This window comes from Pseudomonas sp. NFIX49 (assembly GCF_900115915.1).
Taxonomy (GTDB): Bacteria; Pseudomonadota; Gammaproteobacteria; order Pseudomonadales; family Pseudomonadaceae; genus Aquipseudomonas; species Aquipseudomonas pharyngis.
The window spans coordinates 169,647-284,989 of record NZ_FOYE01000008.1 but is presented as its reverse complement, the minus strand read 5'-3'; the positions used below and the strand labels follow the sequence as shown (position 1 = coordinate 284,989).

Here is a 115,343-nt window from a genome sequence, read left to right as displayed (position 1 = left end):
TCGAAGTGCGGCCTCAGGACGTGGTCTACGTCGGGCCTGCCAACGTGACTCGCTGGAATCGCCTGATCAGCCAGTTGGTGCCGTCGGCATCGATTGTCGGGACCGGGGCTTCCGCTGCGAAGAACTGGAGCGAATACAGTAACAACAGCAAATAAGGCCGCCGACTGTGAAAACGTTGAAAGTGGGCGTGTGCCTGATGGCGGCCGTGTTGCTCAGTGGCTGCAATCCGCTGATGAGCGCTTCGTTGAACAACCTCAAATCCGCCGTCATCGGGCCGGATGAACTGGACGTGTCGGCGGAGCAGGTCGCGGGGGTCAAGTATCCCCAGCTCAAACTGACCACGCCGTCCGGCTCCGGGGTGCTGGCGCTGGTGCGCGAGCGCGAGGACCTGCAGTTCTGGGTCGCCTCCGGCAAGCAGGTGCTGCTGATGCGCGACGGCCTGGCCATGCGCACTGTGGGCCTGGGTGTGGAGGGCGATCTGGACGGCACGCGCCTGTCTGATGACTCGCCGTTCAAACAGGGCCTGCATCGCATCACCGACGGCTACACCAGCCGCCGCTGGATCGACCTCTACAAGGGCCAGGAAGTCGGGATCATCGTCAACAGCCGCTTCTCCCGAAAATCCCTGGAAACCCTCGACATTCTCGACAAGGAATACTCCGTGCTGCGCGTCGATGAGCAGATTGACGCGCCGGCCATCGGCCTGCGCGCAACCAACCGTTACTGGGTCGATCCGGTGGACGGTTTCATTGTGCAGAGTGAACAGCAACTGACCTCGCAGTTGCGGGTCAGGATCGTGCAACTGACCCCTGACCGCAGGCATGTCCCGTGAAGCGGCTAAGAGCGCTCTCGGCGTGCCTGATGTTGCTTGCCGGTGCCAGCGAGGCCGCGGTCATCGTCAGCGGTGATGTCGCCAACCCCGGCCCGATCGAATTGCCGGCGGGCGGACGTTTGCGCGATGTGATCGGCGAGGCTGTACCGAATGCCGAAGGTTATTGGCTGGCGGGCGTTCTGTTGCGTCAGTCGCTGCTGGAGGAACAGACGCGACTCAAGGTCGGCGTGCTGTTCGATCTGGATGTGCTGCAGCGCATGGCGATGCTCTTCGACAAGCCGAGTCGAGCGGCGCTGGCCCAGCGCCTGGCCGAGCAGGTCCGGCAGATGCCGGTGACCGGGCGGCAGATCGCCGATCTCGATCCGGTGGCGGTGGAAGTCGGCTTCGCCCGCAACATCCGCCTCGACGATGGCGATCAACTGATCTACCCGAAACGGGTCGACGAAGTCGAAGTGCTGGGCGCCGTCGCCGAGCCGTGCCGTTTGCCTTATCAGCCGTTGCAGGAAGCCCGCGAATATCTGCAGGGCTGCACGTTGCTGACGGCGGACGCCGATGCCGATTATCTGTGGCTGATCCAGCCCAACGGCGAATCGCGGCGGGTCGGCATCGCCCACTGGAACCGCGAGAGCGGGCAGATGCCCGTGGCCGGCAGCAAGATTCTGGTGCCGGTGAAAAACGATGATCTGGATCCGCCTGTCCCTGAACTGAATCAGCAGTTGGCCGAATTGATTGCCACGCAGTTGGCTGAGGTGGTTCGTTGAATTTGCGTTTTGCAGCTGTGTTGTTATTGCCGTGTGGCCTCGTGCATGCCGAGCCACGGATTACCCAGAATGACTTCGGCGGCGTCGGTCTGTTGCAGACCCCGACCGCGCGCATGTCGCCCGCCGGTGAGTTGAGCGTCAACGCCAACCGCACCGAACCGTACAGCCGATACAGCGTTTCGTTGCAGCCGCTCGACTGGCTGGAAGGTTCGTTTCGCTACACCGCCATCACCAACCGTCCGTACGGTTCCGAAGCGCTGAGCGGCAGCCAGAGCTATAAGGACAAGGCGGTCGACGCCAAGGTCCGGCTGTGGCAGGAAAGCCACTGGGCGCCGGAAGTGGCGCTGGGCTTTCGAGACATCGGCGGTACCGGTTTGTTTGCCAGTGAATTCTTCGTGGCCAACAAGCGCTGGGACAATTTCGATTTCAGCGCCGGCATCGCCTGGGGTTACATCGGTAATCGCGGCGATGTCGACAACCCGTTGGGTTCGATCAGTGACCGCTTCAACACCCGCCCGGATCTGGAAGGCACCGGTGACGTCAACGCCGGCTCGTACTTTCGCGGCAAGCCGTCGTTTTTCGGCGGCGTGAGTTACCAGACGCCCTGGGACCGCCTCAGCCTGAAACTCGAATACGAAGGCAACGACTACAAGCACGAGCCCAAGGACAACATCATCAAGCAGGACTCGCCGATCAACCTCGGTGCGGTGTTCAAGGTGACCGATTCCGTCGATCTGAGTGCGGCCTGGGAGCGCGGCAACACGGCGATGTTCGGCATCACGTTCCACACCAATTTCGTCAGTCGCAAGGCCCCGGCCAAGACCTTCGACCCACCGGCCGAACCGCTGCCGGCGAAGGCGCCAACCGCGACCATGGAAGAGGTCAACTGGGCCGACGTGTCGCGCCGTTTGCAACAGAACGCCGGCTACAAGGTCGAGCGCATCACCCAGCGCGATTCCGAATTGATCGTGTACGGCGAGCAGCAGCGTTATTTCCATTCGCCCAAGGCCGTCGGCCGCGCGAGCCGGATTCTCGACAACAGCGTCAACGACGACATCGACTGGTTCACCGTGGTCAACAAGCGCTACGACCTGCCGCTGGAAGAAACCAGCGTGCCCCGGCAGACCTTCCGCGAAGTGATCAACAACGAAGAACCGCTGGAATCGCTGCACCGCACCACCGAGATCAACCCGGCGATGCCGCGCAACGAGAAAACCCTCTACACCGAAGCGCCGCAGCACTTCAATTACGGCGTCGGCCTGGGCTTTAAACAGAACGTCGGCGGCCCCGATGGTTTGCTCTATCAGTTCACGGCGGATCTGGATGCCGAGTACCGCTTCAACCGCAACACCTGGTGGAACGGTCTGCTCAGTCAGAACCTGATCAACAACTTCGACAAATTCACCTACGACGCGCCCAGCGGCCTGCCGCGTGTGCGCACCGACTTGCGTCAGTACCTGACCACGTCGGACACCACCATGCCGCTGTTCCAGGTCAGTCATGCCGAGCAACTGGACAAGGATTTGTACGGCATGGTCTACGGCGGTTATCTGGAATCGATGTTCGCCGGGGTCGGGGGCGAGGTGCTGTTTCGTCCGACCGGCAAGCGCTGGTCGATTGGTGCGGACCTGAACTACGTGCGTCAGCGTGAATTCGACCAGGGTTTCGGCCTGCGTGATTACTCGGTCTGGACCGGCCACATCACTGGCTACACCGACCTGCCGTTCGACACGCTGGCCGCAGTCAGCGTCGGGCGTTACCTGGCGGGCGACTTTGGCGGCACGGTGGACATCTCCCGCGAGTTCTTCAACGGCGTGCGCTTTGGCGCCTGGGCGACCATCACCACCGCCGGCAGCGCCGAGTATGGCGAGGGTAGTTTCGACAAGGGGCTGTACCTGTCGATCCCGTTCGACGAAATGATGAGCATGTCGACCATGCGCCGCGCCAACCTGGTGTGGGCACCGCTGACCCGTGACGGTGGCGCGCGGCTCAACCGCAGCTTCCAGCTGCATTCGATGACCGACAGCCGTGAAGGGGACATGTTCTACCGCAACTTCGGGAAGATTACCGAGTAGGTTCGGGGGGGGCGGGGAGTCAGTGGGAGTGGGGTTGCTCCGGGCGGTGTTCCACCGCCATCGCGAGCAGGCTCGCTCCCACATTTGTCTGAGGTGAATAGCAAATCCTGATCCGCTCATCATCCTTGTGGGAGTGGGGTTGCTCCGGGCGGTGTTCCACCGCCATCGCGAGCAGGCTCGCTCCCACATTTGTTTGAGGTGAATAGTAAATCCTGATCCGCTCATCATCCCAGTGGGAGCGAGCCTGCTCGCGATGGCGCTAGTACAGCCGACATCAAATCAACTGACCCACTGTGGTCACAAGCTACCCACCCAACCCCCAAACCCCGCCCACAAAAAAGGGGACTTTCGTCCCCTTGCGGTGTTGCCTTCTCAAGCGCTGCGTCTCAGTAAATATCCTTCGACAACAGCGTAAACGGCGTCTTCACCAGAATTTTCAGATCCAGCCACAGCGACCAGTTGTTGATGTACTTCAGGTCGATCTCAACACGCTTTTCCATCTTGTCGAGGGTGTCTGTCTCACCCCGGCAACCGCTGATCTGCGCCAGGCCAGTGATACCCGGTTTGATTCGGTGGCGGGCCATGTAGGCGAGGATCTTGCCCGAGTAGTAGTTGTTGTGCGCCACGGCGTGCGGACGTGGACCGACCAGTGCCATGTGCCCTTGCAGCACGTTGAACAGTTGCGGCAGCTCATCCAGCGAAGTGCGACGGATAAAGCGACCGACCGCGGTAATGCGCGAATCGTTGCGGCTGGCCTGCTTGACGTCACGGTCATCGTGAACGCGCATCGAGCGGAATTTCCAGACCTTGATCACCTTGCCGTTCCAGCCGTGGCGATCCTGCTTGAAGAACACCGGGCCTGGCGAGTTGAGTTTCACCGCCAGGGCCACGGCCAGCAGCACCGGGCTCAACAGAATGATCGCCAGCAGGGCGACGGCTTTCTCCACCAGACTCTTGCTCAGCGCAGCGGTCGGGCGGCTGGTCAGCGGGCTTTCGTTGAGGTAGATCGCCGGCAGACCGTCCACGACTTTCACCGAGTGATTGAGCAGCGTCAGGCTGTTCAGGTCCGGCACCCAGACCACGTCAACGTTGGCATCCAGCAAGTCCACATACATCGCCTCGATTTTGGCGGCTTCCGACAGCGGCAGGGTGATGTACAAGCGGCGGATGTCGTGGGTCTGGATCAGCTCGAGCAGTTCGTCCTGAGCGCCGACAACGCGCGGGGCGTCCGCTTCCAGCGACGGGGTATCGCCGTTGCTGACCAGACCAACCAGCGGCAGGTTTTCATGCTGGCTCAGCTTCTTCGCCAGACCCAGCGCCAGTTCGCCGGTGCCGACGATCAGGGTCTTGTGTTCGCTTTTGCGCGAACGCTGGTAGAACTTCGAGAACGCATGCAGCGGTGCGTACAACAGCGCCTGACCGAGGAAACCGTACACCGCCCACTCAAGGATGACCTGGCGGGAAAACAGCGCATCGGCCTTGCAGATGAAGGCGATGAACGCCAGCCCGGCCATGGTCATGAACCAGCCCATGAACAGTCGACCCAGCCCGGTCAGGTAATTGTCTCGCTTTCGATACGCGCCGCTGAAGGTATAAGCCGGCACCGAGGCCAGTACGGCCAGGATCGTGCACATCCGATAGTAGAACTCGACGGTGCCCGTGTGCTGTTCGGCCAGTATGAACAACAGGGAAACAATGAAACTCTGTGCCAGCGCCCATTGGCCCCAAAAGGTCAGTCCCTTGAGGCCGGTGTTTCGATTGATACGAAGAGAAAGATCCATACGATATCCCCAAAAGACGTCCGTTCAGGTTTCGACAGTAGAAAACCGAGTTGTTAAGCAGACTTGTTATTGTTGTTTGAGTCAGTGTCCTGAGGTAACAACGCCGGAATGCGGAACTGTCGTCAGTCAATAGACTAAGTTATTGCCGGGGATGCTGTCTGACGAGTTCTAACAAGATGGCACAGTGCCAACTTATTTAAATTTCCAATATTCAAACGTTAGAAAAGGTCGAAAGGCAGGGGGTGAATAATCAATATTGTGTTTGCTATCGTAGGTGGGGTCAGGAGGCGGGTATAACCAGGGAGGGGTGAAACCAAACAGAGTGCTTTTTTATTTTTGTAATCGCACTTGTATCTGTTTGTCTTGTAGTGAGGGATGTTGTTTAGGCAACAACTTCCTGGATCAGGCAATAACCGCGATTGCGCACGGCACGAAACAATCGTTCACCGTTGCTGGCGTTCTTGAATTTGTCTTGAAGACGGCTCAGGCACATTTCCAGTCCCCGGTACTGCTCCGGCTCGCGGCCGATGCTGAGGATCAGATCGTCCCGACTGACAACACGCTCTTCATGGTGCAGCATCTTGCGCACCAGTGCGGTTTCAAGCCCGGTGAGACTGATTTCGACACCCTCTTTGGTCAATGCACCCTGATCATTGTCCAGATGCCAGGCTTCGGTGCAGGGCGCGTCGGATTCGATCGTTCGGGAAGTATCAGCGGGGTTTTCGGACATGGCCGTGGAATTGTGGAATGAATGCGCCGATTGTGCTGCCAGCCATTCCGATTCGAGGGTGGCCAATATGCGCTGGGTATCATGTTCGATGCTACGTGCGACATGCTTCCTTGTGCCGCGTGGGTAAGTGAACTCCATCAGCATCGGAGTGGAAGAGGGCGAAGCAACACCTTCAATAAACATTTGTGCCTGAGACGTGCCAAACGAATTGAAACGCTCACTGGAGAGAATGCTCTCGAGTTCGCGTTGCGACGCTGAGCTGTTAGTCACGACAACAAAGTATTTTCTTGGGAGGGTCGTGCTGGTTTCCATGTCTCTCTCCTAAAGTACACACCAAATTTGGCGAAAAAATAATGGCAGGCGAGCAATGTTTTCCTCGGAATTAATCGATCAGGCAGGGTCTGGGCCCAAAGATGGCCTCGATAAGTTCCACTCGGTCTGCGTTAGAGTAATGGTTTATTGTTATGTGTAAGTGTTGCAGCGCTCATGCAATTGACAGCTTTTTATTAGATATGTGACGCGGTTAAAACTATGAGAAAGCGGATGTTTGAAGCGTTGCATCAGACGTTCCCTCGTATGCTGCAAAAGAGTGTTTTCCCTGAATCAAGGAGTTGAGATCAACCCCCTCATCAGACGATAGCCATACCCGCGAATGCTCTGTATGGCGTTCGTACCGTACACGTCCTTGATTTTCCCACGCAAGCGGCTGATGGATTTTTCCAGCGCCCGAGGGTCGTAGAATTGGGTGTTCAGCCCCATGATGCTGGCGATTTCATCGTGGCTGAGAATGTGATTGCCGGTCTGCGCAAAGGCTTGCAGGATCTTCATTTCGGCAAAGGAGATATCCAGTTTCTTGCTGGTGTCCGAGAGGCAGATGCGGGTGGGGTCCAGCACCAGGCTGATATCCCGCTGCCATTCTTCGCTGTCGAAGAACTCACCCAGCAGTTCCGCGCTTTCATCGGACAAGGTATTGAGTTTGATACAGAAGTCGGCACCGGCCAGAAAGTACTTGATCTTGTTGTGGGCGCCGCGACCCGTGATCACTGCACAAATAATCGGCTTCAAGTTGTCGTTGCGCAGGTTTTCCACCAGCGCAAGGTTATCTTCGAGTGCCTGAGGGCTGTCGATGATAATGAAGATCGCCCGATACAGGCCGTGATATTCGTTGTGCTGATATGAACTAATGTAGGCGTCGGCTTCAACAGCCACACCGCTCTGCACATGCTTTGCGATTAGCGCGCTAAAGTGTTCAGCCACGCCACGGGTACGACCCAGGGTGAGAACACCTGGTTCGTCGCTTGTGCGGCGCGGGCTTCTAGTCGCTAAGTTACCTGTGAGCATCATGCATTGACTCGAAAAGGTGCTGACATCGGGATGTTAAAGCACCGGTTCTCATCTGTGACTGACAATTGGTAACATTTGGACGAATTTTAGACGTGGCTCCCGAGTTTTCTAACAATAATTAAGCGATTCAAGCTTTTAGTTGATTTTTTCGGGGCTGTGAACTAACGGAATTTAGGCCATTAGATGGTGGCAATATGGAATGGTGCCACTATTTTGTAATTATCGCGAGCTGTTTTTATGTCCCTTGGCCATCACTCAACTGCATACGTATCAGAGCAGTGTGAGGTGGGTCACATTTTATGGGGAGGCCTGTGTTTTGGCTATAACGTCGACAAGTTCACACACGGACGTTTATTAACATGCCTTGAGTGTGGCTTTTGATAAGACATATTCTCCGTCCCCGAGTCGGGCAATGGGTGTTCATCTGCCAATTGTTTTACTTCAGATACTCAATGCCTGAATGCATTTAACAGGGCGCCCGAAAAGGGCGTTCTGACGGAGGATTAATGGATTTACTGACCTTGTTCAAGGTGCTGATTCTTGGGGCGGTAGAAGGCCTGACCGAGTTCCTGCCCATTTCCAGTACGGGCCACCAGATTATTGTTGCCGACTTGCTGGAATTCGGCGGTGAACGCGCCATGGCGTTCAACATCATTATTCAACTGGGCGCCATTCTGGCCGTGGTCTGGGAGTTTCGCCCGAAGATCTTCGAGATCGTCAAAGGCCTGCCGACCCAAAGCAATGCCCAGCGTTTTACCCGCAATTTGCTGATCGCCTTTTTCCCGGCGGTCATACTCGGCGTGTTATTCGCCGACACGATTCATGAATACCTGTTCAACCCGATCACCGTAGCGGTCGCATTGGTCGTGGGCGGCATCGTGATGTTGTGGGCCGAGCAGCGCGATCATGTAGTGAGCGTCGACCATGTGGACGACATGAAGTGGGCCGACGCGCTGAAGATCGGTTGCGTACAGTGCCTGGCGATGATTCCGGGCACGTCGCGCTCCGGTTCCACCATCATCGGCGGTCTGCTGTTCGGCCTGTCACGCAAGGCCGCCACGGAGTTCTCGTTCTTCCTGGCGATGCCGACCATGGTCGGTGCGGCGGTGTATTCCGGCTACAAGTACCGCGAACTGTTCCAGAGCGGCGACCTGCCGGTCTTCGCCCTGGGCTTCGTCGTAGCGTTCATCTTCGCGATGATCGCCGTGCGCGGCCTGCTGAAGTTCATTGCGAACCACAGCTACGCCACCTTCGCCTGGTACCGAATCGCCTTCGGCTTGCTGATCCTTGCCACCTGGCAATTTGGTTGGGTGAACTGGACGGCGGCCGCAGCCGCCTGATCACTGACTGCTGATCACTGACTGCTGATCAGTGCAGCGACGGCGAGATCATTCAATTCAGAGTCGGGCGAATCCTGACGAAACCGCTGCAACGCCGAGGTGAAATACGCGGCTTGCAGCATGCCGTCACTGGCGAGGAAATAACGTGCCGCTTCAATTTCCTCTACCGAATACACACGTTTTTTCAGTCCGGAAATGTCCGACATCCCGTCGACTGTGACCATCGTCGTCGTGAAAACCAGAAAACCAGACATCTGGGTAGATTGAAAAGGGCCATTTTCCCCGTTGCCGCACCCCTTCGCAAAATCACAGGATGCATAGGCGCTTGCAGAGAGAGTCGAGAGTAAAGCGAGGAGGGCGAAACGCTTGAATAAAACACAGCTGAACGCGGGCATAACCAAAAGACATCCTGTCAGTACAACAAAACTCCGGGCAACGCTCATTCGTTGCCCGCACATTCAACGCATCGATCAACGACCCGCCAGCAACTCCGCCGCCTGATCCAGCAACGCCAGCGGATCCTTGGCCTTGTGGATATCCACCGACAACAACTGACGAAACTTGCGCGCCCCCGGGAACCCGGTGCCCAGGCCCAGCACATGGCGGGTGATGTGATGCATCGCGCCGCCGGCCAGCAAATGCTCGGCTATATAAGGCCGCAACTGCGCCAGCGCCTCGGCCCGGCTGATCACCGGCGCGCTGCTGCCGAACAACTGCTGATCCACCTCGGCCAGCAGATAAGGATTGTGATACGCCTCGCGCCCCAGCATCACGCCGTCAAAGGTCTGCAAATGCTCATGGCAGGCCTCCATCGTCTTGATCCCGCCGTTCAGAATGAACTCCAGCTCCGGAAAATCCGCCTTCAACCGCGCCGCCACGTCATAACGCAAGGGCGGAATGTCACGGTTCTCCTTCGGCGACAACCCCTCCAGAATCGCAATCCGCGCATGCACCGTAAAACTCGTGCACCCGGCATCCCGCACCGTGCCGACGAAATCGCACAGCTGCTCATAACTGTCCCGCCCGTTGATCCCGATCCGATGCTTCACCGTCACCGGAATCGACACCGCATCACGCATCGCCTTCACACAATCCGCCACCAACTGCGGATGCCCCATCAGGCACGCCCCGATCATATTGTTCTGCACCCGATCACTCGGGCAGCCAACGTTCAGATTCACCTCGTCGTAACCGTGCTCCTGCGCCATACGCGCGCAAGCGGCCAGGTCCAGCGGAACACTACCGCCCAACTGCAACGCCAGCGGGTGCTCGGCGTCGTTGTGACGGAGGAAGCGTTCGTGATCGCCGTTGAGCAGAGCGCCGGTGGTGACCATTTCGGTGTAGAGCAGGGCGTTTTTCGACAGGATGCGTAGGAAGTACCGGCAATGGCGATCAGTCCAATCCATCATGGGCGCGACGGAGAAACGGCGGGAGAGTGGAGCGGGTGTGGCGGTGATTGGGGGCATTGGGGGTACGGAATCGGTGTGGCTGGGAGGTGGGGGAGTTTATCAGGAATGCTGGGGTGGGGCTTGGGGAGTGTCTAAGTGGCGTGCAGACGGTAGCTACAACTTGAAAACGGGGCGCTAATAAATCAGTCCCCATTTCTCTATGAATAACGAAATTAGGCCAATTATGCAGTTATTTTTGCAGGTGAATTGCCAGCTAAGAACGGATCGTAAGGTGCAATGGAGTACCTAGAAAATGATGTTTTTTGTGAGATGTTGCTAGTGTGATTGTTTTAATAGCGAAGCGGTATAAGTGACTGTCATTTCTGACAGGTGATGAGCCTGAGCGTAAGGTTTAGCATCAAATTGCGCGATATAAAAACTTTCACTCTATTCCGTGAATGAAGTATTTCACAAAGTAATAATTTAAGGAGAAATGTGATGGCTACTAGATGTTCTGGAACGGTTACACTTGTTACGACCAAATATAACACCGGTTATGGCTTGGTAGTGCCAGATGGGGCGGGAGCTGATCCATGTAAGTACACAGAAGCGGACGTAGTTTATGGTGGTCCGTTGGTTAAGGGGCAAGCTGTTTTTTTTGTAATAGAGGGGGTTTACGATAGAAGAGCTAGAAAAATTAGAACTGATAGCTAGCAGTGTTTGTATTTAATTGTCCATTAAACTGTGGATGCTGGATTTGTGAGCTGATAAAATAAGCCAATAATCCAGCATTTGAGAAATAATGAAGATCAATTGTAAAGCGTGCGGGAGTAAAGGGAAAATTGCTTCGCGGGACGAACTCTCTTTAGAGTTCGTCCGCCTTTATTGTCAGTGTAATTCCTTGCAGTGCGGCCATAGATAAATAAATCTGTCCCCATTGTTTATAAAACGAAGACCTCAGGCCTACCCCTTGCTGACCAAGTCACGTCGGTCAGCAAGGGCCTGAGGTCAGGAAGAACGGGCATGCTAAACATGTTAAGTAAGTGCCATTCAAATCTGTCCCCATTGTTTCGTCCCCATTGTTTCTCTAATAAAGCCGGCATTTTCGCCGGTTCGATCCAGAGCAGTACGGGCATTGTCTTGGCGTGTAACGCGCCTCGCTGGCAATAGGAAGGGGACAGATTTGTTTGCTCATTTTTTGAGATAAATAAATATGTCCCCATTGTTTCCCGCGCTGTGAAGTAGCGTGAGTTTCAAGAACTTGCCAGTCAAACCGTCACGTCGATCTTATTGGCGCCTACGGGCATCTGGGTGACTGTTTCATGCGTCATTCGTGCGCCCTTGCTCCACAACTGGGAGGAGAAGAAACCGTTCAGGGTATCAGCGTTTGGGGTTGTCCCTTTTTTAAGGAATAGGGCACCCAGATCGATTGTGTTGGCGAAGTTGTCCTTGTTCAGAATATACCCGCCCGTAAAGTTACCACCCCACGTAGCGTCGGCGGCCACCAGGGCGATGGAGGCGTCGCGGTAGCTGCTCGCTGCCGATTTCAATTCACTGGAAGCATTCAACAGCTCGTTCAGCCGATCCATGTCGGAAGCGCTGAGCTGGCGTGAACTGTCGAGAACCTTGAGGCTGCCATCCGCTTCGATGGTGAAGCCAAATTTCTTGTCGGCGAGATCCGGATCGCTGTGAGCCAACGCTGATTGGAACTCCTCGAAAGCGAGTTTCAGCGATTGATGGGCGCTTTTGTGCCCTTCGGCAATTTGCGGGTAATCCGGCGACTGGGTGCGCGCGATCATGCTCTCGATCGATTCCGTTTCCGGGCTCGGCGCGGGGGGGGTCATTGTTTGGATGGTAAATTGCAGCCGGATTGATGTTGACCGTGGTTTTCAGCAAGTTTTCACTGAGGGATTTGGTGGTCAATGGCTGGCTGGTTTGGCTCAGCTGAGCGGTTGATGGCCGGATAAATACAGAATTGATTGAAAGGGGCATGTCGTCATTCCTTGAACGTCTGAATTAGCAGGGTATCGACGGCCTATGAAAAAACATGAGAGTGGAAGTGAAGGTCCAGACGGATTGCATACGTGAAGCCTTTTTTAAACGGTCAGCTCCAGCACGGCGTTTTGTCCGGACAAAAGGGACGACAAAAGGGACGGATTGGTTTGTTTTTCACTTCTAGGTGGTAAATAAATCTGTCCCCATTGTTTCCGTCCCCATTGTTTCCCATTGTTTCCCTGTATTAGGTGATTTAATTTGTACTGTGCGTGAGTGTGTATTTTGATGAGGATTTAACGTGGTTTATTGTGTTTTTTTATTCTTTACCATTAGCTCTATAGCTTTTTCAGATGTCCAGTTAAGAATGCAGAAATGTAGGTTGTTGAATGCCTCTTCCCGATTGCTTAATGAAAGTTTTTCAATTTGTCCGACATTTGATTGTCCTTTGAAGGGGTGGGTGGAAATAAACTTAGACTTGTCAAAGTGCAATGGGTAGTTGCAATTTATAAAGCATACTATCTGAACATAAAAACAGCCTAGGTGGATGTTGCAAATGGTGTGGCTTGGTCGATTTTCGATGCGTGCATGATGGGTTCTGATACCATAATTAACGTTTTTTTCCATCGGCCTAATAGCCACTGCCCAGTTACTGGGAATTCTGTTTTTTCTGAGCAGTCTTTTATGATTTTCAGGAATGCATCTGTTGTCTGGATTGGGGTCAGTATATTCATGTAATACTGCGATTGCGCACATATAGATCGAAATTCGTTTCGCTTCATCTTTAGCGATGCTAATTACTTTTCCATCAATGAGGGAATCTATGAGAGGCCTCGTCGCCAAGTCCAAGGGGGCAAGCCAGTCATTTATGCAGGCTGCGCATATACGGTCAATATTATCAGATCCTAAAGCCGAATCACGTAAATAGGGTTGCTTAATAAAAATGGTGTTGTTATCCGACTCGGATATGCTGTGCGCCATATCGGTGAGCAGCTGCTTACCTCTACCTATGTTGAGTTTTTCACTTATCCAAGGAGCAAACACAGGAACACCGATGGGGTTGTTAGCCCCGCAGAAAACGCATACCCTATTGATATTAAGGCCTTTGTGATTTCTGTTATCTGATTTTGTTCCTGTAATCCTTTCCACGACGGGACTAATCCACTGCCAAGACTTAACAACCGCCGGAGCGTCTTTGTTGTTGCAAAATTCAGCAAATTGTATATCAAGGCTTGGTTCATTTTCTCCGCCCAAAAGCTGGAAATACCTTTCGCACTGCGCAAATGCATGTAATATTGGAATAACTCGTTCCACCGAATAATCTGTCAGTCCTGATGCTGAAACCTTCTCACTTCCACCTTTGGTCACTTGAACCAGTTTTTGATAAATTTGAAATAGGCGCTCCGGCATTGCTGAGTGGATGTTGTCAGCACTTTCTTGAGGAAAGGTGCGGAGAGTGAGAAATATTCCATGAACTGTTATTCGTCTCACATCCAAGTCATGAATCGCATTGCCCAGTCGCATTTGTGTCAGACGGTATAGGGCGGCGGTTGCCATGAGGTCTGCGTCATGCTCTAGAGCGTTATCAATGGAATTCGCGTACGGTCTACCCGGTAAGTCCCTAGCAGCTATAGCGACTTCATTATGGCGTCTTACTATATGGAAATACTCGTGTGCAATAATCCATGCAAGCGCTGTAGCTGCCATAGCATTATAGTCAAAATTTTCGATTGGTAATGCTGGGCATATTTCGTCAATAGGCATGCACGGAGCCGCGATACAGTGCTTAATCATTCCTGAACTTATGACTATAGAGTATGGATTGCTCTCGGCTGACAGGCTTTCACTGTTGGATATCCTTATAGGTATATCTGATTGTTCTTCAGAGTATTTGTTTTTTATGAGAGGAATTATAGCCAGGGCGCCCTTCAATACTTCAACGAGTCGCTGGTTATGGAGCCCGCCTAAAGAACTATGATTGTCAATGAACTCTTCGGGAGAAAAATACTCGGGTGTGATTTCAAACATGATTATCCTTAAACACATTGAACCAAATGGAGGTCATTGCAGCTCCGGTTCTGGAGCTCGCCCGTCTCGCCTTCCTGCAATACCCATGAGCCTAGATATGCTCAGTGTCGGGCACAAATAGTATCCAGCTTCTGGAAATTAGCGCGCAGTCTTACCCTTCAGTCTGCCTAGCCCCTGCTTGATATATCCAGTGTTCTTACCAATGGCCCATAAAGCCCCTCGAACATTGTCACCGGTAACGGTCAAACCTTGCTTTTTCAGCATGAGCAGTCAGACCATATCGGCGGCCACTGACCCCAGTTGGTTCTCGTACATCCCTTCTAGCACGTCCTATAGCGAGTATTCGTCTGACAAGGCATCGACTCCTTTCGAAAAAGAAAAGCATAGTACCGGTAGTGTCCGTTGTCGGCGATGCTTAGAAATTGCTACAAAGCGTTGTCGTTTCGCGGGGTTAGCTTGGTTGGCCGGGGTGCAGGCGAGGAACTACGCCCAATCCATCACTGGTCAGACTTAGACGCCGCGCTAGAGACGGCGTCTTGCAAGCAAAAAAACGGGAGTGTTTTAAACCTAAAAACTCACTCGTTTAAATGATTCATTCTTTCGTCATCCAAACCCTACACCACCTTGCGCCACCCCCTACACCTAAGACAGAATCCGCCGGCTTGTGCGTCTAGCACGCGGGTTTTATCGTCTCTACGTCACTGCAGACCAGTGATCGGGTTTGGTAGCCCGCTTCGTTCTAGACTCATGGCGTCACCGTGTGCAGCCCTTTTTCAGGGCTCGGATTTCATGGTGGTCATGCGTGGGGCTCATTCGTGGGCGCCGGGTTCTAGTGCGACCGGTCTACCAACCCGCGTATGGCCGCCACCCAACGTTTGGTAGCGAAGGGTGATGGTTCCTTTTGGTAATCGCGCTAGAGGATTCATCCATGTTCAAACCAACACCCAACCCACCAGAAACCGATCCAGTCTCCCCCTACAAATTCCCCGATTCACGAACGCTCAACGAAGCCGCCGAACGCGCCCTCGATCACTACCTCACCCCACAACAACGGATCATGGGCAGCCACACCCAACATGACCCGATGTACTTCGCTAACCCGGCTTACGACACCGAATCCCTGCTCGCCAACGCCAGCGAATCCCTGGGATCAGCCTCCGAAATGCTCAACAACTTCGCCGCCACCCTGGAACCCGCCCACCGCAAAACCGCCATCGGCATTGCGCAGTTGGTGATGTTGGGATCTTTGGCGGTGAATCAGGCGTTGGATAACGTCGAGCCGAAGTAGGTTCGGGCAACCCTCTGCGGTGGAGGGTTGATCGTCAGGCGTGGGTTCAACCTGAACCCACGCTGAAACCCCCGCAAGTTTCATCTTCCCGCCACCCGCACAGGCCTACGATCCCTCTACAAGTTCCCGACCCCACCCGAGCGCCACCCACCATGAACAATCCACTCAAAGCGCTGCTGTTCGTCGCCACCATCTCGGTTCTAAGCGCCTGTTCCGGCTCCGGTGGCCTGACCACCACCAGTTGTTTCTCCAGCGACTGTCAGTCGCCGGAGGCGCGGAACGTGAATACGTTGAAGTTCGGCGGGAGCAATATCGGTAACAGTTTCAACCAGTACAGCTCCGGCCTGATGCATGACGATTGAGGGTTACTGAGCTGCTGGTACGGCGATCCATTCGCTCAGGACTTTCTGGTATTTGCCGGTGACTTTGCTCAGGTGCAGCCACTGGTCGACGTAGAGTTTCCAGCTGATGTCGTCGCGCGGCAGCAGGTAGGCTTTTTCGCCGTATTGCATGTACTGGCTCGGGTTGACGGCGCACAGGCCGGGTTTGAGTTTCTGCTGGTAGAGGGCTTCGGAGGCGTCGGTGATCATCACGTCGGCCTTGCTGTCGAGCAGTTGTTCGAAGATCGTCACGTTGTCATGCAACGCAAGTTGCGCCTTGGGCAGGAAGGCGTGGACGAAGGCTTCGTTGGTGCCGCCGGCGGGTTCGACCAGGCGCACGTTCGGCTGGTTGATCTGGTCGATGGTCTGGTATTTGGACTGGTCGGCGCAGCGCACCAGCGGGATCTTGCCGTCGACGTCGAGGGTGTTGCTGAAGAAAGCTTTTTTCTGGCGTTCCAGGGTTACCGAAATGCCGCCGACGCCGATGTCGCATTTGCCGGCCTGCATGTCCGGCATCAGGGTTTTCCAGGTGGTCTGCACCCATTCGACCTTGACGCCGAGGCTGTCGGCCAGGGTTTGCGCCATGGCGATGTCGATGCCTTCGAATCCGCCGTCCGGGCGTTTGAAGGTGTAGGGCTTGTAGTCGCCGGTGGTGCAGACGCGCAACTGGCCTTGTTGCTGAATGGTGTCGAGGTGCGAGGCCGGTTCTTGTGCCTGGGCGGCGCCGGCCATGGCCAGCAGGCTGCAAAAGATCATCGTGCTTTTTTGAATTGTCATGGGGATCTGGCTTGTGCAGTGGGAGTGCGGGCCAGTGTAGTGAATGGGTTTGCCGGGTGTCATCCCGGTTCCGGGCTCAACGTGCCCAGCCACGCCACCAGTCCCACGATCAGAAGCGCAATCATCAGCTCCAGTGCCACGCTGCGGCGCAAGGCATTGGCCGCCACTTGATGCTGCCCGGCGCGCAAAGATTGCTCGAGCAACGGCCCGAGGTGGAAGCGGTTCAACGCGGCCAGCACCAGCATGCCCCCGAACAACGCAACCTTGATCGCCAGCAGAATGCCGTAGGTGCCGAGCAGGACTTCGCCCAGTGTCGGGCCGACGATGAACAGGTAATTCGCCACGCCGGTAATCGAGAGGAAGAGCACAATCGCCGCGCCGACGCCTTCGAAGCGTTTGACGGAATCCGCCAGCGAACGAATGCGCGCTTCGCTGCACAGTGCGTCGAGCCGCGACATCAAGATCAGCGCGAGCATCGCGCCCAGCCACGCACCCGCCGCGAGCAGGTGCAGGATGTCGCTGAGCAGATGCCACGCGTTATCCATCGCGCCGTGTCCGCTCCAGGCCAGAGAGGCGAGGGCGACGGCGCCGGCCATTGATGCCAGCCACAATCCCGGCCAGATCATCACGGCGATCAGCGCAATCATCCGCAGCGCCCACGCCAGCCCGACGTCGGTTTCCAGCACCATCATTTGCAGGTGCGGCCACAGCGCCGCGAACTCCGTTTCACCACTCATGGCGCGGGTCATCAGCACCAGTCCCGCCACTGACAGCAATGCCCCGATCAACGCCATCCCGCGCAGCATCGGCCGAAACCGCAGCACTGCGTCAACGCTGTATAGCCCGAACAACGCCAGCCCGAACAACATCAGCAAATCCACATACAACGCCAGACGCAGGAGGATGTTGATCAGTTCAGCCATCACTCATTTCACTTTGAATGTGACGTTGCCGGTGATCGGGTGCGTGTCCGATGACACCGCGCGCCATTCGACCTTGTAGGTGCCGGCCGGCAGAGGTGCGAGCGGGGTGACGAGCATGGTTTTCGGGTCGCTGCCGGCGCTGACTTTGGCCTTCATCGGCATGGGCGAGTGGGCCATGCCGGGCATTTCGGTCATCACCAGTTTGGCTCCGGAGAATTGGGTCAGCAGATCCTCCGAAAACCGCAGTTCGATCTTGCCGGGTGCCGCGCCGTCGGCACCTTCGGCCGGGGTCGACGACAGCAGTTTCGGATGGGCCTGGGCCAGAGTACTCAGGAGCAAACCGCTGGCGAGGACGAGGGAGATTTTTAATGTGCGCATGCAAGACCTCGGTGTTGTTTTTTGAAGGGATTCAGAACCACAACCGTACGCCGAGGACGAGTCGCGCTTCGCTGCGATCCTCGCCTTCTTCCCGTGCGTAATCGGCGGTGTGGCCGTAGGTGCGGTTCCAGGTCACGCCGATGTAGGGCGCAAATTCGCGGCGGATTTCATAGCGCAGGCGCAGCCCGGCTTCGGTGTTCGCGAGGCCCGAACCGATCCCGCGTTGCGGGTCGTTTTTGCCGTAGACGTTGAGTTCGGCGGTCGGCTGCAGGATCAGGCGATTGGTCAGCAGGATGTCGTAGTCGCCTTCCAGCCGAATCGCGCTCTGGCCGTTTTCGCCGAGGAACGCCGTGGCTTCGGCTTCGAAGTTGTACAGCGCCATGCCCTGCAGGCCGAACGCGGCCCAGGTTTGCGGGGCGCCGGGTTTGAAGTCCTGGCGCACGCCGCTGACCACGTCCCACCACGGCGAAATCGCGTGACCCCACAGCGCCTGGATTTCCGCGTCTTCGGTCTTGCCGTTGCTGCGTTCGCCCTCGGAGCGCAGCCACAGCCGATCGATGTCGCCGCCGATCCAGCCGGACAAATCCCAGGCCAGGGTGCTGGCGTCGTCGGCGTCTTGCCATTCGAGTTTGTCGGCGAGGAAGTACGTGTTGATGGCGCTGTCGTGGACCTGATGCCCGGCGTGGCTGGTGAACACGGCGGCGCGGTCGGCGTCGGTCAGCGCCGGGATAGGTGTGCGGCTTTCGGTCGGCGCGGCGGGCTGCATCATGCCGTCGTCCATGCTTTGCATGCCGGTCATTTGACTGTGATCCATGCCTTGCATGTCAGCCATCCGGCTGTGATCCATGCCTTGCATATCAGCCATCCGGCTGTGATCCATGCCCTGCATGTCGCTGGCGGCGAATGCCGGAGCCATCGATAGGAGCGACAACGAAAACGCGGCAAATCGAGTCATGGTCGGCGTCCTCATTCTTCCACCCGCACTTCGCGGAACATGCCCATTTCCATGTGGTACAGGAGATGGCAGTGATAGGCCCAACGGCCGAGCGCATCGGCGGTGACGCGGTAAGTGCGACGGGTGCCGGGCGGCATGTCGATGGTGTGTTTGCGCACCTGGAAATTGCCGTTTTCGTCTTCCAGATCGCTCCACATGCCGTGCAGGTGAATGGGGTGAGTCATCATCGTGTCGTTGACCAGCACCAGGCGGATCCGCTCGCCGTACTTCAACAGCAGCGGCTCGGCGTCGGAGAACTTGATGCCGTTGAACGACCAGGCGAATTTCTCCATGTGGCCGGTGAGGTGCAACTCGATGGTGCGGCTCGGGTCGCGGCCGTCCGGGTCTTCGAACGTGCTGCGCAGGTCGGCGTAGGTCAGCACGCGGCGACCGTTGTTGCGCAGGCCGAGGCCGGGGTCGTCGAGTTTCGGCGCGGTGGTCATGGCTTGCATGTCCACCAGCGGGTTGTCCTTTTCGCTGTCGGGGTGCGACTGCATCGGGCCCATGTTCATGCTTGAGTGATCCATGGCGCTCATGTCCATGGAGCCATGATCCATTCCACCCATACCCATGTCGTCCATGGTCACCAGCGGTCGCGGGTCCAGCGCCGGCACCGGGGCCGACAAACCGGCGCGGGCGGCGAGGGTGCCTCGGGCGTAACCGGTGCGGTCCATGGCCTGGGCGAACAGGGTGTAGGCGTCGGCGGCGGGTTCGACGATCACGTCATAGGTTTCCGCCACGGCGATGCGCAATTCGTCGACGCTGACCGGTTTGACGTGCAGGCCGTCGGCGGCGACCACGGTCATTTTCAATCCGGGAATGCGCACGTCGAAGTAGCTCATGGCCGAGCCGTTGATCAGCCGCAGACGCAATTTTTCGCCGGGGCGGAACAGGCCGGTCCAGTTGTTATCCGGGGCGTGGCCGTTCATCAGGAAGGTGTACGTGGCGCCGCTGACGTCGGCGATATCGGTGGGGTTCATCTTCATCTGCGCCCACATCGTGCGATCGGCGACGGTGGCGCCCCAGCCTTTTTCGCCGACGTCGTGGATGAAATCGCCGACGGTGCGCCTGTGGAAGTTGTAGTAGTCGGACTGTTTTTTCAGGGTCTTCATCAGGCTGGCCGGGTCTTCGTCGGACCAGTCGCTGAGCATCACCACGTAGTCGCGGTCGTAGTCGAACGGCTCCGGTTCCCGGGCGTCGATCACCAACGGCCCGTAGACCCCGGCCTGCTCCTGCAAGCCGGAATGGCTGTGATACCAGTAGGTGCCGTGCTGGCGAACCTTGAACTGGTAGACGTACACGCCACCCGGCTCGATGCCCTTGAAACTCAGGCCCGGCACGCCGTCCATGTTGGCCGGCAGCAGAATGCCGTGCCAGTGGATCGATGTGTCTGTATTGAGCCGGTTGCGCACCCGCAGCGTCACGGTGTCGCCTTCGCGCCAGCGCAGCAGCGGGCCGGGCAGACTGCCGTTGATGGTCAGGGCGGTGCGGGGCTGGCCGGTGAAGTTGACCGGGGTTTCGCCGATGAACAGCTCGAAGTCGGTGCCGCTTAACTCGTTCACCTGGCCAGGGCTGTTCAAGGCCCAGACCGGCGTGCGCCACAGGCCGAGGCCGCCGAGCAGACCGCCGGCGGCGAGGCCTTTGACGAAGGTGCGTCTTGAGGTGGTGGAAGGCATGCGCTGGAAGTCCCCGTTTGACCAATGACGGGGAGGCTAACCAGCGGCAGCTTTCAGCAGGCTGAGGGGCGGATTACAGTTGTGTCAGGTTCAACCTACAAACCGAGACCTTCCTGGACCACCAGCAGCAGGTTGTTTTCCGTCAACGCAATCGCATCCAGCTGTTGCCCGGTTTCGAGCGTCTGCAACCACCAATGGCTTTCACCGTGCTCATCGACCGTGCGCAGCAGCGATGCTTCGCGCCCCGGCAGGACGATTTGCACTCGCCCTGCGCCGTCTTCGGTGAAGCGGGCGATGGGGTCGAACGTCAGGCTGTGGTGGTTGGCTTCGATGATCAACTGGTCGATGGCGTAGTCGTGGGTCTCGCCATCCGAAGAAGATTCGCAAACATGCGTAGGATTGCGCCGAATCTTCAGGCCTACCTCGGTGACCGGTTGCAACCAGCCTTCGATTCGGTGATACAAGGCGTAGACCTGAGCCGGCCAGCAATCGATCTCCAGTTCAGCGCAGGTGATTTCGTCAGCATGGGTGTGCCGGGTTTGTTTGAGTTTCGCGGCGAGTTCGTCTGCTTTACTCATGTCGGTTCCCTGTGGTGATTTCAACTTCATCGTAGTCCTTTCAAAGTAATGCACGTTTTGCCCTGCGTCATGCGCCTGCAACACGGGCATGACTCAATCAGCGTCTGGCCAAGTGATGGTCAGACCACAGAAACCACGGACGCACGCGTCCCAAGGAACGGGAACATGAAAAAGCTTTTTACAATTATGGCGCTGATTGCGCTGACGGTCGGTAGCATCGGCCTGAGTTCGGCGCGCCAGTCGTCTGCCAGCAAGGCGGAATCGGTGGCGGGGGTGTTCGATTACTACCTGCTGGCGTTGTCCTGGTCGCCGACCTTTTGCCTGACCCACAAGAGCGACCCTCAATGCACCGGCAAGGGTTACGGTTTTGTCCTGCATGGCCTGTGGCCGCAATACGCCAAGGGCGGCTGGCCGCAATCCTGCCCACCGCTGACCAACCTGTCGGCCGCCGAAACGGCCAAAGGCCTGACGCTGTTCCCGACCAAAAAACTGCTCGATCACGAATGGAGCAAACACGGCACCTGCAGCGGCCTCGGCGCGATGGGCTATCTGGACGAAGCGGACAAAGCGGTGGGCGCGGTGAAAATCCCGGAAGAGCTGCAACCGTTCAGTAGCTCTTATTACTTCGAAGCGCAGGAAATTGCCGACCTGTTCCGCAGGAGCAATCCGGGCATCCCGTCAGACGGCATCGCCGTCATTTGCAACGGCCCGGAACTCTCGGAAGTGCGCGTGTGCATGGGCAAGGACCTGCAATTCGGCGCCTGCGGCAAGGGTGTGAAAACCCAGTGCCGGGCGGGGGATATTCGAGTGCCGCCGTCGCGTTGACCGGAGCAGTTACCGTCCATGGAAAACAGGCGCCTCTTCAGGCGCCTGTTTTTTTGCATGCGGGTTTGAACAACGCCGCGACTTTGTTCATGCTTGCGCGCCAATGGATGATGACGCGACACCGCAAGGAGCTTTTCATGAGCGGAAAACCCGCTGCCCGAGTGACCGACCCGACCGCCTGCCCATTGCCGGGACATGGCACCAGCGGTAAGAAAACCTTATTGCTTCTTCTATTGACCATCTTGTGTTCAGCTTGCGCTAAAAACCATACGGTCCAGCCTGCAAATCTCAATTTTCTGACTATAGAGAGAAAACCCAGCAGCCTGTATTACGAAATTTACTACGCCTCTGATGTAAACCTTTTGGATCTGTTTGGGAGAGGAATGAGGGAAGGCGCCGCTTCGACAATGTTGGAGTGTGCACTGGGTGACGATCAGGACTTTTCTATCACTAACCGATTCAGATATTCGGCGTACGGACTGATTGATGTAGATGAGACGAACAAAGCCGGCGGGAAATACAACTACGTGACGAGTGCAACTTTAAGGCAAACCGTAAATAACGGTTCAACTCAGGAATTTCTTTCAATTCAGGAGTTGAATGGCCTGTTGTCCGGAAAGCTCCAGGTCCCCTGCAAAGTCGTCATTACCGCCTGGGGCTACAAACCCTACTACTCAAACACCATGAACCTCCCGGTCGCAGACCTGCTGCGCGAAGGTAACAAGTTCTGAGCTCATTGCTAAAAGGGAACATACTTGGGTCAGGGCGATTTTCCACCAGAGAAGTAGGCAGTAAATCGGCCAGCGACTTGCTGCTTGAATCGATCATGGAGATTTCTCGTGAGGTACAAATTTCTTCTATGCATATTTATGGTCATCTGCTCCGGGTGTGCAAAGGATCATGTAAAACCTCCGGCAAATTTGAGCTTCGTGTCTGTCGCAAGAGAACGAACGCTCTACGACGTTCGGTATCAATCGGACGTGGATGTTCTGGATCTTTTTGACCGAGGTGAACGTAAAGGAATGGCGTCGGGTACTCTTGAGTGCGCCTTGGGAGACGACGAAGACTTTGCGGTTGATAAATCAATGCAGTTTTCTGCCCTCGGTTTGATTACCTCGGACAAGGGGCAGGCGAACAAAACGGGATTTTCCTATCTGACCAGCGCGTTTTTGATCGAAACCTCTAGCGATAGAAGTACGGACAGAAATCTGTCAGCGGCCGAACTGAACCAACTCCTCTCTGGCAAACAACAAATCCCCTGCAAAGTCGTCGTCACCGCTTACGGCTACAAACCCTACTACTCAAACACCATGAACCTCCCGGTCGCAGACCTGCTGCGCGAAGTCAACAAGCCCTGAGCTCAGCGCCATTTGGGGGGATCAAGCAAATCCCCCCGCATCCACCCCCAATTCCCCCCGCAGAAACTCCACCAAACCCCGCTGCAATCCACTCAACACCCCCTCGCGACTGACCAGCGCCAGTTCCGTCGGTGGCAGCGGCGGCAAGTCCGTGCACACCCGATGCTCCGGCAACACCGCCGACGCCGGCAGCACCGAAACCCCGAGCCCGGAGGCGACCGCCGCCTGAATGCCGGTCAGGCTGTGGCTGCCGAAGGCCACACGCCATGGGCGTTGCGCCACGTCGAGCAGGCGGATCGCCCGTTGTCGGTACAGGCAGCCCTGGGGAAACAGCGCCAGCGGTAACACGGCACTGGATGAGTCGAACTCAGCACCCTTGACCCAAACCAGTCGTTCCGGCCAGGTCGCCCAGGCCGTGCCGCTGTCGGGTTCGCGTTTGATCAGGGCGATGTCGATTTCGCCGCTGTCGAGGCGTTGGCGCAGGTCGAGGCTCATGCCGCTGACGGTTTCCAGTCGCGCTTGCGGGTGGCTGCGGGTGAAGCCGGCGAGGATCAGCGCCATGCGTCGGGCGTCGAAGTCTTCCGGCATGCCGATGCGCAGGATTTCCAGATCCAGATCGCTGGCCAGGGCTTCGCTGGCCTCGGCCGACAAGGCCAGTAATCGACGGGCGTAGTGGATCAGCAGTTCGCCGTGCTCGGTGACGCTGACGTTCAACCCGGTGCGGTCGCGCAACAGCAGGGCGTGACCGACCAGGTCTTCCAGTTTGCGCACCTGTTGGCTGACCGTGGACTGGGTGCGGTGGACGCGTTCGGCGGCGCGGGTGAAGCTGCCTTCATCGACCACGCAGACGAAGGTTTTCAGCAGTTCCAGATCCAGCATGGCGGCGGCCTCGATATTTGTTTGGCAACTGACAGTCGGCTATTTATTTAATTTCACACTATCACCCCGAGTTCATAAGCTGAAGCCCTCACTTGCAGAGGAATTCCCCATGACCTTGATCAACACACCGCGCCCGCAATGGCTGACATTCGATTGCTACGGCACCTTGATTCAATGGGACGAAGGCCTGCGCGCCGTGGCTGAGCGGATCCTGAGCGAGAAGGGCGAACACCGGGTCGATGCCGGGCGCCTGATCGAGGTCTACGACCGCCACGAACATCGCCTGGAACAGACGCCGCCGCACCGCTCGTTTCGCGAGCTGAGCACCCTCGGCCTGCAACTGGCCCTGGAGGAGCTGGGGCTGGCGAGTGCCAGCGAAGACAGTCAGCGCCTGGCCACCGCGATCCCGCAGATGCCACCGTTCCCCGAAGTCGTCGAGACCCTCGCGCAGCTCAAGGCCAAGGGTTTCAAGCTGTGCATCGTCTCCAACACCGATGACGACATCATCGCCGGCAACGTCGCTCAACTCGGCGGCCATATCGACCGGGTGATCACCGCGCAACAGGCCGGTGCCTACAAACCGGCGCCGCGGCTGTTCGACTACGCTCATGAGCAATTGGGCGTCAGCCGCAATCAGGTGGTGCACATCTGCGCCAGCCCGATGCTCGACCACACGGCGGCCCGCGATATGCATTTTCGTTGTGTATGGATCGACCGCGGCACCGGTCGTCAGTTGCTGCCGGACTATCGGCCCGACGCGACCCTCAACACGCTGGATGAAGTGCTGCCGTTGTTCGCGTCCCTTGGCTGGTAATAGAGGAGTTTCGCCATGGCCCACACCCTGACCGGCAGCGCCCGACCCGCGCATTCCAGCTCGTTGAACCTCGACAGCGAAGCCATCATTACCGCTCGCCACGAGCTGGCGGCGTGCTTTCAACTGGCGGCGCTGCACGGGCTGGAGGAGGGGATCTGCAATCACTTTTCTGCGATGTTGCCGGGGCACGATGACCTGTTTCTGGTCAATCCGTACGGCTATGCGTTTTCCGAAGTGACCGCGCACAACCTGCTGGTCTGCGACTTCGACGGCAACGTGGTGGACGGCGAGGGTCAGCCGGAGGCCACTGCTTTCTATATTCATGCGCGCCTGCACCAGCGGCTGCCTCGGGTGAAGGTCGCGTTCCATACGCACATGCCGAACGCGACAGCGTTGTGCCTGCTGGAGGGGCCGCCGCTGTTGTGGCTGAGTCAGACCGCGCTGAAGTTCTACGGGCGCACGGCGGTGGACGAGCATTACAACGGGCTGGCGCTGGATGAGCGTGAAGGCGACCGGATTGCCGGGGTCATGGGCGAGGCCGACATTCTGTTTCTGAAGAATCATGGGGTGATCGTTGGGGCGCCGACCATCGCTGAAGCCTGGGACGATCTGTATTACCTGGAGCGTGCCGCGCAGGTGCAACTGCTGGCGATGGCCACGCAACGGGTGTTGAAACCGGTGCCGCACGCGGTTGCGCAACGGGCTTACGAGCAGATGCGCGAGGGCGATCCGGAAAGTGCGCGGGCGCATCTGCACAGTGCAATGCGGCGGTTGTCGAGCGGGGGGTAAAAGTGAGGAAAACGGGCAGGCAAAAATAATTCGCGTCGCAGGTCATCCATTTCTACTGCGCGCCGATAGCAACAGGGTCGGGATTGTCTCGGGGGCACTTGGTTGCCCCACACAACCCGGTGGGCTACGCTCACGAAAACAAGGGTTTCGGGCTTTTGCCCCTGTCGTACCTGCCCAGGACACGCTTTTGCCTATCCCCATTCACGATCCGCATCAGGCCCCCGGCGGCACCCTCAAGCGTTTGCCCCTGCGCAAGGCGGCGGTGTTGTTCATCGTGGCTGTGTGTCTGAGCCTGTCCGGCCTGCTGTATTTGCAGATCGAACAGTCGCGGCGCCAGGATCTGGCCAACGCACAGGTGTCGTCGGCCAACCTGACCCGGGCCATGGCACAGCAGGCTGAAGACACGTTTCTGGCAGCGGATCTGGTGCTGACCAGCCTGGTCGACTGGGTTCAGGACGATGGCTATGGCGCGGAGCAGAAGCCGCGTTTGCAGAAAACCCTCGCGCGGCGGGTACAGCAACTGGAGCAGTTGCACGGCATGTTCCTGTTCGACCGCGAAGGGCAGTGGGTGATTACCTCGTTCGCGGATCTGCCGCGCGGCCATGGCGTGGCGGATCGCGAGTACTTCAAGTTTCACCAGCAGAACGTCTCGGCCGTGGCGCACATCGGCCCGGCGATCCGCAGCCGTGAGAACGGCGAGTGGATCATCCCGATCTCGAAACGGGTCAACGACCACGCCGGCAATTTCCAGGGCGTGTTGCTGGCCGGGATCAAGATGTCCTACTTCGACCGGTTCTTCAAAAGCTTCAGCCTGGACGACAACGGCACCATGTTCCTCGGCCTGACCGACGGCACCTTGCTCGCCCGGCGGCCGTTCGACGAGGCCCTGATCGGCACCTCGCTGGCCAAGGGCGAGATCTACCAGAAGTTGCTGCCCAATGCAGCCGCCGGCACCGCGATGATCGATTCGGTGGTCGACGGTGTGACGCGTCTTTATGGTTACCGACAGCTGGAAAGCTACCCGTTGGTGGTCGCGGCGTCTTCGTCCCGGGACACGATCCTCCAGGGCTGGTATGACCGGGCGTTCCAGTCCAGCGTCATCGTGGCGCTGGTGATGCTCGGCGTGGGGCTGTTTGGCTGGGTGTTCATTCATCAGGTGCGCGATGGCGAGCGGATCGAGAAAAACCTGCGCAAGGCCCAGCGGACGCTGGAGCAGATCGCCACCCACGACAGCCTGACCGGGCTGGCCAACCGGCGTCTGTTCGAGCGCTCGCTGGAGGTGGAGTTTGCCCGGGGCGCGCGGCAGTCGAGCCCGGTGAGCCTGATCATGCTCGATATCGATTTCTTCAAAAGCTACAACGATGCCTACGGCCACGTGGCCGGCGACCATTGCCTGACCCAGGTCGCGCAGGTGGTGAAGAACTGCTGCCAGCGCAAGTCCGATCTGGCGGTGCGCTATGGCGGGGAAGAGTTCGCGGTGTTGCTGCCGGACACCGACATCAACGGCGCGCTGGCGATTGCCGGGCAGATCCGCCGCAGCGTCATGGACAAGCACATCACCCACAGCGGTTCGCCCACCGGTTATCTGACGGTGAGTCTGGGCTGCTACTCGTTTATTCCGCTGGGCAACGACAGCCCGGAGCTGTTCATCCAGCGCGCCGATGCGGCGCTGTATCAGGCCAAAAACGCCGGCCGCAATCGTGCGGCCGTGTTGTCGATGGACGTCGGTTTCGGCGAATTGCTACGTTCGGATCGCTGACAAAAAACGATAGGGTTCAGACACAGGCCATGGCGTTTACCACGGCCTGCTCTTGTTCGTTCAGCCGCCAGTGCCACCGCCGGCACCGCCCGTGCCGCCACCGGCCGAACCAGTGCCCCCGCCTGCTCCCGAACCCGAACCGCTGGCGCCGCCATTGGTGCCGGTGCCGCCCCCCGCGCCGCTGCCGCCGGACGGCGCGCCCGGCGTATTGTCCGGTGGCATCGGCGAGCCATTGGTGGAGCCGGATTTGGTGCCCGTGGCATCGGCGCCGTCGTTGGCGGCGAATGTTGCGGCTGAGCCTGTGGCCAGCAGGCCGATCAACAACAGCGAGGTGAGTTTGCGCGTCATCATGGTCTGTCTCCAGAAAGGGGATTACCTGATATTGGTCAAACGCGCCGAACCCTTGGTGCCGGCCGGATGACGAGCGGTCAGAAGTCCACGGTGGCCGACACCTTCAGCGTACGCGGCGTGCCCTGGGTCAGGTAACCGCCGTTGGCCGAGGCCCAATAGGCTTCGTTGGCGACGTTCTCCAGATTGGCCCGCAGCGTGATCTGCTTTTCATCCAGTTTGAAGGCATAGCGCGTGCCCAGGTCGAAACGGTTCCACGCCGGAATGCTCTGGGTATTGGCCGCGTTCAGGTATTGACCGCCGGTGCGCAACATCCGCGCGCTGAGGGCCGCGCCTTCGAGCCCCGGAATGTCCCAGTCGGCGCCGAGGTTGAACTGGAAGCGCGGCACCCCGACGGCACGGTTGCCGTCATTCACGCCGTTGCTGCTGCCTTCCAGTTCAGTCTTCATCACGGTTGCGCCGCTGAGCAGGCGCAGACCGTCGAGCGGTTCGCCGTAGACGTTGAGTTCCACGCCTTTGTTGGTCTGCTGGCCGTCGACCCGGAAGATCCCGTCCTGGGTGTAGCTCGACGGTTGCTCGATGCGATAGACGCCGAGGTTGGCGCCGTAGCTGCCCATGTCCAGCCGCACGCCGGCTTCGATCTGTTTGCTGCGCACCGGGGCGAAGGTTTCGTCGCGGTTGATTGCTGTGGTCGGCGGGGTTGGGCCCTTGGCCAGGCCTTCGATACGGTTGGCGTAGAACGACACGTGTTCCCACGGCTTGATCACCAGGCCGTAGACCGGGGTAGTAATCGACTCTTCATAACTTGAGGTGCGGGCGCCGGTGGCGGTGCTCCAGCCGTCGACTTTCAATTCTTGGCGACGCACGCCGAGGGTCAGCAGGATGCGGTCATCGACGAAGCCGAGGGTGTCGGAAATCGCCTCGCTGCGCAGGGTGTTCTTGCCGGTGATGCGCGGGTCGCTGATGTCGCTGGCGAACGAGGTGGGCGCCGGGCGCGGCTTGTCGGTGACGTTGTACAGGTTGGTGCTGTAGCGCCCGGCGGTGCCGATGGTTTCGAACGCCGAGCGCTGCTCGCCCCAGATGCCCGCCCAGCCGAGGTTCAACTGGTGCGTGACGGGGCCGGTGTCGAAACGGCCGTTGAGCCCGGCCATGGCACTCTGGTTGTCTTCGTCGTGGGGTGAATAGAGCATGCCGCCACGGGCGTTGCCGTTGAGGTCGGTAACGGTCAGCGACGAGTAAACCCCGTTCTCGCGGGTGTGCTTGGCGCCGCCGGACACGTAGGCCGTCCAGTTGTCGTTCAGGTCGTACTCGGCGCGGGCCATGCCGAAGGTGTCTTCGAGTTGCGAATAGCTCCAGCTCTGGGCATAGCTGGCGTTGGCGTGCGGCACCTTGGGGGCTTTGGTCAGGCTCGAATCGACATAGACCACCGAGCGGCCCTGGTTGATGACCTGCTTCTGATAGCCAAAATCGGTCGAGACCCGCAGGCGATCGCCGCGATAGTCCAGGCCGACGCTGAACAGCGACGAGCGCTGGTCTTCGTCATCGACGGCGGTGTCGCCTTCGCGCTGCATCAGGTTGACCCGCGCGCCGAAGCGGTTGTCCTCGCCAAAGCGCTGGCCCAGATCCAGATGCCCGCCGACCCGACCGTCGGCGCTGTAATCGAGGGTGACACTGCGGGTCGGCGTGTCCATCGCGCGTTTGGGTTGCAGGTTGATCCCGCCACCGATGCCGCTGCCGCTCGGGGTCACGCCGTTGACGAATGCATTCGGGCCCTTGAACAGTTCGACCCGGTCCAGCGCTTCGACGGCGATGATCTGCCGGGGCAGCACGCCATAGAGGCCGTTATAGGAAATGTCATCGGAGGCCAGCGGCAGGCCGCGGATCATGAACATCTGCGAGAAGTTGCCGAAGCCGTTGGACTGGCGCACCGAGGCGTCGTTGAGCAACACATCGCCGACGGTCTGGGCCTGCTGATCGGCCATGGTCTTGGCGGTATAGCTGGTGACGCTGAAGGGCAGGTCGTTGACCTCCTGGTTGCCGAGCATGCCGATCTGCGCGCGGCGCGCGACCTGTTCGCCGCCGTAGGTATCACCGCTGTCGTCGCGCAGGGCGCTGACGTTGGTGGCGCCCAGTTCCAGCGCGCCGTCCGCCGCGACTTTCGGGGCCACGGTGTAACCGTTGTGGCCGGTGCTGATCAGCTCGAAACCGCTGCCTTCCAGCAACCGGGCAAAACCGCTCTGTGCGGTGTAGCTGCCTTGCAGGCCGGGGCTCTGGCGATTGCCCAGTTGCGCCGGATCGAACGACAGCGGCACGCCGACGCTGACCGCAAATTGCGCCAGCACATGGCTGAGCAGGCCGGGACCGATGTTGACGCTGCGGCTGGCGCTTTCACTGACGCTGTCGGCGGCGTGGGCGGCGGTCGGCAGCAGCGCGCTGAAGGCCAGGGCCAGGCTCAGGTTCAGGGCCTTGAGCGCAAACGTGGCGGGGCGGGGCGATGGCATTGCGGTCATTCGGTGTTCCTGTCGGGGGCGTGGAATGGGAAGGTCTATCCACTCACCGGACGAGAAACGAAAAGGTATCAGTGAACATTGAAATTATTTTCCGAGGGCTCAGACACGGGGCTCCACCGACAGCCAATAACGGGTCAGGCTGTTGATGTTCAGTGGCAGGGTATCGCTGAGCAAACGCAGGCTGGCGTCGGTGTCGCGCAGGGAAAACGCCCCGGACACGCGCATCGCCGCGACGTCCGGATGACAGCGCAGTACGCCCCGGCGATAGCGGCTCAGCTCGCCGAGCAATTCGTCCAGACGCATGTTGCTGGCCAGCAGCATGCCTTTGTCCCAGGCCAGGGATGCGGTGTCGAAGGTTTCGGCGCTGTCGAAGCTGTTGAGCTTGAAGCGCTGGCGCTCGCCCGCCTGAAGAATCGCACTGTGCTTGAGCAGTTGCGGGGTGATCTGAACCTGGCCTTCGAGCACCGACACTTGGCTGCGCGAACCCTCGGTGCGCACGCAGAATCGCGTGCCCAGTGCGCGGGCCACGCCTTGCGGGGTTTCGACAATGAACGGACGGGCGCTGGCGTCTGCGGCGGTGTTGATCAGCACTTCGCCGTTGAGCAGCAGGACGCGACGCTCCACCGGGCTGAAAGCGATGTCCACGGCGCTGTCGGTGTTGAGCACCAGTTGGGTGCCGTCCGGCAATTGCAGGTTCTTCTGCTCGCCGACGGCGGTGCGCTGGTCGGCGGTCCATTGCTGCCACGGCACATGCTGCGAAGCGATGCCCAGCGGCCCGGCCATCAACAGCAAGCCGAGGCGGGTGAGGGTCTGGCGGCGGCTCAGGCCTTCTTTGCGGGACGCGCGTTTCAAGGTCTGGATCGCGACGTTGGCCGGCACGCTGCGCAAATCTCCCAGCAGGGCTTCGGCCCGTTGCCAGGCAATGGCGTGCTCGGCGCTGCGGGTGCGCCACTGGGCGATGGCCTGATGGTCGGACGGGGTGGCGGTGCCGGAATGCAGTTGCACCAGCCAGTCGGCGGCTTCGCCGAGAATCTGCGGATTGATCATCGACGAATTCATCAGGCGACACTCAGGCAGGCAATGAACGCGGCACGCATGTGGCGTTTGACGGTGATCAGCGAAACACTCAGGCGCGTGGCGATCTGCGCGTAGGTCAGGCCTTCGATCTGCGACAGCAGGAAGGTCTCGCGGGTCTGTTCCGGCAGTTCGCGCAGCAGCGCTTCGATGCGCCACAGGGTTTCGAGAATCAGGTAGCGGGTTTCCGGCGACGGCACTTCGGCGGCGGGCAGGTGCGCGATGGTTTCCAGGTACGCGCGCTCCAGGTCCTGACGCCGCCAGCGATCGATCATCAGGCCTTTGGCGATGTGCGTCAGCAGCGCCCGGGGCTCGCTGCCCAGCGGCTTGATCACCTGCCGGGTGAGCAGGCGCAAAAACGTGTCGTGCGCCAGATCGGCCGCCTCGCAGCGGTTACCCAGCTTGCGTTGCAGCCAGCCCTGCAGCCACCCGTGGTGTTCGCTGTAGAGCGTCTGGACTTGCTGATTCAACGGCTGATCGAGGGACGACATGGAGGGCAGGTACTCGTTTCGGGCGTCCGTTGCCAGAGATGCAATCGAGAGTGCGATTAGGGTGCAATTAAGAATTGATCGCATTCTAGTGGCGCGCAACGAGTGCTGGCAATTGCCCATTCACACTTTCTTTTCTGACACCCGCGCAGTGGCCTACCCATCTTCCGGGAGATTGGCTATTTGCCGGTCCGGGCGCCGGGACTAACGTAGCCCCACATTCACTTGCCCCGGAGATCCCCGATGAAACCTCGTATCGATTTCTACACCGCGTCCCCAGATGCCCTGAAAGCGATGATCGCCCTGGAAACCGCTGTCTCGAAACTGCCGCTGGAAAAGACCCTGATCGAACTGGTCAAGCTGCGCGCTTCGCAGATCAACGGCTGCGCGTTCTGCATCGACATGCACACCGCCGACGCGATCAAGGGCGGCGAAACCCCGCGGCGGTTGTTCGCCGTGACCGCCTGGCGTGAAGCGCCGTTCTTCACCGAACGTGAACGCGCCGCGCTGCTGTGGACCGAAACCCTGACCCAACTGAGCCTGACCCACGCCCCGGACGAAGACTACGAAGCGGTCGCTGCGCAGTTCTCGCCCAAGGAAATGGTCGACCTGAGTGTCGCGATCAGCACCATCAACAGCTGGAACCGTCTGGCCGTGGGCTTCCGTAAAACCCCGCAAGCCTGATCGATCAATGTGCATCGGCACTCGGCGCGGCCGGTGGTTGCACCTTGCGCATCAAGGGCACCATCGCCGTGGCGATGCCGAAGCACACCATGATCAGCAGGAACGTGTCGCCGTAGGTTTGCGTCTGCGCTTCACGGTAGGTCAGCAGCCATAGCTGACGCAGGCTGGCGGTGAGGCCGACATCGCCGCTCTGACCCAGCGCGGCAAAGTTGCCGCCGACCTGGGCCAGCCACTGATTCACCGCTTCGTTGCTGCTGTTCAGATGCTCCGCCAACCGCGTGAAGTGCAGGTTGGTACGGTCATTGAGAATGGTCGCGCACGCAGCAATCCCGATTGCACCGCCCAGATTGCGCATCAGGTTGAACAGGCCCGACGCATGCTTGAGCCGCGCCGGTGCCAGGCCACCCAACGTCAACGTTACTGCTGGCGGCACCGCCAGTTGCTGGGCAATCCCGCGCAGGGCTTGCGGCAGCAGCAATTCTCCGGCGCCCCAGTCATGGGTGATCGGACTGAATTCCCACATCGACAAGGCGAACAACGCCAGGCCTGCCATCATGATCCAGCGCAGATCGATGCGATTGGCCAGAAAGGCGTACAGCGGAATCGCCATGATCTGGAACACCCCGGTGGAGAAAACCGCCAGACCAATGTCCAGTGCCCCGTAGCCGCGCACCCGGCCGAGAAACAGCGGCGTCAGGTAAATCGTCGCGAACAGGCCGATGCCAGTGACGAAGGAAAAGAAACAGCCGAGGGCGAAGTTGCGATCCTTGAGCGCGCGCAGGTCGACGATCGGATTGGCCACGTGCAGCGTGCGGCCGATGAAGGCCAGCCCCGCGAGGCCACTGATCCATGCGGTGGTCAGGATGGTCTGGTCGCTGAACCAGTTCCAGCGCGGGCCTTCCTCGAGGGTGTATTCCAGGCAACCGAGAAACAGCGCCAGAAACACCATGCTCAAATAGTCCGCGCCCTTGAGCAGCGACAGTTCCGGCTGGTCGATCTTCACCAGCATCGGCACCGCCACGGCGACGAAAATTCCCGGCACCAGATTGATGTAGAACAGCCAGTGCCAGGACGAAATGTCGGTGATCCAGCCGCCGATCACTGGGCCTAATGTTGGCGCCAGCGAAGCCACGGCGCCGATGGTGGCAGCGGCGATTACCCGCTGTTTGCCGGTGAAGAAAAAGAACGCCGTGGTGAACACCAGCGGAATCATCGACCCGCCGAGAAACCCTTGCAGCGCGCGAAAGGCGATCATGCTCTGGATGTTCCAGGCGATGCCGCAGAGCAGGCTGGCGAGGGTGAAACCGACCGCCGAAGCGCAGAACAGCCAGCGCGTCGAAAACACCCGCGACAGCCAACCCGACAATGGGATCACGATGATTTCGGCGATCAGGTAACTGGTCTGCACCCACGCCGTTTCATCGGTGCCGGCGGACAACCCGCCGCCGATATCGCGCAGCGAGGCCGAGACGATCTGGATATCCAGCAGCGCGATGAACATGCCGATGCACATCGTGGCGAAGGCGAACACCTTGGTCGCCGTTGCCATCTCGGCGGCGTTGAATGGCTGCGCGGCGGCGGTGAGGGCGGTGCTCATGGCGCGCTGGCCACAGCCGTGGTTTCAGGTTGGGCGCGGGTGTCGACTTCAGCCGTCACCGACAGTCCCGGACGCAGGTGGCCGAGCACGCCGTCGGCCGGGTCGAGCAGGATCCGCACCGGCACGCGCTGGACGATTTTGGTGAAGTTGCCGGTGGCGTTTTCCGGCGGCAGCACACTGAACTGCGAACCGGTGGCCGGGGCGAGGCTGTCGAGGCGACCGTGGAATTCCTGGCCGGACAACACGTCGGCGCGGATGCTCACACGCTGGCCGGGTTTCATCCGCGCCAGTTGGTCTTCCTTGAAGTTCGCATCGACCCACAGGCCGCTGGCCGGCACCACCGACAACTGCTGCGAACCGGCCTGCGCATAAGCGCCGACCCGCGCGCGGCGATTGCCGATCACGCCGTCAACCGGAGCGCGCAGTTCGGTGTAGCCGAGGTTGAGTTGCGCCAGATCACGCTCGGCCCGGGCTTGCTGGAGGGCGGCGCGGGCCTGTTGTTTCTGGGTTTCGATCACGGTGAGCTGGCGTTGCGCGGCCAGCAATTCGGCCTGGGCTTTGGCGCTCAAGGCTTGCGCGGTCTTGAAGGTGGCGTCGGCCCGTTGCGCGCTTTCCACCGAGACTGCATTGGTGGTCACCAGGCGTTTGTAGCGCGCATTGTCGTCCCGCGAACGGGCGGTTTCGGCGCTGGCGGCATCGATCCCGGCGCGGGCCTGACCGATCACCGCTTGCTGCAATTGTTCGGTGGCGTCGAGGTTGGCCAGCAACGCTTCTTCGGCGGCGACCGCGCCTTCAGCCTTGGCCAGATTGGCGCGGTAGTCGCGGGCATCGAGGCGGATCAGCACGTCGCCGGCCTTCACCTTCTGGTTGTCGCTGACCAGCACTTCCTCGATGTAACCGGCGACTTTCGGTCCGATCACCGTGACGTCGCCGCCGATGTAGGCATCGTCGGTTTCCTCGAGAAATCGCCCCGTGCCCCACCAATGCACGGCGTACAACCCGGCCAACACTAACGCGGCCAAGCCAGCAGCGGGCAACAGCAGGCGTTTGAGCAGGGTCGGTTTGGGAGCGCTGACCGGAACGGCGAGATCGGGTTCTACGGTGGGCATGCTGGTCATGGCGTAATACCTGAGAAAGCGGAATGGCTATTACGACCGTAATATGACGCGAGTAATATTTTGTGGCAATTGATTTTTGTCGCCGATCGTCAGTTGCTTACTTGAGCCAGGCGCCGGGTGTGCTGCCGGTCATGGATTTGAAGAACGCAATGAATGCGCTGTCGCTGGCGAAGTCCAGTTCAAACGCGCAGTAGCCGAGGTTGCGCCCGGTGGCGAGCAATTCCATCGCGCGCATCAGCCGCCACTGTTGGCGCCATTGCTGATAGCTCATGCCGGTTTCGCGCTGGAAGATCCGGCCGATGGTGCGGCTGCTGGCGCCGATCTGTTGCTCAAGCACTTGCAGTTCTGGTGGCAGTCGCTCGGGTTGTGCCAGCAGGAGCGCCAGGCGCTTGTCTTCCGGCAGGGGCAGGAGCATCGGTTGCTGCGCCGCATCACGGATTTCACTCAGGCACAGCCCCAGCAAATGGACAAATTTGCCTTGCTGCCAATCGGTGGCGAAATCGGCAATCGCCATCGGTTCCAGCACCGCGCGCAGCAACGGGCTGACCTCAATCACGCAAACCTGTTGCGGCAGCTCACAGCACAACTCGGGCGTCAGGTAGATGGAGCGGTAATCGACACTTTGCTGCATCACCGCCCGATGCGTGACGCCACCGGGAATCCACGCCGCCCGCGACGGCGGCAGCAGGCACAACTGCTGCGCCAGGGTGATGCGGGTGCAGCCCTGTCGGGTGTAGAGCAGTTGCCCGCGCTGATGCCGATGCAGGCCGGAGTCGTGATCGCCGAGAGTAGAGGCGATGCCGATCACCGGCGCCGGGAAGCGATCAGGGTCAAAACGATCGTGGGCTTCGAGCCAGGCCATGGTTTGTCCGATTTCAACGATAAATTGTCAGGATTCGGATAATACGTCAGCCACCGTTTTTTAAACTCCCCGGCGTTTTTGTTGAGGAGTCTTGGTGATGGACCAAAGAAAGTTGTTGATGTTGGCGATTGCACTGCTGATGTTCCCGCAGATCGCCCAGACCTTGTTCAGCCCGGCGCTGGGGGATATCGGCCGGGCATTTGATGTCGGCCCGCAAGCGGCGGCGCAAACCCTGTCGGTGTACTTCCTGGCGTTCGCGTTGGGTGTGGTGACGTGGGGGCGGGTGTGCGACCGGATCGGCCGCCGGCCCTCGATGCTCGCCGGTCTGGCGATTTATGTTTTTGCCTGCGTACTCGGTTTGAGCGTTCGCAGTTTCAACGGCTTGTTGATGGCCCAGGCACTGGCGGCATTCGGCGCTGCGGTTGGCTCGGTGGTGACCCAGACGTTGTTGCGCGATCGTTTTCGCGGGAGCGAACTGGCCCAGGTCTTTTCTCTGGCAGGCATGGCGCTGGCGGCCAGCCCAGCCATCGGTTTGTTCAGCGGGGCGAGTCTGGTTCAGGGCTTTGGTTATCGCGGCGTGCTTGCTGCGTTGTTGCTACTGGCGTCGGCCTTGTGGCTCTGGAGCTGGCGCGTCTTGCCGGAAACCCGTGCTCCACAACTCACCTCCATTAGTCTGTTTGCAACCATGGGCGACATGCTGCGCGATCCCGGCATCTGGCGTTCGGCTTTGTGGATCGCAACGTTCAACGTTGCGTTGTTCAGCTATTACAGCCTCGGACCGTTTCTGTTCGAGCGGCTTGGGCTGAGCAGTTCAGCGTTCGGCTACAGCGGCGTGATGCTCGCGTTGGCCTCAGGTTTTGGAGCATGGCTCAACAAATGCTTGCTGCGCATCGGCTGCAGTCCGCTGCAGTTGATTCGCCTTGCGGCCGTCACCGGTTTGCTCGGTGGCATCTGCGTGTGGCTGTTGCAGGCGCACATCTGGTTCGTGCTGCCGATGCTGCTGGTGGTACTGGCGTTCGGCATGGCGATTCCGAACATTCTGGGAGCAGCCTTGAGCAATTACACGGATCGCTTGGGTACCGCCGGCGCGTTGCTGGGGCTGTTTTACTACCTGTTGATCGGCGGGGGATTGATGTTGGCAGCCTGGTCTCAGGCCCTCGGGGAAACCCTGATGATCTGCAACTTGCTGGCGTTATCGCTGGCGATCCGCGCTAAAAGGGCATTTGTTTAAGAAATGTAAGCAGCGTAGGAAGCGTCTTGCATTTGTGTAGGAAGGCTCTGACTATCACCGCAATTGATGGGGTGGCATTACGCCAGTTGATTGCAAGGATGTTGAGTGCCGTATTCGCTTCGCGCTGTTTCTCGTAGTCGTTTCCTGCCGCGCCCGCTGGCGTCGGCCTTGTTGTTGAGTGCGTGTGCGCCCGGCGTTCTCGCCGCCGAAGTTTCAGCCCCTGGCCAGGAAGTGCTGCGCCAGCAACAGCTGCAACAGCGCGATCTGCAACAGCTGCAACTCGAACAGCGCACGCGGCAGCTGGAGCGCGGCGCGTTCGGCCCGGCGCCGGCCAATCCGGCCATTCCTGAATCGATCAAACCCGATGAGCGCTGCTGGCCCTTGAGCGGGACGCGCATCGGCGGCGTCACGCTGATCGACAAAGACAAGCTCAACGCCCGGATCAAACCGCTGCTGGCGCCGTGCATGGGCGTCGGCCAGATCAACCATCTGCTGGCGACCATCACCGCGCTGTACGTGGAGAAGGGCTACATCGCCAGCCGGCCGTACCTGAGCAGCGCGCCGGCAGCGGGGCAATCGCTGGATATCCTGATCGACGAAGGTTACATCGAGTCCATCGAACTGGCGGACCAAAGCCTGCCGGTGTCACTCGGCGGGGCGTTCCCTGGCATGCTCGGCAAACCGCTGAACCTGCGGGATCTGGAGCAGGGGCTGGATCAGTTGAACCGTCTGCGCTCGCTCGATCTGACCGCCGACATCGCCCCCGGCAGTCAGCCCGGGGCGTCGAAAATCATCCTGCGTTCACGTACCTCGGGGCAGTCGCGCTGGAGCTTGGGCCTGGGCGTGGACAACCTCGGCAGCGCCAGCACCGGTCGTGATCGCGACACGCTGAGCCTGACCCTCGACAGTCCGCTCGAACTCAACGATCTGTTGAGCCTCAGCGCCAGCGACACCCTCAATCAGGGCGACCGCTACAGCCGCAACGTCAGCCTCTATTACGCGATTCCCTACGGTTACTGGACGTTCAGCACCTTCGCCAGCCACGCCGAATACCGCGCGCCGTTCAAACTCAGCACGGCGACCCTGAACAGCACCGGCATCACCGATCAACTCTACCTGCGCGCCGACCGGGTGTTGTGGCGCGACCAGAGCCATCAGCTCAGTGCCAACCTGCAACTGGCGCACAAGGATGTCGACAGCTATCTGGAAAGCGTCCGCCTCGGCATCCAGAGCCCGACCCTGACCGTGGCCGAGGCCGGGCTCAATCTGTTCTGGCTCGACCGCGCGGTGTGGAACCTCGACGTCAATTACGCCCAGGGTTTGCGCTGGCTGGGCGCCGATGACGATGCCGATCGCCAGGTCAACAACCTACCCAAGGCGCAATTTCGCAAGTACCGCGCCGGCCTCAGCCAGTGGCGTAACGGCCAGCTCGGCGCGCAAGCCTGGCAATGGCAGAGCCAACTCAATGTGCAATACAGCCCGGATCCGCTGCCGGCGATCGAACAACTGCTCGGCACCGACGATTCCGCCGTGCGCGGTTATCGGATCAGCAGTGCGTCCGGCGCCAGCGGCGCGATCTGGCGCAACACCTTGCGCCTGCCGTTGCGCAGCGATCTGCCGATGCAGCTCACCCCGCGCGTCGGCCTCGACCACGGCTGGATCAAGGCCGATCACGGTGCTTCGGTTCAACGTCTGAGCGGCGCCAGCATCGGCCTCAACCTGGGCTGGAAAAACCTGCAAGTGGATGTCGATTACCAGCGCAGCCTCAACACCCCGACCGGCCTGCACCGCGAGCCTGAAACCTGGCTGATGCGGGTCGGATTACAGATATGAACGTCAGTGAACAACAGCCATCGGACCTGAGCGCGACAGCCGTGGCCTTCAACTCAACGCGCAACGTGATGCCGCACTACATGGAGAGTTTTTTATGCCAATGAACACCTTTGCGTTTCATCTTTCCCCACGGGGCAAACTACGCTGGGCCATCGCCAGCCTGTTCCTGGTCGCTCACCTGCCGGGCGCCATGGCCGGCGGTGTGGTGGTCGCACCCGGCCCCGGCGGCACCGCGCAATTGCAGACCCAGGGCGGCGTCCCGATCGTCAACATCGTCGCGCCCAACGGACAGGGCCTGTCGCATAACCAGTTCCTCGACTACAACGTCGACCGACAGGGCCTGGTGTTGAACAACGCCTTGCAGACCGGGCAATCGCAGCTTGCCGGGCAACTGGCGGCCAACCCGCAATTGCAGGGCCAGGCCGCGAGCGTGATCCTCAACGAAGTGATCAGCCGCAACCCGTCGGCCATCAACGGCGCCCAGGAAATCTTCGGTCGCGCCGCCGACTACGTGCTCGCCAACCCGAACGGCATTTCGGTGAATGGCGGCAGCTTCATCAACACGCCGAACGCCAATCTGCTGGTCGGCCGTCCCGAGCTGAACGACGGCAAGCTGCAAGCCCTGAGCACCCGCGACGCCACCGGTCAGTTGCAGATCCAGAGCGGCGGCCTGCGCAACGGCGAAGGTTCGATCAACCTGATCGCCCCGCGCATCGACAGCCAGGGCGCGATTGCTGCGCGTGATCAACTGAACCTCACCGTCGGGCGCAATCAGATCGACTACGCCAGCGGCCAGGTGAAAGCCGTGGACCCGGCGGGCAACACCACCGATCAGCGGATCGACGCCAGCCTGTTCGGCGCGATGCAGGCCGGGCGCATCAACATCGTCAGCACCGCTGAAGGCGCGGGCGTGAAGCTCGGCGCTGTGCAAGTCGCCGGGCGCGACGGCGTGCAGATTCGGTCGGCTGGCGACTTGGCCGTCAGCGGTCAGGCGATCCCGGACAGCCTCGACCTGACCCGCGCCGGCATCCGCAGCAGCCAGGGCGACGTCGGCCTGCACAGCGGCAAGGACCTGACCCTGGCCGCCACTGACGTGAGCGGTCGCGACGTGAAGGTCGAGGCCAAGCGCAATCTGACCCTGACCACCGTGGAAAGCCGCAAGCTCCAGGAACAGCGCGAGAACTGGAACAACAGCACCATCGGCATCACCTGGGAAACTTACGAGCGCACCAAGACCGACAGCGATTCGCGTCAGCACGGCAGCCAGATCGTCGCCAGCCGCGACGCGCAATTGTCGTCCGGCAAAGACACCGAACTGAAAGCCGCCAAGGTCGACGCGAAGAACAACCTCAGCGTGCAAAGCGGCGGCGACCTGCGCCTGACCGCCGCTACTGAAAGCCACACCCGGACCGATCAGGGCAAGCACCGCAAACACCTGTGGAAAGCCGATTGGGACAGCAGCAGCGAAGAGCAGCGCAGCGTCACCAGCCAGTTGAAGGCCGGCAACATTGCCCTGCAAACCGCCGCACTGTTGCGCTCCGAAGGCGCCGAACTGAACAGCGCCGGTGATCTGCAACTGGCCGGCAAACAGGTGGAAATCACCACCGCGACCCGCACCCATCGCAGCAGCGACAACCGCTATTCCGGTGATCTGGTCGGCGGCGGTTTCTTCGGCAAGACCGGCGACGCCGACAAGGGCCAGACCCAGCATCAGGGCAGCAAGATCAACGCGGCCGGCAAACTGGTGGTCAAGGCCGACGACGTGCGCATCAGCGGCAGTCAGGTGCGCGGCGGCAAAGACGCCAGCGTGATCAGCGACAACGGTTCGCTGACCATCGACGGCGTGCAGGACACCTCGCACAGCAACAATCACGACAAGGACAGCAAGTTCTTCGGCATCACCAAGGACGAGTCCCGGCAGAACAGCAAGGACAGCACCACCGTGCGCAGCGAGCTGGTGTCGGACAGCAACCTCAAGCTCAAGAGCGCCAAGGACATCGACGTCGCCGGTTCCACGGTCAAGGCTGGCGGCGCGCTGGTGGCCGATGCTGCGGGCGATGTGAATGTGCATTCGACGCAGAACACCCACGACAGCAGCAACAGCACGCAGACCCGAGGTTTCGATGCCTACGCCAAGGAGCAGACGGCGGAGCAGTATCGCGCCGGCGTGCATTACGAAGACAAGGCGCAAACCGTCACCGCCAACGACGTCACTCAGCAGGGCTCCAGCCTCAGCGGCGGCAGCGTGCAAGTGAAGGCGGGCGGCGACGTGACGCTCAAGGGCGCCGAGGTGAAATCCAACGCCGGCGACACCACCCTGAGCGGCAAGAACGTCTCGTTGCTGGCCGAGCAGGACAGCCACAGCACCTCGACCGAAACCCGCAACACCGGCGGCGGTTTCTACTACACCGGCGGCCTCGACCGCGCGGGTAGCGGTGTGGATTTCTCGCACAGCACTTCGCAAGACACCACCGCTAAAACCGCTGCGCAAACCACTGGCGTGCAGAGCAGCGGCAGCCTGAACATCAACGCTGACAAACTCGTCACCGAAGGCGCGCAACTGAAGTCCGGCAACGGTCTGAATGTCGCCGCCAACGAAGTCGACAACCGTGCTGCGAGCAACACCGAAAGCAGCACCCACAGCGAGAGCAACTGGTCGGCGGACATCGGCGCCAACGTCGAGTACAAAGACATCGCCCGGCCGATTGCCGGCGCGGTGAAAGAAGTGCTCGACGGCAAGGTGCCGGACAAGGACGTACTGGCCAATCTCGGTCAGCCGAACGTCGGTATCGACGTGGCAATCGGTCATGCCGGCGCCGATAAAACCGAGCAGGGCAGCAACGCCTTAGTCAGCCGGTTCGATGGCCAGACCGTGAACGTGAAGGTCGGCGGCACGCTGCACGATCAGGGCACCCAGTACAACGCCAGCGCCGGCCAAGTGAACATCAGCGCCGACAAACTGGTGGCCGATGCCGCGAACAACACCCACAGCAGCACCGAAAAATCGGTGGATGCCAAGGTCGATGTGCGCGTCTACACCAAGACCGGCGAAGACGTGAATGTGGCCGGCAGCGGCGCGGGTGGTAGCAGCCAGTCGAGCAAGGACAGCTCCACCGCGGTGGTCGGCGGTTACGCTGGCAATCAGGGTGTGAACATCCATGTCGGCGGCGATGCCCGGTTCGAAGGCAGCCGTTTCGATGGCGGCCAGGGCGGTGTCAGCGTCAAGACCGGCGGGGATCTGGCACTCAATCAGGCCAACGACCGCCAGAGCAGCGACAGCTCCAGCCTGCGCGGCAACGGTTCGCTGACCGTCGGCACTTTGCCGGGCACCGAAGGCACTAATGTCGATCTCGGCGCCGGGTTCCAGCTCGATCACAAAGGCAACCAGACCACCGACAGCCAGGCGCATGTTGCCAGCCTCAGCGGCAACGGCACGGTGCAATTGAGCAGCGGCGGTAATCAGATTCAGCAAGGCACGAAGATCGACAGCGCTGGTGCTATCGACCTCAAAGCTGACGGCAAGCTCGACCTGCAAGCGGCCACCGACTCGCACGTCGCCACCGGCAGCAATCTCGGCGGCGGCCTGAAGGCCGGCGGCAGCAAAACCAGCAGCGAGAAGAGCCGCGATCAGGGCGGCAGCCTTAGCGGCAACTTCAACATCGGTCGGGTCAACGAGAACACGCAGACCCTCAGCGGTGGCCAGCTCACCAGCCAGAACGGCATCGCCTTGAGCGGCGATTCGGTGCACCTGCAAGGCACTCAGGTCAGCGCGCCAAACGTCAGCATCGACGCGCAGAAGGGCGGTTTCGTTCAGGAATCCGCGCAATCCACCGACAGCCGCAATAACTGGAATGTGGCGTTGAATGCCGGTGGCAATCTGAGCCAAAGCACACCGACCGCCGCCGATGAAAAAGTCAGCAGCGATCACGGCTTCAATGCCGGGGCCAAGGTGGGCGTGGATTACCTGCAAGGCACCACTCAGCAGACAAGCCAGATCAAGGCTGACACGGTGGTGTTGAACAGCGGCGGCGATGCGAGCCTGAACGGCGCGCGGATCGATGCGCGCAACGTCAGCGGCAACGTGGCGGGTGATCTGACGGTCGAAAGCCGTCAGGACTCCAGCACTCACGCCAAGGTTGACGTGGATCTGGGCCTCACCGCCAAGAAGACTCCGGCCGACGACAAGGGCAAACTCGCGGGCACCGACTACAAGCCAACGCTGAAAGCCGGAGGCGAATACGCGCACAAGGACAGCGTCAAACAGGCCTCCGGTATCAGTGCTGGTCAGGGTGTGAATCTCACGGTCGGCGGCGCTACCCAGCTGACCGGTGCGCGGATTTCTGCCGCCGAAGGCAAAGTCGATCTGGGCGGCTCGAAGGTCAGCAGCAGCGATCTGAGCAACCTCGACTACGGCGTAAAAGCCGGCCTCGACCTGCCACACAAAACTGAAGAAAACGCACCGAAGGTGTCCCTTGAAAACGGCAACCTGAAAGTCGGCCCGGTGACCCTGAGCGGTCATGCTGACAGCCAATATCTTCAAGCTGGAATTGAAGGGGCGCGCTAAATCCACCCAGCTACGGTGGATGCACCGGAACCCACAGCCACGTTATACGTCTGCGGGAACCGGCGTGCTTGCCAACGTGGTCGTTCGGCCGAAAATTCCTTTCTGGTTGACACTGACTCTGTCAACGTTTTCGTCACGGCGGGTTGCAATTTATGAGCTAATCTCACGCGAACATCGTCTCTGGAGAGCTTCATGTCATGGACAAGACAGTTGAGTTGCCGAGTGAGTACGTTCGTGCAATACAGTTGGCGGATCTGATTATCTATTCCGTCAAAAAATCCCTTCGTCATGGCTCGGGAAATCAGGTCGCTTCTAATATCCCGACCGTATTTGTCCCGGAGAGCAAGGAGCAGAAAGCCGTTATCAGTGCCTATCCTGCGACTCATCTGGTGAGAGAGGCTCGGGCATTGAAGAAAGAGTTGTACGCGCTTCCTGTCAGACCCAACAGCGGTCCCCATCATCCAATGCGAGGAGCGATCGCCGCTCTGGAAGTCGGCGCAGGGAATTGCGGGGAAATGGCCGATCTGGCCTACGTGTTGTGCCGGGAGTATTTCTCCAGTGAATGGCGTGTGATGCGCGCTTCGGCACCCAAGCCGGCAGATCATGGATTTTGCCTTGTGTGGAAGGGGGAAGAACCTGAATCGATTATCCGATATGTAAACGGCAAGCCACTGAAAACCATAGCGATTATTGCCGTAGATGCATGGCCAATCTATTCGCAGGCTGTGCTATGGAACGATCATTTCATGTCGAGTCGAACGCTCAAGCGATCTACGTGGCGAACCACTGGACTGATTTCTCCGCCCAAGGCTGAGAAGAATTGCATCGGCAGCGCTGCGCCCAAGCAGGCAGCGCTCCATAGTATGTCCGAGCTGATCAAAGGCCTGAGAGCGGGTAACCGGATAGAAGCGACCCTCAAATCAAGGCACGTATTGATCGCGAGAAGGGCTCAAGAGCGCTTTGAGTTCTCCGACACCTTCAGGACTTCATTGCGCGAGGCCTCGGTTGCGAAAATCAAGGCCGAAAAACCACCTGCCAAACAGTTGGAGCACCTCTGGGCGACTCATGGTGACATCACGATCGAGTATCGCGAGCGTAACGTCAGATTGAGGGAGGATGAGGTTGAGCCAGATAACCAAAGCCAAACCAAAAAGGCGAGGGTGTCAGGCGAAGAGGCGTGACGGCATGCCTTCCGTCAGGAGGTGATGGCTTTGGAATCCGTCAGAGAGTGGCTTGGGGCAGGCGACGTAACCTGAGAAAAAGGCCCGGTTCAGAAAACTCAAGCGTTTCAATGAATGCCCTGTGCTCCGTATAGCACTCGTCGGAATCCATTGCCTCGGCTTAATAGGAAGCATTACCATTCGTTCCCCTTTCCTCAGCACGCCGCAATGATCCCCATGCTGCCCCGCAGACCCGGCTTTCTCGAGCATTACGAAGAGTTGATCGGCACCTGGACCCGTCGCCTGCGCAATCGCTCGCAGGCCGAGGATCTGGCGCACGACACCTTTGTGCGGGTGCTCGAATCCGATTCGTCGGCGGTGCAGCAACCCCGGGCGTATTTGCACCAGACCGCGCGCAACATCGCGGTGGACGGCTATCGGCGTGAGGACCGGCGGGGCGCCATGGAGTCGGAGGCGATCGATCTCAGTGAGGCGCCGACCGGCGACCCGGAGCATTACATGCATGCGATCCAGCTGGCCGACTCCATCGAACGCGCGCTCACCGAGTTGCCGGTCAACTGCCGACGGATTTTCGTCTGGCAGAAGATCGAGGGCCTGACCCAGGCGGAAATCGCCGAACGCCTGGGCCTGTCCAGGAACATGGTGGAAAAGTATATGATCCGCACCCTGCGGCATCTGCGTGATCGCCTGGATGGGGCGCAATCATGAGCCGTGGCGTCTTTTCATCCCCAGCCAAACAGGACATTCCATGATGGATACTCGTGATTGCGCGTGCGGGCAAACAACGGTGCGCGATGACGCGGCACGCTGGTTTGTGCGTTTGCAGGAGCCGGCCGTCAGCGTCGACGAACAGCAGCGCTTCGACGCCTGGCTGAACGAACATCCGCAGCACCGTTACGAATTCCAGTTGCTGCAAGGCTTGTGGACGGCGGCGGATCTGCTGCCGGCGCCACGGCTCAAGGCCCTTTGCGAAACCCCGCCGGCGCGGCGCGAGCGCCGACCGTTGTTGCGTTATGCCGTGGCGGCCAGCGTGGTCGCGGTGGCGCTCGGGCTCGGCCTGTTCAGCGGCTTGAATCACCCGACGGGTTACAGCGCCGAGTTCGCCACCGCGCTGGGCGAGCGCAAGCATGTCGCGCTGCCGGACGGCTCGGTGATCGACCTCAACAGCCGCAGCCGTCTGCAGGTGCGTTTCGAGAAGGATCGGCGGCTCATCGAACTGACCGAAGGCGAAGCGATGTTCAGCGTCGAGCACGACACTTCCCGCCCGTTCGTGGTCGAGACCGGCAGCGGCAAGGTCACGGTGACCGGCACCCGCTTCGATGTGCGGCGCGACGTGACGCAGACCCGGGTCGCGGTGGAGCAGGGCACGGTCAAGGTGCAGGGCCGTGATGCGGCCAATGCCGATTTCATCAGCCTCACCGCCGGTCTCGGCACGCGGATCGATGCCCAGGGCAAAGTGGCGCCGGCCTACGCGGTCAACCCGGCGGAGCTGACGGCCTGGCGCAGCGGCAAACTGGTGTTCAACAATGCCAGCCTCAGCGAAGTCGCCGAGGAAGTGTCGCGTTATCGCGACAAGCCGCTGAAGGTCGCCAACCCGGCCGTGGCCAATTTGCGCCTGACCAGCGTGTTCAAATCCGACAACACCGATGCCTTGCTCAAGGCCTTGCCAAGCATTCTTCCGGTGGCCGTGCGCACCCTTGCCGACGGCAGCCAGGAAATAATTTCAAAATAAAATTCAGGTTTTTTTCGAGTTCGTCGTCTTCCTGTTCAACTGCAACTGGTTTGCATTAACAGCCGCACACTCTTGCGATCCACAGGACTCCGTTCGACGTGAAAAACTCCACCGCCAAAAACAATAAATCCCCTTGGTTACCGCTGGCGCTTGCGCTGGCGGTCAACGCCGCCGTGCCGATGGCTTTTGCCGCCGAAGCCATTCACATCCGCGCACAGCCGCTGGGTCAGGCCCTGAGCGAACTGGGCCAGCAAACGTCGTTGCAGGTGTTTTTCAGCCCGGACCTGGTCGCTGGCAAACAGGCGCCGGCGGTGGACGGCAATCTTTCTCCGGAGCAGGCCCTGCGCCAATTGCTGCAAGGCAGCGGTCTGGATTACCAGATCAATGAAGGTTCGGTGACGCTGTCGCCGGCCCCGACTTCCGCTGCCAGCGGCCCGCTGGAACTGGGCGTGACCGACATCAAGGTGGTCGGCGACTGGCTCGGCGACGCCAACGCCGCCGTGGTGCAGAACCACCCCGGCGCGCGCACGGTGATTCGCCGTGAAGCGATGGTCGAGCAGGGCGCGATGAACGTCGGCGACGTGCTGCGCCGTGTGCCGGGTGTGCAGGTGCAGGAAGCCAACGGCACCGGCGGCAGCGATATTTCGCTGAACGTCGGCGTACGGGGTTTGACGTCGCGCCTGTCGCCACGCTCTACCGTATTGATCGACGGCGTGCCGGCCGCGTTTGCCCCGTATGGCCAGCCACAACTGTCGATGGCGCCGATCTCTTCCGGCAACCTCGACAGCATCGACGTGGTCCGTGGTGCCGGCTCCGTGCGTTACGGGCCGCAGAACGTCGGCGGCGTGATCAACTTCGTGACCCGCGCGATCCCGGAAAAAACCACCGGTGAAATCGGCACCACCCTGGAAACCTCCCAGCACGGTGGCTGGAAACACATCGATACCGCGTTTCTCGGCGGCACTGCCGACAACGGCATCGGCATGGCGCTGTTGTACTCGGGCGTCAACGGCAACGGTTACCGGGAGCGCAACAACGGCAACGACATCGACGACGTGATCCTCAAGACCCACTGGGCGCCGACCGATCAGGACGATTTCAGCCTCAACTTCCACTACTACGACGCCAGCGCCGACATGCCCGGTGGCCTGACGCAAAAGCAGTACGACGACAAACCGTTCCAGTCCGACCGCGACTACGACGGCTTCAGCGGCCGCCGCAAGGACGTGTCGTTCAAGTGGATCCGGCAGATCGACGAGCGCACTCAGGCAGAAGTGCTGACCTATTATTCCGACAGCTTTCGCGGCAGCACCATCGCCGCCCGCGATCAGAAAACCCTCAGCTCGTTCCCGCGTTCCTACTACACGCTGGGCATCGAGCCGCGCGTTTCGCGTGTGTTCGACGTCGGCCCGACCACTCAGGAAGTCAGCGTCGGTTACCGTTATCTGAAAGAGGCGATGCACGAACAATCGAGCCGCCTGGCGCTGGTCAACAATGTGCCGGTGGTCACCAAGACCTCCGACGGTCATGTGTTCCAGGATCGCACCGGCGGCACCGAGGCCAACTCGGTCTACATCGACAACAAGATCGATGTCGGCAACTGGACCGTGACCCCGGGCATTCGCTTCGAGCACATCAGCACCGACTGGCATGATCGCGCCGTACTCGACACCGCCGGCAAACGCGTCCCGGAGAAAAACCGCAGCATCGAAAGCAACGAACCGCTGCCGGCCCTGAGCGTGATGTATCACCTGTCCGATGCGTGGAAGCTGTTCGCCAACTACGAGACGTCGTTCGGTAGCCTGCAATACTTCCAGCTCGGGCAGGGCGGTTCGGGTGACCAGACCGCCAATGGTCTGGAGCCGGAGAAAGCCAAGACCTACGAAATCGGCACGCGCTACAACGATGACGTGTGGGGCGGGGAAGTGACGCTGTTCTACATCGACTTCGATGACGAACTGCAATACATCAGCAACGACGTGGGCTGGACCAACCTCGGCGCGACCAAGCACCAGGGTATCGAAGCGTCGGTGCACTACGACATGGCGGCGCTTGACCCGCGCCTTGATGGCCTGACCGCCAACGCCGGTTTCACTTACACCCGCGCGACCTACGAAGGCGAGATCCCCGGCTTCAAGGGCCGCGACCTGCCGTTCTACTCGCGTCAGGTGGCCACCGTCGGCCTGCGTTACGACATCAACCGCTGGACCTACAACATCGACGGCTTCGCCCAGTCCAAACAGCGCTCGCCGGGCACCGGCGTGAATGCTGATGGCAGCTTCAATGGCAATTACATCACCGAAGGCACGGCGGACGGGCAGTACGGCGACATTCCGGGTTACGTGACCTGGAACGTGCGCGGCGGCTATGACTTCGGTTCGCAGCTGTCGAATCTGAAGCTTGGCGCCGGGGTGAAAAACATCTTCGACAAGCAGTACTTCACCCGCTCCAGTGACAACAACTCGGGGATCTACGTGGGTACGCCGCGGACGTTCTTCGTGCAGGCCAGCGTAGGCTTCTGATCTGCACTGATGGTTCCTCCGTCGAACCGTCTGCGTGGGAACACCTCCGCGTCCGCTTTTATTGGGACGCGGAGCGTCCCTGGCTGCGTTCCCACGCAGAGCGTGGGAACGATCTGAACACATCAGATCAGGCTCAGACCTTCAGCGCTTTCCCGCCAATCGCCACCGCCACCAGCAATGTCGCCATCAGCCCGAAGGCAAAACTCAGGCTGCTGGCGTGGGCGACAAACCCGATCACCGCGGGCCCTGCCAAAATCCCCGCATAACCCAGCGTAGTGATTGCCGGCACGGCGATGCTTTCCGGCATCACCGTTTGCTTGCCCACCGCCGTGTACAGCACCGGCACGATGTTCGAACAGCCGGCGCCAACCAGCGCATAACCGAGCAGCGCGGCTTGCCAGCTCGGGGCGAAGGTCGCCAGAAACAATCCCGCCGCGGCCAGCAGACCGCCAAACAGAATGATCCGGGTTGCGCCCAGTGCGCGGACGATCCGGTCACCGGTCAAGCGACCCGCCGTCATGGTCAACGCAAATGCTGCGTAACCCAGCCCCGCATAGGCAGTGTCGATCCCGCGTTCCTGCGCCAGGAACACCGCGCTCCAGTCCAGCGCCGCCCCTTCGGTGAGGAATACGATGAAGCACATGCCGCCGATGAACAGCACGATCCCGTGGGGCACCGCGAACGCCGGCCCCGAGCTTTCACTGCCGTAAGGCAGCATGTGCGGCACGGCCTTGAACAGCGCCGCGATCAGCACCAGCACCACTACCAGCATCGCTGCCAGTGGCGACAGCCCCAGACCGAGCAGGGCACTGACGCCCGCCGCGCCGACGATCCCGCCGAGGCTGAACAGCCCGTGAAACCCCGACATCATGTTCTTGCCGCTGGCCCGCTCGACGATCACCGCTTGAAGGTTCACCGTCGAATCCACCGTGCCCAGCCCGGCGCCGAACATGAACAACGTGGCGATCAATGCCGGAATCGACGACACCGTCGCCAGCAACGGCAACGCCGCGCAGATCAGCAACGTGCCGCCGGTGGCTACTTTCCGGCAGCCAAACCGCGTGGCCAGAATCCCCGCCAGCGGCATCGCCAGAATCGAGCCGACGCCCAGGCACAGCAACAACAATCCCAACGTGCCTTCATCGAGCCCGGCGCGCGCCTTGGCGTAGGGCACCAGCGGCGCCCACGCGGCGATGCCGAGCCCGGCGATGAAGAAGGCGATACGCGTGGACATCTGTTCGAGGCGTCCGGGAACGAACGTGTCTTGAGGGGTGAGGCTGGTCATAACGATCCTTGGCAAAAAACGTTTCAGCAGTGGACATCCTTGCACAGCTCTTTCGATGGAGCGAGCCCGCTCGCCTCGGCAGGGCGTTGCGATTTACAGTGGCGCCCCTGTCGACGGGAAAAACAAGGGCCGGTTCATGACGCAGTTCTACGATGCACGAGGCAATATCTACGGGGTCGTATCGCCCCAGGCGCTGCGCGATGCCGGGATCGAATTACCGACGGGCGCCGAGCAGTGCGCGCTGTCGCGACAGGCATGGAGCGCTGCTGCCATTGCGCTGTGCTGCGATTGGCCCGATGGTCAACGCCCCGCCGGTAGCAAGTCTCACCGCAGCGATGGCTTGCTGATCGGCCCGTTTCAAGCCTCGCCACCCTTTGATGTGCTGATCGTCAACACCGACGGCACGCTGGCTGAACGCAGCGGCAATGGCCTGACGATTTTCTCCCGGGCGCTGCTCGAACAGGGGCTGATGCCGGAGGAGGGTGCGACGCTACGGGTGCATCACGATAAACCGGATGCGCAATCGCCAGTGCCGACCTCGGTCAAGCCGGCGCAAGTGGCGGGCGTGCAGGGCTTCTGGCTGGACCTCGGCCAGCCCGGTTTCGGCCCGGCGGCGGTCGGTGCACTCGGCGTTGAACCGGTGCCGTTCAACGGTGTGGCAGTCAGCGGTGTTCGACCGCTGGCGCAACTCAATCCCGCCTGGGTGCACAGCCAGTTCGTGCGCATCGGCAATCCGCATTGCGTGACCCTGGTGCAGGATGAAGCCGCATTGCCGAGCAACGCACAGATGCTTGAAGCACCGCTGGCGGAAAGTCTGACCGCCATCGCCTACGCCATGCCCACCGGCGCCGGCCAGCCGTGCCCGGCCGGGGTCAATCTGCAATGGGCGATGCGCGCCGGTGATCAACGCATTGTGGCGCGGGTGTTCGAACGGGGCGAGGGGCCGACGGCGTCTTCCGGCACCAGCGCCAGTGCGGTGGCGTCTGCGGCATGGCGGGTAGGCTGGGTGTCGGCGGGAGAGGTGCAGGTGGTAATGCCGGGTGGCACGGCGCCGATCCTGCTGGAGGCGCGCGACGGAGAACTGACTGGCGTGCGTCTGTTCGGCACCGCCGTGCGCGACGAAAATTGCTGAAGCCTCAAGATCAGAACCGCCCGACAGTGTCGCTCACCGCACCACTTTTGAATGCGTTATTCGCGCCCGCCTGCCAATACACTGCGGTCGGCGCCTGGCCCCGCACGATGCACTTCCACTCGAGCTGTTGCTGACCTGGCACCTCCACGGTTGTGCTCCAGCGTTTGTTGTTCAGTGTCAGCGCTATCGCATGTTGTGGGTCCCACGCCCCGAACTCCAGCGATGAACCCGCTGCATAGACACTTTCGCCCGGTTGCGGATTGGCGTTATCGCAATGCACGTTGACTGCCACTGTCGCCGGTTCCACAGGGCCGCTCCAGATCCGGATATCGCCGTTATCCCAGTTCAAGGTCGGCGCGTCCTTGCCTTGCGGCAACTGTTGCAGATCGGATTTGAGGGCGATCACCAATGTGCCGCGTACACCTTGTGTGGTGGCGACCAGTCCCGAATAGGCAGTGTTGAAGCGAATCGGCGAATCAGCGCGGATTCCGGCACTCTTGCGCAGTTTGATCAGTTGCCGGATCAGTTGATCACGCTGCCAGTCATACATGTGCGGCCAGTAAACGGTCGGCGTGCCGGGACTGCTGAGGATGTAGGCGTAAGCCAGATTGACCAGTGGATCGGGCAACGCCCAGTGATGTTGGCCGCCGTAGGCGCCGGGTGAATAACCGGTGTCGTGGTTGTCGACAAAGGTCACGGCGATTTCGCGCCAGGCACGATCCGGATTGCCATTCAAACCGTGGCGCCACTCGGCGAGCGAACCGTTCTGCATACGCTCCTTGAGGGCGAAATCAAACACCGTGCAGTGCGAGCGATCCGACCAGTCCTTGAGCACATCCTGCCAGCTCGCATTGTGTCGCCAGTCGCCCGGCGGGTATTCCCCGGGGCTTTTCCAGTTCTCGCCGACGCAAAATTGCTGGTTGCCGAAGGCGTTCATCCAGCGATCCACGGTTTCCGGCGCGTAGCCACGGACAAAGTCAAAGCGCAGGCCTCGAGCACCGTAGTTGTCGCGCAGATTGATGAACTCGTTTTTGAAGGTTTCGAAGACTGTTGGATTCGCAGTGTTCAAATCCGCCCTCCCATCCACAAACGCGTCACCTTCGTCACAATTTGCGCAGTCGTGCCGCCGTTCGTTGTTCCCTGCCGGGAACAGCGGAAAGACCGCTTTATCGTCCGTGTGATTGGGCACGACGTCGAAGACGACTTTCACGCCAGCGTTGTTGAACGCCAGCACCGCTTGTTTGAGTTGCTGATCAGTGCCGTAACGGCTGTTTTTGTCGAAGCTGTTCCAGAAGTAGCCTTCTCCACCACCGGAGGTCTGAGCCTGGCTGTCGGTCCAGCTTGAGTTGTCCGTCCAAGGGGGCGGTAACCAGACAAGGGTGAATCCGTCGTTGCCAATGGTCGCCGCCTGTTGAGCAAGTACTGAATACCAGGGGGTTGGATTGCGGCTGGAATTCCAGTGGAAGGTTTGCAGCAGAATATTTTCACCGCCGCCGTTGCGAACTGCCGCGCTCGCAGAGCTGGTGGCGGTGACGGCGAGGCCAAGCGCGAAAATCAGAAGAAGTGGTGAAGTCCCTTTCATGATCGTCCCCCCGGGAACGATGGATCCCTTGGGGCTTACTGTGAGCCGACACGCAGCGATTGTCGCCTGTCAGATCTGACAGGTCGGCTCTATCGTTTTGCGATAAAGCCGCCCCGATCCATAACCGTTCATTGGCCTTTGAACAGTTTCACGGCGACAACAGTGTCATCGACCACCGTCACATACAGCAGGGCTATGGGCTGTGTCTCGGGGCTTTGAAAGCACTCGACGATCACAGCCTGCGCCGAGCAGGCTTGCAGCGCCAAACGGTCTGCGTGCCGCAATTGGCGTTTCACAGCGGCACTCAACGGAATGGGTGAATGGCCCTCGCGAACGTCAGAGCAAAATCTCGAAGTGACTTCTCTCGGGGTGCGTGACGGTGGTGATTCAAGGTCCGCGTCTGCAAACAGATGATTGAGCTGCTCCGCAGCGCTGACCGCTCGGGGGAAACCGGCGAAGGCCGAAGCCTGCAGCAGTATTTCAGTCAATTCACCCGGTGCGAGGCCCGATGCCAGGCCGGTTTTGAGGTGCACGCTCAGCGGTGGCCCGACCATGCCCGAGGCGACAATGGCGGCAAACGACACCGCTTCGCGTAATCGCGGATCAAGACCGGGACGTGAGTGTAAATGCCCGTACACCACGCCAACGGCAAGTTCGCGCAGTGCGGGAACGGTATGAAACAAGGCGTCGAGCCTGGCCCCTCCATCGGGTACGAGTTCGACAAACGTATGGCGGCCTTCCTGGTAAAGCGTGGCCATGGGATCGGAAGTGGTCTTTTGATTCATGTCGCGTCCTCACGGATCAATGAGGATGGCAGCGGAGCAACTACGCGCGAACTACGGCATGACAGGGCGTCCATCGGAAGCAGTCGGCGCCGTTGCGGCGCCGACTTCTACACCTTAGACGAATTCCACCACCGGCATCTGCCGCTTCATCAGCACCTCGCCGTTGCGGATCGAATACAGCGGCAGGCCCTGGCTGCGGATCACTTCGTAATCGCTGTCCGCCGACAGGATCAGCAGGTTCGCCGGGCGGCCCTGTTCCAGGCCGTAGCGTTCACCAAGGTGCATGGCTTTGGCGCTGTTGTCGGTGACCAGATCCAGCGCGCTCTGCAGGTTTCGATAACCGAGCATGTGGCAGATGTGCAGGCCGGCTTCGAGGACCCGCAGGATGTTGCCGTTGCCCAGCGGATACCACGGATCGACGATCGAATCCTGGCCGAAGCAGACGTTCATCCCGGCTTCGAGCAGTTCGTTGACGCGGGTCACGCCCCGGCGTTTCGGGAAGTTGTCGAAGCGCCCTTGCAGGTGAATGCTTTCGGTCGGGCAGGAGACAAAACTGATCCCCGAATGCCCGAGCAGGCGGAACAGTTTGGCGCAGTAGGCGTTGTCGTAGGAGCCCATCGCAGTGGTGTGGCTGGCGGTCACGAGGGCGCCCATGTCGCGGCTGCGGGCCTCTTCGGCCAGCACTTCGAGGAAGCGCGAATGCGGGTCGTCAGTTTCGTCGCAGTGCACGTCCACCAGGCAGCCAGTACGCTCGGCCAGGTCCATCAGGAACTTCACCGAGCTGACGCCTTGGTCGCGGGTGTACTCGAAATGCGGGATCCCGCCGACTACGTCCGCGCCCATGCGGATCGCTTCTTCCATCAGCTCGCGCCCGTTGCGGAACGATTCGATGCCTTCCTGGGGGAACGCGACGATTTGCAGGTCGATCAGGTGACGGCTTTCCTCGCGCACTTCAAGCATCGCCTTGAGCGCAGTGAGCTGCGGATCGGTGACGTCGACGTGGGTGCGCACATGCTGGATGCCGTGGGCAGCGAGGGTCTGGATGGTTTTCTTCGCCCGGGTCTTGGTGTCTTCCTGGGTGATGGTGACCTTGCGCTCGCCCCAGCATTCGATGCCTTCGAACAGCGTGCCGCTCATGTTCCAGCGCGGCTCGCCGGCGGTCAGGGTGGCGTCGAGGTGAATGTGCGGCTCGACGAAGGGCGGCACCACCAGATTGCCGCCGGCATCGAGGTCGTCGGGGCCCAGGGTCGGCGCTTCGGTCTGGCGCGCGATGCTGCGGATCAGGCCGTCTTCGAGGTGCAATTCGTGCAGACCTTCCTGGTTGCGCAGTCGGGCGTTGATGATGTGCATCGGGCGAATCCTTTTATAGATCTTGTAGAGGGGCGGCCGCGTTGCGGGCGCCGAGCAGGCCGGTCACTGCGATATACGTTAACGCGGCAACGGCGATCCCGACCAGCGGCGCGACCCATGGCGAGCCGAACGCGGCGACGGTTCCGGCCGCGTAAGCCGCCAGCCCCGGCCAGTTGAACGCCGGTAACCGTGCGTCGGCCAGACGCGGATAACGCCCGCGCCAGCGGAAGAAAAAGTCCGCCATGATCACCCCGCCAATCGGCGGGATCACCGTGCCCAGCAGGATCAGATAAGGCACCAGCATGTCGTACATGCCCAGCAGCGCGAGCGCCGTACCGATCACGGCACCGGCCAGGGTCACGGTCTTGCGGCGCCCGGTGCGCAGCAGGTTGCAGCCGGCGACGGCGAAGTTGTAGATGGTGTTGTCCTGGGTGCTCCAGATGTTCAGCAACAGCATCGCCATCGCTGCCATGGCGAAGCCCTGCAACAGCAACACTTCGACCACGTCGGGCTGTTGATAGACGATTGCGCCGTAGGCACCGATCAGCACCATCAGGCCGTTGCCGATGAAAAAGCCGATCAGGCTGGCCAGCACCGCGACCCGCGCCGAACGGGAAAAACGCGTCCAGTTGGTGGCCTGGGTCGCGCCGCTGACAAAGGTGCCGAACACCAGCGTGATGGCGGTCGACCAGTCCAGCGAACCGCTGGGCACGACGCTGAGCAAGCCGTCGAGGCCGCCGACTTTCACGGTCGCGACCCACATCGACAGCATCAGCAGCAACATCATCGCCGGCACCGCGATGTACGACAGAATCTCCAGCCCGCGATAACCGACATACGCCGTGGCGCAGAACACCAGGCCGAACAGCACCATCAGCCCCAGCACCGTGGCTTCATTCAGATCGAAATACTTGCCAAGTACCACCGCCGCCGTCGCGGTGCCCCAGGCGTACCAGCCGATCTGGGTGAACCCGAGGATCAGATCGCTGAGCTTGCTGCCGACTTCGCCAAAACAGAAGCGCCCCATCAGCACCGAATTCAGCCCGCTCTTGAAGGCGATGTAGCCGAGGCCTGCGGCATACACACCGAGCAGCAGATTGCCGATGACGATGACGGCGAGCATCTCACCGAAGTTGAACGCCACGCCGAGCTTGCCGCCGGCAAACATGGTCGCGGTGAAGAAGGTAAACCCCAGCAGCACCATCGCCGTGGAGGCCAGGCCTTTGCGCGCGTGCATCGGCACTTCGCTGAGGGGGTAATCGTTGCCGGGATCGTTTTGCGTCATGGGGGCATTCCTTGCTGGAAAGGGGAGGACGCGAAGTGGTTGCAGCGGTCGTGCCAAACGCGATGTTGCGGGTATTTATAGACGAGACACGGATGATCGGCGCGAAAGCAGTGCATCGGGCGCCGTACCGAACCATGTGGGAGCAGTTGTTCCCACAGGGTCACGGGATTGGATCAGAGGAACCGCAGCAGCGCGGCGACTATGGCTTCAGGCGCATCCTCCTGCACCAGATGCCCGGCATTCGGGATCGGATGAAATTGCGATCCCGGAATCATCTTGTGCAACTCGCGCCCGCGTTCGATGGGAATCCACTGATCCTCTTCACCCCAGAGAATCTGCACCGGGCAACGGATCGTCGGGTACAGCGTCTGCGCCTCCAGCGTGTAGCGCTGATCCATCTGCGCAATCTGCCGGTAGAACGCCGCTTGCCCCGGATCGCCCAGCCACGGCTGCACGTAGGGCGCCAGTTCGTCATCGGGAATATCCCGGTGAATCGCCCCGCGAATGTAGGTCGGCACGATGGCGCGCTGGATGTAATCGGGCAGGCCGCTGAACGCCGCTTCATGCTGACGCACGTGCTGCACGAACGGTGAGCCCCAGGGCGTCAGCGCCACCGGGTCGATCAGGGTCAGGCTGCGGTAATCCTTGCCGTTGAGCAGATGCGCGCGCAGGGTAGTGGCGCCGCCGAAGTCGTGGGCGACCACGTCCGGGCGTTGCAGATTCCAGTGATCGAGCAACTGCGCGAGCAAGTCGTTCTGCACACCGAGGGAGACATCGGCGTCCGGTTGCTCGGACTGCCCGTAGCCCAGCAAATCGAAGTAATGCACCCGATGCGTGGCAAAAAAGTGCGGCGCGATGCGGTGCCACACGTAAGACGAGAAGGGCGTGCCGTGCACGAACACCAGCGGCGGGCCGTCGCCGCGCACCCCGTGGCGAATCTGTCGCCCGTTGAAATCAAAGACCTGATCCAGCAGCCAGTCCGTCATGGGCCTGTCCTCTTGGCGGGTTCGAGCCAAAAAGCATAGGCGTAAAAAAACCACCGGTCTCGGTGGTTTTTTTGTGTCGCGGCAATTACTCGCCGCGATAGATGCAACCGCTGGTGCAGGTCTCGTGGATGCGGATCGCACTGAGTTCCGGCAGCAAGGGCTTGAGCTCATTCCAGATGAATTTGGCCAGCACTTCGCTGGTCGGGTTCTCAAGGCCCGGAATGTCGTTGAGGTAGTTGTGGTCCAGACGCTCGTACAGCGGCTTGAAAATCGCCTTGATCTCGGAGAAATCACGGATCCAGCCGGTGTGCGGGTCGAGGTCGCCGCTCAGGTGAATCGCCACTTTGAACGAGTGACCGTGCAGGCGTCCGCACTTGTGGCCGTCCGGTACGTGGGGCAGGCGGTGGGCGGATTCGAACGTAAATTCCTTGAAGATTTCCACAGTGATTTCAGCTCTGTTCAGATGGCGTTCGCCGCAGCGAATTCGGGCAGGCGGCGAGTTTACCAGCTTGTCCAGGGCTGTGCTGACTAAAGGGTCAGCAAGCGCTCGGCGAGGCGACCATTGGCAGTCAGTTCGAGGAATTCGTCGCCCAGCCGGCGGCTCTCGTCCATCGCCGCGCGCCAGTATTTCTGCCGGCTCGGCGCATCGCCCATGAAGCGCTTGAAGTCGTTACGGTCGGGGAGTTTGCCGTAGGGCAGGCGCGCCAGGTATTCCTTGGACGGCGCGAGCAACAGCACGTCCTGCAAGCGCTCCACCGACGCCTTGCGCCACGGCAGGGTCTTGTCGAACCAGCCCGGAATCACCCGGTCGGTGAAGTGCGGATACAACACGATGCCGTCGCCGCTGTAGGGCAGGTCGAGGTGATAGTCGAGCAGACCGCCGTCGCGGAACGTGCCGGCACCGGCGCCCGGCAGGTCACGCACGCCCTCCATGACCATCGGGATCGAGCCCGAGGCCAGCAGCGCCTGGCGCAGGTTGCCGGCGTCGAGGGCGACGAAACGCGACGGGAAGTCGTTCAGCGCATGCACTGGCGGCGCGAGGCGCGGGTCGTGGATGATCAGCCGTTCGAAGTGCCGCGACAGCCGCGCACGGCCGCGCAGGTTGTCGGCGATCACCGAACCCAGCGCCAGCCCGAGCCGGCCGCGATGATCGTCCGCCAGCCCGCCGTGGCTTTTGACCACCATGATGTTCAAGCGGTAATGGGCGTTGGTCAGAAGGCTCGTGTCTCGGCCGTCGAGCAGGTCATCGAGCATGCGCTGCGAACTGCGGCTGACCTCGGCAATGGTCACGCCTTTGTTGAAGTTCTGCTCGGTGTACAGATGACCAAGGCGGCGGATGCCTTCGGCGGCGTCCGGCAGACAAGCGCTGGCGAAGCGCCAGGAGCCCACCGACGCACCGATCAGCGAACGCTCGCGCGGTGCCGCCGGCAACCACTCGCCGAACAACGCCAGATCCAGCCCCTGAATCCCCAATGCCTTGGGCCCACCGGCAGCGCCGGGCAGGGTGCCGACGTCGGCGGCGTTCAGGCCTTGGGCACGAATATGCGCCATGGCCCTGGGGCCGGCCTTGAGGGTGAGGGCAGGGAACTTGATGTGAATGGCGGTCATACCGGTCTCGATCGTTAGCAAGCGAAAGATTATAAGCACATGTTGCCGTGGCTGCAGGAGCAGGCCCAATGATGGCAATTCAGTTTCAGTTAAGTTCGCACCGTTAAGGTGCGGCCCGTAGCGACACATAAAAATACGGAGACACCATGAAAACCCTGACTGCCCTGACCATCGCCTCGATCATCGGCCTCACCGCCAGCACCGTTCACGCCCGCGATCTGGGCCCGGATGAAGCCCTGCGCCTGCGCGACGCTGGTACTATCGTCTCCTTCGAGAAGCTCAACGCCACCGCGCTGGCCAAACACCCGGGTTCGACGATCACCGACACCGAGCTGGAAGAACAGTACGGCAAGTACATCTACCAGATCGAACTGCGTGATCCGCAGGGGCTGGAGTGGGATCTGGAACTGGACGCGGTGAGCGGGCAAGTGCTCAAGGATCATCAGGATACGTAATGAAGGTGAATGTTCGCGCCACCCGCCGTACGGCATTGGCGCTGGTGATGTTTTGCTCGACGGCCATGGCCCGTGACTTGGGTCCCGACGAAGCCCTCAATCTGCGCAAGCAGGGTGTGATCCTGCCGCTCGAGCAGGTATTGCAGCAGGCGATGGACCGCTATCCCGGCGCGAAACTGCTGGAAGTCGAGCTGGAAGAAAAACACGACGTCTACATTTATGAAGTCGAGTTGCTGACCGTCGAAGGTGTGGCCCGCGAGCTGCACTTGAAGGCCGATACCGGCGAACTCGTGAAAGACAAGGAAGATTGACCGATGCGCTTGCTTCTGGTGGAAGACCACGTACCGCTGGCCGACGAATTGCTCGCCGGCCTGCAACGCCAAGGCTACGCGGTGGACTGGCTGGCGGACGGGCGCGATGCGGTCTATCAGGGCAGCAGCGAGCCCTATGACCTGATCGTCCTCGACCTCGGTCTGCCCGGCGTGCCGGGGCTTGAGGTGTTGGCGCAATGGCGCGCCGGCGGTCTGACGATTCCGGTGCTGATCCTCACTGCCCGCGACTCCTGGGCCGAGCGTATCGAAGGCCTCAAGGCCGGTGCCGACGATTACCTGACCAAACCCTTCCACCCGGAAGAACTGTATTTGCGCATCCAGTCGCTGCTGCGCCGCTCCAAGGGCCAGGCCAACCAGCCGACGCTCAAGGCCGCCGGTCTGCACCTGGACGAGGGCCGCCAGTGTGTCGTGCGCGACGGCGCCGATATTCAGCTGACCGCTGCCGAATTCCGTCTGCTGCGCTACTTCATGCTGCACCCGGAACAGATTCTCTCCAAAAGCCACCTCGCCGAACACCTCTACGACGGCGAGACCGAGCGCGATTCCAACGTGCTTGAAGTTCACGTCAATCACCTGCGGCGAAAGCTCGGCAAAAGTGTGATCGAAACCCGTCGCGGTCAGGGTTATCTGTTTGGCGGACGGGCTTCGTGAGATCGATCCAGCGCCGCTTGAGCCTGGGGTTGATCAGCGTGCTGGTGGTCGTCGGCGTGCTGCTGGCGCAAACCAGTCTGTGGCTGTTCGAAGTGGGATTGCAGCGCTATCTCGAAGCCGGGTTGCGCAACGACAGCGAGAGCCTGCTGGTGGCGCTGGTTCGCGGGCCGCAAGGCTTGCAGCTGGATGAGCGGCACTTGTCGCCGGCCTACCAGCGACCGTTTTCCGGGCATTACTTCCGCATCGACTTCGCCGACAGCCATTGGCGCTCCCGCTCGTTGTGGGATCAGGACCTGCCGTTGCTCGAACGCTCCGGCCTGCACAGCAACCTGCAACTGGGGCCGGACGGCCAGCAATTGCTGGTACTGCGCTCGGACTATCGACGGCTCGGTCAGTCGATTTCCATCAGCGTGGCTCAGGATTACACGCCGGTGCGCGAGAGTTTTCAGCGCATGCGCCAGATCGGCCTCGGCCTCGGTTTGGCCGGGTTGCTGCTGATTCTGTTGTTGCAACGTCTGACCGTGCGCCGCGCGTTGCGGCCGCTGGAAAAGGCCCGCGAGCAGATCGCCCAGTTGCAGCAGGGCCAGCGTTCGCAACTCGATGAACAAGTGCCGGCGGAACTGGAACCGCTGGTGGCGCAGATCAACCATTTGCTGGCGCACACCGAAGACAGCCTGAAGCGTTCGCGCAACGCTCTGGGCAATCTCGGGCATGCGCTGAAAACCCCGTTGGCGGTGCTGCTCAGTCTGGCGTCGAGTGAAAGGCTCGACGCGCATCCGGAACTGCGCAAGATCCTCAAGGAACAACTGGAACAGGTTCAGCAACGGCTGAACCGCGAGCTCAATCGAGCGCGGCTCTCTGGCGATGCGTTGCCGGGGGCGCTGTTCGATTGCGACGCCGAGCTGCCGGGGCTGCTGTCGACGTTGAACATGATCCATGGCGAGCATCTGGAGCTGAGTTATGTGGCCCCACCCGGTCTGCAATTGCCGTGGGATCGTGAGGACCTGCTGGAACTGCTCGGCAACCTGCTGGACAACGCCTGCAAATGGGCGGATGCCGAGGTGCGGCTGAGCGTGGTCGAAACGGCTGATGGTTTTGTGCTGAGTGTGGAAGACGACGGGCCGGGGATTCCCGAGGCGCAGCGGGCTCAGGTGTTCAGCCGGGGGGCGCGGCTGGATGAGCAGACCCATGGGCATGGGTTGGGGCTGGGGATTGTGCGCGACATCGTCGACACCTGGGGCGGGGTGCTGGTGCTGGGCGAAAGCGAGTGGGGCGGGTTGAAGGTGGGGATTCAGTTGCCTCGGCGGTGAGCTTCAAGAGCCCCCTCATCGGAACGCCGCCCGCCTAACCCTCTCCCAAGGGGAGAGGGAACTGACCGAGTTGGTTTTCCGAGCTACACCGACCTGAAAGTCTTCAGTCGAACTCAGGTTTTGAACACCTTGGAGATCGGCTCCCTTTCCCCCTCGCCCCCCTGGGGGAGAGGGCTGGGGTGAGGGGGTAGCTCTTGATTTTCAGCAATCCCGCATCAGACGCGAAACTGATCCATCAAGCTCTGCTGCTGATTCGCCAGACTATTGAGCGACTGGCTCACCCGCGCCGATTCATTCGCCTGCCCCGACAGCGACTCCGTCACATCACGAATCGTCGCCACGTTGTTGTTGATCTCTTCAGCCACCGCGCTCTGTTCCTCGGCGGCGCTGGCGATCTGCAGGTTCATGTCGCTGATCACCGTCACCGCATCGCCGATCTGGCGCAGCGCCGTCACGGCCTGGCCGACCTGTTCGACGCTGCCCTGGGCCTGGCGATGGCTATTGCCCATCGAGCCGACCACATCCTGGGTTCCGGTCTGCAATTGCTCGATGACCTGGCGGGTTTCTTCCACCGACTCTTGAGTGCGGCGGGCGAGGTTGCGTACTTCATCGGCTACTACCGCAAAACCGCGTCCGGCTTCACCGGCGCGGGCGGCTTCGATGGCGGCGTTGAGGGCCAGCAGGTTGGTCTGTTCGGCGATGGCGCGGATGGTTTCCAGCACGGTACCGATCTTCTCGCTGTTGGCGGCCAGGCCTTCGACCTGCACCATCGCCGCGCTCATGTCGGCGGCGAGGGTGTCGATGCTGGCGGTGGTGCGGTCGATCACGGTCAGGCCCTGACGGGTGGCGCGGTCGGCATCCTTGGCCGCTTCGGCGGCTTGGGCGGCGCTGCGGGCCACGTCCTGGGCGGTGGCGCTCATTTCGTGGGACGCGGTGGCGACCTGATCGACCTGACGGTATTGCTGCTCCATGCCGGCGCTGGTCTGGGTCGCAATCGCCGAAGACTGGTCGGCGGTGTTGCGCGCGTCCTGCACCGAGCGTTTCACCTCGGCGATGATCGGTTGCAGCTTGTCGAGGAAACGGTTGAACCAGCCGGCCAACTGGCCGAGCTCGTCCTTCTTGTCGTAGGCCAGACGGCGGGTCAGATCGCCTTCGCCGCTGGCGATGTCTTCCAGCATGTGGGCCACGCCGAGGATCGGTTTGGTCACGCTGCGCGCCATCAGCCACACCAGCAACAGGCCGATCAGCGCGGCGAGCACGCCCAGGCTCAGTTCGATCAGGGTGCCTGAGGTGTTGCTGGCATCCAGTTGTTGCTTGAGTGCTTCGGCGCGGCTCACCAGCACTTTTTCCGGCACATCGAGCAGCACGCCCCACGACGGGCCGCCGGGAATCGGCTGGAACGGCGACAGCACTTTCAGTTGCGCGTTGCTGTGCAGGCTGCTGACGGTGTTGCTCGAGGCGAGCAGACGCAGCAGTTCGGCGCCGCTGGTGGTGTCCACGGCATCCAGGCGCTGGCTGAGTTTATTGGCGTCCGGGCTGTAACCGGCGAGCAGGCCGGCGGGGCTGACGATGCTCACGGCGGTCTGGCCGTCGTAGAGCTTTTTGCTGGCGCTCTGGCTGATCGCTTGCAGGCTGTTGAGGTTGATGTCCACCGACAGCGAGGCGATGACTTTGCCGTTGACCATCAGCGGGAACACGATGCTGGTCATCAGCACCTTTTGCCCGTCGATCACATAGAAATAGGGTTCGATCACGCATGGCTTGAGCGTGGTGCGCGGGCAGGTGAACCAGGCGTTGGCGGCCTGACCGCTGGGCCCGGTGCTGGTGTCGCTCATGTCGCTTTCCGGCAGGGCCATCGAGGTCACCTTGCCCGGGGTCGGCTGCGACCAGTACAGGGCGAAGCGGCCCTTGTCGTTGCTGCCTAATTCACCTTGTCCGGCAAATAGCTCGTCCTTGCCGTCCAGCGCGTTGGCTTCGAACACCAGCGACAGGCCGAGCAGATCCGGATTGGCCTGCAAGGCCGATTTCACCTGACGGGTCATGTCTTCGCGCAGGTCGAAGGCATCGAGGAAGCGCTTCTCGGCCTGCTCCCGCAGGAACAGCACCTGCCGCGAGAAACCGTGGCCATATTGATAGGCGTCCATGAACTGCTGGCGAATGCCGGCGGCCTGGACCTCGCCTTGGGATTCGATGCGGGCCTGGGCCGACTCGGTGAGCATTTCCATGCTCGAAGCTTTCACCAGTTCGGAACTGTGCTCCATGCGATACAGCGAAAGACCCACCAACAGGGTCACGATACCGGCCAGGCAGAGCCCGGCGAGCAGGGTGATTTTCCATTGGATGGAAAGTTGTCTGAGTGACATGGAAACGTCCTTATTCGATAAATATCTGAGACTTTGCACTGTAACGGCCGCGTTTCGGCTTTCTTTATGGCGTAAATGCAATAGGGCGAATTGACGCATGTTGTGGCGGATATGCCCTGTTCAGCGGATTGATCATGGAAAGTTACACAGTGTTGCGACCAGTCGCTTTGACACTGCGCCCGCGCTGCGGCACAGTGCGCGCCCTTCTAATAAGACCCTCTATGCAAATCCGCTGGCGACCCTCGTGGCTTGTCGGCCGGACTCATCCTGTCTGGCGGTGAATGGCTTTACCGTCGTGTTTTTGAGGTAGTGAAATGAATGCAGTGATTGCTGCGGTCGGCGTCATGCTGATCCTCAGCCTGTCCCGGGTGCATGTGGTGATCGCATTGATCGTCGGCGCGCTGGTTGGTGGCCTGACCGGTGGTCTGGGTATCGACGCCACGCTCAAGGCTTTCAACAGTGGCCTGGGCGGCGGGGCGACGGTGGCGTTGTCCTACGCGTTGCTCGGCGCTTTCGCCGTGGCGATTGCCAAGTCCGGCCTGGCCCATGCGCTGGCCGACAAGGCTCTGGCGATGGTCGACCGCCAGCATGCGACCGGTGGCGGCAGCGTCAAATGGCTGCTGATCGGCCTGCTGTGGGTGGTGGCGATCGCTTCGCAGAACATCCTGCCGATTCACATCGCGTTCATTCCGCTGCTGGTGCCGCCGCTTCTTTATGTACTGACCAAGCTGCAACTGGACCGCCGGTTGATCGCCTGCGTCATGACCTTCGGCCTGATCACGCCGTACATGTTCCTGCCGGTGGGCTTCGGCAACATTTTCCTTAATGAAATCCTGCTGGCCAACGTTGCCCGCAGTGGCGTTGACATCAGCGGGATCAACGTCACCCATGCCATGGGGATTCCGGCGCTGGGCATGCTGGCAGGGCTGGGTATCGCCTTTATCAGTTATCGCAAGAAGCGCGTCTACGACCTGGGAAAAATCGAGCAGGTCGAGCAGGTGGCGGTGCAGTACAACCCGCGCAGTCTGTTGATCGCCGGTGTCGCCATTGCCGCAGCCTTCATTATTCAGTTGCTGCTGGATTCGATGATTATCGGGGCGCTGGCCGGTTTCCTGATCTTTTCGGCGTCGGGCATCGTCAAATGGCGCGAGACGGATGACTTGTTCACCGAAGGCATGAAGATGATGGCGATGATCGGCTTCATCATGATCGCCGCTTCCGGATTCGCCGAAGTGATGAAGGCCACCGGCGAGGTGCAGACGCTGGTCGAGTCGTCGGCGTCGTGGATCAACCACAGCAAAGGCATCGGTGCCTTGCTGATGCTGCTGGTCGGGCTGCTGGTAACCATGGGCATCGGCTCTTCGTTTTCCACGGTGCCGATCCTCGCGGCGATTTTTGTGCCGCTGTGCGTGCAACTGGGCTTCAGCCCGATGGCGATTGTCTGCATCGTCGGCACGGCCGGTGCCTTGGGCGATGCCGGTTCTCCCGCGTCGGACTCGACGCTTGGTCCGACCTCCGGGCTGAACATCGACGGCCAGCATCACCACATCTGGGATACCGTGGTTCCGACCTTCCTGCATTACAACCTGCCGCTGCTGGCGTTTGGCTGGGTGGCTGCGATGGTCCTCTGACGTGATCGTTCCCATGCTCTGCGTGGGAACGCCTCTTGTGACGCTCTGCGTCACGCTTTGGGACGCGGAGCGTCCCGGGCTGCATTCCCACGCAGAGCGTGGGAACGATCGGCGTCGAGGTGTCGATCTCAAGCCGCAGCTCAACTTTTGGTTTCGCGTGCCGTTAAAGCCTTTAACCACGCCAATAAAACCAAAAGAGTGAGCCCCCATGCGCCTGAGTCTCAAGGCTAAAGTCCTGTCCCTTGCCGTCCTTCCGGTGCTGCTCTTTGCGCTGGTGATCAGCCTGACCACGCTGTTCATCCTTCAGGAACAGGCGCGCAATGAAGTCCAGCAGACCCGCGAACGCCTGCTCGGCGACGCCAAAGCCACGCTGGCCAGCTACGTCGCCGTGGCCATGACCACCATCAAACCGTTGTACGACGCCGCCGCCCCCGGTGACGCCGAGGCGCGGGCGCAGGTGATCAAGCTGCTGTCGAGCATCAAGTACGGAAAGGATGGCTACTTCTTCGGCTACGACTCCGAGACCGTGCGCCTGTTCAAGGCCAACGACCCCGAAGGCGTGGGCAAAAGCTTCAAGGACAACCGCGACCCGAACGGCGTCTACGTCAACCGCGACCTGGTGAAAGTGGCGAAGGACGGCTCCCACTACCTGCAATACAGCTCGCCGCTGCCGGGCAACGCGAAAGTGCTGGTGCCGAAACTCGGCTACACCGAATACCTGGCGAAGTGGGACATGGCGGTGGGTACGTCGGTCAACCTCGATGGCATCGAAGCGCAAGTGGCGGTGGTCGAGGCCAAGGTGCAGGAGCGCATGCAGGGCGTGGTGCTGAGTATCGTCGGCGTGGCGGTGGTGGTACTGCTGGTGATCGCGGCGGCGGGGATGCTGCTGGCCAACACCATTCTGCGACCGCTGACCCTGATGAAAGCCAACCTCGATGACATCGCGGCGGGCGAGGGTGACCTGACCCGGCGTCTGACCATCACCAGCCAGGACGAACTCGGTGAACTGGCGGGCTCGTTCAACCGTTTCGTCGACAAGATCCACGGCCTGGTGCGGCAGATCACCGAAATGACCTCGCAACTGACCGGGCTGGTGACGCAAGTGTCGGATCAGGCCCAGCGCTCCGATCAGGCCATGGAGCGTCAGCGTCACGAAACCGATCAGGTCGCCACGGCGATCAACGAAATGTCTGCGGCCGCGCAAGAAGTCGCCAAGAGCGCGCAGAACGCCGCCGTCGCCGCGCAGCAGACCGACGAAGAAGGCCAGACCGCCAAGCGCGTGGTGGCCGGCAGCATCAAGCAGATTCATGCGCTGGTGGACGATATCCGCAGCAGCGGCGTGTCCCTCGACAGCCTGCAACAGGACGTATCGTCGATTGTCGGCGTGCTCGGGGTCATCCGCTCGATCGCCGAACAGACCAACCTGCTGGCGCTCAACGCCGCGATCGAAGCAGCCCGGGCCGGCGAGGCCGGGCGCGGGTTTGCGGTGGTGGCGGACGAGGTGCGGGCGCTGGCTTCGCGCACGCAGATCAGCACTCAGGAAATTCAGGGGATGATTGATCGCTTGCAGGCGGGAACGCAGTCGGCGGTCGAGGCCATGCGTCGTTCCAGCGAGGCGGGTGACGGTACTTCGGCGCAGGCCAATCAGGCCGGGGCCTCGCTTGATGCCATGGCGGATCTGATTGCGACCATCAACTCGATGAACGCGCAGATCGCCAGTGCGGCGGAAGAGCAGACGGCGGTGGCCGAAGAGATCAACCGCAGCGTGCATCAGATTGCGGTGGCGGTGGATAACGTGGCGGATGAGACCCAGTTGGGGGCGCAGACTTCGCGGAGTCTGGCGGATCTGGGGCAGCGGCTTGGGAAGTTGGTGGGGCAGTTCCGTATCTGAACCCTGAAAGCCCCCTCACCCTAGCCCTCTCCCGGAGGGAGAGGGGACTGACCGCAGTGTCTTGCGTCATACATCGACCTGAAAAATCGTGTCGATTATGGATTCACAGCCGATCGCTCATGTCGGCGTATCTCTCGAATATCCCCCGTTCGGTTCCCTCTCCCTCCGGGAGAGGGCTAGGGTGAGGGCCGGCTTTTGACTTTGGCGAGTTCAGGGTCTGTCCCAGTAGGGAACCTCCCCAAAACACTCAACAAAGAAATCAATCACCGTCCGCACCTTCACCGACAACCGCCGGCTCCCCGGCCATAGCACCGAAATCTGCTGCGGCTCGACACTGTTCGAAACCTGATAATCCCCCAGCACCGGCACCAGCGTGCCCTCACGCACCGCCTCGCCGATCAGCCATGACGGAAACATCACCAGCCCCAGCCCTTGAACAGCGGCCTGGGTCAACGTGTCCGCGTGGTTGCCGGTGATCGGGCCCTTGACTGCATACGGCGTCCACTCGCTCTGATCCTGCCGGAAGAACCAGCGCTGCAGGCCGGTCGCGCCCTTGTAGGCCAGGCACTGGTGGCGGGCGAGGTCTTCGGGATGTTGTGGCGTGCCGAAGCGCTTGAGATACGCGGGACTGGCCGCGACCTGAAAGCGGTGCGGCGCGAGGATCCGCGCCTGCATGCTTGAGTCGTGTAGCGGGCCGATGCGGAACAGCAGGTCGGCGCCTTCCTGCAGTGGGTCGATGTAGTGGTCGGTCTGCTGGATGTCCAGTTGCAGCTTCGGATAGCGCTCGCACAAACGGCCCAGCCACGGCGTCAGGTGGCGCTGACCAAACACCACCGGGGCGTTGATCCGTACCAGGCCGGTCGGTTCGCTTTGCTGTTCCTGCAAGGCCTGTTCGGCTTCTTCCAGTTGCACCAGCACCAGCCGCGCGTGGTGGCCGAGCATGCGCCCGGCTTCGGTCGGCGTGACCGCGCGGGTGTGGCGGTAGAGCAGTTGCTGGTTCAGCGCCTGTTCCATCAACTGGATCTGCCGGGAAATCGAGGAGGGCGCCACGCCCTCGCGGCGGGCGACTTCGGAAAAACTGCCGTGGTCGAGCACCGCCACAAACAGCCTTAGCGCTTTGAATCCCAGTTCGTTGAGCCCGTGCATCGTGTGTCCTGCTGTGCGAGTTACGCAAAAGTGTTGTCCGGATGCTCCCATTTATCGCACAGCTGCGCCAGCCGATAATCCGCGCCATCGTTTCCTTCAGAGGTTTTTCAGATGCAGTCGTTTGATGAAGTGAGTGCCGCGCCGGCCCCGGTAGCGCGGCCAGGTTTGCGTTTGTTGCTGTTGCCGTTGGTGATTCTGGCTGGCATGGGGTTGTCGGTGGAGGCGGGGTTGCTGGGGCCGTTGGGTGAGCAGGTCGGGCATTTGTGGGCGACCTTGAGCATCTTCGGGGTGGGCTCGGCGATTCTGTTTTTGCTGTTGTTGTTTGCGGGGCCGCAGAAGGGGCCGGCGCTGACGGATCTGCCGCGCTGGCAGTTGATCGGCGGGTTTCTGGGGCCGATGTATGTGGTGGTGTTGACGCTGGCCACACCGCATATCGGGATTGCGATGACGATGATTGCGATTTTGTCGGGGCAGGTTGGCAAGAGTGTGCTGATTGACCATTTCGGGTGGTTTGGGGCTACGCGCAAGAAGGTCAATGCTGAGCGGTGGCTGGCGTTGGGGTTGATTGTGGCGGCTTTGGTTTTGATTGCGCGGGGGTGAATGATGAGTCTGGTTATTTTGTTGGCGGTGGTGGTGTTGGCGGGTGCGGTGTTGAGTGTGCAGGCGGCGATCAATGGGCGGTTGGGGGAGACCGTTGGGGTTCTGCGCAGCAGTTTGTTGACGTTTGTCGTCGGCGCTGTTTCTACGGGGTTGTTGATTTTGTTTTTTGAGCCTGCTCAGGCGGTGAGTTTGCTGGAGGTGCCGAAGTGGCAGTTGAGTGGGGCGCTGTTTGGGGTGGTTTATATGATGGTCATGGTTGGCGCAGTGCCGCGCGTTGGTGCGGCTGTGGCGACGGTGGCGGTGATTGTCGGGCAGTTGGGGATGGGGATGTTGATTGATAATTTTGGGTGGTTGGGGAATCCCGCTATTGAGTTGTCTTCTAGTCGAGTTTTGGCGATGGTTTGTCTCGGGTTGGCGCTGGTTTTCATGTATCGCAGTAGCGTGCGGCAGGCTGTTTGAACTTGGCGGCCTTTGGGCCGACCAGGTTCTCGGATTATTGAGTACATATCCGTTTCTTCGGGTGCGGCCGCTGGCGGTTTCGCTCTTACAGCGAGTCACTTTGGCAAACGCCCCAAAGTAACCAAAGGTCTGGGCCCCGGCGTTCGGCCCCTCGCTGGGGCTCGGGGTTCCTTCGTTACGGGATTCATCCGGGGGCATCGCCTCCGGTTTGCTTCGCTGCACCTCCTCTCGATGTGTTCGACTTCGTCGAACGGCGCTACGCGCCCACCCCCGGATAAATCCCTCCACTCAGCCTGCCGATGGGGCCGGCACGTCAAAAGCGGTACTCGAGCTAACGCTCATCGTTGTGACTGGTGACTGGTGACTGGTGAGTGGTGTGGGGTGGGAGGTTAGGTGGTTTTCACGTTCTAAACTGGTAGCACGGCTGTTCTTTCGGCCTCAGACAACCACCACCAGAGGAGTCTGTTTCATGGCAGATAGAAAATGCGATTGTCCGGGATGTCGTTGCACGATCAAGGAGGGTGAACATTCTTATGTGGCGCACGGGAAGCATTATTGCTGTGAGGCTTGTGCGCATCATCACAAGAGTGGTGAGGAATGTTCGGGCAAGGGGTGTCAGTGTGCGCATCCCAAGTAATCTCGGGTATTGAAAAGGTGGAGCCTAATCAGGCTCCACTTCCAGTTTCAGGCTGTCGTCGTCCAGGCGTTCGGTATGGCGGACGTTGCCGTGCAGGCGGCGGCCTCCGACGTTGACGACGATGGTCTTGGCCTTTTCAAGGTCTTCCGGCAAGGGGGGCGGGACGCGCAGGGCGAAGCGGTAGGGGTCGTTTTCGACGGGTTCCAGGCCAACCGGGCAGTCGACGCTTTTGGTGATGCGACCGAACAGGGTGTCCAGGCCGTAGTCCAGGTGCGCCGGGCTGTTGATGGTTGTCATGTGTAGCCCCCCGAAAGTGTCCCCGCCTGCGCGCAAGCTTAGCTTGCCGGTCGCCATGTGACGTTTTCCACGCCGAATTTTTCTGCCATCGGCTTGCTGGTCTTTTGCACTTTCTCCCGGCCGAAACGCGGGATGCGGCCGACCCCTGCGTCGCAGCTTGCCCAGTGCCACGCCTCGGTGTTGTCCATTTTGTCCGAGCGGATAATGAACGACTTTGGTGCGCCGTGAAGGGTGTAATCGATGACGTACAGTTTTGCGTTGTTCATAAAGCCCATCTTCCTCCCTGTGGTAATAGAAGGATCGCTGGGCTGCGGGAAAATTCATTCGGATTGTCCGACGGTATCTATCAATGGCGAGGTCCCGGTCGGACTGGTTACCATGGCGCTTCGCCAACCCCGATGAATGTTCGCCATGGCCCTCGCTGCGCCCCCTGATCTGAGTGATACCGATGTGCCGGTGCAACCGCTGGCGCGCACGTATCCGCGTGGTTTGTTCATCGAGCCGCATGAGCATGTCTGGGGGCAGTTGCTGTACGCGATGAGCGGCGTAATGTGGGTCGAGACGCCCCACGAGGCGCTGGTGGTGCCGCCGCAGCGGGCGGTGTGGTTGCCGCCGGGGGTGCCGCACGGGATTCGGGTGGTGTCGGATTTGCAGATGCGCAATATCTACCTGCGCCCGGCGCTGGCGGCGACGCTGGATGAGACCGTGCAGGTGATTGAGGTCGGTGGTTTGCTACGCGAGTTGATCGTCGGACTGGTGGCGCAGGGCGACAGCGGCGATGCCGAGTACTACGAGGCACTGGTCGGGCTGGCGCTGCTGGAGCTGAAACGCGCAAGGCGTTCACAGCTGAAGATCCCGTTGCCGGACGATGCCGACCGGCGGCTGATGAGTCTGTGTCAGGCGGTGATGGCCGCGCCGTCGCTGGACATTCCTTTTGAACAACATGCCGAAAACGCCGGGGCCAGCGTGCGCACCCTGGCGCGGTTGTTCAAGGAAGGGTTGGGCATGGGCTTTGCCGAGTGGCGGCGGCAGGTGCAGTTGGCGACGGCGGTGGCGGAGTTGATCCAGGGCGTGCCGGTCAGCGCGATTGCCCGTGAGCTGGGTTATTCGCCGAGCAGTTTCAGCGACATGTTCCGCCGGGAGCTGGGTGTCGCCCCTTCGCAATTCGATGGCGGGCCGCTCGCCGACTGATTTGGCAGAAATTCAGAAGTCCTTGGCCGATGCCGGTCGCCGCCTTTCCCTAGACTTTGCCCATTCCTTTTTGTGGCGGAGTGATCCCATGAATTACCTGATTTCACTGGCCGTCGGTCTGGGTGTCGGCCTGCTTTATGGCGCGCTGGATGTCCGTTCTCCGGCGCCGCCGGCCATCGCGCTGGTGGGCCTGTTGGGCATGCTCGCGGGCGAACAGTTGTGGCCGATGGGCCGGCAACTGGTCAGTGGCTGGCTGTCCTGAATTCTGTCTTGTCCCTTCGGTGGAGATTTCCATGAAAGCATTGCAATTCGATAAAACCGGCGACCTGTCGTCCCTGCGCTTCGTCGAGGTGCCGACGCCGGTGCCGGGCACTGACGAGGTGCTGGTGCAGATCAAGGCCGCGGGCCTCAATCCCAGCGACGTGAAGAACGTGCTCGGGCGTTTCCCGTACACCACGCTGCCGCGTATTCCCGGTCGGGATTTTGCCGGTGTGGTGGTCGAAGGGCCGCAGGCGTTGATCGGCCAGGAGGTCTGGGGCACCGGGCGTGAGCTGGGCTTTTTCGCCGATGGCTCTCACGCGCAGTTCGTCAAATTGCCGGCCAATGGCGTGGCCCATAAGCCTTCGCATTTGAGTTTCACCCAGGCCGCCAGCCTTGGGGTGCCTTACACCACGGCGTGGGATGCGTTGGAGCGCAGCCTGGTCAGTGCCGAAACCCGTTTGCTGGTGATCGGCGGCGGGGCGGTGGCGACGGCGGCGCTGGCGCTGGCCAAAGTGCGCGGCGCGCAGTTGCTGGCGGCGGTGCGGCGGCCGGAGCAGGTCAAGGATTTGCAGGCGCAGGGTTATCAGACGATTCAGCTGGATAAACCCGAGGATCTGGGCGCGCAAGTCAACGCGGTGTATCGCGGCGGTGCCGACGTGATCTTCGACACCACCGGTTTCTGGCTGCCGGCCTCGGTGTCGGCATTGGCGACCTTCGGGCGGATCGCGATCATCGCCGCGCCAGTCGATGGGCATGTGCAACTGCCGGCGCTGGCGCTGTATCGCAAGGGCGGTTCGGTGGTCGGCATCAACTCGTTGCTGTATGGCGTTGAAGCCTGCGCGGCGATGCTGGAACAGTTCGGCCGGTTCTTCGACGAAGACCTGCTGCCACTGCCGCAAGGGCTGGTCGAAGCGCCGCTGGCCGACGGGCTGGCGCGGTATGCCGATGTGAATCAGGGCAGCGGTGACAAGGTCATCCTGATTCCCTGAGCGACACCAATGCATTAGATCGTTCCCACGCTCTGCGTGGGAATGCCTCAATGGACGCTCTGCGTCCGCTCTTTGGGACGCGGAGCGTCCCGGGCTGCATTCCCACGCAGAGCGTGGGAACGATCAGTCGATCAATCGATCAGGCTGCAGCGGACGCCTCAGTCTTCACTTCCAGATTATCCAGCACCCGATTCACCGCCAGCTCACCCAGCATGATCAGTTGCGCAATCCCCAACAGCACATGCCGCTGCGGGCCATCCACCAGCCCGGCGAAGTCATTGGCCATCACCTTGGCCGAGGTCAGAGTTTCGCAGGCGTCGGCCAGCAGTTCTTCGTTGTCGATGCCGGGGGCGATGAGGTAGCGGGTGTTGTGTTTGAGCAGGGGTTTTCGGGGGAGCAGTGGATTGAGATAGTGATCGAGGGCGCGTTCGGCGGCTTCGTGGAATTTCTTGGAGTCGAGGGTTTCGTAGGGCGAGGTGGGGTCGGTTTCGGGTGGATTGGGTGTGGGTTTGATCATGGTGAAGCTCCTATAAGAGTGGAGCCGCCCGGAGCTGTCGCTAAACAGGAAGGTGGCGGCTGTACGCAGGTTAGCGAACCGGTTATAGGCACCCGGCAGACCCGAGGGTCTCCCGCATACAGCCACCATAGCGGAGTTGCAGACGTTGAGCCTGCGACAAAGCATGGAGCGCTGATGCACCTATTTATGATTCGAGTCGCTAAACCCGATCGCTGTTTTTCAGCGACCGCCAAACAATAGAACCCGCCCCCAAGGCGCACAAGCCGGCGGATTCTGGCGGATGCGTAGGCAAAGGCGCAAGGTCGCGTGGCTTTGCGGACATAATCTTCAACACTCTTCAACACTGCGTTGATTTGTGCCCGAAACGACAAAACCCGCCGTCCCGATCGAACGGGGCGGCGGGTTTGTATACCTGATGCGCTGTATTGTTCTGTAGGCGTCAACGCGAGCAGTCTCGCCAGTATGTTCAGCCTTGAAAGGGGCGGGATCAGAACTGATAACCGACGCCGGCGTAGTAACCCCAGCCATTGGAACGCGCCCGGAAGTTGCCGTCGCCAAAATTCAGCTCGCTGCCATCCTCCCAGTTGCCGCCGTTGTGGAAATAACGGCCGACCAGGGTGAAGCGCAAGTGGGTGAACGAGTACAGCAACACGTTGGTCGCCACCGTGGCATTGGCGGTGCGCGCCGGATTGTCCTTGTGCAGGTCCGAGCCGAAATCGAAGTTGGTGAAGCCGATGTAGGTCAGCGAGGCACCGTTGCTGAATGTGTCGATCGGCACGATGTACTTGAGCTGCGCGCGGTAGCCGTCCCACGAATATTCGTTGCTGGCGCCGTAGTTTTCCCACTGGTAGCGCCCGTACAGGTTGGCCGACAGATTGACCCGCGAATGGGTGTCGATGTCGGTGCCGAAACCGCTGTACAGCGTGTTGGCGCGGTTCTCTTTGCGGCTGCCGTGATCGTAGATCCAGTCGAACGCCACGTACCATTCCTTGAACGGCCCGATGGCCAGGCTGCGCCCGGCGAGGTAGTCGATGGAGATGCGCGGCTCGTGCTCCATGAACACCGGCGAGCCGTGATCCCACACGCCTTTGTCGTGGCTGTTGCCGATGTTGAAGATCTTCGGAATGTCGATGTAGCCGTACAGCTCGAACGGGCCCTTGCGCCCGAAGTACTCGTATTCCAGGTAGATGTCATCGGCCGGTTGCGGGCCGAAGCTGATGTCCTTGCTGCCGATCAGCATCAGGTCCTGGTTGTACCAGTCCGACAGGTACGCACCTTTTTTTGGCGGGCTGGCTTCGGGGCTGAGGGCTTCACCCTGGGCGGATTCATCGGGCAAGACCGGTTGCGCCAGCGCGGTGTGGCTGAGAACTCCGGTAACGCCGGCCAGTAGCAGGGAAACAGCAAAAGTGCGCGCACCGCGAAGGCGGTGGCAGGAGGAAGCGTGCATTCAAAGTCCTTTTTGCGGATCAAGGCCCGGAATCACGGGCCTGTACGGTTTTGTAACGAAAATGCGGTCAACAGCGACTCGCAAACGTTTGCACAAGCCGTACCAGTTTCCCAAGCCGCTGAAAAATCGATTGATTCGCGGGTTAACCTGGCGACTCGATCAACGCCCCCTCAAAGCGCCTGCAATCGTCCTCAAGCCCTTGCTCAGAACGGCCGGAAGTATCGACGCAGGGCCTTATCGCACAAAAGTATTAACACTATTTAACCGGTGCTCCATCGCAGGGCATCAACTAGCGTGTGTCTGGAATGGGACGGTTTATCTGATGACCGTCATACGCTTGATACGCGTGTTGGATCTTGCCGCTGTTACACGCCTTCAAGGACGAAATCGGCCACGAAAGGAGTAGCCCGTGGAAGCAAGGTTTGGTGTCGCCCTCGTTTCGCGTTTTTCCCCACTGTCCCTTGCTGTGCATCTGAGTGTCGCCGGACTGCTGTTCGGTGGTGTCAGCGAGCAGGCGTTCGCCACCTGCTCGGCGGCGGGCTCCACGATTACCTGTTCGGGCGTTCCGAGCCTGCCGCTGTTTCTCAATGACTACAGCAGTGCGACCAGCGGCCTGACGGTCAACGTCAACTCGGGCGCGCAGATGAATGCGACGCTGGGCGGCAAGGTCATCAACCTGACCGGGGCCAATATCACCCTGAACAACTCCGGCACCGTCGACCCGGCCTTGCTGGGCCTGGTGTCGATCCTCAGTGGCGGTGCATTCATCGGCACCGGCGCGACCAGCACGGTCAGCGTGGTCAACAATGCCAGCGGGATCATGCGTGGCACGGGGATGTTGCTCGGCCTCAACCTGACCAGCATTGACGGCCTGGCTATCGGCGTGAACAACGCGGCGGCGGGTACCACCACCATCACCAACAACGGCACCATTACGTCCACCGGGCTGTCGGTCGGCGGCATCACCCTGGCCGATACCCCGGTGGTCGGGGTGTATGGCGGTTCGCAAGTCAACATGACCAACAGTGCCAGCGGCACGATCAACGGCCGGATTGCTTTCGAGACGTCGGCAGCAGGCAACACCTTCACCAACGCCGGTAACATCACCGGCGGTGTGTCGATGGGGGCGGGCAGCACCAACACCTTCTACGCGATCACCGGGTCCAGCGTTAACGTCGGTGACGGTGTGCAAGTGTCCGTCGGCCTCGGTGGCCTGGTCGGCATCAACCTGACCTTCGCCCCGACCGGCACCATCGATGGCGGCGCGGGGGGCACCAACACGCTGATCCTGCAAAACCCGATCGGCGTCGGTGGTGGCGTCACCGGGACCGGCACCGCGTCCAGCGCGACCTACGTCAACTTCAACAACCTGACCCTCAACAGCGGCACCTGGACCTTGCAGGGGCCGTTGGTCAGCGGGGCGACCACCCTCAATGGCGGTGTCGCGCAGTTCAACGACAACGCCGCGTTCGGCAGCGGTGTGCTGACGTCCAACGGCGGGATTCTTCAGGCCAGCAATGCCGGTTTGTCGCTGGCCAACCAGATCAGTCTGGGCGCCGGTGGCCTGACCCTGCAGGGCATCAACGGCACGACCCTCAACGGCGTGATTTCCGGTACTGGCGGCCTGACCAAGATCGGCAGCGGTCAGCTCAACCTCAACGGCATCAATACCTACACCGGCAACACCGTGCTCAACGGCGGGGTGGTGCTGGTGGGCAACAACCAGGCGTTCAGCACCGGCGGCATCACCGTTGACGGCGCTTCGAGCATCTCGGCAACGACGCCGATTTCGCTGGCCAACGCGATCACGCTCAACAGCACCCTGACCGCAACCGGCACCGGAGCGCTGACCCTGGGCGGGGTGATCAGCGGTACCAGCAACCTGACCAAGACCGGCAGCGGCAGCCTGACCCTCAACGGCATCAACACCTACACCGGGAACACCAGCCTCAGCGCCGGCACCTTGCGCGTCGGCGACAACAACGCGCTGGGCACCGGTGTCCTCAACACCAGCAACGGCACCAGCCTCGACAGCACCGGCAACGTGACCCTGGCCAATAACGTCGGCATCACCGGTGCGTTAAACGTGCTCGGCAGCAATGCCCTGACCCTGGCCGGCATCGTCTCCGGCACCGGCGCGATCACCAAAAGCGGCAGCGCCAGCCTGACCCTGACCGGCAACAACACCAACAGCGGCACCACCGCGCTCAATGGCGGCAGCTTGCTCGTCGGCAGCAACACCGCCCTCGGCACGGGCGCGTTGAACGCAGCGGCCGGCACTACGCTGGATGCGACCACCGCCGTGACCCTGGCCAACGCGGTGGCGCTGGCGGCGGATCTGACCATCGGCGGTACTCAGGCGCTGGGCTTGAGCGGGGTCATCAGCGGCGCCGGCAATCTGATCAAGAACGGCACCGCAAACCTGACCCTCAGCGGCAACAACACCTTCTCCGGCGGCACGGCACTGAATGCCGGGACGCTGATCGTCGGCTCCAACACCGCGCTGGGCACCGGCGCGCTGACCACGGCGGCGGGCACCACCCTCGATGCCAGCACCACTGTGGCACTGAGCAACGCCGTCGCCCTCGGCGGCAACCTGAACATTGGCGGCAGCGCCAACCTGACCCTCGGCGGCGTGGTCAGCGGCAGCGGCGGGCTGACCAAGAACGGCGCGGCGAACCTGATTCTCAACGGCACCAATACGTTCCTCGGTGCTATTGCGTTGAACGCAGGCACCATTACGGCGGGCGCCAACGCTGCGCTCGGCAGTGGCAATATCACTGTCGGCGGCGCGGCGACTCTCGACAGCAATACCGCGGTGACGCTGAACAACAACGTCATTCTCAACAACAATCTGGGGATCGGCGGCAGCAATGCACTGACCCTTGGCGGGGTGATCAGCGGCGCCAGTCAATTGATCAAGAACGGCACGGCCAACCTGACCCTCAACGGCGCCAACACCTTCACCGGCGGCACCGCGCTCAACGCCGGCAGCCTGACCGTCGGCAACGGCGCGGCGCTCGGCACCGGCACGCTGTCCGTGGGCGGGGCGGGCGGCACGCTCAACAGCAGCGCCAACGTGACGCTGAACAACGCCATCGCGCTGAACGCCAACCTCACCACCGGCGGCGCCAACCCGCTGACTCTGGGCGGTGTGATCAGCGGCGGCAGCAACCTGATCAAGACCGGTGCTTCGACCCTGACCCTGACCGGCAACAACACCTACACCGGCGCTACGTCGCTGAACGCCGGGACCCTGGTCGTCGGCTCCAACACTGCCCTCGGCACTGGCGTACTCAACGCCGCCAACGGCACCACGCTGGATGCCAGCACGGCGGCGAGCCTGGCCAACAACGTCAACCTTGGCGGCAACGTGACCATTGGCGGCAGTAACGCGCTGACCCTCGCGGGCGTGGTCTCAGGTGTCGGTGGCCTGATCAAGAGCGGCCCGGCCGACCTGGTCCTCAACGGCGCCAACACCTACTTCGGCAACACCGCGCTGAACGTCGGCAAACTGATCGTCGGCAGCAACACCGCGCTGGGCAGCGGTGCACTGAACGCAGCGGCCGGCACCACGCTGGACACCAACACCGCCGTCACTCTGGGCAATCAGGTCAACCTGGCCGGTGCGATGAACATCGGTGGCAGCGCCGATCTGACCCTCACCGGAACCGTCGCTGGCGCCGGCAGCCTGGTGAAAAACGGCGGGGCCAATCTGAATCTCAATGGCACCAACACCTACGCCGGCGGCACCACACTGAATGCTGGCACCCTGACCGTTGGCAACAGCTCGGCGCTCGGCACCGGCGCCTTGACGGTGGGCGGTGCGGCAACCCTCGACAGCAGTTCGCCGCTGGTCAGCCTGGCCAACGCGGTCGTGCTGAATGCGGCATTGAGCGTCGGCGGCACGCAGAACCTGACCCTCGGCGGCGTGCTCAGCGGCACCGGCCAACTGGTGAAGGACGGGGCGGCCAACCTGACCGTCAACGGCACCAACACCTTCAGCGGCGGCACCACCCTCAACGCCGGCACCCTGACCCTCGGCGCGCCCGGCGCATTGGGCAGCGGCACGCTCACCGTCGGTGGCGCCGCGACGCTGGACAACAGCAGCGCTTTCACCCTCGGCAACAACATCACCCTCGATGCCGGGTTGACGGTGGCCGGCAACAACGGCCTGACCCTCAGCGGCGTGATCGACGGCGCCGGCAGCCTGACCAAAACCGGTCTGGACGACCTGGCCCTCAGCGGCACCAACACCTTCACCGGCGCGCTGAACATTGCCGCCGGCAGCGTCACCACCCTGAGCAGCGGGGCGCTGGGCAACACCTCCGGCGCCAACATCAGCGCCGGCGCCAGCCTCAACCTCGGCAGCAACGCCAGCCTCGACGGCCTGAGCGGCAGCGGCAGCGTGCAGATCGGTGGCGGCAATACCCTCACCGTGGGCGGGGTGAGCAGCACCAGCACCTTCGACGGTGACCTCAGCGGCAACGGCGGTCTGACCAAGGTTGGCACCGGCACCCTGAACCTGACCGGGATCAACGGCATCGTCGGCAACACCGCCGTCAACGGCGGCACCCTGAACCTCAGCGGTTCGCTGGCCAGTGCCCAGGTCAACGTCAATACCGGCGGCACCCTCACCGGTAACGGTTCGGCACTCGGCGCGATGACCATCAACAGCGGCGGTCACCTGGCCCTGTCGTCGGGTAATACACTTTCGGCCGGATCGTTGACGCTCGCGGCCGGCAGCAATGTCGATGCGGCGCTGGGGGCACCTTCGACCACGTCGCTGATGAACGTCGGCGGCAACCTCACCCTCGACGGTAATCTCAACGTCACCGATGCCGGTGGTTTCGGCGTCGGTGTGTATCGTCTGTTCAACTACACCGGTGCCCTGACCAATCTGGGCCTGGACGTTGCCAGTGTGCCGGTCGGTTATGGGCTGGGCGATCTGGTGGTGCAGATCGGGGTCGCCAATCAGATCAACATTCAGGTCTCGGCGCCGAATTCGGACATTCGTTACTGGGACGGCAGCCAGACCATCGCCAACGGCACTGTCGATGGCGGCAGCGGTACCTGGAACGGCGCCGGCACCAACTGGACCGACGCCAATGGTCTGGTCAATCAGACCTGGGCCGGCGACTTCGCGGTCTTCCAGGGCACGGCCGGCACGGTATCGGTCAACGGCACGCAACTGTTCACCGGCATGCAGTTCCTCACCGATGGCTACAACGTGGTCAACGGCACCTCGGGACTGCTGACCGCCGTCAACGGTGCCGGCGGCACCACGGCGATGCGCGTTGATCCGGGCGTGACCGCCACAGTCGGCGTGAACATCAACGGCAGCGGCATTCTCAATAAACTCGACAGCGGCACCCTGGTGCTCAATGGCGCCAACAGCTACACCGGCGGCACGCAACTCGATGGCGGCAAAATCGTGGTCGGCAGCAACACCGCGCTGGGCAGCGGTGCGTTGATCGCCAATGCCGGCACGCAACTGGACAGCAACACCGCCGTGACCCTGGCCAATGCGGCCACGCTCAACGGTAACCTCACGATCGTTGGCAGCAATGCGCTGACCCTCAACGGTGTGATCAACGGCACCGGCGGGCTGATCAAGAACGGCTCGGCCAACCTGACCCTTGGCGGCAACAACGCCTTCCTCGGCCCGGTGGCATTGAACGCGGGCGGACTGGTTCTGGCGTCGAACAGCGCGCTGGGTTCGGCCACTCTGAACGCGGCGAACGGCACTACTCTGGATGCCGGCAGTGCTGTCACGGCGGGTAACGCGATCAACCTGGCGGGCAACCTCGGCATCGTCGGCAGCAACGATCTGACACTCAGCGGTGCGATCAACGGCGCCGGCAGCCTGACCAAGAACGGCGCGGCCAACCTGATCCTGAGCGGGGCCAACAACTTCCTCGGCGGCGTCACCCTCAACGCCGGCACCCTGACCGCCGGCAGCAACGGCGCCCTCGGTCTGGGCAACCTGACGGTGGCCGGTGTTTCGGCGCTGGACAGCAACACCTCGGTGTCGCTGGGCAACAACGTGGTGCTCAACGCCAACCTGACCAACACCGGCAACAGCGACGTGGCCCTCAGCGGCGTGGTCAGCGGCACTGGCGGTTTGATCAAGAACGGCGCCTCCAACCTGACCCTCAACGGCATCAACACCTACAGCGGCGGCACCACCCTGAACGCCGGCACCGTGACCCTCGGCACCGCGTCGGGCCTGGGTTCCGGCGCGGTGACCGTGGCAGGCGCGTCGACCCTCGACACCACGGCGCCGCTGGTGCTGGCCAACAACCTCAACGTCAATGCCAACCTGAGCGTGGCCGGCAACAACAACCTGACGCTCGGCGGCGTGATCGCCGGGGCGGGCACCCTGACCAAGAACGGTCTGGCCGACCTGACGCTGTCCGGTAACAACACCTTCAGCGGCACCTTCGACGTGCAATCCGGCAGCCTGACCACCCTGGGCAACTCGGCACTGGGCAGCAACGCCGGGGTTAATCTCGGCGCTGCGGCGACCCTCAACCTTGGCGGCTCCGGCAGCCTCGCCAGCCTGACCGGCAGCGGCACTGCACTGATCGGCGGCGGCAACACGCTGAGCATCGGCGGCAACAACGCCAGCAGCATTTTCGGCGGTGTGCTCACCGGCACCGGCGAGTTGAGCAAACTCGGCACCGGCACGCTGACCCTGACCGGCCTCAACAGCCTGACCGGCAACACCACGGTCAACGCCGGCACCTTGAATGTCAGCGGCTCGCTGGACAGCGCCAGTGTGCTGGTCAACAGCGGCGGCACCCTGACCGGCGGCGGCTCGCTCGGCGGGGCCGTGACCGTGGCGGATGGCGGTCATCTGGCCGGCGCCACCGGCAGCACCCTGTCGGTGAATTCGCTGGTGTTCAACGCCAACTCCAACTTCGACGTCGGCCTCGGCACACCGGTCTCCGGTGGCGGCAACGCGCTGGTCAACGTCGGCGGCAACCTGACCCTGGACGGCACGCTCAACGTCAGCGACATCGGCGGTTTCGGCAGCGGCGTGTACCGGTTGATCAACTACACCGGCGGCCTGACCGACAACGGCATGCTGATCGGCACCGTGCCGGGCAGCGTCACCCCGGGCGACCTGACCCTGCAAACCGCACTGGCCAACCAGATCAACCTTTTGGTCACCGCACCCGGCGTCACCGTGCAGTTCTGGGACGGCAACCAACTGGTCGCCAACGGAGCGGTGGATGGCGGCAGTGGCACCTGGGGCACCGGCACCACCAACTGGACCGACGTCAACGGCACCACCAATCAGGCCTGGACCAACAACTTCGCGGTGTTCCAAGGCACGGCGGGCACTGTCACCGTCAACGGCGCGCAAACCATCACTGGCATGCAATTCGTCACCGATGGCTACAGCCTGCAGAACGGCACGGCCGGGTCGCTGAATCTGGTCAACGGTTCGCTGGGCAATGCGACTGTGCGGGTCGATCCGAACGTCACCGCGACCGTGGGCGTGGCGCTCAATGGCGCCGGCACACTGGGCAAATACGACACCGGCACCCTGGTGCTCAACGCCGCCAACGGCTACACCGGTGGCACCGCGCTCAATGGCGGCAAGATTGTGGTCGGCAACAACGCGGCCCTCGGCACCGGCGTGTTGACCGCCGCCAATGGCACGGCGCTGGACAGCAATACGGCGGTCAGCCTGGCCAACGCCGTGGTGCTCAATGGCGGACTCACCGTCGCCGGCTCCAACGCGTTGACCCTCGGCGGTGTGGTCAGCGGCAACGGCAGTCTGATCAAGACCGGCGCCTCAAGTCTGACTCTCAACGGCAGCAACACTTACAGCGGTGGTACTCAGCTGTCCGGCGGTTCGCTGATCCTGGGCAACAACAGCGCGATCAGCAGCGGCGCCCTCAGCGTGCTGGGCAATGGCACCCTCGACAGCACCTCTGCGCTGCAACTGGCCAACGCCATCAACCTGGGTGCGGAACTGACCCTGGCCGGCAACCAGAACACCACCCTGATCGGTGCGATCACCGGCAGCGGCAGCCTGGTGAAAAACGGCAGTGGCGACCTCGTCCTTAGCGGCGCCAACACTTACAACGGCGGCACGACGCTGAACGGCGGCAGCACCCGTGGCGACACCAGCAGCCTGCAAGGCGCCATCGCCAACAACGCGACGCTGACCTTCGAGCAGAACAGCGACGGCAGCTACACCGGCAACCTGACGGGCGCCGGCACACTCAACAAAACCGGCACTGGCGCCTTGCTGCTGACCGGCAACAACACCTTCACCGGCAACACCGCGGTGCAGGCCGGTGCGCTGAACGTCAACGGTGTGCTCAACAGTGCCAACGTCAACGTTGCGAGCGGGGCGAAAATCGGCGGCAGCGGCGTGTTCGCCGGCGCCGTGCAATTGGCCAACGGTGCGACGCTGACCGGCGGCGGCACTGCAACGCCGTTGTCGGTCGGTTCGCTGGCGTTGTCTTCGGGCACCAACCTGGACTTCACCCTCGGCTCGGCCGCCAGTTCCACAACCGTGGTCAACGTCGCCGGCAACCTGACCCTCGACGGCACGCTGAACATCAGCAATGCCGGCGGCTTCGGCACCGGGGTCTATCAACTGTTCAGCTACGGCGGCAGCCTGACCGACAACGGTCTGGTCTACGGCAGCCTGCCGGTGTCGGCGGCCAACCTGACCCTGCAGACCGCGCTGGCCAATCAGGTCAACCTGCTGGTGCAGAACACACCGGGTGAAGTGCAGTTCTGGAACGGCGGCACCACCAATCCGGACGGCAGCATCGGTGGCGGCAGCGGCGTGTGGGGGCCGGGCACCAACTGGACCGATCCGAGCGGTACCCAGGCGTTGGCGTCGAACGGTCAGTTCGCCGTGTTCGGCGGGCAGAGCGGCACAGTCACGGTGCAAGGCAACCAGAACTTCACCGGGTTGCAGTTCCTCTCCAGCGGTTACAGCCTGGTTCCAGGCGTTGGCGGTACGCTGACCCCGGTCAACGGCCCGGGCGGCAGCCTCGCGCCGGTGCGGGTGAATGCCGGTGGCAGTGCGGAAATCTCCGCACCGCTGGTGGGCAGTGGCGGCATCGAGAAGCTCGATTCCGGCATCCTGGTCCTCAGCGGCGCCAACACCTACAGCGGCGGGACCACGGTCAGCGGCGGTACGCTGATCGGTAATACCACCAGCCTGCAGGGCAACATCCTCAACAACGCATTGCTGGTGTTCCAGCAGAACGCCAACGGCCAGTTCAACGGTCGCCTCAGCGGTGTCGGCGCCTTGGCCAAACGCGGTGCCGCGCGCTTGCTGCTGACCGGTGATCAGCCCTTCAGCGGCACCGTGGCGGTGGATCAGGGCGTGCTGCAAGTCGGCAGCCGTGCGGCGCGAGCGTCCCTCGCCGGGCAGGTCACCGTGGCCAATGGCGCGGGCCTGAGCGGTAATGGCAGCGTCGGTTCGGTGGTCAACCATGGCGTGGTGGCTTCCGGTGGCGAGGACGGCACCTTGAGTGTCGCCGGCAACCTGACCAACGCCGCTGACGGTGTGTTGGCCCTGACCGTCAGCTCGCCGACGGCTACTCCGCTGGCCGTCGGTGGTACCGCGACCTTGAGCGGCGGTCTGCAGGTCAACAGCCTGGCACCGTTCACCGGCAACACCGTGTACTCGCTGATCACCGCCGGTGGCGGAGTGACCGGCACCTTCAGCGCCGCCGATCTGCCGCAATATGCGTTCCTCGACACGGCGCTGGTGTATGACCCGAACGCGGTGAACCTGGTGGTCAGCCGCAACGGCAACTCGTTCGTCGACGTCGCCGCCACCCGCAACCAGCGCAACACCGCTTCGGCGTTGATGCGTAACGGCGCGGCGGGCAGCGCGTTGCAGGCCGAAATCATCAACCTCAGCGTGGCGGGCGCACGTAACGCCTTCGACAGCCTGTCGGGGGAAATCCATGCCAGCACCGCCAGCGCGATCCTCGAGGATTCGCGCTACGTGCGGGACGCGGTCAACGACCGTATGCGCCAGCCGTCGTGCAGCGCGCCGGACGATCCACGCCGCGCCCTGGCCCCGAGCGACAACCAACTGAGCAGCAACGGCTGCCACGGCGAAATGGTCGGTTGGGCCCGTGCACTCGGCGCCTGGGGCGAGTCGGACGGCAACAGCAACAGTGCGAAGCTGGATCGCAACCTGAGCGGCTTCATGCTCGGCACCGACAAGCAGCTCGACGACCAATGGCGCGTCGGCATGGCCGCCGGCTACACCCGCAGCGATCTGGACGCCCATGATCGTCGCTCGGATGCCACGGTCGAGAGCTACCACCTGGCGGCGTACCTCAACTCGCAATTCGATGCCCTGGCGGTGCGCCTCGGTGCGGCGTACAGCTGGCACGACATCGAGACCAAACGCGACGTCAGCGTCGGTGCCTACAACGACCGATTGAAGGCCAATTACGACGCGCGCAGCGCCCAGGTGTTCGGTGAAGTCGGCTATGCCATCGAAGCGGCCGGGATTGCCCTGGAACCGTTCGCCGGCCTGGCGTACGTCAACTACGACAGCGACAAGGCCAAGGAGAAGGGCGGAGTAGGGCGTCTGCGCGCCGAGTCCGATCAGGACATCACCTTCTCGACTCTGGGCGTGCGCGCCGGCAAGGTCATCACCCTGGCCAACGGCGGGCAATTCACCCCGCGCGCGGCGCTCGGCTGGCGGCATGCCTTCGGCGACACCAAGCCCGACGCCGACCTGACCTTCATCGACGGCGGCGCCTCGTTCAACACCCAGGGCGTGCCGATTGCCAAGGACAGCGCGGTGGTCGAAGCGGGCGTGGACTTCCAGATCAGCCCGACCGGCAAACTCGGTATTGGTTACTCGGGGCAGCTGTCGAACGAGAGCAACGACCATGCGATGACCATCAGCTTCAGCCTCGGATTCTGATTCAGGAGCGAAGCACTTCAGCCGCCCGCAAGGGCGGTTTTTTTTTGCCAGTTCACAGGCTGCGGCAGTTGCCTTCACCGAAGCTCGGATTTTGCTGTAGGCGTTTGCTAAGGCGGCAGGCTTGTTTCTGGCATCACGGACATGTCCTACACGATTAAACGATTGTCCTGACTGCGTCGAACCGTAGACCCACGCAAAGTCCCGAGCCTGAAAAAGGCACAGGGAAATGTGAATGTTCGGCGCCAGCAAACCCGTTGTATTCAGACTCGATATAGAGGGGGTTTCCCACGACCTTCAGGTGTTCGAATTCCGGGCCCGGGAAGCGCTCAACCAAACCTACCAGGTCGAACTTGAGCTGGTCAGCGAACGCCGCGACCTTGATCTCGAAGCCCTGCTGCACCGGCCAGCCTTTTTGTCATTCTGCCCGGACGGCTCTGGCATTCACGGCCAGATCCATCGAGTCGCCCAAGGTGATTCGGGCACACGCTTGACCCGCTACCAGATTGTTCTGGTGCCCCATCTGGCCTACCTCGCCCATCGTCATAACCAACGAATTTTCCAGCATCAGAGCGTGCCGCAAATCATCGCTCGCGTGTTGAGCGACCATGGCATGCAGCCGGATGCCTGGCGTTTCCAGCTCAGCGCCGATTACCGGCCTCGCCTGTATTGCGTGCAATTTGAAGAGACGGACTTGTTCTTCATCCAGCGCTTGTGTGAGGAGGAGGGACTGCACTTTCATTTTCAGCACAGTCGCGACGGGCACCTGCTGGTATTCGGTGATGATCAGAGCGCTTTCCCCACGCCGGCTGCACCGACGGCTTATGCACAAGGCAGCGGCATGGTTGCCGAAACTGCGGTCATAGACCGCTTCAACGTCCGCCTGGAAACCCGCACCACGCACGTCAGCCGCCGTGATTACCACTTCGAAAAGCCCACCGTGCAACTGGACGCCGAAGCCAAGGAAACGCGGCTTCCAGTGCTTGAGGATTACCGCTTTCCGGGTCAGTTCACTCATCGCGATCGGGGTAGACATCTCAGTCAGCGCGCCCTTGAGCGGCATCGCGCCGATTACCGGCAAGCACAGGGGCGCAGCGATCAGAGCCTGATGCGCAGTGGCAGCTTCGTCGACATGAGCGAGCACCCACGCAACGATTACAACGGTTTATGGCTGCTGACCCGTGTCGATCACGTTGGCCGACAGCCGCAAGTGCTGGAAGAGTCGGCGACTGACCTCGCTACCGCAGACGGCTTCACTCAGGGCTATCGCAACCACTTCGTCGCGACGCCCTGGGACGTCATTTTTCGCCCCGCTCTCGAACACCGTAAACCCCGAATCAACGGCAACCAACATGCCGTCGTGACCGGGCCGCCCGGCGAAGAGATTTACTGCGATGCCTACGGCCGGGTGAAAGTCCAACTGCTGTGGGACCGCGAAGGCCAGCTCAATGAACAATCCAGTTGCTGGTTGCGCGTAGCCACAGGCTGGGCTCATGACCAATACGGCAGCGTGCAGATTCCGCGCGTCGGCATGGAAGTGCTGGTCGGGTTCACCGAGGGGGATCCGGACAAGCCGTTCGTGCTGGGTTGCTTGCCCAACGCCGTGGCGCCAGTGCCGCTGGATCTGCCAGCAGAGCAGACCCGCAGTATCTGGCGCAGCCAGAGCAGCCCCGGTGGTGGCGGTTACAACGAGCTGCGCATCGAGGACAAAAAAGGCGCCGAAGAAATCGCCATCCGCGCGCAACGTGACCTTGTCCAGCTCGTGCTCAATGACCAGCGAGTCCAGGTCGACAATCAACGCACCGTGGTCGTTGGCGGCATTGCCAGTCATGAGCTGCACAGCGACGAACACCATCTGACCCACGGCAATCGCCTGACCGAAATCAAGCAGGACGATCATCTGTGGGTGCAGGGCGACCGCCACATTCGGGTCGCCAGCCAACGGCTCAGCGCCGGTCAGCAAATCCACCTCGGGGCCGGTCAGCAAGTGGTCATCGACGGCGGCACCCATGTGACGATCAAGGCCGGCGGGCATTGGTTGACGCTGGGGCTCGAAGGCATTTGCAGCAGCGTGCCGATTCTTCAGGGCGGCGCGCCTGCGCCGGGAATAGCGGCGCAACCTTTGGTGCCGGGGGCGTTGCCGTTGTTGAAAGTGGCATTTGATCCGGTTCAGCAACGCCATGCCCTGCTGTCTACGCGCACTTCGCGTTGTCTGATCTGCGAGGCTGCCCGCGCGTGAGCCTTTCGACCGGTCTGCCCGACGATTTGCCATGGACCCGACACCAGGCCTTTTTGCTGCTGGATGGGGCGACGATCAGTGATCTGCCAACGCGGTTGAAGCAGATTAACCCTTCGGTCAGCACATTGGCTCTGTATGACCAGCCACCCTTCGCGGCACTGCGCGATCTATCGCTTCTGCTCGTGGCCATCGAGCGGGCTGACGAGCCATTGGTACGGTTCTTCCTGCAACACGCAGCGCAAGAGTGGGGCGTGCTGTTGTTCAGCTGCGCGCCGATGCACAGCGTTGGTGAACACCTGCGCAAACTGCTGAGCGTCGAATTGCCGGCCGGGCAATCGGCGTTGTTGCGGCTGGCCGATGCCGGGGTGGTGCATGCGCTGTATGCCAGTGGCGGTCAGCGTTTGTTCGGGCCCTTGACCTGTGTGGCAACGGCGGACTGCGTCAACGATGCCTGGCACGTCCATCGGCCTCGGCAGGCCGAGTGTCCGGAGCTGCCTGTCCCTTATTGTCTGAACCCGGAACAGAACGCGGCGCTGGATCAGGTGGATCGGCGCCGAGCGTTGCTGGATCTGGATGCGCATCTGTTGAAGCACTTTTCCCGATTTCATGTCGGAGAAACCCTGACCCAGCGCTGGCCAACGCTGCAGCAAATGGAAGCCCAGGCCAGCGCGCTTGGCCTGAGCAGCCGATCCGAGTTGTTCAACTTCGCCAACCTGCTGGCGTTGCTCGACAGCCGCGATATCGCCCAACACCCGCAAATCCACCACTTGTTCCACACGCCTTCTCTGCAATCACCGGGCGAGCGCCTCACGCTGGCCGTTGATGTGGCGCAGCGTTGGGCCAGTCAAAGGGAACGCCCATGACCCATCCCGCCATCCTCGACGCTGCCGCCGCCTCGAAAGCCCCCATCGTTGCGCCCGCGGCTTGCCCGCTGCAACAAACCCATGTGCAACTGCTGCCGTTGAGCTACGGCCTGGTGGAAAGAGCGTTCGATCCGGGCACCGAATTGAAATTGCCGTACACCTTGACCGCGCGCCCGCTGGGCATTCGCCGGCTGCGCGATGGCTGGCTGTACATCATCGACAGCCTCAGCGGCGAGTTGTACGAATACCGAATGCTCGACGGTATCGTCACGGCCCTGCTGCACCAGGGCAAACAGGTCAGCGAGGATCAGCGCGCAGCGATTGAAGCGCATCCGGCGCTGATCTTTCCCCGGCAAAGTACGTTGTACGTGACCTTTGCCGAGGTGCAGTGGACGGCGGGCAAGTGCCATCAGGTGCTGGACAGCCGCGAAGAGCGCGAGCACTTCATGCAGGCGGTCGATCTTGCAGCGGTGAATTGTCTGACCGGTGGCGAGCATTTACTCACCGTCGAGCAGACCAGACAGTGGTTGGCGGAGGTGGCCGCCGGCGCGGAACCTGTCGCGGAGGTTGACGCAACGCGGATGCCAACCGTGCAGGTCAGCGACGCTCCCGAGCATGAGCGCGAACCTTATCTGTGGGAGCAACTGCGGCGTTTTCGCCCAGCGCACATCGGCGAATTCCTCGGCCGGGTGCGCGGGCCGTATCAGGACGACACGCTGTTTCTGCTGGTCAACGACGATCTGGGTGTGATGCGCGATCTGGCCGAGTATCAGGACACCGTGGTCGGCTGGGTCGATGAGTGGAGCAACACCGGCAACAACGCGCGCGATTATCTGCTCGCCAGCTATATCGAGTCGCTGAGCCAACTGAGCGAGACCGATGTCGACGGATTGGCCAAGGCCAGCGAACAGCCGCAGGCCAAAGCCCTGTTTGCCGATCTGGAACAGTTGCCCGAGCCGGATCGCGAGAATACGCGCAAGGCGTTGCTCGATTATTTGAACAAGGGCGGGGATGTCCAGGCCGATGCGCCAGCGCCGCCCGAACTGCAAAAACTGCGCGCTCAGGGTTTTGATGACGGCATGGGACAGAATCGTCTGGCCCCTACGGCTGAGGTGGATCGGCGTTTTTACACGCGCCAGTACTTCGAAGCCGTCGCTCCCCAGGACTTTGTCGAACAGCATCTGGAGACGCTGATCCGCCTCGGCAAGGATCAGGATCGGCGCATCAAAGACGTGCTCGACGGCCCGCTACTCAGCGGTAAACGCGGGATCAACGACCTGATCGACCGCCCGGCGATGGACGAGCGACTGAACCTCCTGCGTGACGACCTCGGTCGCTGGAACCGCCTGCTCGAACGCATCACCGCCGACCGCACGCAACTGCTGGTCGGCGGACGCTTTCATCGTTCAGCCTGGTACTACGACGCGCAAGTGGCGGCGCAACTCCATCAGGCCCTCAGCGCCGAATACGCCTGCCTCAAGGACCTGTGCCGCAGCGACGAAGCCAGCGAAAAAATGCTCGGTTATCTGGAGGAACATCCGGAACTGACCCGAACCGTCTTCTACACCTTGCCGCTGCGCCTGCAATTGGAGCAGAGCGGGCAATACTCAACGCTGCTCAACGCCCTCATGGCCACGTTCAACAACCTGCCGGACTGGCTGGCCAGGCTGAAAAGGATCGAACAACCGCAACTGCCGGCCCTCGATGAAATGCCCGAACACACCCGCGTCGTCGCGGCGGCGGTGCAGGACACTTACAGCCCGGCACTGAACCTGGGCCTGAACCGCGTGCTGGAAGGCTTCGACCTCTCGGCCGAGAAAATCCCCGACCTCGATGAACTGTTCCAGCGCCTGCCCAAAGCACTGCGCCTGCGCCTGTTCGACGCGGCAAAAACCAGCGGCGTGACCTTGACCGTCGCCAGCCCGGCTGAGCAGTCCGCGCTGCAAACGGTGATCAAGGAGGTTCTGCGCGAACGCGAATACCTCACGACCCTCAACCGTGAGCGCAACCAGATCACCCACAACAAGAATCGTCAGGGGCACAAGACGGCGAGAGCGGTGGAGCTGCAGGAAGAGATCGTGCGGGTGCGGGCGCAATTGACGCAGATCGAAGGGCGATTGGCGGCAGCGTTAAGCCCGATTGAAGAACTGCCGGATCGCTCGGCCCGGTTGTACGGCGCGACGCCTGCAAGGGCAGGGGTGACGGTGGTGTTTCCGCCGGCGCAGCAGCAGGAACTGCGCGGGTTATTGGGGAATATCCGGGCGGGATTGGGTGCGGTGTCGGCGGGGAGTTTGGTGAAGACGGAAGGGATGGGGTTGGTGGTGGTTTTGGTGCAGGTGGTGAATTTGGTGGGGGTTATCAAAGAACTGACTAAGCAGGCCAAAAACAAGCGGGCGTGGGCTCCACTTTACGGTGCATTGGCAAGTACTGGGGCGGCGGGATTCACAGCAGCCCAAAGTCTTGCTGATACAGCAATGAAAGCTCGTAGCACTGCGCTTATTGCTGCGCTTCAACCCCATGCCCTACAGCACGTCCATGTGCAAATGGGCGAGTTGCATATTGGGTTGGGCATGTTCACCTATGGCTTCGGTCTAATGTCTTCAGCTATGAGTCTTAAAAATCAATATCTAAATCTGCAGCAGGCCATTCGCAGTGGTAATCAACCGGCACAAGGTGCGGCCGCGCTGGCCACATTGGGTGCGGGCGGAATGATGTCCGCCAATGTATATGGTCTTGGGCAGACCTTGTACGCCGGCTATACCGTAATTTCCGCGCCAAACAGTGCCGCACGAACAACAGCCTGGGCCGCTGCGGGTACACGACTTTCAAAAGTATTTTTCCGCTTCAATCTGGCGGGAGCGCTGTTCACCGTTCTGGAGTTCAGTGGTACTTGGCTGTTCAACCGTTACAACATCAGTGCTCACGACAAATGGTTAAAAATCACGCCATGGAGTCGTGACGCCGAGATGCTTGGCGACCACTCACTCGATGACTATCAAAGTTATCTGGCATTCCTGATCCACGCGCCTTACGCCCAACTTGGGCCAAACCCACACGACTCCTGGCTGAAAAACCTGCTGTTCAAAGCCAAGCCCAGCGATATCCATCTGGTGCTACCGAGATTGACATTGAGTGATCTTTTACCTCCCTTTGGCGGTAAATCGACGCACCGTCTAGGCATTGGCGCCCACCGTATTTCCATACCGATACAAAGCCGAGGAATGCTACGAGAACGCAAGGATGTGATCAGCGATGAGGTCGTCAGTAGCCTGCGAGTCGTTGAGTCCACCCCGAAGGGATTGGTGCTCTGCCTTCAGTACCCAGTGAATTCCGATTCTAAGTTCACTTCAGCGAAAGAAACGCTTGAACTGGCGGTTTGCATTCAGGCCCTGAATGCTAAAGGTGAATGGGCGTCGCGAACTCGGGTACTCCATATAGACCCTCGGGGTGAAGACCACTTTGCAGTGGTTGATCCGCAGCTAGTCAAAGGCCACCCACCCATGCTGCTCGTCGAAACCCAGCATCTGGAGCAGGCCGACCATGCCGAATAAGCACGATCAACCATTAGGTACGCCGCAGCTCGAACAGCCACGAAAAGCAGGCGACATTGAACCGTTTTCGAGCGGAAAAATCACTTATCTCGCTCCGCTGCCCTTGCCAACTCCAATGCCGGCTTACGGACCACATATTGGCGAGCTGAATGACGTGTTCATGGACTTCGGCTTGGGATCTCCGCAGGTTTTTATGTGGCAAATGACGTTGGGGGGACCATTCAGCGTTGCGTTCTCGGCGGCGTTCCTTTTCCCGCTAATCGGCGGCTTCATGTTCTTTTTGTTCGGGATGGGTTGGGATGATGTTTCTCATGCCATAGAAGGACTTTTCAATGAAGGCAAAGGGGTTTCATTGCTTGTGGGATGCTTAATGCTCCTCATCGGCCTCGGCGTCTGGCACCACAACCACAAAAAACGCGCCTCAATCATCCCAACCCGCTTCAACCGCCAACGCCGCGAAGTCTGCTTCATGCCCGAGGGCGCCACCGAACCGGTCTTCGTCCCCTGGGAATCCCTCTCCGCTTGGATCATCGAAGCCCAGGGCGCCACCCAATACGGCATCCACCGCCAGTACGGCATGGGCATCGGCTTCTACCATGGCGAAACCCTCACCAGCCTCGAATTCCAATGCGCCAGCCTGCCGCTCGCCATCAGCCACTGGGAGGCCATTCGTGGCTACATGGAATACGAGGTCAACGACCTCAAATCGATTCAAGACCTTCAAGACCTGCAAGGCCCCGACGACCCACCCCACGAAGGCCTGCACACCTTCCGCAACGCCCGCGCACGCATGCACCAACAGATCCGTGAAGGTTCACGCACGCGAATGTCCGGGTTTTTCTGGTACCTGTACCACGTCATGACCTTGTGGACGATTCCCAACCACCTCGTCGAATGGGAAGTGCGCCGCCTCGAAAGAGTCGGCAAACAGGCACTGCCCGAAGCCATGCGCCAATGGTCGGAACCGCTGCCGAAAGAGCAGTGGGCCAAGCCGAGTGAAGAGTTGCTGCGACTCAGTGAGCAAGTACGCCAACTGCAAAAACGCCAGCCGCATCGGCCGATCACCGAGATCTTTGCCGAGGTGCAGCGGTAGTCCCGGGGGCAGTAGAGACGCAGGGTGGTCGATTGCATTGAGCGGCAGAAACGTGCTTCCCATCCCCTCTGCTAGTATTTGCCCCACTGCCTCCCGGAGACTGCCCCCATGACCGAGCCCATCCGTCTGACCCAATACAGCCACGGCGCCGGTTGTGGCTGCAAGATTTCGCCCAAGGTGCTGGAGGTGATTCTGGCCGGCAGCGGGGCGCAGAACCTTGATCCGAAACTGTGGGTCGGCAACGCGTCGCGCGATGATGCGGCGGTGTATGAAATCGATGCCGAGCGCGGGGTGGTCTCGACCACGGATTTCTTCATGCCGATCGTCGACGATCCGTTCGACTTCGGCCGGATCGCCGCCACCAACGCGATCAGCGACATCTACGCCATGGGCGGCGATCCGTTGATGGCGATTGCGATCCTCGGCTGGCCGGTCAACGTGCTGGCGCCGGAAGTCGCGCGGGACGTGATCCGCGGCGGACGTGCTGTGTGCGATGCGGCGGGGATTCCGCTGGCCGGCGGGCATTCGATCGATGCGCCGGAGCCGATCTTCGGTCTGGCTGTCACCGGGCTGGTGGAAAAGCGCTTCATGAAACGCAACGACACCGCCACCGCCGGTTGCCTGCTGTACCTGACCAAACCGTTGGGCATCGGCATCCTCACCACCGCCGAGAAGAAGGGCAAGCTGCGCCCCGACGACATCGGCGTGGCCCGGGACTGGATGTGTACGCTGAACAAGCCCGGCAGCCGTTTCGGCAAACTGGCCGGGGTCACCGCCATGACCGACGTCACCGGGTTTGGCCTGCTCGGGCATCTGGTGGAAATGGCCGACGGCAGTCACCTGACGGCGCGGGTTTTTTATGACCGGGTGCCGCGGCTTTCGAGCATTGAGTACTACCTCGAACAGGGCTGCGTGCCCGGCGGCACCTTGCGCAACTTCGACAGTTATTCGAGCCGCGTCGGGCGAGTGCAGGAATTGCACAAACGGGTTCTGTGCGACCCGCAGACCAGCGGCGGGCTGCTGGTGGCCGTGACCCCCGAAGGCAATGCCGAATTTCTCGCCGTCGCTGCCGAACTCGGCCTCGCGCTTGAGCCGGTCGGTGAATTGATCGCGCGACAGAGCCACGCGGTCGAGGTGAATTGATGGCCGCCGACTTCACCGACTACCGCGACATCTTCCTCAACGACCGGCCGCTGATGGACGCCCGTGCGCCGGTCGAGTTTCACAAGGGCGCGTTTCCCGGGGCGGTCAATCTGCCGCTGATGAACGACATCGAACGGCAGCGGGTCGGCACTTGCTACAAACATCACGGTCAGCAGGCCGCCATCGAACTGGGCCATCAACTGGTCTCCGGCGCGGTGAAGGCCGAGCGTCTCCAGGCCTGGGCGGAGTTTGCCCGGACGCATCCCGAGGGTTATCTGTATTGCTTTCGTGGCGGCCTGCGTTCGCAAATCGTCCAGCAGTGGCTGAAGTCGGAAGCCGGCATCGACTACCCGCGTATCGGCGGTGGCTACAAGGCGCTGCGAGGTTTTCTGATCGACACCCTCGAATCGGCTATGGACGAGTGTGATTTCGTGCTGCTGGGCGGCATGACCGGCACCGGCAAGACCGAAGTGCTGGTGCAACTGCGCAACAGTGTGGATCTGGAAGGCCATGCCAATCACCGGGGCTCGAGTTTCGGCAAGCGCGCCACCGGTCAGCCGTCGAACATCGATTTCGAGAACCGGCTGGCCATCGACTTGCTGAAAAAGCGTGCGGCCGGCATCGATCAATTTGTGCTGGAGGATGAGAGCCGGGTGGTCGGCAGCTGCGCGCTGCCCTTGCCGTTGTATCAGGGCATGCAGCAGTACCCGATGGTCTGGCTCGAAGATCGTTTCGAGCAGCGCGTCGAGCGGATCCTGCGCGATTACGTGGTGGATTTGTCTGCCGAGTTTCAGGCCGTGCATGGGGAGGAAGGTTTCGGTCGGTTTTGCGAGCGCTTGCTGGAAAGCCTCGACAACGTGCACAAGCGCTTGGGCGGCGAGCGGCATCGACGGATGCGGGTGTTGATGGAAGAGGCGCTGGCGGAGCAGGGCCGCAGCGGGGCGGTGGAGTTGCATCGCGCGTGGATCGAAGGTTTGCTGCGTGAGTATTACGACCCGATGTATGTGTTTCAGCGCGAGAAGAAGGGCGGGCGGATCGAGTTTGCGGGGGAGCGGCAGGCCGTTATCGAGTACCTGCGTGAGCGGGTCAAACCCAAGGCCTGACGGGACCCGAGCGGGCCCCGGACAAACTCAGGTCGGACAGCTTTCCTGGCCGTTATCCAGTCCCTGTTTGTAGCTGTGGCTCTGCAGACTGGCCTTGCCGTTGTGCCAGGTCAGGGTCAGCACATACAGCGAGTCGTAATCGCTGGATTCCCAATCCTCGGTGATCTTCTGCTTCCCGCCGACCGCCTTGTCCGCCACCTTGTTGATCAGCTCCGGCAGGTAGCCATGGGACCACGCGGTGTAAATGGTCGAGTTGTGATACTTGTCTTCGATCAGTTCCCGGGCCAGATCGCTGGTGTCATTGGCCGAGAATTCGATGTTCACCGGCAGGCCGAGCTTGATCGCGGCGGGGCTGATGGTCATCAACGGGCGGATATAGCTGTAGGAGTTGTCCAGCTCGCCTTCCTCGACATTGCGCGTCGGATTGGCGGCGAACACGTAGTCGGCCTTGCCGAATTTTTCCGGCAGCAGGGTCGACAGGTCGATGGCCCGGTTCAGGCCCTGGCAGTTGAGCTGGCCGAGACCACCGGCCGGTTTCTCCGCATGGCGCAGGAACACCAGGGTCTGGGTGCCGTCCACCGGTTGCGCACGGCTTTCGCTGGATTCCAGCGACAGGAACAGCGCGCTGACTGCCAGCAGGGTGGGCAGGGCCACATACGCGCGATGTTTGAAGCGGTTGGCGACTTTCATCAAGTTCGTCATGGGATAAGGCGTCTTCAGTCTGTTCGGTTAAGGCTGACAAACCTCTGCACCGGTGCATGCGCGCCGGCTGTTTTCCCTGTCATCACTGGCTTGCTTGGAGCCCCCTGAGGCCCGTTTGGTTCGATCCGCTTGAGTGCGCCGCACTTTACCGTTGAGGCTGTGCGGTTGGAGGGAAGGTTAACCACAGGATGTTGCGGATTTAAGTAAGCCGGCGGGCGAGGGTGTAAAGAACCCGAGCCAGAGCGCTGTTCGTGGATTATGCTCAGGCCTTTCATTTTGTGACTGGATGCTACACATGACTGATCTGTCCGCGTTCCCGATCACCCAGAAATGGCCGGCGCAGTACCCTGACTGGATTCAGCTCTATTCCCTGCCGACCCCCAACGGCGTCAAGGTCTCGATCATGCTTGAAGAGATCGGCCTGCCCTACGAGCCGCATCGCGTGGGCTTCGACACCAATGACCAGATGTCTCCGGAATTCCTCTCGCTGAACCCGAACAACAAGATCCCGGCGATCCTCGACCCTCACGGCCCCGAGGACAAACCGCTGCCGTTGTTCGAATCCGGCGCGATCCTGATCTACCTCGCCGACAAGAGCGGCCAGTTGCTGGCCCAGGAAGGCGCGCTGCGCTACGAAACCATTCAGTGGCTGATGTTCCAGATGGGCGGTATCGGCCCGATGTTCGGCCAGCTCGGTTTCTTCAACAAATTCGCCGGCAAGGACTACGAAGACAAGCGTCCCCGTGACCGCTACGTCGAAGAAAGCCGCCGCCTGCTCAGCGTCCTCAACACCCGCCTGGAAGGGCGCGACTGGATCATGGGCGAGCGCTACACCATCGCCGACATCGCCACGTTCCCGTGGGTGCGCAACCTGATCGGCTTCTACGAGGCGGGCGATCTGGTGGGCATCAACAACTTCCCGAACGTCACCCGAGTGCTGGAGCGCTTCCTGGCGCGGCCGGCGGTGGTGCGCGGCCTGACCATCCCTTCCTGACCCTGCGGGAACCGGGTGCGCCGATTATTGCGCGCCCGGTAACGCACTGTTGATTGATCCAGGTTTGTACCCCGATCCCCGCAAGGCATAAGCTTCGCCCCCTACGACTTTCGTCTCATCCGCTGTTTTCAGGAAAGGCCCCATGTCCAGTCAGTTCCCCGAAGCACGTCCACGCCGCCTGCGCCGCAATGCGAGCCTGCGCAGCCTGTTCCAGGAAACCGAGTTTTCCCTCAACGATCTGGTGCTGCCGATCTTCATCGAAGAAGAGATCGACGATTTTGTGCCGATCAAGAGCATGCCCGGCGTGATGCGCATTCCCGAGCGCAAACTGGCCGGCGAGATCGAGCGTTACGCCCGGGCCGGAATCAAGTCGGTGATGACCTTCGGCGTGTCCCATCACCTGGACGCCAACGGCAGCGATACCTGGCGCGAAAACGGCCTGGTGTCGCGCATGTCGCGGATTGCCAAGGACGCCGTGCCGGAAATGATCGTGATGTCCGACACCTGCTTCTGCGAGTACACCGACCACGGCCACTGCGGCGTGATGCACAACCATGAAGTCGACAACGACCAGACCCTGATCAACCTCGGCAAACAAGCGGTGGCGGCGGCGCGTGCCGGTGCCGACGTGATCGCGCCATCGGCAGCGATGGACGGCCAGGTGCGGGCGATTCGCCGGGCGCTGGACGATGCCGGCTTCACGCAGATTCCGATCATGGCCTACTCGACCAAATTCGCCTCGGCGCTCTACGGCCCGTTCCGCGAGGCTGGTGGCAGCGCGCTGAAGGGCGATCGCAAAAGCTATCAGATGAACCCGATGAACCGCCGCGAAGCCCTGCGCGAATCGCTGCTCGACGAGCAGGAAGGCGCCGACGCGCTGATGGTCAAACCGGCCGGCGCGTACCTGGACATCATCCGCGACATCCGCGAAGCCTCGAACCTGCCGCTGGCGGCGTATCAGGTCAGCGGCGAGTACGCGATGATCAAGTTCGGCGCCCAGGCCGGGGCCATCGACGAAGATCGCGTGGTGCGCGAAAGCCTCGGCGCGATCAAGCGCGCGGGTGCGGATCTGATCTTCACCTACTTTGCGATGGATCTGGCACTGGCCGGGATATAAAAATAAAAGTCTTCAACTGAAATTTCAGCTGATATAGATGCTCATATACCAAGTTGAGTATCTATTTCGGTTGAAGGGGTTGTTGTTTAAAGGGACGCGATAGGGTAGGTCCCTCCAAAAGCAGATTCGCGATAAAGATGGAGTAAGTTCTGGTTCGGAAGAACTGTCCGTGGGATTGTCTTAAGAAGTGCAAATTCTTCTACCAGTGGTTTGAACTTTTCGTTTCCAAAATCAGAAATGCAGTTGTAAAAAATCAACATTAACTCTGCGCTTGATAATTGGGCTCGTACAATATTTGTGTAAAACTTTTTATCAATGTCAGGAGTGGTCTTGATTAGTTTTATTATGTTGTACAAGAGTCTAAAGTAGTGTCCGAGTTCGGGTTCGTGTTCTATGAAATAAACTGAGTATATTGCTTTGAACTCTTGTTCGTTGCAGTTTTTGATTTTTGAGATTTCGCCTTCGAGCCGTTTTAGAAAGACTCTGAAGCAATCTCTACCTTTTGTTGTTTTTTTTGCGGAATCGAGATCGATAGAGTTTACTATCGTGTTGTGTAGGTTGAGTAACTGAAAGAATGACCCCTCAAATTTTTGTTGACGGAGTGTTTCATTTTGCTTGGTTAACGCCGATGCCGAGTTTTTTAGCTCCTTTGTTGATATCTTTAGTTCTTTAATTTGTAAACTAAAAGTTGCAAGCAAAGCGATTAATGCTAAAAAACTAAAAGTTGGGTTCAGTACGCCTCCAAGAAAATCACCAAATTGCCCCCAGTGTTCTGGGTTTGGCGATAAGGGTCCGTAGAAATTGATCGCGTAAGCGCAGATAAACACTAAGGAAAGTGTGATGCCTATGTAGATTAGTCTGTTGAGTTGAGTGAAGTGTTTTTCGGCCAATAGTAATTCGTTTTCTGTGTTGGTTTCTTGATTTTTCAATGGAGAGATCCTCTTGCCCTAAACAAGCTTTGTTCGTTGTTAAAGGCCTACGACCCTATTCCAGTCGGAAATGTACATATACATTCTTTGGAATTCACTTGGTAGTAACATTCTGTTGTGAGCGATGAAATTTCTGCTTTTTTCTAGTTCGTCCATGCGTTGTTTTAACCAATGTTGAGATGGGATTATCGATTCAAAATGAACCCACTTGTTGAGTATTATTTGTGCAAGGTGTCCGAAGTCCAGAAAACCTAGGATGTCCGTTTTTTCTCCCTCAAGCCATGAATCTAAATTTGCAGTCGTCTGTCTGTTATGGGCATGGGTCTTTATTTTTTCCGGTATCTTTTCCACCCATCCGACTCCTTCAGTTTCTTGGAGCGTTTGTCTTATAAAGTCGCGGACGTGATTCTCGAATGCGAACAGCACTGCATACAGTCTTGCCATCTCAAGCGAATTGTTTCTCAAACTGACAGGAAAAGGGGCAAGTGCCTCCGCTAGAAGCCTTTCTTCTGTTTCAGTTTGATCGGCACCTATTTTTATCCCCGCTCTCTGAAATACAGAAGCCTCTGCTTCAAATAGCAGTCCCCTAAACATAAAATCTCGCAGTTCTTTGTATTTCAAAATAAATGCTCTTTTAGTGATTTGAAAATTGCGTTGTACACTTCTATGTCTTTTGTGGCGGGTAAGTGAATTTGAATGTTGTAGTGTAAGCCAGGAGTTTTTATAAGCTGTGGCGGGGGTTGTGTTTGTTCCACCGTAACAGAAGATTTCTCCTGCGTGTCTTCGGTGGTCCGAGTTTTTGCGCTGGTATGTTTGGTGTCTGCGAGCTCTAAAAGCGACATAAATGTGCGTCGCATGTTGGTAGCAACATTGTCGCTCGCATTGTGATAGCTTTTGAATTTTCCTTCAATTGCGGCGCTGTCGGCGGAAGTTGGGTGCTCTTTGATGAGGAATATATCGGCGTAGGCTTCTTTTAGTGCTTCACCCATGATTGCTTTTGATTGAGAGTGGTCCCGGTAGTCCTTATATCGAGCGGTTGGTTTTCCGTCTGGAGTTAAAAAGCCCAAAGCCTTTAGTAGAGGAATGTAAGCGCGCTGTTTGTTTGATTTGAAGCCAAGATCTATCAGAAATTGGTGAGTGAATAGCGGAGGCGCTTGTCCATCTCGTATTCTGTTAAAAAACTCGCCTAGTTTTCCATAAGCTTCGGTATAGGCATTTGTTAAGGCCATTACTTTCCTCGACTATAGTCGCTCGCTGTTGACTCTCAGGATAGTAGTTGGGTTTTTTATGTTTTCCACTCTGCTGTAGGAAACGAAGAAAATACGAAAAAAAGATTATTAGATCAGGCCAAAAAACGGCCGGATCCCGTGATCACGGAAGTACCGCTCGATCACCTTCGGATCCGCGCTGTTGTCGGCAATCGCCACGTAGGTATCCGGGCGCAGCAGGTAAAAGCCGTTGCGCCCCAGGCCCGCCGTTTCAAACGCCGGACGCCAGTCGAACACGTGCAGCGGCAAGTGATGTTCATTGCACCAGGCGATCATCTCGTCGCTGGTGTCGCCGTACACATGCACCTGCCAGCACGGATGGCGCAACGGCTCGTAATTGTCCCCCTCGCCATCATGGGCCCACGGCAAGCGGTCGCCGCCGTGGACGTGCCCGGCCACGCCTTCGCTCAACGCCATGCCCCGATAGTTGAGGGTGATCTGCGACACCGTGCGAAACAGCAATTCGCGGCTGGTCTCGAATGAGGCCATTTTCGGAATCAGGAACGGCGCCAGCCGCGTGCGCAACAGATCGGCCATGCGGCCTTCAGCGGTGACGAAGCTGAAGACCTTGTCGGTGGTCGACACCAGTCGCCGGGCGAAGGCGATGCGTTCGGTTTCGTAGCTGTCGAGCAGCCCGGGCGTGGCAGCGCCGCCGAGCACTGCCGCGAGTTTCCACGCCAGATTGATCGCATCGCCGATGCCGGTGTTCATGCCCTGACCGCCAGCCGGGCTGTGCACATGCGCCGCGTCGCCGAGCAGAAACGCCCGGCCCTTGCGAAAGTGATCCGCCACCCGGTGATGCACGCGGTAGGTGGAGAACCAGTTGACGTCCTCGATGTGCACGTTCAGGTGTTCGATGGCGCGATTGCTGACATCGGAAAATTCCAGGGTTTCGGCACGCTCCGCACGCTCGTCGCGCACGGTGCCAATCAACCGCGCGCGGCCTTCGCCGGCCAGCGGGAACACCGCCAGAAAATCCGTTTCATCCAGATCCAGATGCAACTCGCCATTGAGCGCCGGACCGCTGGCCCGCACATCGGCGACATAGAAAATCTGCTGATAGGTGCCGCCGGGAAAACCGGTGTCGAGGGTTTTGCGCACGACCGAACGGGCGCCGTCGCACCCGGCCAGATAGCAGGCCTGGCAGATTTCCTGCTCGCCATCCGGCAGGCGCAAATGTGCGGTGAGGCCGTCACCGTTTTCCGTGAAACTCTCCAGCGTCGTGTTGCGCTCGACGGTCACGTCGTAGTCTTCCAGGCGGTCGATCAACAGCCGCTCGTGTTCGTCCTGCGGGTACATTTCCAGAAAGGCATAGGGCGTCAGGCCTTCGCCGATCCGGTTCAGCGGCAGCTGCGCCACCGGTTTGCCCTTGACCCAGAAATTCGCCGCGGCCACCCGATGACCGTTGCGCACCACAGTGTCGGCCAGATCCAGTTGCCGGTACAGCTCAAGGGTGCGCGCCTGCACCGCCAGCGCCCGCGAAGTGGTGCCGGGAGCAGAGGTCTTGTCGATGATGCGCACGCGCACGCCCAGTTTGCTCAGCCACAGGGCCAGCACCAGTCCGGTGGGGCCTGCGCCGATGATCAGAACATCACTGCGGTTCATGGTCTGTCCTCCTCGCGTGTCCTGACCCCAGGCTTGCCACTGAGTGTGCAGCAGCAAGTATGGATCAGACGGCGAGGGCGGCCAGTCGGCCTGCCAGACGGGACGATGGAACAGCGCCGTCGGCCCGCAGTCCTATCCTGCACCCTGCGATTGAGCGTAGGGTTAACCCGGCTCAACGGACTGGATGAAGCGTTATGCACACCCCTCGATTATTCGTCAGCCTCGCCGCGCTGCTGGTACTGGCCGGTTGCGCCGGTCAACGCAGCGAAGAACCGGCGCCGCGCCCGCCCGCCGAGGTCAAGGCACAGATCGTGCGCCTGCTGCCGGCCAAAACCGTCGACCGCCAAGGCTGGGCCACCGACATCTACGCCGCGTTCGCTGCCCAGGGCATCAGCCCGACCACGCAAAACCTGTGTTCGGTGCTGGCCGTCGCCGAGCAGGAATCCACTTTCCAGGTCGATCCGCCGGTGCCCGGCCTGGGCAAGATCGCCCGTGACGAAATCGACCGCCGCGCCGCCAAGGTGCACATCCCGAGCCTGTTGGTCAGCGGTGCCTTGCAGGTGCGCTCGCCGAACGGCAAGACCTACAGCGAACGCCTGAGCGCCGCCCGCAGCGAAAAGGAATTGAGCGCGATTTTCGACGACTTCATCGGCTCAGTGCCGATGGGCCGTACGCTGTTCAGCGGTTTCAACCCGGTGCACACCGGCGGGCCGATGCAGGTCAGCATCGAATTCGCCGAGCAGCACGCCAAGGACTATCCGTACCCGGTGGACGGGACCATTCGTCGCGAAGTGTTCAGCCGTCGCGGCGGCATGTATTTCGGCATCGCCCATTTGCTGGGTTATCCGGTGAGTTATCGCGAGCCGCTGTACCGCTTCGCTGATTTCAATGCCGGCTGGTACGCCAGTCGCAACGCGGCGTTTCAAAACGCGGTCAGCCGGGCGTCGGGCATTCCGCTGGCGCTGGATGGCGACTTGATCCGCCCGGGCGCGATCATGCCGGGCAGCACCGAACTGGCGGTGCGCGCCCTCGGCAAATCCCTGGGCATGCGCAATCCGGTGATCCGCGATCAACTGGAGAAGGGCGATAGCCTGGCTTTCGAGGAGACCAAACTGTATCAACGGGTCTTCGAACTGGCGGAGCGTGCGGAAGGCAAGACATTGCCCCGTGCGGTGCTGCCGGGCATCGTGCTGCAGAGCCCGAAGATCACCCGCAAACTGACCACGGCGTGGTTTGCCAAACGGGTCGACGAGCGTTATCGGCGCTGCATGGCCAAAGGCTGAGGACGATCAAAAGGGTATAAAAAAACCCGGCTGACGGGAGCCGGGTTTTTTCTGGGTTGTTGCGGTCAAGCCATTCATTCAGGCAACGCGACGTTCGATCAGACGATCCGAGCCACCTTCGGCAACGCGACGTTCAATCAGACGATCCGAGCCACCTTCAGCGACGCGGCGTTCAATCAGACGATCCGAGCCACCTTCGGCAACGCGGCGTTCGATCAGACGATCCGAACCACCTTCAGCAACGCGACGTTCAATCAGACGATCCGAACCACCTTCAGCGACGCGGCGTTCAATCAGACGATCCGAGCCACCTTCAGCGACGCGGCGTTCAATCAGACGATCCGAGCCACCTTCGGCAACGCGGCGTTCGATCAGACGATCCGAACCACCTTCAGCAACGCGACGTTCAATCAGACGATCCGAACCGCCTTCGGCGATCATGGTGTGGGCCGGTTTGGCGGCAAATGCGTTGAAGGCCAGAACCGAGAGGGCAATGCTGAGGATGACTTGGCGTTTCATGATTTTGTGCTCCGGGGGTGTTGTTTGTTTGGTATGGAGCCGATGTTACGCCCGGGATTTTTTAAGAGAACTTCATTGACGTGATGGTGAACATCGACGCCGATGATGGTTTGTCAAAGCACCTTCACTGCGCGGCCAATTGCCTGGATCGGCCCGGTGGGTTTGCCGATCGGCGAACCGTTGGCGCCCTCCAGCGTCAGCTCGAACAACTGGTTCGGTTGCAGCGGCGGCAGCTTGTCCAGCGGGATCGACAGCGCCTGGCCCGGTTTGACCAGCCCCAGCGACACCGGCCCCTGCCAGCCGTCGGCCTTGGTCCAGAACTCCAGCGCCTTGTCGGCCGGCACTTCGACCACGCCCAGCGGAATCAATTGAATCTCCCGTGGACTGCTGGCCTGGATCACCCAGCCCGGCGCCTTGTCCTGCGGGGCGACCAGCACCACCAGAAAGCTCGGTTTCGGTGTGGTTTGAGTCAGGAGGATCGAGCCCAGCAACAAGGTCGCGGCCAGCCCGGCAGCGCTCAAGCCGCGCCACAGCGACAGACGGTTCCACCAGGAAATCTCTGGCGCCCTCTTGTGGGTGAGTTGCCCGACACTGCGTTCGATGCGCTGCCACAGCTGCAACGAAGGCTGATGCGCCGGGGCGAGGTCGGTCAGCTCCAGCAGCCGCCGCTCCCAGGCATCCACCGCCGCTTGCAGCTCGGGCTCGTTGGGCAAGCGTCGTTGCACTTCGGCGCGCGCTTCGGCCGAGAGGGTGCCGAGCACGTATTCGCTGGCCAGTTCATCGCGTTCCTGCGCCGATTCGGTGGTCATCCCATGCACTCCCGCAACGCATTGAGGCTGCGCTTGATCCAGGCTTTGACGGTGCCCAGCGGCGTGTCGAGGCGTTGGGCGATCTGCGCGTGGCTGTAACCGTCGACGTAGGCGTGAAGGATGCAGCGGCGGCGTTGCGGTTCCAGTTGATGCAGGCAGCGATGGATGCGGGTCGATTGCGCCAGCGCCTCGAACCCGTCATCAATCGCCGGAAATTCGTTGCTGTCGTTCAGCGGCGTTTCCCGGTCGTGATTGCGCAGCACATTCAGCGCCAGATGCCGGGTCACGCTGAACATCCAGCCCCGGGCCGAACCGCGCGCCGGATCGAAACCCGCCGCGCCAGCCCAGATTTTGATGAATGCGTCGTGAACGATGTCTTCGGCCAGCGCCGTGTCACGCACCAGACGCCGGGCCACACCCAGCAGCCGCGGACTTTCCTGCACATACAATTCGCGCAGGGCCCCGCGCTCGCCGCGGGCACAGGCGGCGAGGCGGGCTTCGTAATCGAACGCGGTTTCGGGTAATGGCATGTCCTGCAATCTAGCAAGCATCGAGCAAACGTCCAGTCAGGCTCAGTTCGCCGCCCAGAATATGTAGTCGGCCTGGTACTTCACCACTTCCTGTTTGCCCTTGTTCGCTGCCGTGCATTCGCTGCCCGGCGCCACGCCGCCCTTGAGCGCGACGCGCTGGATGTAGCTCACGCCGCTCATCGCGCCTTTGCCTTCGGCGGGGTTGGCCTTGACCAGTTGATAGGGCAGGTTGCCCGGGCTCGACGGCGCTACGGCCAGTTGCGTGCCGGTGACTTTCGAACCGTCCTTGGCCTGCCAGGTGGCGGGTGGGCCGAAGTAGGTGCCGACCTGGTTGCCGCTGCGATCGTTGAGCACCGCTTTCGGGCCGACGAACACCCACTCGGTCTGGCCGGCGGCATTGGCCTTGTCCCGGCATTCGTAGGTGATCTCGCCGATCCCGGTGGTTTCCATCGCGATCTTGTGGCCGTCCGGCACTTTGATCGCGTCGGGATAACTGCTTTGGGCAAAGCTTGTCGAGACGACGGCGAGTAAACCGGTGAAGCCGATCAGTTGGGTGATGTTCATCAGTGTTTCTCCGAAAAAGGGTAAACCGCTGACAGCCGAAAGAGGGCTGTTACAGGGACTACCCGTGACGGAGCGGTTTGGATGCAGTGGCCGGAAAATAAATCTGAAAGCACTGACGGTCAGATGGCTGTAACCCGCTCGCGCCCGGTTTTTACCAAGGCCAGGCCGGAGGCTTTAAGCAGTTCCTGGGTATACGCATGCTGCGGCGCCGCAAAAATCTCCTGGGACGATCCCTGTTCGACCACCTTGCCGTCCTTGATCACCATCAAGTCGTGCGCCAGCGCATGCACCACCGCCAGGTCATGGCTGATGAACAGGTACGTCAAGCCATGGCGGATCTGCAATTGCCGCAACAATTCCACCACCTGTTTCTGCACCGTGCGATCCAGCGCCGAGGTCGGTTCGTCGAGCAGAATCAGCGCCGGTTCCAGCACCAGCGCCCGGGCGATGGAAATGCGTTGGCGCTGGCCGCCGGAGAATTCGTGGGGATAGCGATGGCGGCTCTGCGGGTCGAGGCCGACTTCCTCCAGCACGCGGATCACCGCTGCCTCACGTTCCTCAGCCGTGCCGATGCCGTGGGTCAGCAGGCCTTCGGCGATGATCTGCTGTACCGACATTCGCGGGCTGAGGCTGCCGAACGGGTCCTGGAACACCACCTGGATCTGCCGGCGCAACGGGCGCATCAAGCGCTGATTGAGCAGGCTCAAATGCTTGTTGCCGAAGCGGATATCGCCCTCGGATTCCACCAGTCGCAAAATCGCCTGTCCCAACGTCGACTTGCCCGAACCGGACTCGCCGACAATCCCCAGGGTCTTGCCCCGTTGCAGTCGGAAACTCACGCCGTCCACGGCCTTGATGTACTCCTGAGTGCGGCTGAACAACGCTTTGGGCAGCGGGAACCAGACTTTCAGATCGTCCACCTCCAGCAGGTTGTGATCGTAGCGACTCGGCACCGGCGCGCCCGACGGTTCCGCCTCGATCAGCAGGCGGCTGTAAGGATGCTGCGGCGTGCGGAACAGCGTTGCGCAATCGGCCTGTTCGACGATTTCCCCGTGGCGCATCACGCACACCCGCTGGGCGATGCGTCGCACCAGATTGAGGTCGTGAGTGATCAGCAGCAGCGACATGCCGAGGCGTTGCTGCAACTCGATCAACAGCTCGAGAATCTTCTGCTGCACAGTCACATCCAGCGCTGTGGTCGGTTCGTCGGCGATCAGCAATTCCGGTTCGTTAGCCAGCGCCATGGCGATCATCACCCGTTGCCGCTGGCCGCCGGAGAGCTGGTGCGGATAGGCCTTCAAGCGCTGCAACGGCTGGCGAATGCCGACCAGTTCCAGCAGCTCCAGCGTGCGCTGGCGCGCGGCGCGGCCCTTGAGCCCCTTGTGGATCTCCAGAACTTCGCTGATCTGTTTTTCCACCGTGTGCAACGGGTTCAGCGAGGTCATCGGCTCCTGGAAAATCATTGCGATGCGGTTGCCGCGCAAGCTGCGCATCTGCTGTTCGCTGGCGTGCAGCAAGTCCACGCCGTTGTAGCGGATGCTGCCCGTGCTGCTGACGGTTTTGCCTGGCAGCAAGCGCAGGATCGAGTGGGCCGTCACCGACTTGCCCGAGCCGGACTCGCCGACCAGTGCCAGGCACTCGCCACGGCGGATATCGAGGTTCACGTCGTGCACCACTTCGTGCCCGGCGAAGGCGACGCGCAGGTCGCGGATTTCAATCAGGTTATCGGTCATTTCAGCTCCGGGGATCAGGATCGCGGATCGAACGCGTCACGGCAGGCTTCGCCGATAAACACCAGCAGGGACAGAATCAGCGCCAGGGCAAAAAACGCCGTCAGCCCCAGCCACGGCGCTTGCAGATTGCGCTTGGCCTGGCCGATCAGTTCCCCCAGCGACGCGGTGCCGGCGGGCATGCCGAAGCCGAGAAAATCCAGCGCGGTGAGGGTGGCGATGGCGCCGGTCAGAATGAACGGCAGGTAGGTCAGGGTGGAGGTCATGGCGTTGGGCAGAATGTGCCGACGCATCAGCTCGCTGTCCGTCAGGCCCAGGGCCCGCGCGGCCTTGACGTATTCCAGGCTGCGCCCGCGCAGGAACTCGGCGCGCACCACGTCCACCAGTGCCAGCCAGGAAAACAGCGCCATGATCCCCAGCAGCCACCAGAAGCTCGGCGAGACGAACCCCGACAAGATGATCAGCAGGTACAGCACCGGCAATCCCGACCAGATCTCCAGCACCCGTTGCCCGAGCAAGTCGACCCAGCCGCCGTAATAACCCTGCAACGCTCCGGCGACGATGCCGACCAGCGCACTGACCGCGGTGAGAATCAGCGCGAACAGGATCGAAATCCGCGTGCCGAAAATCACCCGCGCCAACACGTCCCGGGCCTGATCGTCGGTGCCCAGCCAGTTGCTCGAGGACGGCGGGCTCGGTGCCGGTTCCGTGAGGTCGTAATTGACCGTGTCGTAACTGAACGGGATCGGCGGGAACAGCATCCAGCCGCCCTGATCCTCGATCAGTTTGTGCACGTAATTGCTGGCGTAATCCGGCTGGAACGGCAGTTCGCCGCCGAAATCGGTTTCCAGATAATCGCTGAGGATCGGGAAGTAGAAGGCGTGGTGGTAGCGGATCACCAGCGGCTTGTCGTTGGCAATCAGTTCGCCGCCGAGGCAGATCAGGCACAGCCCGATGAACAGCCACAACGACCAGCGCCCGCGCCGGTTGGCCTTGAATTGGGCGATGCGCCGCCGGCCCAGAGGGGAGAGTGTGAACATCAGGCAGTCCTCGCCGAGAAGTCGATGCGCGGGTCGAGCAGGGTGTAGCAGAGGTCGCCGATCAGCTTGATCAACAGGCCGAACAGGGTGAACAGGAACAGCGTGCCGAACACCACCGGGTAGTCTCGCGACACCGCCGCTTCGTAGCTCATGCGCCCGAGGCCATCGAGGTTGAAGATGGTTTCGATCAGCAGCGAGCCGGCGAAAAACACCTCGATCAACGCCGACGGCACACCGGCCACCACCAGCAGCATCGCGTTGCGAAACACATGGCCGTAGAGCACGCGTCTTTCGGTCAGGCCTTTGGCGCGCGCGGTGATCACGTACTGGCGGCTGATCTCGTTGAGGAAGCTGTTTTTGGTCAGGATCGTCAGCGTCGCAAAACCGCCGATCACCAGCGCCGTCACCGGCAACACCAGGTGCCAGAGGTAGTCGCCGACCTTGCCCCACAGGCTCAAGCTGTCGAAATTGTCCGAGACCAGCCCCTGCACCGGAAACCAGTTGACGTAGCTACCCCCGGCGAACACCACGATCAACAGGATCGCGAACAGAAACGCCGGCATCGCGTAGCCGACGATGATCGCCGTGCTGCTCCAGACATCGAAAGCGCTGCCGTTTTTGATTGCCTTGCGAATGCCCAGCGGGATCGAGATCAGGTAGGTGATCAAGGTCGCCCACAGTCCGAGGGACAGCGACACCGGCAGTTTCTGCGCGATCAGATCGGTGACCTTGGCACCGCGAAAGAAACTGCTGCCCAGGTCCAGTTGCGCGTAGTTTTTCAGCATCAGCCACAGGCGTTCGTGCATCGGTTTATCGAAGCCGTAGTGGTGCTTGATCTCTTCGATCAGCGCCGGGTCCAGGCCACGGCTGCTGCGCCCGGCACCGCCGATGGCGGTGACCTCGCTGGCGCCGCCCATGCTGTGCCCGCCGAAGCCTTGCAGGCGGGCGATGGCCTGTTCCACCGGGCCTCCGGGCGCGGCCTGCACGATGACGAAGTTGACCACCAGAATGCACAACAGCGTCGGGATGATCAGCAACAGACGTCGACTCAGATAACGCCACATGTCACTGGCCCCCCGCGAGCTGGTGCAGGGCACTCATCTGCTGATTGGTCAGCGGCTTGGCCGAGACCTCCCACCAGGTGTCGAGGCCTTCGCTGTAAATCGGCTGCACCGGTGGCCTGCCGAAGCGGTTCTGAAACACCGTCGGCGTGCCTTTGGAGTAGTAGTTGGGAATCATGTAGTCACCCCATTGCAGCACCCGGTCGAGGGCGCGGGCGTAACGCACCATGGCGTCGCGGGTATTGGCCTGGACCAGGCCGTCGATCAGCCGGTCCACCGCAGGGTTGGCCAGCACCATCGAATTGGAGCTGCCGACCTGAGTGGCGCTCTGCGAGGCGTACAGGCTGTACAACTCGCGGCCCGGCGAGACGATCGGATCGCCGCTGCGCGGGAAACTGGTGACGATCATGTCGTAGTCCCGAGCGTTGAGCCGGTTGATGTACTGCGCCGAATCGATGCGTCGCAGATTCAGGGTGATGCCGATCTGCGCCAGGGTGCGTTTGTACGGCAGCAGCATGCGGTCGAAGCCGCCCTGGCCGTCGAGGAAGGTGAATTCGAAGGGCTCGCCGGCGGCGTTCACCAGCCGATTGTTTTTCGGCGTCCATCCGGCCTCGGCCAACAGCTTCAGTGCCTGCAATTGCTTATCGCGGATGTAGCCGCTGCCATCGGTTTTCGGCGCCTGATAGACGCGGCTGAAAACCTCGTCCGGAATCTGTCCGCGCAACGGTTCGAGGATCGCCAGTTCTTCGGCGTCGGGCAGTGCGGTAGCGGCCATTTCACTCTTCGGCCAGTAGCTGTTCTGGCGCACGTAGAAGCCGCGCATCATCTGCTTGTTGGTCCACTCGAAATCCCACAGCAGGCTCAGCGCCTGACGCACGCGGCGATCCTTGAACAGCGGGTTCTGCAGATTGAACACGAAACCCTGGGCGCTGGTCGGTTTGTCCGGGGCGAGAATTGCCTGTTGCAGGCGTCCGTCGCGCAGGGCCGGGCTGTCGTAGCCGACCACGTAGCCGGACGAGGAAAACTCGCGGTTGTAGTCGAACGCGCCGGCCTGCAGCAGTTGTCGGGCGACGTCTGTGTCGCCGTAGAAATTCACGGTCAGGCTGTCGAAGTTGTACATCCCGCGACTGACCGGCAGGTCTTTGCCCCACCACTGCGGGTCACGCTGGAAACTGATGCTGCGTCCCGCTTCGACCTTGCTTACCCGGTACGGGCCGCTGCCCAGCGGGGGTTCGAAGCCGCCGCCGTTGGCGAAGTCGCGGGTCTTCCACCAGTGCTCGGGCACCGGCCGCAACGACGCCAGATCCAGCGCCAGGGTGCGGTTGAGGTTGTTCTTGAAAGTGAAGCGAACCTGCCGCGGGCCTTCGATCAGTACATCCTGCACGTCGGCATATTGCTGGCGATAACTCAGGCTGCCCTTGGTCATCAACAGTTCGAAGGTGTAGCGCACGTCTTCGGCGGTGATCGGTGTGCCGTCGGCGAAACGCGCCTCGGGATTCAGGTTGAAACGCACCCACAGACCGTCGGGATCGCGCTCCATGGTTTGCGCCACCAGACCGTAGACGGTGTAGGGCTCGTCCAGCGAGCGGAACGCCAGCGGCGAATACACCCAGTCGTTGACCTGCACCACGGAAATGCCCTGATCGGCATACGGGGTGATGTAGTTGTACTGACCGATCTCCATCGAAGCGCGGCTGAGCGAGCCGCCCTTGGGGGCGTCGGGATTGACGAAATCGAAGTGCTGAAAACTGGCGGGGTATTTCGGCGCCTCGCCGTACACCGTCATCGCGTAGCTGCCGCCGGCCAGCGCAGCTGCCGCGTTGCACAGCAGCGCGCTGCCGAGCAGCAGGCCGGCCATGTTGCGCATGAATGTCATGAAGTCGTTCCTCTGAGCCGGAAAAACCCGAAGCGGCGGCAGGCCGCTGCGGGATGCGAATTCGCAAGGGGAAGGGGCCGGCCGGAGTCTTGCGCGGCCCCGACCGGGACTCAGAAGTGGTACGTCATGCGCGCAAACAGCGTGCGGCCCAGCGGATCGGTGTAGCGCGGGTCATAACCGCTCTGGAAGTTGTAGGCCTGGTTGGAGAACGGCGGATCGCGGTCGAACAGGTTCTTCACCCCGGCATCGACGTCCAGCACCTTGTCGAAGGTGTAACCGGCCGACAGGTCCCACACCGAATACGACGCGACCCGCGCGTTGGTCTCGCGGTCGTAGTCGTTGTAGCCGGTGGTGAAGCGGTTGGTCAGTGCCGCACGGGCCGCGCCGAAGGTCCAGGAACCGGTCAGGTTGTGTTTCCAGCGGGCGATCACGCCATCACCCCGGAAGTCGCCGACCTTGTCGGTGAACGGGCCCTTGATGGTGCTCTGGAAGTCGTACTCGTCGACATAGGTGCCTTGCAGGCCCAGACCGAACTGACCGTACGGCGTGTTCGGGAAGCGATAGTCCAGCGACACATCGACGCCGTTGGTTTCAACGATGCCCAGGTTGGCGTTGCCGGTGACGATGTAGTTGAGCGTGCCGTCGGCGTTGCGCACGAAGCGGTCAGGGTAGCTGCCGGCCTGATCGAACACGGTGGATTCCGGGAACGGCTGGATCTGGTTGGAGATGTGAATCCACCAGAAATCCAGGCCGACTGACAGGTTGCTGACCGGCTGATAGACAAAGCCCAGCGTCACGTTGCGCGCTTTCTCCGGGGCCAGGTCTTCGTTGCCGCCGATCTGGTTGAGGAACTGCTGACCGCAATCGCGCCCGCCGTTGCCGCCCGGTTGCACCACGCCGCCGGTACACAGTACCGGGTCGTTGTAGTAGCCCTGGGTGTAGGTGATGCTGCGCGGCGAATACAGCTCATACAGCGACGGCGCGCGGAAGCCTTCACTGTAGGCGCCGCGCACCACCAGCTCCTTGAGCGGCTGATAACGGAACGAGTATTTCGGGTTGGTAGTGCTGCCGAAGTCGCTGTATTTGTCGTGACGCACGGCGGCGGACAATTCCAGGCTGTCGAGCACCGGCACGTTGATTTCCGCGTAGGCGGCTTTCACGCTGCGGTCGCCCTCGACGCTGCCGGCCGGGTCGATGCCCAGGCTCTGGATGTCGCCGGCAAAGGCTTCGTAGTCTTGGTGGAATTTCTCTTTGCGGTACTCGCCGCCCAGGGCCAGGCCGGACGGACCGGCACCGAACCAGTCACCGATTTCGCGGCTGATCCGCCCGTCGAAACCGGCGACCCGGCCCACCGCCGTGGAATAGGCGCCGTGGTACATCGCCTGATCGATGTACTGCTGGCCGGCGCTGGTCTGCGGGCCAAACGGGTTGAGCAGGCCGCTGGCCAGGCCGTCGATCATCGCCTGATCGCTGACGTAGCCGCTGGTGACGCTGGAGACGATCTTGTTCTGGTTGTACGAGGCGCCGACGTTGTAGTCCCAGCCGCCGACCAGACCGTCGAAGCTCAGCAAAAAGCGCTGGCTGGTGTTCTGGTCTTTCGATTCACGCGGGCCCGCGGCGGTTTCGCGCCAGTTCACGTCCACCGGTTGCGTCGGGTCGAGGGCGAACCCGGTGGGCGCCGGGGTGATGCCGTTGCCGGGGTAGTAGGGCGAGGACGAATCCAGACTCAGGCCGGTCAATGGCGCCGGGCCGACGGCGGTGGCGTTGTTATTGCGCGACCAGAAGTATTCGAGGTTGACGTTGTGATCATCGGCCAGTTTGCCGGTGGTCTTGCCGAAGAACGACGTCTTCTCGGTCTGCGGCACCAGGTCGATGAATTCCCGGGTGCTGAAGCGGCAGAGGCCGTCGCGGGCCACCAGGTTGGGGCCGTTGCAATTGCTGTTGGCCAGCGGGTTGGTGGCATTGCCGTTCTGGCTGTAGTTGCCGGGGAACGCGGTGCCGGAGGTCTGGTCCAGGCCACGGCCGGGCACGTAGTCGCGGGCGAAGGAGCGGTCGTTGGCGTCGAGGTTCTGCTGCTTGTTGTAGTTGAACACGCCGAGCACGTTGAAGCGGTCCTGCTCCAGGTCGCCGTAGCCCCAGCTGGCGCTCATGTCCTTGGTCGCACCGCCGCCGCTGTGGGTCGGGGTTTCGCCGCCGAGGGTGAGCTGGCCGTCGGTCATGGATTTCTTGGTGATGAAGTTGATCACGCCACCGATGGCGTCGGTGCCGTACAGGGCCGAGGCGCCGTCGCGCAGCACTTCCACGCGCTCGATCGCGGCAAACGGGATCATGTTCAGATCCACCGCGCCGCCGGCCGAGTTGGTGCCCGACAGGGCGTTGTTGGCCAGTCGGCGACCGTTGAGCAGCACCAGCGTCTTGTTCGCGCCGATGCCGCGCATGTCGGCGAACGAGGCGCCGCCGGTGGCCGCGCCGACCGAGCCTGCGCTGTTGTTGATCGACTGGCTGCCGGTGATGCGCTGCACCAGTTCGGCGGTGGTGGTCACGCCCTGTTTGCGCAGTTCATCGGCCTTGAGCACGGTGATCGGCACCGCGGTTTCCGCGTCGACCCGACGGATCGCCGAACCGGTCACTTCGACCCGTTGCAGTTGCGTGGTCGGCGCGACCACCGCCGCGGCGGCCGGGACGCTGTTGTCGTCCTCGGCGGCCTGAACCCCGGCGCCCATCCCCATGGCCACCAGGTACAACGGAACGAAACGGTGGCGGGAAATCGT

Annotated in this window: 95 protein-coding genes and 2 pseudogenes (2 of these 97 cut by a window edge); 47 read left to right on the top strand and 50 right to left on the bottom strand. The window is 61.1% G+C overall.

The genetic code is table 11. The annotated features are described in order from the left end of the window. The 4 genes in view from BMZ46_RS23390 to BMZ46_RS23375 are tightly spaced (at most 11 nt apart) and all read left to right on the top strand, a layout consistent with a single transcriptional unit that may run on beyond the window. On the top strand, positions 1-155 hold the end of the coding sequence (locus BMZ46_RS23390) for a polysaccharide biosynthesis/export family protein (protein WP_172829496.1). Its footprint begins 961 nt before the window's first position; the window shows 155 of its 1,116 coding nt (coding positions 962-1,116); the start codon falls outside the window, past its left edge; it ends in the stop codon at positions 153-155. Positions 156-166: 11 nt separating this feature from the next. Beyond that, positions 167-832, top strand: coding sequence for a YjbF family lipoprotein (locus BMZ46_RS23385; protein WP_080770671.1), 666 nt, complete (start codon positions 167-169; stop codon positions 830-832). Beyond that, positions 829-1,593 carry a capsule biosynthesis GfcC family protein gene (locus BMZ46_RS23380; protein WP_371855520.1) on the top strand — a complete coding sequence of 255 codons (765 nt, stop codon included), beginning with the start codon at positions 829-831 and terminating at the stop codon, positions 1,591-1,593. The genes BMZ46_RS23385 and BMZ46_RS23380 overlap by 4 nt, the downstream gene beginning before the upstream one ends. Beyond that, positions 1,590-3,668: a YjbH domain-containing protein gene (locus tag BMZ46_RS23375; RefSeq protein WP_074689223.1), complete on the top strand. Its 2,079-nt coding sequence runs from the start codon at positions 1,590-1,592 to the stop codon at positions 3,666-3,668. Before BMZ46_RS23380 ends, BMZ46_RS23375 begins: the two co-directional genes overlap by 4 nt. A gap of 386 nt (positions 3,669-4,054) precedes the next feature. Here BMZ46_RS23375 and BMZ46_RS23370 read toward each other — a convergent pair whose 3' ends face one another. From BMZ46_RS23370 to BMZ46_RS23360, 3 genes are all read right to left on the bottom strand, one after another. After that, the gene (locus BMZ46_RS23370) at positions 4,055-5,449 is read right to left on the bottom strand and encodes an undecaprenyl-phosphate glucose phosphotransferase (RefSeq protein ID WP_074689221.1); all 1,395 of its coding nucleotides are present in this window, start codon (positions 5,447-5,449) and stop codon (positions 4,055-4,057) included. A 382-nt stretch (positions 5,450-5,831) separates the two neighbouring features. Continuing rightward, positions 5,832-6,491 carry a winged helix-turn-helix domain-containing protein gene (locus tag BMZ46_RS23365; RefSeq protein WP_074689219.1) on the bottom strand — a complete coding sequence of 220 codons (660 nt, stop codon included), beginning with the start codon at positions 6,489-6,491 and terminating at the stop codon, positions 5,832-5,834. Positions 6,492-6,782: 291 nt separating this feature from the next. After that, positions 6,783-7,523 carry a winged helix-turn-helix domain-containing protein gene (locus tag BMZ46_RS23360; protein WP_039772760.1) on the bottom strand — a complete coding sequence of 247 codons (741 nt, stop codon included), beginning with the start codon at positions 7,521-7,523 and terminating at the stop codon, positions 6,783-6,785. Between the two features lie 506 nt (positions 7,524-8,029). Between BMZ46_RS23360 and BMZ46_RS23355 the strand changes: the two genes are divergently transcribed. Continuing rightward, positions 8,030-8,863, top strand: a complete 834-nt coding sequence (locus tag BMZ46_RS23355) for an undecaprenyl-diphosphate phosphatase (protein WP_074689217.1) — start codon at positions 8,030-8,032, stop codon at positions 8,861-8,863. A gap of 14 nt (positions 8,864-8,877) precedes the next feature. Here BMZ46_RS23355 and BMZ46_RS23350 read toward each other — a convergent pair whose 3' ends face one another. Beyond that, positions 8,878-9,258, bottom strand: a complete 381-nt coding sequence (locus BMZ46_RS23350; RefSeq protein ID WP_074689215.1) for a DUF2388 domain-containing protein — start codon at positions 9,256-9,258, stop codon at positions 8,878-8,880. 75 nt (positions 9,259-9,333) lie between these two features. Continuing rightward, positions 9,334-10,329, bottom strand: coding sequence for a tRNA dihydrouridine(20/20a) synthase DusA (dusA, locus tag BMZ46_RS23345; protein ID WP_074689213.1), 996 nt, complete (start codon positions 10,327-10,329; stop codon positions 9,334-9,336). A gap of 724 nt (positions 10,330-11,053) precedes the next feature. Here dusA and BMZ46_RS23340 point away from each other — a divergent pair. Further along, complete coding sequence (locus BMZ46_RS23340) at positions 11,054-11,173, top strand: ogr/Delta-like zinc finger family protein (RefSeq protein ID WP_074689211.1); 120 nt, start codon at positions 11,054-11,056, stop codon at positions 11,171-11,173. Positions 11,174-11,519: 346 nt separating this feature from the next. Here the strand turns inward: BMZ46_RS23340 and BMZ46_RS23335 are convergent, their stop codons facing one another. After that, positions 11,520-12,050, bottom strand: a complete 531-nt coding sequence (locus tag BMZ46_RS23335) for a hypothetical protein (RefSeq protein WP_254778411.1) — start codon at positions 12,048-12,050, stop codon at positions 11,520-11,522. Between BMZ46_RS23335 and BMZ46_RS29620 the strand changes: the two genes are divergently transcribed. Further along, positions 12,049-12,207: a hypothetical protein gene (locus BMZ46_RS29620; RefSeq protein ID WP_256575073.1), complete on the top strand. Its 159-nt coding sequence runs from the start codon at positions 12,049-12,051 to the stop codon at positions 12,205-12,207. The genes BMZ46_RS23335 and BMZ46_RS29620 overlap by 2 nt on opposite strands. Positions 12,208-12,549: 342 nt before the next feature. On the opposite strand, the gene BMZ46_RS29200 is transcribed toward BMZ46_RS29620, so the two are convergent. Then, positions 12,550-14,271, bottom strand: a complete 1,722-nt coding sequence (locus tag BMZ46_RS29200) for a hypothetical protein (protein ID WP_134333855.1) — start codon at positions 14,269-14,271, stop codon at positions 12,550-12,552. A gap of 928 nt (positions 14,272-15,199) precedes the next feature. Here BMZ46_RS29200 and BMZ46_RS23325 point away from each other — a divergent pair. Then, positions 15,200-15,559 carry a DUF6124 family protein gene (locus BMZ46_RS23325; RefSeq protein ID WP_007955862.1) on the top strand — a complete coding sequence of 120 codons (360 nt, stop codon included), beginning with the start codon at positions 15,200-15,202 and terminating at the stop codon, positions 15,557-15,559. A gap of 152 nt (positions 15,560-15,711) precedes the next feature. Beyond that, positions 15,712-15,921 carry a hypothetical protein gene (locus BMZ46_RS23320; protein WP_074689210.1) on the top strand — a complete coding sequence of 70 codons (210 nt, stop codon included), beginning with the start codon at positions 15,712-15,714 and terminating at the stop codon, positions 15,919-15,921. 3 nt (positions 15,922-15,924) lie between these two features. Here BMZ46_RS23320 and BMZ46_RS23315 read toward each other — a convergent pair whose 3' ends face one another. The 6 genes from BMZ46_RS23315 to BMZ46_RS23290 all read right to left on the bottom strand — a co-directional run bounded on the left by BMZ46_RS23315 (position 15,925) and on the right by BMZ46_RS23290 (position 21,265). Beyond that, a complete protein-coding gene (locus tag BMZ46_RS23315) occupies positions 15,925-16,716 on the bottom strand; it encodes a transporter substrate-binding domain-containing protein (protein ID WP_170844902.1) in 792 nt (263 codons plus the stop codon). A gap of 59 nt (positions 16,717-16,775) precedes the next feature. Further along, positions 16,776-17,639 carry a copper homeostasis membrane protein CopD gene (gene copD / locus BMZ46_RS23310; RefSeq protein ID WP_074689206.1) on the bottom strand — a complete coding sequence of 288 codons (864 nt, stop codon included), beginning with the start codon at positions 17,637-17,639 and terminating at the stop codon, positions 16,776-16,778. 3 nt (positions 17,640-17,642) lie between these two features. Then, positions 17,643-18,017 (bottom strand): copper homeostasis periplasmic binding protein CopC, encoded by a 375-nt coding sequence (gene copC, locus BMZ46_RS23305; RefSeq protein WP_011335143.1) that lies wholly within the window; start codon positions 18,015-18,017, stop codon positions 17,643-17,645. 31 nt (positions 18,018-18,048) lie between these two features. After that, complete coding sequence (locus BMZ46_RS23300; protein ID WP_074689204.1) at positions 18,049-18,972, bottom strand: copper resistance protein B; 924 nt, start codon at positions 18,970-18,972, stop codon at positions 18,049-18,051. An 11-nt stretch (positions 18,973-18,983) separates the two neighbouring features. Further along, complete coding sequence (locus BMZ46_RS23295; protein WP_074689202.1) at positions 18,984-20,687, bottom strand: copper resistance system multicopper oxidase; 1,704 nt, start codon at positions 20,685-20,687, stop codon at positions 18,984-18,986. 95 nt (positions 20,688-20,782) lie between these two features. Further along, the gene (locus tag BMZ46_RS23290; RefSeq protein ID WP_064598036.1) at positions 20,783-21,265 is read right to left on the bottom strand and encodes a hypothetical protein; all 483 of its coding nucleotides are present in this window, start codon (positions 21,263-21,265) and stop codon (positions 20,783-20,785) included. A 165-nt stretch (positions 21,266-21,430) separates the two neighbouring features. Here BMZ46_RS23290 and BMZ46_RS23285 point away from each other — a divergent pair, with 165 nt between their 5' ends. The 3 genes from BMZ46_RS23285 (at position 21,431) to BMZ46_RS23275 (ending at position 23,448) form a co-directional block, all read left to right on the top strand. Further along, complete coding sequence (locus BMZ46_RS23285; protein ID WP_074689200.1) at positions 21,431-22,090, top strand: ribonuclease T2; 660 nt, start codon at positions 21,431-21,433, stop codon at positions 22,088-22,090. A gap of 137 nt (positions 22,091-22,227) precedes the next feature. After that, on the top strand, positions 22,228-22,821 hold the full coding sequence (locus BMZ46_RS23280) for a PAAR domain-containing protein (protein WP_237233729.1): 594 nt from the start codon (positions 22,228-22,230) through the stop codon (positions 22,819-22,821). Between the two features lie 138 nt (positions 22,822-22,959). Further along, the gene (locus tag BMZ46_RS23275; RefSeq protein WP_371855537.1) at positions 22,960-23,448 is read left to right on the top strand and encodes a hypothetical protein; all 489 of its coding nucleotides are present in this window, start codon (positions 22,960-22,962) and stop codon (positions 23,446-23,448) included. Positions 23,449-23,469: 21 nt separating this feature from the next. On the opposite strand, the gene BMZ46_RS23270 is transcribed toward BMZ46_RS23275, so the two are convergent. Further along, entirely contained in the window at positions 23,470-24,327 is an 858-nt protein-coding gene (locus tag BMZ46_RS23270; protein ID WP_039770296.1) for a LysR substrate-binding domain-containing protein, read from the bottom strand. Between the two features lie 109 nt (positions 24,328-24,436). On the opposite strand from BMZ46_RS23270, the gene BMZ46_RS23265 reads away from it, so the two are divergent. The 3 genes from BMZ46_RS23265 (at position 24,437) to BMZ46_RS23255 (ending at position 27,689) form a co-directional block, all read left to right on the top strand. Continuing rightward, entirely contained in the window at positions 24,437-25,141 is a 705-nt protein-coding gene (locus tag BMZ46_RS23265; protein ID WP_074689198.1) for a haloacid dehalogenase type II, read from the top strand. 15 nt (positions 25,142-25,156) lie between these two features. Then, on the top strand, positions 25,157-25,930 hold the full coding sequence (locus BMZ46_RS23260; protein WP_074689196.1) for an aldolase: 774 nt from the start codon (positions 25,157-25,159) through the stop codon (positions 25,928-25,930). Positions 25,931-26,117: 187 nt separating this feature from the next. Continuing rightward, complete coding sequence (locus BMZ46_RS23255) at positions 26,118-27,689, top strand: sensor domain-containing diguanylate cyclase (protein ID WP_074689194.1); 1,572 nt, start codon at positions 26,118-26,120, stop codon at positions 27,687-27,689. Positions 27,690-27,749: 60 nt separating this feature from the next. Here the strand turns inward: BMZ46_RS23255 and BMZ46_RS23250 are convergent, their stop codons facing one another. The 4 genes from BMZ46_RS23250 to BMZ46_RS23235 all read right to left on the bottom strand — a co-directional run bounded on the left by BMZ46_RS23250 (position 27,750) and on the right by BMZ46_RS23235 (position 32,112). Next, on the bottom strand, positions 27,750-28,040 hold the full coding sequence (locus BMZ46_RS23250) for a hypothetical protein (RefSeq protein ID WP_074689191.1): 291 nt from the start codon (positions 28,038-28,040) through the stop codon (positions 27,750-27,752). 77 nt (positions 28,041-28,117) lie between these two features. Further along, a complete protein-coding gene (locus BMZ46_RS23245; RefSeq protein ID WP_074689189.1) occupies positions 28,118-30,547 on the bottom strand; it encodes a TonB-dependent receptor in 2,430 nt (809 codons plus the stop codon). Positions 30,548-30,646: 99 nt separating this feature from the next. After that, complete coding sequence (locus BMZ46_RS23240) at positions 30,647-31,606, bottom strand: FecR domain-containing protein (protein ID WP_039770287.1); 960 nt, start codon at positions 31,604-31,606, stop codon at positions 30,647-30,649. After that, on the bottom strand, positions 31,606-32,112 hold the full coding sequence (locus BMZ46_RS23235; protein WP_074689187.1) for a sigma-70 family RNA polymerase sigma factor: 507 nt from the start codon (positions 32,110-32,112) through the stop codon (positions 31,606-31,608). The genes BMZ46_RS23240 and BMZ46_RS23235 overlap by 1 nt, the downstream gene beginning before the upstream one ends. A gap of 240 nt (positions 32,113-32,352) precedes the next feature. Here BMZ46_RS23235 and BMZ46_RS23230 point away from each other — a divergent pair, with 240 nt between their 5' ends. Next, the gene (locus BMZ46_RS23230) at positions 32,353-32,793 is read left to right on the top strand and encodes a carboxymuconolactone decarboxylase family protein (protein ID WP_074689185.1); all 441 of its coding nucleotides are present in this window, start codon (positions 32,353-32,355) and stop codon (positions 32,791-32,793) included. Between the two features lie 4 nt (positions 32,794-32,797). Here the strand turns inward: BMZ46_RS23230 and BMZ46_RS23225 are convergent, their stop codons facing one another. The 3 genes from BMZ46_RS23225 to BMZ46_RS23215 all read right to left on the bottom strand — a co-directional run bounded on the left by BMZ46_RS23225 (position 32,798) and on the right by BMZ46_RS23215 (position 36,370). Next, on the bottom strand, positions 32,798-34,390 hold the full coding sequence (locus BMZ46_RS23225) for a DHA2 family efflux MFS transporter permease subunit (RefSeq protein ID WP_074689183.1): 1,593 nt from the start codon (positions 34,388-34,390) through the stop codon (positions 32,798-32,800). After that, on the bottom strand, positions 34,387-35,508 hold the full coding sequence (locus tag BMZ46_RS23220; RefSeq protein WP_074689181.1) for an HlyD family secretion protein: 1,122 nt from the start codon (positions 35,506-35,508) through the stop codon (positions 34,387-34,389). The genes BMZ46_RS23225 and BMZ46_RS23220 overlap by 4 nt, the downstream gene beginning before the upstream one ends. 97 nt (positions 35,509-35,605) lie before the next feature. Next, on the bottom strand, positions 35,606-36,370 hold the full coding sequence (locus tag BMZ46_RS23215) for an AraC family transcriptional regulator (RefSeq protein WP_074689179.1): 765 nt from the start codon (positions 36,368-36,370) through the stop codon (positions 35,606-35,608). A gap of 97 nt (positions 36,371-36,467) precedes the next feature. On the opposite strand from BMZ46_RS23215, the gene BMZ46_RS23210 reads away from it, so the two are divergent. The 7 genes from BMZ46_RS23210 to BMZ46_RS23180 all read left to right on the top strand — a co-directional run bounded on the left by BMZ46_RS23210 (position 36,468) and on the right by BMZ46_RS23180 (position 49,433). Further along, complete coding sequence (locus BMZ46_RS23210; protein WP_074689177.1) at positions 36,468-37,601, top strand: MFS transporter; 1,134 nt, start codon at positions 36,468-36,470, stop codon at positions 37,599-37,601. 105 nt (positions 37,602-37,706) lie between these two features. Next, the gene (locus BMZ46_RS23205) at positions 37,707-39,434 is read left to right on the top strand and encodes a ShlB/FhaC/HecB family hemolysin secretion/activation protein (RefSeq protein ID WP_074689175.1); all 1,728 of its coding nucleotides are present in this window, start codon (positions 37,707-37,709) and stop codon (positions 39,432-39,434) included. 94 nt (positions 39,435-39,528) lie between these two features. Further along, positions 39,529-43,998: a hemagglutinin repeat-containing protein gene (locus tag BMZ46_RS23200; RefSeq protein WP_074689174.1), complete on the top strand. Its 4,470-nt coding sequence runs from the start codon at positions 39,529-39,531 to the stop codon at positions 43,996-43,998. Positions 43,999-44,195: 197 nt separating this feature from the next. Continuing rightward, positions 44,196-45,179, top strand: a complete 984-nt coding sequence (locus BMZ46_RS23195) for a hypothetical protein (RefSeq protein WP_074689172.1) — start codon at positions 44,196-44,198, stop codon at positions 45,177-45,179. Positions 45,180-45,386: 207 nt separating this feature from the next. Beyond that, positions 45,387-45,887, top strand: coding sequence for a sigma-70 family RNA polymerase sigma factor (locus tag BMZ46_RS23190; RefSeq protein ID WP_039770278.1), 501 nt, complete (start codon positions 45,387-45,389; stop codon positions 45,885-45,887). 40 nt (positions 45,888-45,927) lie between these two features. Further along, positions 45,928-46,911: a FecR family protein gene (locus tag BMZ46_RS23185; RefSeq protein WP_074689170.1), complete on the top strand. Its 984-nt coding sequence runs from the start codon at positions 45,928-45,930 to the stop codon at positions 46,909-46,911. 98 nt (positions 46,912-47,009) lie between these two features. Next, complete coding sequence (locus tag BMZ46_RS23180; RefSeq protein ID WP_074689168.1) at positions 47,010-49,433, top strand: TonB-dependent siderophore receptor; 2,424 nt, start codon at positions 47,010-47,012, stop codon at positions 49,431-49,433. Between the two features lie 133 nt (positions 49,434-49,566). On the opposite strand, the gene BMZ46_RS23175 is transcribed toward BMZ46_RS23180, so the two are convergent. Continuing rightward, entirely contained in the window at positions 49,567-50,718 is a 1,152-nt protein-coding gene (locus tag BMZ46_RS23175; RefSeq protein WP_039770273.1) for an MFS transporter, read from the bottom strand. A gap of 136 nt (positions 50,719-50,854) precedes the next feature. Here BMZ46_RS23175 and BMZ46_RS23170 point away from each other — a divergent pair, with 136 nt between their 5' ends. Further along, on the top strand, positions 50,855-51,850 hold the full coding sequence (locus BMZ46_RS23170; protein ID WP_074689166.1) for a diaminopimelate epimerase: 996 nt from the start codon (positions 50,855-50,857) through the stop codon (positions 51,848-51,850). A gap of 10 nt (positions 51,851-51,860) precedes the next feature. On the opposite strand, the gene BMZ46_RS23165 is transcribed toward BMZ46_RS23170, so the two are convergent. From BMZ46_RS23165 to BMZ46_RS23135, 7 genes are all read right to left on the bottom strand, one after another. Further along, a complete protein-coding gene (locus BMZ46_RS23165; RefSeq protein ID WP_074689164.1) occupies positions 51,861-53,432 on the bottom strand; it encodes a glucan 1,4-alpha-maltotetraohydrolase domain-containing protein in 1,572 nt (523 codons plus the stop codon). Positions 53,433-53,560: 128 nt separating this feature from the next. Continuing rightward, the gene (locus tag BMZ46_RS23160; protein ID WP_039770271.1) at positions 53,561-54,217 is read right to left on the bottom strand and encodes a carboxymuconolactone decarboxylase family protein; all 657 of its coding nucleotides are present in this window, start codon (positions 54,215-54,217) and stop codon (positions 53,561-53,563) included. Between the two features lie 114 nt (positions 54,218-54,331). Continuing rightward, entirely contained in the window at positions 54,332-55,567 is a 1,236-nt protein-coding gene (codA, locus tag BMZ46_RS23155; protein WP_039770269.1) for a cytosine deaminase, read from the bottom strand. A gap of 13 nt (positions 55,568-55,580) precedes the next feature. Beyond that, positions 55,581-56,852, bottom strand: a complete 1,272-nt coding sequence (gene codB, locus BMZ46_RS23150) for a cytosine permease (RefSeq protein ID WP_074689162.1) — start codon at positions 56,850-56,852, stop codon at positions 55,581-55,583. Positions 56,853-57,025: 173 nt separating this feature from the next. After that, positions 57,026-57,838, bottom strand: coding sequence for an alpha/beta fold hydrolase (locus BMZ46_RS23145; protein ID WP_074689160.1), 813 nt, complete (start codon positions 57,836-57,838; stop codon positions 57,026-57,028). An 85-nt stretch (positions 57,839-57,923) separates the two neighbouring features. Next, the gene (queD, locus tag BMZ46_RS23140) at positions 57,924-58,280 is read right to left on the bottom strand and encodes a 6-carboxytetrahydropterin synthase QueD (RefSeq protein WP_007955941.1); all 357 of its coding nucleotides are present in this window, start codon (positions 58,278-58,280) and stop codon (positions 57,924-57,926) included. 86 nt (positions 58,281-58,366) lie between these two features. Continuing rightward, positions 58,367-59,446 carry a patatin-like phospholipase family protein gene (locus BMZ46_RS23135; RefSeq protein WP_074689158.1) on the bottom strand — a complete coding sequence of 360 codons (1,080 nt, stop codon included), beginning with the start codon at positions 59,444-59,446 and terminating at the stop codon, positions 58,367-58,369. A gap of 146 nt (positions 59,447-59,592) precedes the next feature. On the opposite strand from BMZ46_RS23135, the gene BMZ46_RS23130 reads away from it, so the two are divergent. The 4 genes from BMZ46_RS23130 to BMZ46_RS23115 are packed head-to-tail and all read left to right on the top strand — an operon-like array spanning position 59,593 to position 62,194. Then, complete coding sequence (locus tag BMZ46_RS23130; RefSeq protein WP_039770261.1) at positions 59,593-59,901, top strand: PepSY domain-containing protein; 309 nt, start codon at positions 59,593-59,595, stop codon at positions 59,899-59,901. After that, positions 59,901-60,212, top strand: a complete 312-nt coding sequence (locus BMZ46_RS23125; RefSeq protein ID WP_039770259.1) for a PepSY domain-containing protein — start codon at positions 59,901-59,903, stop codon at positions 60,210-60,212. The genes BMZ46_RS23130 and BMZ46_RS23125 overlap by 1 nt, the downstream gene beginning before the upstream one ends. Positions 60,213-60,215: 3 nt before the next feature. After that, complete coding sequence (locus tag BMZ46_RS23120) at positions 60,216-60,884, top strand: response regulator transcription factor (protein ID WP_074689156.1); 669 nt, start codon at positions 60,216-60,218, stop codon at positions 60,882-60,884. Further along, positions 60,881-62,194: a sensor histidine kinase gene (locus BMZ46_RS23115; RefSeq protein WP_074689154.1), complete on the top strand. Its 1,314-nt coding sequence runs from the start codon at positions 60,881-60,883 to the stop codon at positions 62,192-62,194. Before BMZ46_RS23120 ends, BMZ46_RS23115 begins: the two co-directional genes overlap by 4 nt. Positions 62,195-62,409: 215 nt before the next feature. Here the strand turns inward: BMZ46_RS23115 and BMZ46_RS29890 are convergent, their stop codons facing one another. Together BMZ46_RS29890 and BMZ46_RS29885 are read right to left on the bottom strand one after the other, a co-directional pair. Further along, on the bottom strand, positions 62,410-63,165 hold the full coding sequence (locus tag BMZ46_RS29890) for a methyl-accepting chemotaxis protein (RefSeq protein WP_371262551.1): 756 nt from the start codon (positions 63,163-63,165) through the stop codon (positions 62,410-62,412). A gap of 102 nt (positions 63,166-63,267) precedes the next feature. Continuing rightward, a pseudogene (locus tag BMZ46_RS29885) lies at positions 63,268-63,414 on the bottom strand (HAMP domain-containing protein); the annotation flags it as partial. Between the two features lie 1,457 nt (positions 63,415-64,871). Here BMZ46_RS29885 and BMZ46_RS23105 point away from each other — a divergent pair. The 3 genes and pseudogenes from BMZ46_RS23105 (at position 64,872) to BMZ46_RS29875 (ending at position 68,079) form a co-directional block, all read left to right on the top strand. Continuing rightward, complete coding sequence (locus BMZ46_RS23105; protein ID WP_039770253.1) at positions 64,872-66,188, top strand: Na+/H+ antiporter family protein; 1,317 nt, start codon at positions 64,872-64,874, stop codon at positions 66,186-66,188. A gap of 208 nt (positions 66,189-66,396) precedes the next feature. Further along, positions 66,397-67,173: pseudogene (locus tag BMZ46_RS29880) on the top strand (cache domain-containing protein); the annotation flags it as partial. A gap of 84 nt (positions 67,174-67,257) precedes the next feature. Further along, positions 67,258-68,079: a methyl-accepting chemotaxis protein gene (locus BMZ46_RS29875; protein ID WP_371855536.1), complete on the top strand. Its 822-nt coding sequence runs from the start codon at positions 67,258-67,260 to the stop codon at positions 68,077-68,079. A 210-nt stretch (positions 68,080-68,289) separates the two neighbouring features. Here BMZ46_RS29875 and BMZ46_RS23095 read toward each other — a convergent pair whose 3' ends face one another. Then, complete coding sequence (locus BMZ46_RS23095; RefSeq protein WP_074689147.1) at positions 68,290-69,225, bottom strand: LysR family transcriptional regulator; 936 nt, start codon at positions 69,223-69,225, stop codon at positions 68,290-68,292. A 111-nt stretch (positions 69,226-69,336) separates the two neighbouring features. On the opposite strand from BMZ46_RS23095, the gene BMZ46_RS23090 reads away from it, so the two are divergent. The 3 genes from BMZ46_RS23090 to BMZ46_RS23080 all read left to right on the top strand — a co-directional run bounded on the left by BMZ46_RS23090 (position 69,337) and on the right by BMZ46_RS23080 (position 70,921). Then, positions 69,337-69,825: a DMT family transporter gene (locus BMZ46_RS23090; protein WP_039770247.1), complete on the top strand. Its 489-nt coding sequence runs from the start codon at positions 69,337-69,339 to the stop codon at positions 69,823-69,825. Beyond that, complete coding sequence (locus BMZ46_RS23085) at positions 69,826-70,284, top strand: DMT family transporter (RefSeq protein ID WP_170844903.1); 459 nt, start codon at positions 69,826-69,828, stop codon at positions 70,282-70,284. 469 nt (positions 70,285-70,753) lie between these two features. Continuing rightward, entirely contained in the window at positions 70,754-70,921 is a 168-nt protein-coding gene (locus tag BMZ46_RS23080; RefSeq protein ID WP_074689145.1) for a metallothionein, read from the top strand. A 24-nt stretch (positions 70,922-70,945) separates the two neighbouring features. On the opposite strand, the gene BMZ46_RS23075 is transcribed toward BMZ46_RS23080, so the two are convergent. Beyond that, positions 70,946-71,218 (bottom strand): hypothetical protein, encoded by a 273-nt coding sequence (locus BMZ46_RS23075; protein WP_074689143.1) that lies wholly within the window; start codon positions 71,216-71,218, stop codon positions 70,946-70,948. Positions 71,219-71,256: 38 nt separating this feature from the next. After that, positions 71,257-71,484, bottom strand: coding sequence for a DUF6555 family protein (locus BMZ46_RS23070; protein WP_011335095.1), 228 nt, complete (start codon positions 71,482-71,484; stop codon positions 71,257-71,259). Positions 71,485-71,620: 136 nt separating this feature from the next. Between BMZ46_RS23070 and BMZ46_RS23065 the strand changes: the two genes are divergently transcribed. From BMZ46_RS23065 to BMZ46_RS23055, 3 genes are all read left to right on the top strand, one after another. After that, on the top strand, positions 71,621-72,409 hold the full coding sequence (locus tag BMZ46_RS23065; protein ID WP_064380894.1) for an AraC family transcriptional regulator: 789 nt from the start codon (positions 71,621-71,623) through the stop codon (positions 72,407-72,409). An 88-nt stretch (positions 72,410-72,497) separates the two neighbouring features. Continuing rightward, a complete protein-coding gene (locus tag BMZ46_RS23060; protein ID WP_074689141.1) occupies positions 72,498-72,671 on the top strand; it encodes a DUF1427 family protein in 174 nt (57 codons plus the stop codon). Positions 72,672-72,702: 31 nt separating this feature from the next. Next, positions 72,703-73,659 carry a quinone oxidoreductase family protein gene (locus tag BMZ46_RS23055; protein WP_074689139.1) on the top strand — a complete coding sequence of 319 codons (957 nt, stop codon included), beginning with the start codon at positions 72,703-72,705 and terminating at the stop codon, positions 73,657-73,659. 139 nt (positions 73,660-73,798) lie between these two features. On the opposite strand, the gene BMZ46_RS23050 is transcribed toward BMZ46_RS23055, so the two are convergent. Both BMZ46_RS23050 and BMZ46_RS23045 read right to left on the bottom strand, forming a co-directional pair. Then, complete coding sequence (locus BMZ46_RS23050; RefSeq protein WP_039770242.1) at positions 73,799-74,176, bottom strand: DUF6124 family protein; 378 nt, start codon at positions 74,174-74,176, stop codon at positions 73,799-73,801. Between the two features lie 487 nt (positions 74,177-74,663). Continuing rightward, positions 74,664-75,623 carry a nucleoside-specific channel-forming protein Tsx gene (locus BMZ46_RS23045; RefSeq protein ID WP_074689137.1) on the bottom strand — a complete coding sequence of 320 codons (960 nt, stop codon included), beginning with the start codon at positions 75,621-75,623 and terminating at the stop codon, positions 74,664-74,666. A gap of 409 nt (positions 75,624-76,032) precedes the next feature. On the opposite strand from BMZ46_RS23045, the gene BMZ46_RS23040 reads away from it, so the two are divergent. The 7 genes from BMZ46_RS23040 to mnmH all read left to right on the top strand — a co-directional run bounded on the left by BMZ46_RS23040 (position 76,033) and on the right by mnmH (position 96,545). After that, the gene (locus BMZ46_RS23040) at positions 76,033-86,556 is read left to right on the top strand and encodes an autotransporter-associated beta strand repeat-containing protein (protein ID WP_074689135.1); all 10,524 of its coding nucleotides are present in this window, start codon (positions 76,033-76,035) and stop codon (positions 86,554-86,556) included. Between the two features lie 232 nt (positions 86,557-86,788). After that, positions 86,789-88,792, top strand: a complete 2,004-nt coding sequence (locus BMZ46_RS23035; protein WP_074689133.1) for a type VI secretion system Vgr family protein — start codon at positions 86,789-86,791, stop codon at positions 88,790-88,792. After that, positions 88,789-89,655 (top strand): DUF4123 domain-containing protein, encoded by an 867-nt coding sequence (locus BMZ46_RS23030; RefSeq protein ID WP_074689131.1) that lies wholly within the window; start codon positions 88,789-88,791, stop codon positions 89,653-89,655. Before BMZ46_RS23035 ends, BMZ46_RS23030 begins: the two co-directional genes overlap by 4 nt. Beyond that, positions 89,652-93,206: a toxin VasX gene (locus tag BMZ46_RS23025; RefSeq protein ID WP_074689129.1), complete on the top strand. Its 3,555-nt coding sequence runs from the start codon at positions 89,652-89,654 to the stop codon at positions 93,204-93,206. The genes BMZ46_RS23030 and BMZ46_RS23025 overlap by 4 nt, the downstream gene beginning before the upstream one ends. Continuing rightward, positions 93,196-94,299 (top strand): DNA-binding protein, encoded by a 1,104-nt coding sequence (locus BMZ46_RS23020; protein ID WP_074689127.1) that lies wholly within the window; start codon positions 93,196-93,198, stop codon positions 94,297-94,299. The genes BMZ46_RS23025 and BMZ46_RS23020 overlap by 11 nt, the downstream gene beginning before the upstream one ends. A gap of 108 nt (positions 94,300-94,407) precedes the next feature. Beyond that, positions 94,408-95,442: a selenide, water dikinase SelD gene (gene selD / locus BMZ46_RS23015; protein WP_039770236.1), complete on the top strand. Its 1,035-nt coding sequence runs from the start codon at positions 94,408-94,410 to the stop codon at positions 95,440-95,442. Further along, the gene (gene mnmH, locus BMZ46_RS23010; RefSeq protein ID WP_074689125.1) at positions 95,442-96,545 is read left to right on the top strand and encodes a tRNA 2-selenouridine(34) synthase MnmH; all 1,104 of its coding nucleotides are present in this window, start codon (positions 95,442-95,444) and stop codon (positions 96,543-96,545) included. The genes selD and mnmH overlap by 1 nt, the downstream gene beginning before the upstream one ends. Positions 96,546-96,572: 27 nt before the next feature. On the opposite strand, the gene BMZ46_RS23005 is transcribed toward mnmH, so the two are convergent. Further along, on the bottom strand, positions 96,573-97,247 hold the full coding sequence (locus tag BMZ46_RS23005) for a histidine phosphatase family protein (protein ID WP_074689123.1): 675 nt from the start codon (positions 97,245-97,247) through the stop codon (positions 96,573-96,575). 295 nt (positions 97,248-97,542) lie between these two features. Between BMZ46_RS23005 and BMZ46_RS23000 the strand changes: the two genes are divergently transcribed. Together BMZ46_RS23000 and hemB are read left to right on the top strand one after the other, a co-directional pair. After that, positions 97,543-98,241 (top strand): glutathione S-transferase family protein, encoded by a 699-nt coding sequence (locus BMZ46_RS23000; protein WP_039770231.1) that lies wholly within the window; start codon positions 97,543-97,545, stop codon positions 98,239-98,241. A 142-nt stretch (positions 98,242-98,383) separates the two neighbouring features. Next, positions 98,384-99,358, top strand: a complete 975-nt coding sequence (hemB, locus tag BMZ46_RS22995) for a porphobilinogen synthase (RefSeq protein ID WP_039770229.1) — start codon at positions 98,384-98,386, stop codon at positions 99,356-99,358. An 86-nt stretch (positions 99,359-99,444) separates the two neighbouring features. On the opposite strand, the gene BMZ46_RS22990 is transcribed toward hemB, so the two are convergent. From BMZ46_RS22990 to BMZ46_RS22975, 4 genes are all read right to left on the bottom strand, one after another. Next, the gene (locus BMZ46_RS22990) at positions 99,445-100,287 is read right to left on the bottom strand and encodes a putative phage abortive infection protein (protein ID WP_166742322.1); all 843 of its coding nucleotides are present in this window, start codon (positions 100,285-100,287) and stop codon (positions 99,445-99,447) included. 39 nt (positions 100,288-100,326) lie between these two features. Then, positions 100,327-100,908, bottom strand: coding sequence for a Swt1 family HEPN domain-containing protein (locus tag BMZ46_RS22985; RefSeq protein ID WP_092163884.1), 582 nt, complete (start codon positions 100,906-100,908; stop codon positions 100,327-100,329). Then, on the bottom strand, positions 100,905-101,516 hold the full coding sequence (locus BMZ46_RS29190; RefSeq protein ID WP_134333863.1) for a DUF5343 domain-containing protein: 612 nt from the start codon (positions 101,514-101,516) through the stop codon (positions 100,905-100,907). The genes BMZ46_RS22985 and BMZ46_RS29190 overlap by 4 nt, the downstream gene beginning before the upstream one ends. A gap of 108 nt (positions 101,517-101,624) precedes the next feature. Beyond that, positions 101,625-103,160 carry an FAD-dependent oxidoreductase gene (locus BMZ46_RS22975; protein WP_074689117.1) on the bottom strand — a complete coding sequence of 512 codons (1,536 nt, stop codon included), beginning with the start codon at positions 103,158-103,160 and terminating at the stop codon, positions 101,625-101,627. Between the two features lie 194 nt (positions 103,161-103,354). Here BMZ46_RS22975 and BMZ46_RS22970 point away from each other — a divergent pair, with 194 nt between their 5' ends. Continuing rightward, the gene (locus BMZ46_RS22970) at positions 103,355-104,443 is read left to right on the top strand and encodes a DUF1615 domain-containing protein (RefSeq protein ID WP_074689115.1); all 1,089 of its coding nucleotides are present in this window, start codon (positions 103,355-103,357) and stop codon (positions 104,441-104,443) included. Positions 104,444-104,521: 78 nt separating this feature from the next. Here BMZ46_RS22970 and BMZ46_RS22965 read toward each other — a convergent pair whose 3' ends face one another. The 9 genes from BMZ46_RS22965 to BMZ46_RS22925 form a co-directional block, all read right to left on the bottom strand. Then, positions 104,522-104,962: a hypothetical protein gene (locus BMZ46_RS22965; RefSeq protein WP_011335081.1), complete on the bottom strand. Its 441-nt coding sequence runs from the start codon at positions 104,960-104,962 to the stop codon at positions 104,522-104,524. Positions 104,963-105,075: 113 nt separating this feature from the next. After that, positions 105,076-105,771, bottom strand: coding sequence for an anti-sigma factor (locus BMZ46_RS22960; RefSeq protein WP_074689111.1), 696 nt, complete (start codon positions 105,769-105,771; stop codon positions 105,076-105,078). Next, positions 105,768-106,301 carry a sigma-70 family RNA polymerase sigma factor gene (locus BMZ46_RS22955; RefSeq protein ID WP_170844904.1) on the bottom strand — a complete coding sequence of 178 codons (534 nt, stop codon included), beginning with the start codon at positions 106,299-106,301 and terminating at the stop codon, positions 105,768-105,770. The genes BMZ46_RS22960 and BMZ46_RS22955 overlap by 4 nt, the downstream gene beginning before the upstream one ends. A 42-nt stretch (positions 106,302-106,343) precedes the next feature. Then, positions 106,344-106,865 (bottom strand): DUF3455 domain-containing protein, encoded by a 522-nt coding sequence (locus tag BMZ46_RS22950; RefSeq protein ID WP_074689107.1) that lies wholly within the window; start codon positions 106,863-106,865, stop codon positions 106,344-106,346. Between the two features lie 119 nt (positions 106,866-106,984). Next, positions 106,985-108,598 carry an ABC transporter ATP-binding protein gene (locus tag BMZ46_RS22945; RefSeq protein ID WP_074689105.1) on the bottom strand — a complete coding sequence of 538 codons (1,614 nt, stop codon included), beginning with the start codon at positions 108,596-108,598 and terminating at the stop codon, positions 106,985-106,987. Positions 108,599-108,612: 14 nt separating this feature from the next. After that, positions 108,613-109,635 (bottom strand): ABC transporter permease, encoded by a 1,023-nt coding sequence (locus BMZ46_RS22940; RefSeq protein WP_074689103.1) that lies wholly within the window; start codon positions 109,633-109,635, stop codon positions 108,613-108,615. Then, positions 109,635-110,699, bottom strand: a complete 1,065-nt coding sequence (locus BMZ46_RS22935; RefSeq protein WP_074689101.1) for a microcin C ABC transporter permease YejB — start codon at positions 110,697-110,699, stop codon at positions 109,635-109,637. The genes BMZ46_RS22940 and BMZ46_RS22935 overlap by 1 nt, the downstream gene beginning before the upstream one ends. Position 110,700: 1 nt before the next feature. Next, positions 110,701-112,572, bottom strand: coding sequence for an extracellular solute-binding protein (locus tag BMZ46_RS22930; RefSeq protein WP_074689099.1), 1,872 nt, complete (start codon positions 112,570-112,572; stop codon positions 110,701-110,703). Positions 112,573-112,682: 110 nt separating this feature from the next. Next, positions 112,683-115,343, bottom strand: partial view of a TonB-dependent receptor gene (locus BMZ46_RS22925; protein ID WP_074689097.1) — the 3' portion only. It continues 45 nt past the right edge of the window; only the last 2,661 of its 2,706 coding nucleotides appear in the window; its start codon lies beyond the right edge, outside the window — the gene reads right to left on this strand; its stop codon occupies positions 112,683-112,685.

Coding starts and splice junctions, on each gene's coding strand:
- BMZ46_RS23370 (WP_074689221.1), bottom strand. CDS start 5,449: ATGGATCTTTCTCTTCGTATCAATCGAAACACCGGCCTCAAGGGACTG.
- BMZ46_RS23365 (WP_074689219.1), bottom strand. CDS start 6,491: ATGGAAACCAGCACGACCCTCCCAAGAAAATACTTTGTTGTCGTGACT.
- BMZ46_RS23360 (WP_039772760.1), bottom strand. CDS start 7,523: ATGATGCTCACAGGTAACTTAGCGACTAGAAGCCCGCGCCGCACAAGC.
- BMZ46_RS23355 (WP_074689217.1), top strand. CDS start 8,030: ATGGATTTACTGACCTTGTTCAAGGTGCTGATTCTTGGGGCGGTAGAA.
- BMZ46_RS23350 (WP_074689215.1), bottom strand. CDS start 9,258: ATGCCCGCGTTCAGCTGTGTTTTATTCAAGCGTTTCGCCCTCCTCGCT.
- dusA (WP_074689213.1), bottom strand. CDS start 10,329: ATGCCCCCAATCACCGCCACACCCGCTCCACTCTCCCGCCGTTTCTCC.
- BMZ46_RS23340 (WP_074689211.1), top strand. CDS start 11,054: ATGAAGATCAATTGTAAAGCGTGCGGGAGTAAAGGGAAAATTGCTTCG.
- BMZ46_RS29620 (WP_256575073.1), top strand. CDS start 12,049: ATGCTCTCGATCGATTCCGTTTCCGGGCTCGGCGCGGGGGGGGTCATT.
- BMZ46_RS23335 (WP_254778411.1), bottom strand. CDS start 12,050: ATGATCGCGCGCACCCAGTCGCCGGATTACCCGCAAATTGCCGAAGGG.
- BMZ46_RS29200 (WP_134333855.1), bottom strand. CDS start 14,271: ATGTTTGAAATCACACCCGAGTATTTTTCTCCCGAAGAGTTCATTGAC.
- BMZ46_RS23325 (WP_007955862.1), top strand. CDS start 15,200: ATGTTCAAACCAACACCCAACCCACCAGAAACCGATCCAGTCTCCCCC.
- BMZ46_RS23320 (WP_074689210.1), top strand. CDS start 15,712: ATGAACAATCCACTCAAAGCGCTGCTGTTCGTCGCCACCATCTCGGTT.
- BMZ46_RS23315 (WP_170844902.1), bottom strand. CDS start 16,716: ATGACAATTCAAAAAAGCACGATGATCTTTTGCAGCCTGCTGGCCATG.
- copD (WP_074689206.1), bottom strand. CDS start 17,639: ATGGCTGAACTGATCAACATCCTCCTGCGTCTGGCGTTGTATGTGGAT.
- copC (WP_011335143.1), bottom strand. CDS start 18,017: ATGCGCACATTAAAAATCTCCCTCGTCCTCGCCAGCGGTTTGCTCCTG.
- BMZ46_RS23300 (WP_074689204.1), bottom strand. CDS start 18,972: ATGACTCGATTTGCCGCGTTTTCGTTGTCGCTCCTATCGATGGCTCCG.
- BMZ46_RS23295 (WP_074689202.1), bottom strand. CDS start 20,687: ATGCCTTCCACCACCTCAAGACGCACCTTCGTCAAAGGCCTCGCCGCC.
- BMZ46_RS23290 (WP_064598036.1), bottom strand. CDS start 21,265: ATGAGTAAAGCAGACGAACTCGCCGCGAAACTCAAACAAACCCGGCAC.
- BMZ46_RS23285 (WP_074689200.1), top strand. CDS start 21,431: ATGAAAAAGCTTTTTACAATTATGGCGCTGATTGCGCTGACGGTCGGT.
- BMZ46_RS23280 (WP_237233729.1), top strand. CDS start 22,228: ATGAGCGGAAAACCCGCTGCCCGAGTGACCGACCCGACCGCCTGCCCA.
- BMZ46_RS23275 (WP_371855537.1), top strand. CDS start 22,960: ATGGTCATCTGCTCCGGGTGTGCAAAGGATCATGTAAAACCTCCGGCA.
- BMZ46_RS23270 (WP_039770296.1), bottom strand. CDS start 24,327: ATGCTGGATCTGGAACTGCTGAAAACCTTCGTCTGCGTGGTCGATGAA.
- BMZ46_RS23265 (WP_074689198.1), top strand. CDS start 24,437: ATGACCTTGATCAACACACCGCGCCCGCAATGGCTGACATTCGATTGC.
- BMZ46_RS23260 (WP_074689196.1), top strand. CDS start 25,157: ATGGCCCACACCCTGACCGGCAGCGCCCGACCCGCGCATTCCAGCTCG.
- BMZ46_RS23250 (WP_074689191.1), bottom strand. CDS start 28,040: ATGATGACGCGCAAACTCACCTCGCTGTTGTTGATCGGCCTGCTGGCC.
- BMZ46_RS23245 (WP_074689189.1), bottom strand. CDS start 30,547: ATGACCGCAATGCCATCGCCCCGCCCCGCCACGTTTGCGCTCAAGGCC.
- BMZ46_RS23240 (WP_039770287.1), bottom strand. CDS start 31,606: ATGAATTCGTCGATGATCAATCCGCAGATTCTCGGCGAAGCCGCCGAC.
- BMZ46_RS23235 (WP_074689187.1), bottom strand. CDS start 32,112: ATGTCGTCCCTCGATCAGCCGTTGAATCAGCAAGTCCAGACGCTCTAC.
- BMZ46_RS23230 (WP_074689185.1), top strand. CDS start 32,353: ATGAAACCTCGTATCGATTTCTACACCGCGTCCCCAGATGCCCTGAAA.
- BMZ46_RS23225 (WP_074689183.1), bottom strand. CDS start 34,390: ATGAGCACCGCCCTCACCGCCGCCGCGCAGCCATTCAACGCCGCCGAG.
- BMZ46_RS23220 (WP_074689181.1), bottom strand. CDS start 35,508: ATGACCAGCATGCCCACCGTAGAACCCGATCTCGCCGTTCCGGTCAGC.
- BMZ46_RS23215 (WP_074689179.1), bottom strand. CDS start 36,370: ATGGCCTGGCTCGAAGCCCACGATCGTTTTGACCCTGATCGCTTCCCG.
- BMZ46_RS23210 (WP_074689177.1), top strand. CDS start 36,468: ATGGACCAAAGAAAGTTGTTGATGTTGGCGATTGCACTGCTGATGTTC.
- BMZ46_RS23200 (WP_074689174.1), top strand. CDS start 39,529: ATGCCAATGAACACCTTTGCGTTTCATCTTTCCCCACGGGGCAAACTA.
- BMZ46_RS23195 (WP_074689172.1), top strand. CDS start 44,196: ATGGACAAGACAGTTGAGTTGCCGAGTGAGTACGTTCGTGCAATACAG.
- BMZ46_RS23190 (WP_039770278.1), top strand. CDS start 45,387: ATGATCCCCATGCTGCCCCGCAGACCCGGCTTTCTCGAGCATTACGAA.
- BMZ46_RS23185 (WP_074689170.1), top strand. CDS start 45,928: ATGATGGATACTCGTGATTGCGCGTGCGGGCAAACAACGGTGCGCGAT.
- BMZ46_RS23175 (WP_039770273.1), bottom strand. CDS start 50,718: ATGACCAGCCTCACCCCTCAAGACACGTTCGTTCCCGGACGCCTCGAA.
- BMZ46_RS23170 (WP_074689166.1), top strand. CDS start 50,855: ATGACGCAGTTCTACGATGCACGAGGCAATATCTACGGGGTCGTATCG.
- BMZ46_RS23165 (WP_074689164.1), bottom strand. CDS start 53,432: ATGAAAGGGACTTCACCACTTCTTCTGATTTTCGCGCTTGGCCTCGCC.
- BMZ46_RS23160 (WP_039770271.1), bottom strand. CDS start 54,217: ATGAATCAAAAGACCACTTCCGATCCCATGGCCACGCTTTACCAGGAA.
- codA (WP_039770269.1), bottom strand. CDS start 55,567: ATGCACATCATCAACGCCCGACTGCGCAACCAGGAAGGTCTGCACGAA.
- codB (WP_074689162.1), bottom strand. CDS start 56,852: ATGACGCAAAACGATCCCGGCAACGATTACCCCCTCAGCGAAGTGCCG.
- BMZ46_RS23145 (WP_074689160.1), bottom strand. CDS start 57,838: ATGACGGACTGGCTGCTGGATCAGGTCTTTGATTTCAACGGGCGACAG.
- BMZ46_RS23135 (WP_074689158.1), bottom strand. CDS start 59,446: ATGACCGCCATTCACATCAAGTTCCCTGCCCTCACCCTCAAGGCCGGC.
- BMZ46_RS23130 (WP_039770261.1), top strand. CDS start 59,593: ATGAAAACCCTGACTGCCCTGACCATCGCCTCGATCATCGGCCTCACC.
- BMZ46_RS23125 (WP_039770259.1), top strand. CDS start 59,901: ATGAAGGTGAATGTTCGCGCCACCCGCCGTACGGCATTGGCGCTGGTG.
- BMZ46_RS23120 (WP_074689156.1), top strand. CDS start 60,216: ATGCGCTTGCTTCTGGTGGAAGACCACGTACCGCTGGCCGACGAATTG.
- BMZ46_RS29890 (WP_371262551.1), bottom strand. CDS start 63,165: ATGGAGCAGCAATACCGTCAGGTCGATCAGGTCGCCACCGCGTCCCAC.
- BMZ46_RS23105 (WP_039770253.1), top strand. CDS start 64,872: ATGAATGCAGTGATTGCTGCGGTCGGCGTCATGCTGATCCTCAGCCTG.
- BMZ46_RS29875 (WP_371855536.1), top strand. CDS start 67,258: ATGACCTCGCAACTGACCGGGCTGGTGACGCAAGTGTCGGATCAGGCC.
- BMZ46_RS23095 (WP_074689147.1), bottom strand. CDS start 69,225: ATGCACGGGCTCAACGAACTGGGATTCAAAGCGCTAAGGCTGTTTGTG.
- BMZ46_RS23090 (WP_039770247.1), top strand. CDS start 69,337: ATGCAGTCGTTTGATGAAGTGAGTGCCGCGCCGGCCCCGGTAGCGCGG.
- BMZ46_RS23085 (WP_170844903.1), top strand. CDS start 69,826: ATGATGAGTCTGGTTATTTTGTTGGCGGTGGTGGTGTTGGCGGGTGCG.
- BMZ46_RS23080 (WP_074689145.1), top strand. CDS start 70,754: ATGGCAGATAGAAAATGCGATTGTCCGGGATGTCGTTGCACGATCAAG.
- BMZ46_RS23075 (WP_074689143.1), bottom strand. CDS start 71,218: ATGACAACCATCAACAGCCCGGCGCACCTGGACTACGGCCTGGACACC.
- BMZ46_RS23070 (WP_011335095.1), bottom strand. CDS start 71,484: ATGAACAACGCAAAACTGTACGTCATCGATTACACCCTTCACGGCGCA.
- BMZ46_RS23065 (WP_064380894.1), top strand. CDS start 71,621: ATGTTCGCCATGGCCCTCGCTGCGCCCCCTGATCTGAGTGATACCGAT.
- BMZ46_RS23060 (WP_074689141.1), top strand. CDS start 72,498: ATGAATTACCTGATTTCACTGGCCGTCGGTCTGGGTGTCGGCCTGCTT.
- BMZ46_RS23055 (WP_074689139.1), top strand. CDS start 72,703: ATGAAAGCATTGCAATTCGATAAAACCGGCGACCTGTCGTCCCTGCGC.
- BMZ46_RS23050 (WP_039770242.1), bottom strand. CDS start 74,176: ATGATCAAACCCACACCCAATCCACCCGAAACCGACCCCACCTCGCCC.
- BMZ46_RS23045 (WP_074689137.1), bottom strand. CDS start 75,623: ATGCACGCTTCCTCCTGCCACCGCCTTCGCGGTGCGCGCACTTTTGCT.
- BMZ46_RS23035 (WP_074689133.1), top strand. CDS start 86,789: ATGTTCGGCGCCAGCAAACCCGTTGTATTCAGACTCGATATAGAGGGG.
- BMZ46_RS23025 (WP_074689129.1), top strand. CDS start 89,652: ATGACCCATCCCGCCATCCTCGACGCTGCCGCCGCCTCGAAAGCCCCC.
- BMZ46_RS23020 (WP_074689127.1), top strand. CDS start 93,196: ATGCCGAATAAGCACGATCAACCATTAGGTACGCCGCAGCTCGAACAG.
- selD (WP_039770236.1), top strand. CDS start 94,408: ATGACCGAGCCCATCCGTCTGACCCAATACAGCCACGGCGCCGGTTGT.
- mnmH (WP_074689125.1), top strand. CDS start 95,442: ATGGCCGCCGACTTCACCGACTACCGCGACATCTTCCTCAACGACCGG.
- BMZ46_RS23005 (WP_074689123.1), bottom strand. CDS start 97,247: ATGACGAACTTGATGAAAGTCGCCAACCGCTTCAAACATCGCGCGTAT.
- BMZ46_RS23000 (WP_039770231.1), top strand. CDS start 97,543: ATGACTGATCTGTCCGCGTTCCCGATCACCCAGAAATGGCCGGCGCAG.
- hemB (WP_039770229.1), top strand. CDS start 98,384: ATGTCCAGTCAGTTCCCCGAAGCACGTCCACGCCGCCTGCGCCGCAAT.
- BMZ46_RS29190 (WP_134333863.1), bottom strand. CDS start 101,516: ATGGCCTTAACAAATGCCTATACCGAAGCTTATGGAAAACTAGGCGAG.
- BMZ46_RS22975 (WP_074689117.1), bottom strand. CDS start 103,160: ATGAACCGCAGTGATGTTCTGATCATCGGCGCAGGCCCCACCGGACTG.
- BMZ46_RS22970 (WP_074689115.1), top strand. CDS start 103,355: ATGCACACCCCTCGATTATTCGTCAGCCTCGCCGCGCTGCTGGTACTG.
- BMZ46_RS22965 (WP_011335081.1), bottom strand. CDS start 104,962: ATGAAACGCCAAGTCATCCTCAGCATTGCCCTCTCGGTTCTGGCCTTC.
- BMZ46_RS22960 (WP_074689111.1), bottom strand. CDS start 105,771: ATGACCACCGAATCGGCGCAGGAACGCGATGAACTGGCCAGCGAATAC.
- BMZ46_RS22955 (WP_170844904.1), bottom strand. CDS start 106,301: ATGCCATTACCCGAAACCGCGTTCGATTACGAAGCCCGCCTCGCCGCC.
- BMZ46_RS22950 (WP_074689107.1), bottom strand. CDS start 106,865: ATGAACATCACCCAACTGATCGGCTTCACCGGTTTACTCGCCGTCGTC.
- BMZ46_RS22945 (WP_074689105.1), bottom strand. CDS start 108,598: ATGACCGATAACCTGATTGAAATCCGCGACCTGCGCGTCGCCTTCGCC.
- BMZ46_RS22940 (WP_074689103.1), bottom strand. CDS start 109,635: ATGTTCACACTCTCCCCTCTGGGCCGGCGGCGCATCGCCCAATTCAAG.
- BMZ46_RS22935 (WP_074689101.1), bottom strand. CDS start 110,699: ATGTGGCGTTATCTGAGTCGACGTCTGTTGCTGATCATCCCGACGCTG.
- BMZ46_RS22930 (WP_074689099.1), bottom strand. CDS start 112,572: ATGACATTCATGCGCAACATGGCCGGCCTGCTGCTCGGCAGCGCGCTG.